Annotated in this window: 99 protein-coding genes and 2 pseudogenes (2 of these 101 cut by a window edge); 63 read left to right on the top strand and 38 right to left on the bottom strand. The window is 70.2% G+C overall.

Features of this window, described 5'->3' with window-relative positions; translation table 11 throughout:
- From A4W93_RS17985 to A4W93_RS17995, 3 genes are all read right to left on the bottom strand, one after another.
- Window positions 1-179 carry the start of a dicarboxylate/amino acid:cation symporter gene (locus A4W93_RS17985; RefSeq protein WP_085751911.1) on the bottom strand. The gene continues 1,171 nt to the left of window position 1, outside the view, so only the first 179 of its 1,350 coding nucleotides appear in the window; the start codon lies at window positions 177-179; the stop codon falls past the left edge of the window.
- A 126-nt stretch (window positions 180-305) separates the two neighbouring features.
- A complete protein-coding gene (locus tag A4W93_RS17990; protein WP_085751912.1) occupies window positions 306-944 on the bottom strand; it encodes a response regulator in 639 nt (212 codons plus the stop codon).
- A 10-nt stretch (window positions 945-954) separates the two neighbouring features.
- On the bottom strand, window positions 955-2,136 hold the full coding sequence (locus A4W93_RS17995; protein WP_085751913.1) for a hybrid sensor histidine kinase/response regulator: 1,182 nt from the start codon (window positions 2,134-2,136) through the stop codon (window positions 955-957).
- A gap of 209 nt (window positions 2,137-2,345) precedes the next feature.
- On the opposite strand from A4W93_RS17995, the gene A4W93_RS18000 reads away from it, so the two are divergent.
- From A4W93_RS18000 to A4W93_RS30445, 7 genes are all read left to right on the top strand, one after another.
- Complete coding sequence (locus A4W93_RS18000; protein ID WP_407081689.1) at window positions 2,346-2,822, top strand: hypothetical protein; 477 nt, start codon at window positions 2,346-2,348, stop codon at window positions 2,820-2,822.
- A gap of 48 nt (window positions 2,823-2,870) precedes the next feature.
- A complete protein-coding gene (locus A4W93_RS18005; protein WP_085751914.1) occupies window positions 2,871-3,233 on the top strand; it encodes a response regulator in 363 nt (120 codons plus the stop codon).
- Window positions 3,234-3,286: 53 nt separating this feature from the next.
- A complete protein-coding gene (locus A4W93_RS18010; RefSeq protein WP_085751915.1) occupies window positions 3,287-5,389 on the top strand; it encodes a chemotaxis protein CheW in 2,103 nt (700 codons plus the stop codon).
- A gap of 262 nt (window positions 5,390-5,651) precedes the next feature.
- Window positions 5,652-6,113, top strand: coding sequence for a cache domain-containing protein (locus A4W93_RS18015; protein WP_085751916.1), 462 nt, complete (start codon window positions 5,652-5,654; stop codon window positions 6,111-6,113).
- A 22-nt stretch (window positions 6,114-6,135) separates the two neighbouring features.
- Window positions 6,136-7,671: a methyl-accepting chemotaxis protein gene (locus A4W93_RS18020; RefSeq protein ID WP_085751917.1), complete on the top strand. Its 1,536-nt coding sequence runs from the start codon at window positions 6,136-6,138 to the stop codon at window positions 7,669-7,671.
- A gap of 91 nt (window positions 7,672-7,762) precedes the next feature.
- Window positions 7,763-8,275 (top strand): chemotaxis protein CheW, encoded by a 513-nt coding sequence (locus A4W93_RS18025; protein ID WP_085751918.1) that lies wholly within the window; start codon window positions 7,763-7,765, stop codon window positions 8,273-8,275.
- Between the two features lie 112 nt (window positions 8,276-8,387).
- The gene (locus tag A4W93_RS30445; RefSeq protein ID WP_085751919.1) at window positions 8,388-9,929 is read left to right on the top strand and encodes a methyl-accepting chemotaxis protein; all 1,542 of its coding nucleotides are present in this window, start codon (window positions 8,388-8,390) and stop codon (window positions 9,927-9,929) included.
- Window positions 9,930-10,061: 132 nt separating this feature from the next.
- On the opposite strand, the gene A4W93_RS18035 is transcribed toward A4W93_RS30445, so the two are convergent.
- The 4 genes from A4W93_RS18035 to A4W93_RS18050 form a co-directional block, all read right to left on the bottom strand.
- The gene (locus tag A4W93_RS18035) at window positions 10,062-12,518 is read right to left on the bottom strand and encodes a chemotaxis protein CheW (protein ID WP_099959931.1); all 2,457 of its coding nucleotides are present in this window, start codon (window positions 12,516-12,518) and stop codon (window positions 10,062-10,064) included.
- A 143-nt stretch (window positions 12,519-12,661) separates the two neighbouring features.
- Window positions 12,662-13,429, bottom strand: a complete 768-nt coding sequence (locus A4W93_RS18040; protein ID WP_085751921.1) for an ABC transporter permease — start codon at window positions 13,427-13,429, stop codon at window positions 12,662-12,664.
- Window positions 13,426-14,247: an ABC transporter ATP-binding protein gene (locus A4W93_RS18045; RefSeq protein ID WP_085751922.1), complete on the bottom strand. Its 822-nt coding sequence runs from the start codon at window positions 14,245-14,247 to the stop codon at window positions 13,426-13,428. The genes A4W93_RS18040 and A4W93_RS18045 overlap by 4 nt, the downstream gene beginning before the upstream one ends.
- 54 nt (window positions 14,248-14,301) lie before the next feature.
- A complete protein-coding gene (locus A4W93_RS18050) occupies window positions 14,302-15,336 on the bottom strand; it encodes an ABC transporter substrate-binding protein (protein ID WP_085751923.1) in 1,035 nt (344 codons plus the stop codon).
- A gap of 194 nt (window positions 15,337-15,530) precedes the next feature.
- Here A4W93_RS18050 and A4W93_RS18055 point away from each other — a divergent pair, with 194 nt between their 5' ends.
- Window positions 15,531-16,136 (top strand): putative glycolipid-binding domain-containing protein, encoded by a 606-nt coding sequence (locus A4W93_RS18055; RefSeq protein ID WP_085751924.1) that lies wholly within the window; start codon window positions 15,531-15,533, stop codon window positions 16,134-16,136.
- Here the strand turns inward: A4W93_RS18055 and A4W93_RS18060 are convergent, their stop codons facing one another.
- Entirely contained in the window at window positions 16,137-16,457 is a 321-nt protein-coding gene (locus A4W93_RS18060) for a winged helix-turn-helix transcriptional regulator (RefSeq protein ID WP_085751925.1), read from the bottom strand.
- 79 nt (window positions 16,458-16,536) lie between these two features.
- Here A4W93_RS18060 and A4W93_RS18065 point away from each other — a divergent pair, with 79 nt between their 5' ends.
- The 4 genes from A4W93_RS18065 to proX all read left to right on the top strand — a co-directional run bounded on the left by A4W93_RS18065 (window position 16,537) and on the right by proX (window position 20,810).
- Window positions 16,537-17,073 (top strand): carboxymuconolactone decarboxylase family protein, encoded by a 537-nt coding sequence (locus tag A4W93_RS18065; RefSeq protein ID WP_085751926.1) that lies wholly within the window; start codon window positions 16,537-16,539, stop codon window positions 17,071-17,073.
- Between the two features lie 340 nt (window positions 17,074-17,413).
- Window positions 17,414-18,655, top strand: coding sequence for a glycine betaine/L-proline ABC transporter ATP-binding protein ProV (gene proV, locus A4W93_RS18070; protein WP_085751927.1), 1,242 nt, complete (start codon window positions 17,414-17,416; stop codon window positions 18,653-18,655).
- A gap of 17 nt (window positions 18,656-18,672) precedes the next feature.
- Window positions 18,673-19,812, top strand: a complete 1,140-nt coding sequence (gene proW, locus A4W93_RS18075; RefSeq protein WP_085751928.1) for a glycine betaine/L-proline ABC transporter permease ProW — start codon at window positions 18,673-18,675, stop codon at window positions 19,810-19,812.
- Between the two features lie 2 nt (window positions 19,813-19,814).
- Window positions 19,815-20,810 carry a glycine betaine/L-proline ABC transporter substrate-binding protein ProX gene (gene proX / locus A4W93_RS18080; protein WP_085751929.1) on the top strand — a complete coding sequence of 332 codons (996 nt, stop codon included), beginning with the start codon at window positions 19,815-19,817 and terminating at the stop codon, window positions 20,808-20,810.
- A 9-nt stretch (window positions 20,811-20,819) separates the two neighbouring features.
- On the opposite strand, the gene A4W93_RS18085 is transcribed toward proX, so the two are convergent.
- Window positions 20,820-22,568 carry a methyl-accepting chemotaxis protein gene (locus A4W93_RS18085; RefSeq protein ID WP_085751930.1) on the bottom strand — a complete coding sequence of 583 codons (1,749 nt, stop codon included), beginning with the start codon at window positions 22,566-22,568 and terminating at the stop codon, window positions 20,820-20,822.
- Window positions 22,569-22,675: 107 nt separating this feature from the next.
- On the opposite strand from A4W93_RS18085, the gene A4W93_RS18090 reads away from it, so the two are divergent.
- Window positions 22,676-23,539 carry an ornithine cyclodeaminase gene (locus A4W93_RS18090; RefSeq protein WP_085751931.1) on the top strand — a complete coding sequence of 288 codons (864 nt, stop codon included), beginning with the start codon at window positions 22,676-22,678 and terminating at the stop codon, window positions 23,537-23,539.
- Here the strand turns inward: A4W93_RS18090 and A4W93_RS18095 are convergent.
- Entirely contained in the window at window positions 23,520-26,057 is a 2,538-nt protein-coding gene (locus tag A4W93_RS18095; RefSeq protein ID WP_085751932.1) for an ABC transporter permease, read from the bottom strand. The two genes, A4W93_RS18090 and A4W93_RS18095, sit on opposite strands and share 20 nt — an antisense overlap.
- A gap of 118 nt (window positions 26,058-26,175) precedes the next feature.
- On the opposite strand from A4W93_RS18095, the gene A4W93_RS18100 reads away from it, so the two are divergent.
- From A4W93_RS18100 to A4W93_RS18110, 3 genes are read left to right on the top strand one after another with little or no spacing between them, the layout of a single operon-like run.
- Window positions 26,176-27,009 carry a dioxygenase family protein gene (locus tag A4W93_RS18100; RefSeq protein WP_085751933.1) on the top strand — a complete coding sequence of 278 codons (834 nt, stop codon included), beginning with the start codon at window positions 26,176-26,178 and terminating at the stop codon, window positions 27,007-27,009.
- A gap of 50 nt (window positions 27,010-27,059) precedes the next feature.
- Window positions 27,060-27,407: an FKBP-type peptidyl-prolyl cis-trans isomerase gene (locus tag A4W93_RS18105; protein ID WP_085751934.1), complete on the top strand. Its 348-nt coding sequence runs from the start codon at window positions 27,060-27,062 to the stop codon at window positions 27,405-27,407.
- A 32-nt stretch (window positions 27,408-27,439) separates the two neighbouring features.
- The gene (locus A4W93_RS18110; RefSeq protein WP_085751935.1) at window positions 27,440-28,342 is read left to right on the top strand and encodes a transglutaminase family protein; all 903 of its coding nucleotides are present in this window, start codon (window positions 27,440-27,442) and stop codon (window positions 28,340-28,342) included.
- Window positions 28,343-28,463: 121 nt separating this feature from the next.
- Here the strand turns inward: A4W93_RS18110 and A4W93_RS18115 are convergent, their stop codons facing one another.
- From A4W93_RS18115 to A4W93_RS30620, 3 genes are all read right to left on the bottom strand, one after another.
- The gene (locus A4W93_RS18115) at window positions 28,464-29,006 is read right to left on the bottom strand and encodes a hypothetical protein (protein ID WP_085751936.1); all 543 of its coding nucleotides are present in this window, start codon (window positions 29,004-29,006) and stop codon (window positions 28,464-28,466) included.
- 57 nt (window positions 29,007-29,063) lie between these two features.
- On the bottom strand, window positions 29,064-37,799 hold the full coding sequence (locus A4W93_RS18120; RefSeq protein WP_085751937.1) for a GH36-type glycosyl hydrolase domain-containing protein: 8,736 nt from the start codon (window positions 37,797-37,799) through the stop codon (window positions 29,064-29,066).
- Window positions 37,800-37,903: 104 nt separating this feature from the next.
- Window positions 37,904-38,026 carry a hypothetical protein gene (locus A4W93_RS30620; protein WP_257790058.1) on the bottom strand — a complete coding sequence of 41 codons (123 nt, stop codon included), beginning with the start codon at window positions 38,024-38,026 and terminating at the stop codon, window positions 37,904-37,906.
- A gap of 364 nt (window positions 38,027-38,390) precedes the next feature.
- Here A4W93_RS30620 and A4W93_RS18125 point away from each other — a divergent pair, with 364 nt between their 5' ends.
- Entirely contained in the window at window positions 38,391-38,792 is a 402-nt protein-coding gene (locus A4W93_RS18125; protein WP_085751938.1) for a response regulator transcription factor, read from the top strand.
- 77 nt (window positions 38,793-38,869) lie between these two features.
- On the opposite strand, the gene A4W93_RS18130 is transcribed toward A4W93_RS18125, so the two are convergent.
- Window positions 38,870-39,502 (bottom strand): response regulator, encoded by a 633-nt coding sequence (locus A4W93_RS18130; RefSeq protein WP_085754226.1) that lies wholly within the window; start codon window positions 39,500-39,502, stop codon window positions 38,870-38,872.
- Window positions 39,503-39,567: 65 nt separating this feature from the next.
- Between A4W93_RS18130 and A4W93_RS18135 the strand changes: the two genes are divergently transcribed.
- From A4W93_RS18135 to A4W93_RS18170, 8 genes are all read left to right on the top strand, one after another.
- The gene (locus A4W93_RS18135; RefSeq protein ID WP_085751939.1) at window positions 39,568-40,971 is read left to right on the top strand and encodes a CHASE3 domain-containing protein; all 1,404 of its coding nucleotides are present in this window, start codon (window positions 39,568-39,570) and stop codon (window positions 40,969-40,971) included.
- A gap of 142 nt (window positions 40,972-41,113) precedes the next feature.
- Window positions 41,114-41,278 (top strand): DUF1328 domain-containing protein, encoded by a 165-nt coding sequence (locus A4W93_RS18140; RefSeq protein WP_085751940.1) that lies wholly within the window; start codon window positions 41,114-41,116, stop codon window positions 41,276-41,278.
- 66 nt (window positions 41,279-41,344) lie between these two features.
- Window positions 41,345-41,743 carry a hypothetical protein gene (locus A4W93_RS18145; RefSeq protein ID WP_085751941.1) on the top strand — a complete coding sequence of 133 codons (399 nt, stop codon included), beginning with the start codon at window positions 41,345-41,347 and terminating at the stop codon, window positions 41,741-41,743.
- 142 nt (window positions 41,744-41,885) lie between these two features.
- Complete coding sequence (locus A4W93_RS18150) at window positions 41,886-42,269, top strand: hypothetical protein (protein WP_085751942.1); 384 nt, start codon at window positions 41,886-41,888, stop codon at window positions 42,267-42,269.
- A complete protein-coding gene (locus tag A4W93_RS18155) occupies window positions 42,266-42,868 on the top strand; it encodes a hypothetical protein (protein WP_085751943.1) in 603 nt (200 codons plus the stop codon). Before A4W93_RS18150 ends, A4W93_RS18155 begins: the two co-directional genes overlap by 4 nt.
- 137 nt (window positions 42,869-43,005) lie before the next feature.
- On the top strand, window positions 43,006-43,185 hold the full coding sequence (locus tag A4W93_RS18160; protein WP_085751944.1) for a DUF1328 family protein: 180 nt from the start codon (window positions 43,006-43,008) through the stop codon (window positions 43,183-43,185).
- Between the two features lie 110 nt (window positions 43,186-43,295).
- Window positions 43,296-43,610, top strand: coding sequence for a BON domain-containing protein (locus A4W93_RS18165; protein ID WP_085751945.1), 315 nt, complete (start codon window positions 43,296-43,298; stop codon window positions 43,608-43,610).
- Between the two features lie 76 nt (window positions 43,611-43,686).
- Window positions 43,687-44,883, top strand: coding sequence for an AI-2E family transporter (locus A4W93_RS18170; RefSeq protein WP_085751946.1), 1,197 nt, complete (start codon window positions 43,687-43,689; stop codon window positions 44,881-44,883).
- Window positions 44,884-44,941: 58 nt separating this feature from the next.
- On the opposite strand, the gene A4W93_RS18175 is transcribed toward A4W93_RS18170, so the two are convergent.
- Complete coding sequence (locus tag A4W93_RS18175; protein WP_085751947.1) at window positions 44,942-46,615, bottom strand: DEAD/DEAH box helicase; 1,674 nt, start codon at window positions 46,613-46,615, stop codon at window positions 44,942-44,944.
- A 376-nt stretch (window positions 46,616-46,991) separates the two neighbouring features.
- Window positions 46,992-47,567, bottom strand: coding sequence for an oligoribonuclease (gene orn / locus A4W93_RS18180; protein ID WP_085751948.1), 576 nt, complete (start codon window positions 47,565-47,567; stop codon window positions 46,992-46,994).
- A gap of 68 nt (window positions 47,568-47,635) precedes the next feature.
- On the opposite strand from orn, the gene A4W93_RS18185 reads away from it, so the two are divergent.
- From A4W93_RS18185 to A4W93_RS18200, 4 genes are all read left to right on the top strand, one after another.
- Window positions 47,636-48,907 carry a M48 family metallopeptidase gene (locus A4W93_RS18185; protein ID WP_085751949.1) on the top strand — a complete coding sequence of 424 codons (1,272 nt, stop codon included), beginning with the start codon at window positions 47,636-47,638 and terminating at the stop codon, window positions 48,905-48,907.
- Between the two features lie 3 nt (window positions 48,908-48,910).
- The gene (locus tag A4W93_RS18190; RefSeq protein ID WP_085751950.1) at window positions 48,911-49,240 is read left to right on the top strand and encodes a 4a-hydroxytetrahydrobiopterin dehydratase; all 330 of its coding nucleotides are present in this window, start codon (window positions 48,911-48,913) and stop codon (window positions 49,238-49,240) included.
- A 21-nt stretch (window positions 49,241-49,261) separates the two neighbouring features.
- Entirely contained in the window at window positions 49,262-50,167 is a 906-nt protein-coding gene (gene rsgA / locus A4W93_RS18195; protein WP_085751951.1) for a ribosome small subunit-dependent GTPase A, read from the top strand.
- A 79-nt stretch (window positions 50,168-50,246) separates the two neighbouring features.
- Entirely contained in the window at window positions 50,247-51,365 is a 1,119-nt protein-coding gene (locus A4W93_RS18200; protein ID WP_085751952.1) for a hypothetical protein, read from the top strand.
- A 7-nt stretch (window positions 51,366-51,372) separates the two neighbouring features.
- Here A4W93_RS18200 and A4W93_RS18205 read toward each other — a convergent pair whose 3' ends face one another.
- The 6 genes from A4W93_RS18205 to rpsP form a co-directional block, all read right to left on the bottom strand.
- The gene (locus tag A4W93_RS18205) at window positions 51,373-52,362 is read right to left on the bottom strand and encodes a CobD/CbiB family protein (RefSeq protein ID WP_085751953.1); all 990 of its coding nucleotides are present in this window, start codon (window positions 52,360-52,362) and stop codon (window positions 51,373-51,375) included.
- A gap of 47 nt (window positions 52,363-52,409) precedes the next feature.
- Entirely contained in the window at window positions 52,410-53,093 is a 684-nt protein-coding gene (locus A4W93_RS18210; RefSeq protein WP_085751954.1) for a CoA pyrophosphatase, read from the bottom strand.
- A 97-nt stretch (window positions 53,094-53,190) separates the two neighbouring features.
- Entirely contained in the window at window positions 53,191-53,544 is a 354-nt protein-coding gene (gene rplS, locus A4W93_RS18215) for a 50S ribosomal protein L19 (protein ID WP_085751955.1), read from the bottom strand.
- A 98-nt stretch (window positions 53,545-53,642) separates the two neighbouring features.
- Window positions 53,643-54,395, bottom strand: a complete 753-nt coding sequence (trmD, locus tag A4W93_RS18220; protein ID WP_085751956.1) for a tRNA (guanosine(37)-N1)-methyltransferase TrmD — start codon at window positions 54,393-54,395, stop codon at window positions 53,643-53,645.
- Window positions 54,396-54,405: 10 nt separating this feature from the next.
- Window positions 54,406-55,005, bottom strand: coding sequence for a ribosome maturation factor RimM (gene rimM / locus A4W93_RS18225; RefSeq protein ID WP_085754227.1), 600 nt, complete (start codon window positions 55,003-55,005; stop codon window positions 54,406-54,408).
- A 23-nt stretch (window positions 55,006-55,028) separates the two neighbouring features.
- The gene (gene rpsP / locus A4W93_RS18230; protein ID WP_085751957.1) at window positions 55,029-55,277 is read right to left on the bottom strand and encodes a 30S ribosomal protein S16; all 249 of its coding nucleotides are present in this window, start codon (window positions 55,275-55,277) and stop codon (window positions 55,029-55,031) included.
- A gap of 181 nt (window positions 55,278-55,458) precedes the next feature.
- Here rpsP and A4W93_RS18235 point away from each other — a divergent pair, with 181 nt between their 5' ends.
- Window positions 55,459-56,007: a GNAT family N-acetyltransferase gene (locus A4W93_RS18235; RefSeq protein WP_237357570.1), complete on the top strand. Its 549-nt coding sequence runs from the start codon at window positions 55,459-55,461 to the stop codon at window positions 56,005-56,007.
- The gene (locus A4W93_RS18240) at window positions 56,004-56,465 is read left to right on the top strand and encodes an NINE protein (RefSeq protein ID WP_085751958.1); all 462 of its coding nucleotides are present in this window, start codon (window positions 56,004-56,006) and stop codon (window positions 56,463-56,465) included. The genes A4W93_RS18235 and A4W93_RS18240 overlap by 4 nt, the downstream gene beginning before the upstream one ends.
- Here the strand turns inward: A4W93_RS18240 and A4W93_RS18245 are convergent.
- From A4W93_RS18245 to murJ, 11 genes are all read right to left on the bottom strand, one after another.
- Window positions 56,435-57,448, bottom strand: a complete 1,014-nt coding sequence (locus A4W93_RS18245; protein ID WP_085751959.1) for an inorganic phosphate transporter — start codon at window positions 57,446-57,448, stop codon at window positions 56,435-56,437. The genes A4W93_RS18240 and A4W93_RS18245 overlap by 31 nt on opposite strands.
- Before the next feature lie 22 nt (window positions 57,449-57,470).
- Window positions 57,471-58,118: a DUF47 domain-containing protein gene (locus A4W93_RS18250; protein ID WP_085751960.1), complete on the bottom strand. Its 648-nt coding sequence runs from the start codon at window positions 58,116-58,118 to the stop codon at window positions 57,471-57,473.
- Window positions 58,119-58,234: 116 nt separating this feature from the next.
- Window positions 58,235-58,885: a deoxynucleoside kinase gene (locus A4W93_RS18255; RefSeq protein WP_085751961.1), complete on the bottom strand. Its 651-nt coding sequence runs from the start codon at window positions 58,883-58,885 to the stop codon at window positions 58,235-58,237.
- A gap of 19 nt (window positions 58,886-58,904) precedes the next feature.
- Entirely contained in the window at window positions 58,905-59,255 is a 351-nt protein-coding gene (locus A4W93_RS18260) for a DMT family protein (protein WP_085751962.1), read from the bottom strand.
- On the bottom strand, window positions 59,252-59,734 hold the full coding sequence (folK, locus tag A4W93_RS18265) for a 2-amino-4-hydroxy-6-hydroxymethyldihydropteridine diphosphokinase (RefSeq protein ID WP_085751963.1): 483 nt from the start codon (window positions 59,732-59,734) through the stop codon (window positions 59,252-59,254). The genes A4W93_RS18260 and folK overlap by 4 nt, the downstream gene beginning before the upstream one ends.
- Before the next feature lie 9 nt (window positions 59,735-59,743).
- Window positions 59,744-60,928: a serine hydrolase domain-containing protein gene (locus A4W93_RS18270; RefSeq protein ID WP_085751964.1), complete on the bottom strand. Its 1,185-nt coding sequence runs from the start codon at window positions 60,926-60,928 to the stop codon at window positions 59,744-59,746.
- Between the two features lie 43 nt (window positions 60,929-60,971).
- A complete protein-coding gene (gene pcnB, locus A4W93_RS18275; protein ID WP_085751965.1) occupies window positions 60,972-62,516 on the bottom strand; it encodes a polynucleotide adenylyltransferase PcnB in 1,545 nt (514 codons plus the stop codon).
- Entirely contained in the window at window positions 62,513-63,187 is a 675-nt protein-coding gene (locus A4W93_RS18280) for a histidinol-phosphatase (protein ID WP_085751966.1), read from the bottom strand. The genes pcnB and A4W93_RS18280 overlap by 4 nt, the downstream gene beginning before the upstream one ends.
- On the bottom strand, window positions 63,184-63,852 hold the full coding sequence (gene hda / locus A4W93_RS18285; RefSeq protein WP_085751967.1) for a DnaA regulatory inactivator Hda: 669 nt from the start codon (window positions 63,850-63,852) through the stop codon (window positions 63,184-63,186). The genes A4W93_RS18280 and hda overlap by 4 nt, the downstream gene beginning before the upstream one ends.
- A 119-nt stretch (window positions 63,853-63,971) precedes the next feature.
- Window positions 63,972-64,841 carry a SirB1 family protein gene (locus A4W93_RS18290; RefSeq protein ID WP_085751968.1) on the bottom strand — a complete coding sequence of 290 codons (870 nt, stop codon included), beginning with the start codon at window positions 64,839-64,841 and terminating at the stop codon, window positions 63,972-63,974.
- 46 nt (window positions 64,842-64,887) lie between these two features.
- On the bottom strand, window positions 64,888-66,447 hold the full coding sequence (gene murJ / locus A4W93_RS18295) for a murein biosynthesis integral membrane protein MurJ (protein ID WP_085751969.1): 1,560 nt from the start codon (window positions 66,445-66,447) through the stop codon (window positions 64,888-64,890).
- 130 nt (window positions 66,448-66,577) lie between these two features.
- Here murJ and rpsT point away from each other — a divergent pair, with 130 nt between their 5' ends.
- Together rpsT and A4W93_RS18305 are read left to right on the top strand one after the other, a co-directional pair.
- Entirely contained in the window at window positions 66,578-66,874 is a 297-nt protein-coding gene (rpsT, locus tag A4W93_RS18300; protein ID WP_085751970.1) for a 30S ribosomal protein S20, read from the top strand.
- 171 nt (window positions 66,875-67,045) lie between these two features.
- The gene (locus A4W93_RS18305; RefSeq protein ID WP_085751971.1) at window positions 67,046-68,059 is read left to right on the top strand and encodes a DUF1254 domain-containing protein; all 1,014 of its coding nucleotides are present in this window, start codon (window positions 67,046-67,048) and stop codon (window positions 68,057-68,059) included.
- 13 nt (window positions 68,060-68,072) lie between these two features.
- Here the strand turns inward: A4W93_RS18305 and A4W93_RS18310 are convergent, their stop codons facing one another.
- Window positions 68,073-68,411 carry a DUF3579 domain-containing protein gene (locus tag A4W93_RS18310; RefSeq protein WP_085751972.1) on the bottom strand — a complete coding sequence of 113 codons (339 nt, stop codon included), beginning with the start codon at window positions 68,409-68,411 and terminating at the stop codon, window positions 68,073-68,075.
- Window positions 68,412-68,650: 239 nt separating this feature from the next.
- On the opposite strand from A4W93_RS18310, the gene A4W93_RS18315 reads away from it, so the two are divergent.
- From A4W93_RS18315 to A4W93_RS18330, 4 genes are read left to right on the top strand one after another with little or no spacing between them, the layout of a single operon-like run.
- Complete coding sequence (locus A4W93_RS18315) at window positions 68,651-69,862, top strand: aspartate aminotransferase family protein (protein ID WP_085751973.1); 1,212 nt, start codon at window positions 68,651-68,653, stop codon at window positions 69,860-69,862.
- Window positions 69,859-70,791 carry an ornithine carbamoyltransferase gene (gene argF, locus A4W93_RS18320; RefSeq protein ID WP_085751974.1) on the top strand — a complete coding sequence of 311 codons (933 nt, stop codon included), beginning with the start codon at window positions 69,859-69,861 and terminating at the stop codon, window positions 70,789-70,791. The genes A4W93_RS18315 and argF overlap by 4 nt, the downstream gene beginning before the upstream one ends.
- 19 nt (window positions 70,792-70,810) lie before the next feature.
- Complete coding sequence (locus A4W93_RS18325) at window positions 70,811-71,653, top strand: helix-turn-helix domain-containing protein (protein WP_085751975.1); 843 nt, start codon at window positions 70,811-70,813, stop codon at window positions 71,651-71,653.
- 30 nt (window positions 71,654-71,683) lie between these two features.
- Window positions 71,684-72,148 (top strand): VOC family protein, encoded by a 465-nt coding sequence (locus A4W93_RS18330; RefSeq protein ID WP_085751976.1) that lies wholly within the window; start codon window positions 71,684-71,686, stop codon window positions 72,146-72,148.
- Window positions 72,149-72,155: 7 nt separating this feature from the next.
- Here the strand turns inward: A4W93_RS18330 and A4W93_RS18335 are convergent, their stop codons facing one another.
- The gene (locus A4W93_RS18335) at window positions 72,156-72,593 is read right to left on the bottom strand and encodes a carboxypeptidase regulatory-like domain-containing protein (protein ID WP_085751977.1); all 438 of its coding nucleotides are present in this window, start codon (window positions 72,591-72,593) and stop codon (window positions 72,156-72,158) included.
- Window positions 72,594-72,790: 197 nt separating this feature from the next.
- Here A4W93_RS18335 and A4W93_RS18340 point away from each other — a divergent pair, with 197 nt between their 5' ends.
- The 12 genes and pseudogenes from A4W93_RS18340 to A4W93_RS18390 all read left to right on the top strand — a co-directional run bounded on the left by A4W93_RS18340 (window position 72,791) and on the right by A4W93_RS18390 (window position 85,522).
- Window positions 72,791-73,996 carry a methyl-accepting chemotaxis protein gene (locus A4W93_RS18340; RefSeq protein ID WP_157782186.1) on the top strand — a complete coding sequence of 402 codons (1,206 nt, stop codon included), beginning with the start codon at window positions 72,791-72,793 and terminating at the stop codon, window positions 73,994-73,996.
- 34 nt (window positions 73,997-74,030) lie between these two features.
- The gene (locus tag A4W93_RS18345; RefSeq protein ID WP_085751979.1) at window positions 74,031-74,399 is read left to right on the top strand and encodes a response regulator; all 369 of its coding nucleotides are present in this window, start codon (window positions 74,031-74,033) and stop codon (window positions 74,397-74,399) included.
- 13 nt (window positions 74,400-74,412) lie between these two features.
- Window positions 74,413-74,703, top strand: coding sequence for an STAS domain-containing protein (locus A4W93_RS18350; RefSeq protein WP_085751980.1), 291 nt, complete (start codon window positions 74,413-74,415; stop codon window positions 74,701-74,703).
- Window positions 74,704-74,734: 31 nt separating this feature from the next.
- Entirely contained in the window at window positions 74,735-76,882 is a 2,148-nt protein-coding gene (locus A4W93_RS18355) for a chemotaxis protein CheA (protein ID WP_085751981.1), read from the top strand.
- Window positions 76,883-76,953: 71 nt separating this feature from the next.
- The gene (locus A4W93_RS18360; protein WP_085751982.1) at window positions 76,954-78,627 is read left to right on the top strand and encodes a methyl-accepting chemotaxis protein; all 1,674 of its coding nucleotides are present in this window, start codon (window positions 76,954-76,956) and stop codon (window positions 78,625-78,627) included.
- A 16-nt stretch (window positions 78,628-78,643) separates the two neighbouring features.
- Window positions 78,644-79,198, top strand: a complete 555-nt coding sequence (locus A4W93_RS18365; RefSeq protein ID WP_085751983.1) for a chemotaxis protein CheW — start codon at window positions 78,644-78,646, stop codon at window positions 79,196-79,198.
- 31 nt (window positions 79,199-79,229) lie between these two features.
- Complete coding sequence (locus tag A4W93_RS18370) at window positions 79,230-81,062, top strand: methyl-accepting chemotaxis protein (protein WP_085751984.1); 1,833 nt, start codon at window positions 79,230-79,232, stop codon at window positions 81,060-81,062.
- Window positions 81,063-81,121: 59 nt separating this feature from the next.
- A pseudogene (locus A4W93_RS30825) lies at window positions 81,122-81,664 on the top strand (MCP four helix bundle domain-containing protein); the annotation flags it as partial.
- 270 nt (window positions 81,665-81,934) lie between these two features.
- Window positions 81,935-83,086, top strand: a pseudogene (locus A4W93_RS30830) (methyl-accepting chemotaxis protein); the annotation flags it as partial.
- Window positions 83,087-83,105: 19 nt separating this feature from the next.
- Window positions 83,106-83,909, top strand: coding sequence for a CheR family methyltransferase (locus A4W93_RS18380; protein WP_085751986.1), 804 nt, complete (start codon window positions 83,106-83,108; stop codon window positions 83,907-83,909).
- Window positions 83,910-83,927: 18 nt separating this feature from the next.
- Window positions 83,928-84,446, top strand: coding sequence for a chemotaxis protein CheD (locus A4W93_RS18385; protein WP_085751987.1), 519 nt, complete (start codon window positions 83,928-83,930; stop codon window positions 84,444-84,446).
- Window positions 84,443-85,522 carry a protein-glutamate methylesterase/protein-glutamine glutaminase gene (locus A4W93_RS18390; protein ID WP_085751988.1) on the top strand — a complete coding sequence of 360 codons (1,080 nt, stop codon included), beginning with the start codon at window positions 84,443-84,445 and terminating at the stop codon, window positions 85,520-85,522. Before A4W93_RS18385 ends, A4W93_RS18390 begins: the two co-directional genes overlap by 4 nt.
- A 69-nt stretch (window positions 85,523-85,591) precedes the next feature.
- Here the strand turns inward: A4W93_RS18390 and A4W93_RS18395 are convergent, their stop codons facing one another.
- On the bottom strand, window positions 85,592-87,109 hold the full coding sequence (locus A4W93_RS18395; protein ID WP_085751989.1) for a Do family serine endopeptidase: 1,518 nt from the start codon (window positions 87,107-87,109) through the stop codon (window positions 85,592-85,594).
- Window positions 87,110-87,335: 226 nt separating this feature from the next.
- Between A4W93_RS18395 and A4W93_RS18400 the strand changes: the two genes are divergently transcribed.
- The 7 genes from A4W93_RS18400 (at window position 87,336) to A4W93_RS18430 (ending at window position 106,076) form a co-directional block, all read left to right on the top strand.
- Window positions 87,336-98,642: a cadherin-like domain-containing protein gene (locus A4W93_RS18400; RefSeq protein WP_085751990.1), complete on the top strand. Its 11,307-nt coding sequence runs from the start codon at window positions 87,336-87,338 to the stop codon at window positions 98,640-98,642.
- A gap of 22 nt (window positions 98,643-98,664) precedes the next feature.
- On the top strand, window positions 98,665-100,197 hold the full coding sequence (locus tag A4W93_RS18405) for a TolC family protein (protein WP_085751991.1): 1,533 nt from the start codon (window positions 98,665-98,667) through the stop codon (window positions 100,195-100,197).
- Window positions 100,181-100,951: an efflux RND transporter periplasmic adaptor subunit gene (locus A4W93_RS18410; RefSeq protein WP_085751992.1), complete on the top strand. Its 771-nt coding sequence runs from the start codon at window positions 100,181-100,183 to the stop codon at window positions 100,949-100,951. The genes A4W93_RS18405 and A4W93_RS18410 overlap by 17 nt, the downstream gene beginning before the upstream one ends.
- Window positions 100,948-102,288 (top strand): efflux RND transporter periplasmic adaptor subunit, encoded by a 1,341-nt coding sequence (locus tag A4W93_RS18415; RefSeq protein WP_085751993.1) that lies wholly within the window; start codon window positions 100,948-100,950, stop codon window positions 102,286-102,288. Before A4W93_RS18410 ends, A4W93_RS18415 begins: the two co-directional genes overlap by 4 nt.
- A complete protein-coding gene (locus tag A4W93_RS18420; protein ID WP_085751994.1) occupies window positions 102,288-104,384 on the top strand; it encodes a site-2 protease family protein in 2,097 nt (698 codons plus the stop codon). Before A4W93_RS18415 ends, A4W93_RS18420 begins: the two co-directional genes overlap by 1 nt.
- 76 nt (window positions 104,385-104,460) lie before the next feature.
- Window positions 104,461-105,600 carry a zinc-binding dehydrogenase gene (locus tag A4W93_RS18425; RefSeq protein WP_085751995.1) on the top strand — a complete coding sequence of 380 codons (1,140 nt, stop codon included), beginning with the start codon at window positions 104,461-104,463 and terminating at the stop codon, window positions 105,598-105,600.
- 131 nt (window positions 105,601-105,731) lie between these two features.
- Window positions 105,732-106,076: a hypothetical protein gene (locus A4W93_RS18430; RefSeq protein WP_085751996.1), complete on the top strand. Its 345-nt coding sequence runs from the start codon at window positions 105,732-105,734 to the stop codon at window positions 106,074-106,076.
- A 47-nt stretch (window positions 106,077-106,123) separates the two neighbouring features.
- Here the strand turns inward: A4W93_RS18430 and A4W93_RS18435 are convergent, their stop codons facing one another.
- Both A4W93_RS18435 and imuA read right to left on the bottom strand, forming a co-directional pair.
- The gene (locus tag A4W93_RS18435) at window positions 106,124-107,725 is read right to left on the bottom strand and encodes a Y-family DNA polymerase (RefSeq protein WP_099959932.1); all 1,602 of its coding nucleotides are present in this window, start codon (window positions 107,723-107,725) and stop codon (window positions 106,124-106,126) included.
- Window positions 107,726-107,752: 27 nt separating this feature from the next.
- Window positions 107,753-108,688, bottom strand: coding sequence for a translesion DNA synthesis-associated protein ImuA (gene imuA, locus A4W93_RS18440; protein WP_085751998.1), 936 nt, complete (start codon window positions 108,686-108,688; stop codon window positions 107,753-107,755).
- Window positions 108,689-108,790: 102 nt separating this feature from the next.
- On the opposite strand from imuA, the gene A4W93_RS18445 reads away from it, so the two are divergent.
- The 7 genes from A4W93_RS18445 to A4W93_RS18475 form a co-directional block, all read left to right on the top strand.
- Window positions 108,791-109,189, top strand: a complete 399-nt coding sequence (locus A4W93_RS18445) for a YchJ family protein (RefSeq protein ID WP_085751999.1) — start codon at window positions 108,791-108,793, stop codon at window positions 109,187-109,189.
- Between the two features lie 155 nt (window positions 109,190-109,344).
- Window positions 109,345-110,319: a dialkylrecorsinol condensing enzyme gene (locus A4W93_RS18450; protein WP_237357571.1), complete on the top strand. Its 975-nt coding sequence runs from the start codon at window positions 109,345-109,347 to the stop codon at window positions 110,317-110,319.
- On the top strand, window positions 110,309-111,448 hold the full coding sequence (locus A4W93_RS18455; protein ID WP_085752000.1) for a beta-ketoacyl-ACP synthase III: 1,140 nt from the start codon (window positions 110,309-110,311) through the stop codon (window positions 111,446-111,448). The genes A4W93_RS18450 and A4W93_RS18455 overlap by 11 nt, the downstream gene beginning before the upstream one ends.
- 28 nt (window positions 111,449-111,476) lie before the next feature.
- Window positions 111,477-111,878, top strand: coding sequence for a DarG family dialkylresorcinol biosynthesis protein (locus tag A4W93_RS18460; RefSeq protein WP_085752001.1), 402 nt, complete (start codon window positions 111,477-111,479; stop codon window positions 111,876-111,878).
- Entirely contained in the window at window positions 111,875-112,855 is a 981-nt protein-coding gene (locus A4W93_RS18465; protein WP_085752002.1) for a BtrH-related acyltransferase DarH, read from the top strand. The genes A4W93_RS18460 and A4W93_RS18465 overlap by 4 nt, the downstream gene beginning before the upstream one ends.
- On the top strand, window positions 112,855-113,766 hold the full coding sequence (locus tag A4W93_RS18470) for an ABC transporter ATP-binding protein (protein WP_085752003.1): 912 nt from the start codon (window positions 112,855-112,857) through the stop codon (window positions 113,764-113,766). The genes A4W93_RS18465 and A4W93_RS18470 overlap by 1 nt, the downstream gene beginning before the upstream one ends.
- 4 nt (window positions 113,767-113,770) lie before the next feature.
- Window positions 113,771-113,902 carry the 5' portion of an ABC transporter permease gene (locus tag A4W93_RS18475; RefSeq protein WP_085752004.1) on the top strand. The gene runs 1,029 nt beyond the window's last position, so 132 of the gene's 1,161 nt are visible here — the first part of the coding sequence; its start codon is at window positions 113,771-113,773; the stop codon falls past the right edge of the window.

The following is a 113,902-nucleotide window of genomic DNA, read 5'->3' on the forward strand; positions in this document are numbered from 1 at the left end:
CAGAAGATGATCGGCGCGATGATCATCTTGATGAGCTTGATGAACGCGTCGCCGAGCGGCTTCATCGCCTCGCCCGTGTGGGGCCAGAAGTGCCCCAGCAACACCCCGATCACGATGGCCGTGATGACCTGGAGGTACAGCGACTGGTAGAAGGGTTTGCGGACCGGGGACGTGGACATGGGAAGCTCCTCGTGGATCGCACCCCGGCATCATCCTCCAAAAGCCGATTGTCATCCCGTCGGAGGCCGGGGACCTCCGACGCAGGCCCAGGGTCCCGGCCTTCGCCGGGACGACGCCCTTCTTCCCTATTCCCCGACCAAGCCGTTCCGGATGGCGTAGACGGTCAGCTCCGAGTTGTTCGACAACCCCAGCTTCTCCAGCACCCGCGCCCGGTAGACGCTGACGGTCTTCGGGCTGAGCGTGAGTTCGTCCGCGATGTCGGACAGCCGCTTGCCCGAGGCGATCATCACCAGGGTCTGCAGCTCCCGGTCGGAGAGCTTCTCGTGGGCCGCCTCGCTGGTGGGCGTGGTCAGGCTCTCGACCAGCATCTGGGCGATCTCGGGGGTCACGTACTTGCGGCCCTGCCCCACGGTGCGCACCGCGGTGACGATCAGACCCGGGTCGCCGCCCTTGTTGACGTAGCCGTACGCCCCGGCCCGCAGGGCGCGGATGGCGTACTGGTCTTCCGGGTACATCGAGACGACCAGCACCCGCATCGTGGTGCCCTCGTCCTTGAGCACGTGCAGCACGTCGAGGCCGCTGCGGCCGGGCATGTTGATGTCGAGCACCAGCACGTCGACCTCGCCGGCGGTGCGCAGCAGCGTGCGCAGCTCGCCGTAGTCGCCGGCCTCGCCCACGACCTGGATGTCGGGCGCGTCGGAGAGGGTGTCGCGGATGCCGCGCCGGATCAGTGCGTGGTCGTCGCAGAGAATGACTTTGATCATGGGGTGGGCATCAGAGTTCGCCCCACGAGGTGGGGTCGTAGTCGTCGGCGATCGGTTCGGGCGACGCCGGCTCGGGCAGCTCCAGGTGGGCGGCGTCCTCGGTCTCGTCGACGATGTCGAGCGGGACGGACAGGATCAGCGTGGTGCCGCCCGGGCTGCTGCTCAGGTCCACCCAGCCGCCCACGGTGCCGGCACGTTCGTGCAGGCCGCGGATGCCGAACGAGCGGGCCTTCGCGAGGTCTTCGGGGTTGAGGCCGCGGCCGTTGTCGCTCACCTCGAGCGACAGCACCCCGCCGGCCAGCGAGAGGTCGATGTGGACCTCGGACGCGTTGGCGTGTTTGCTGACGTTGGTGAGCGCCTCCTGGGCCGTGCGGTAGGCCACGAGGGGCACGCCGGCCGGCAGCGACAGGTGGGCGTGCCGCGAGCGGAACTGGCAGGCGATGCCGGTGCGGCGCTCGAAGCGGCTCGTCATCCACTGCAGGGCCGCCACCAGCCCCTGCTCCAGGATGGCCGGCCGCAGGTTGTGCATGATGCGCTGGCTCGCCTCGATCGCGTGGGTGACGGTCTCGAGGGCGGAGTTCACCCGGGACAGCACGTCGGGCGAATCGGTGTGGCGGGCGATCCAGGCCAGGTCGAACTTGAGGGCGGTGAGCGAGCCGCCCACGTCGTCGTGGATCTCCCGGGCGATGGCGGCGCGTTCACCCTCCACGCTCGTCTGCAGGTGCTGCACCAGCTCGTGCACCCGCTGCTTGGACGCCCCGAGCTCCTGGTCGGCCCGCAGCCGGGCCAGGTGGACCTCGTGCACCTCCACCGCGTGCATCACGGCCGGCACCAGGCGCGAGAGGTTGTTCTTCAGCAGGTAGTCGCTGGCGCCGTTGCGCATGGCCTCCACCGCCGTGTCCTCCCCGATCTCGCCCGAGACCAGGATGAACGGGATGGGACGGCTGCTCGCCTTGAGCAGGTCGAGGGCGATCAGCCCGGAGAAGCCGGGCAGGTTGTAGTCGGAGACGATGACGTCCCAGTCCTCTGAGGGGTCGAGCGCGGCGAGGAACTCCGCCTCGGAATCGATGCGCACGGCATCGATCTTCAGGCCGCCCCGACGCAGGTGGGCCATGGTGAGGACGTGGTCCGCCTCGGAATCCTCGAGGTGAAGCAGGCGGAGCGTCTTGGGCTCGGAAGGCTTGGAGGACATGGCCGGAGTATGCCCGCAACGTGGCCAGAGGGTGCCCCTGCGGCCGTTTTTCACGACCGACCGGCGCTTCGTGCGATTAGAGCGGGGTTTCGGCGCGTCATTCCCCTTATGTCGCCCCCCGAACTGCCGAAGAATCCGGGCAGATGACTTCCCGTGCACCGAGGTGTTCCTTCCCGGTGGCGGCCCGTCTCCAACCTGAGTGGAGCTATATGAACGACGCGATCGACGCGAACGGCATGCCGGAATTCCCGGGCAGCGACGGCGGGGCCTGGCCCCTCGAGGCCGCCGCCGACCTGCAGGACCACCTGATGACGGCCAGCAACGACCTGGACCGCCTGCAGACCCTGCTGTCGGACGCCTGCGACACCCTGATGCAGCGCTTCTACGGCGCCTCCGAGCAGATCCGCCTGCTGCGGTCCCATCCGCACGGCGCCGAGGAGAGCGAAGAGGTCATCTCCGGCGTCATGCAGGACCTGGGCGGCGCGGTGACCGCGCTCCAGTTCCAGGACATGGCGTCCCAGCTGATCAACCACACCCACAAACGCCTGCGCAGCTGTGTCGACCGGCTGGCGCGCGAGGCGTTCGCCGACGACGAAGACGGCGAGGCCGCCGCCGAGGAGCCCCCGCTCCGCCCCAATCCGGTCACCCAGGCCGAGATGGACGTGGGTTCCATCGAGTTGTTCTAAAGACAGCCTCGTTTCAACCGAAATCAACCGAGCATTCCGGAGAAAGCCATGCATTCAATCCTCGCGGTGGACGATTCTGCTTCCATGCGCCAAATGGTCTCGTTCACGCTGAAGAGCGCAGGCTACAACGTGGTCGAGGCCGTCGACGGCCAGGACGCCTACGAGAAGTCCAACGGCCGCGACTTCGACCTCGTCCTGACCGACCAGAACATGCCCCGCATGGACGGCATCAGCCTGACCAAGAAGCTGCGGGACAACCCGAAGTTCAAGACCACCCCGATCCTGATCCTGACCACCGAGTCCAGCGACCAGATGAAGCAGGCCGGCCGCTCCGCGGGCGCCACCGGCTGGCTGGTCAAGCCCTTCGACCCGGCCAAGCTGATCGAAGTGATCAAGAAGGTCGTGCGCTGACGCGCTGACACCTTCCCCCGAAACGAATCGAATCCATCCAGGAGCACGCCACCATGGGCGAGATGTCCTCCGAGAGCTCGTCGTCGAGCGCCGGCATCGACCTGAGTCAGTTCTACCAGGTCTTTTTTGAAGAAGCGGGCGAAAACCTCGACCGCATGGAACAGCTGCTCCTCGAGCTGAACATCGAATCGGCCGACGACGAAGAGCTCAACGCGATCTTCCGTTGCGCCCACTCCATCAAGGGCGGTGCGGCCACGTTCGGCTTCAAGGACGTCGCCGAGCTCACGCACCAGATGGAGACGCTGCTCGACAAGCTGCGCCGCCACGAGCTCGCGCCCACCTCGGCCATGGTCGACGTGCTGCTGCAGTCGGGCGACGCGCTGCGCGCCCAGCTCGCCCGCCACCAGGGCAACGACGGCGACGAACTCGACACCACCGAGCTGCTGTTCAACATCCGTGCGATGTCGTCCGGCGAAGCCCCGGCCGTCAAGGCGCCGCCGGTGGTCAACGTGCCCATCGCCGCCCCGTCCGTGCTCGCCGAGCCCGTCAACGAATCGGCCGCCCGCGTGATCGAACTGCGCGTCGGTCCGCTCGACAAGCCCGAACAGGCCGACGAACTCGTCGAGCTGTTCAAGGAAATCGCCGACCTCGGCACCATCGAGCCGCTCGACAACGGCATGCCCGCCGACGGGATGCGCCGCTTCAAGATCTGCACGACCAGCACCGACAGCGACCTGCTCGACCTGTTCACGTTCCACGTGACCCGCGAACAGGTGGCCCTGCTGCCGCTCGGCCCCGGCTTCGGCTTCCACAAGGACGCCCCGGGCGCCCCGCCGGAAGAGGCGCCGGACCCCGGCTACGGCTTCTTCGACAACGCCCCGGGCGTGCCCGTCGGCGCCGCCGAGACCTCCGCCGCCCCGGCTGGCGACGTGGCCCCGGTCGCCGCGCCGGCCGCCCCGAAGGCGCGCGCCGAGAAGCCGGCCGCTGCCGCAGAAGCTTCCACGCTGCGCGTGTCCGTCGAGAAGGTCGACCAGCTGATCAACCTCGTCGGCGAACTCGTCATCACGCAGGCCATGCTCGCCCAGAACAGCCAGGGCCTCGACCCGGCGCTGTACCAGCAGCTGGCCGCCGGCCTGGCCGACCTCGACCGCAACACCCGCGATCTGCAGGAATCGGTCATGTCGATCCGCATGATCCCGATGTCGATGGTGTTCAGCCGCTTCCCGCGCATGCTGCGCGACCTGGCGGCCAAGCTCGGCAAGAAGGTCGACTTCGTCACGCTCGGTGAAGCCACCGAACTCGACAAGGGCCTGGTCGAGAAGATCACCGATCCGCTGACCCACCTCGTGCGCAACAGCTGCGACCACGGCATCGAGTCGCCGGCGGACCGCGTCGCCAAGGGCAAGCCCGAGACCGGCACCATCACGCTGTCGGCCTCGCACCAGGGCGGCTCCATCGTCATCGAAGTGCGCGACGACGGCCGTGGCCTGTCCCGCGAGAAGCTGCTGAAGAAGGCCCGCGAGCGCGGCATCCCGGCTCCGGACACGATGAGCGACTCCGAGGTCTGGAACCTGATCTTCGCCCCGGGCTTCTCCACCGCCGACGTGGTCACCGACGTGTCGGGCCGCGGCGTGGGCATGGACGTGGTCAAGAAGAACATCACGGCGCTGGGCGGCACGGTCGACATCGACTCGGCCGAAGGCTACGGCATGCGCGTTTCGGTGCGCCTGCCCCTGACGCTGGCCATCATGGACGGCATGTCCGTCGGCGTGGGCGAAGAGGTCTACATCCTCCCGCTGTCGTCGGTGGTCGAGTCCTTCCAGGTGCAGGGCGACATGGTCAAGACCATCGGCGGCTCCGGCCGCGTGGTGGAAGTGCGCGACGAGTACATGCCCGTCCTCGAACTGGAGCGTGTGTTCGACGTGCCCCGCTTCGACTTCGAGCACGTCAGCGGCATCATGGTGGTGGTGGAAGCCGAAGGCGGGCGCGTCGCGCTGCTCGTCGACGAACTCCTCGGCCAGCAGCAGGTCGTCGTGAAGAACCTCGAGGCCAACTACCGCAAGGTGAACGACGTCTCGGGCGCCACGATCATGGGCGACGGCCGCGTCGCGCTGATCCTGGACGTGGGCAGCCTGGTGCGCAAGTCGCGCCACTGATCTCCCCGCCTTCCCGGCCCCCGACGGCCCGCGCTGCTCCGGCATCGCGGGCCGTCGGCATTTCAGCCTCGCCCCCTGTGAACAGGGCCGGTTTTCCCTCGGTGATGCGGTGACCGCGCACGGGTGCCGTGCGGAAAATTGCCACATCGGCCCTGCCCGTCCGGGCAAGCCCTCTCTACAGGCCGCACCCCGCAGGCCGATAGCCGGTTAGGCCGGTCGCCCGATGTCGGGCAGCCGACGCCTCCATCGAAAAGGATCCACCATGTCCCTGCACTCGCTCCTCCGCACGAGCCTCGCCGCGGCCCTCTTCGCCGCCGGTGCCGTCCATGCCCAGACCGGCAACGCCACGGCCGAACAAGCCACCGCGATGGTCAAGAAGGGCGTCGCGTTCATCAAGGCCAACGGCAAGGACAAGGGCTACGCCGAGGTCTCCACCAAGGGCGGGCAGTTCACCGACCGCGACCTGTACCTCGTCGTCTACGGCCTCGATGGCGTCGTGCGCGCACACGGCGCCAACGAGAAGATGGTGGGCAAGAACCTCCTCGACCTGAAGGACGTGGACGGCAAGCCGTTCGTCAAGGAACGCGTCGACCTGGCCCAGTCCAAGGGCACGTTCTGGCAGGACTACAAGTTCACCAACCCGGTCAGCAAGAAGATCGAACCGAAGCGGATGTACTGCGAGAAGCTGGACGACGCGGTCGTCTGCGGCGGCATCTACAAGTGATCCCGCGCCTCCAAGGAACACGATGAAACTGAGCGCAAAACTGATGGTGGCGCCCGCGGTGAGCGGGGTGATGCTGATGGCGGTCCTCGGCGCGTCGCTGCTGGTCCTGCACACCTACAAGAGCAAGAGTGCGATGGCCCATGCCGTCGTGCTGCAGAGCCATGCGAAGGCGTCGGGCGTGCAGTCCGAACTGAGCGACGTGCGGGCCCAGGTGTTCCGCACCGTGGCCATCGTCGGGTCGCTCGACGAGATGATCGTCACGTCCACCCGCAAGCAGCTGGGCCGCCGCCTGGAAGTCATCGGCGAGGCCGTCGCGAAGGCGGCCGAGGAGTCGGTCGACCCGGTCGTGAAGGAGCAGTTGACCTCCTTCGGCGGCGAGATGGCCAAGTACCGGAAGGCCTCCGACGCCGCCATCGACATGTCCACCGTCGACCCCAACACCGGCATCGCCGCGCTGGAGACGGCCGAGGAACACTTCCGCACGCTGAGCCGCACGCTCGAAACCGTGCTGGCCCGGGTCGAGGAGCGCACGGTCGAGGTCAACCAGCAGCTCGAACGCGCCGCACTGATCGCGGCCGCCGGCCTGCTCGCGCTGGGCGCGCTGGCCATCGCCGGCACGCTGGGCTTCGCCTGGATCACCCAGCGCCGCATCACGAAGAACATCCACGCGGCGGTCGACGCCACGGGCCAGGTGGCCGACGGCCGCCTCGACATCACGCCCGACAGCCGCGACACCGACGAGGTGGGCGACCTGATCCGGGCGCTGGGCCGCATGGTCACGCAGCTGCGCTCGTCGCTCCAGACCGTGCAGCAGGCGTCCGACTCCATCGGCACCGCCAGCGCCGAGATCGCCACCGGCAACCAGGACCTGAGCGCCCGCACCGAACAGACCGCGTCGAACCTGCAGCAGACCGCCTCGTCGATGGAGCAGCTCACCGGCACCGTGCGCCAGAGCGCCGATTCCGCGTCCCAGGCCAACCAGCTCGCCGCGTCGGCCGCCGAAGTGGCCGCTCGCGGGGGCGCGAAGGTGTCCGAGGTGGTCACCACCATGGACGAGATCAACGCCAGCTCGAAGAAGATCTCCGACATCATCGGCGTCATCGACGGCATCGCCTTCCAGACCAACATCCTCGCGCTGAACGCGGCCGTGGAAGCCGCCCGGGCGGGCGAACAGGGCCGAGGCTTCGCCGTCGTGGCGTCCGAGGTGCGCAGCCTGGCACAGCGCTCGGCCAACGCCGCCAAGGAGATCAAGGGCCTGATCAACGCCTCGGTCGAGAAGGTCGAGTCGGGCTCGCGCCTGGTGGCCGACGCCGGCGAGACCATGAACGAGATCGTGGGCAGCGTGCAGCGGGTGTCCGACATCATCGGCGAGATCACCGCCACGTCGGCCGAGCAGAGCGACGGCATCGGCCAGGTCAGCTCGGCCGTCACGCAGCTCGACCAGATGACGCAGCAGAACGCCGCGCTGGTGGAAGAGTCCGCCGCCGCCGCCGAGAGCCTGAAGGATCAGGTGGTCCGGCTGCGCCAGATCGTGAACAAATTCCAGTTGGGCGCCTGAACCGGCCCCTTTCCCTTCAGTTGCACAGAACGGTGCCGATAGTCAAGGCCATACGCCCCACCGGCACCCCACCCATCCCAGAGGATTTCACATGGACATGATTCACGAAGCCGCCCACGTCGCCCGCAGCGAAGCCGCTCGGGCCGCACTGGCCTCCCAGTCGGGCAGCGAGTTCCTGACCTTCCGCCTCGGCGCGGAAGAGTACGGCATCGACATCCTGAAGGTCCAGGAAATCCGTTCGTACGAAGCCCCCACCCGCATCGCGAACGCCCCGTCGTTCGTCAAGGGTGTGGTCAACCTGCGCGGCGTGATCGTCCCGATCGTCGACCTGCGCCTGAAGCTCGGATGCGAATCCGCCGAGTACAACGACTTCACCGTCGTGATCGTGCTGAACGTGCGCGGCCGCGTGGTGGGCGCCGTGGTGGATTCGGTGTCCGACGTGCTCGAACTGAACCAGGACTCCATCCGCCCCGCCCCGGAGATGGCCTCCGCCGTCGACACCTCGTTCATCACGGGCATCAGCAACGTCAACGAACGCATGCTGATCCTCATGGACATCGAAGCCCTGATGGCCAGCGCCGACATGGGCCTGTTCGACGCGTAAGACCTCTTCGTCCTCCGTCCCCGCGCCAGCTCCAGGGCGCCAGCCACCTTTCGGAACCGGGCTCGCGCCCTGTTTCGTTCATCGGTGGCATTTTTTTGCCGGCATTTTCACGATGAACCTGAACAACCTTCCGATCGCACAGCGCCTGTGGGGCGCCATCCTCTTCCTGCTGGTCGCCATGCTCGCCATCGCGGGCGGCACCATCTGGCGCGCCAACGCCATCGCCGCGGCCAGCACCGCCGAGATCGACCAGCGCCAGGACGTGCTCGCCAAGGCGCTGATCTGGCAGGGCCTGACCGACACCGCCGTCACCCGCGGCATGGCGTCGTCCATCAGCGCCGACGGCGCCGTCGGTGAACTCTTCAAGGAGAACCTGGCCAAAGACACCCCGCGCATCGCCAAGCTGCGCAAGGAACTGACCGACCAGGCGTCCGACGCCGACGACATCGCCGCGCTGAAGGAAATCCAGGGCCTCGGCGGCGCCCTCGTGGCCGCCAGCAAGAAGGCCAGCGAGCTCAAGGCGAATGGCGACTTCGCCGGCGCGGCCGCCCAGGTCCGCGGCGAGTACACCGCCACCGCCCTCGCCTACACCGGCGCCATCGCCAAGTTCGGCGAACTGCAGCAGGCGAAGGCCGACAAGGCCGCCGCCGACAGCGTCTCCGCCCGCCAGCAGACCCTGGTGCTCGGCACCGTGGGCGCCGTCGTGATCATCGGCCTCGGCATGTTCGTGGCCGCCATGCTGGTGCGCTCGATCCGCGTGCCGCTGCAGCGGTCCATCGAAGTCGCCGGCGCCATCGCCGAGGGTGACCTGACCCGCCGCATCGCCACCGACCGCACCGACGAGTTCGGTGCGCTGATGAAGTCGCTGCAGCACATGAACGAATCGCTCGGCCGCGTGGTGGGCAACGTCCGTTCGTCCACCGACAGCATCACCACCGCCTCGAGCGAGATCGCCAGCGGCAACACCGACCTGTCGAGCCGCACCGAGCAGACCGCCTCGAACCTGCAGCAGACCGCCTCGTCGATGGAACAGCTCACGGGCACCGTGCGCCAGAGCGCCGACGCCGCCCGCCAGGCCAACCAGCTCGCCTCGTCGGCCGCCGAAGTGGCCGCCCGTGGCGGCACCGTGGTGTCCGAAGTGGTCAGCACGATGGACGAGATCAACGCCAGCTCGAAGAAGATCTCCGACATCATCGGCGTGATCGACGGCATCGCCTTCCAGACCAACATCCTGGCGCTGAACGCGGCCGTGGAAGCGGCCCGCGCCGGCGAACAGGGCCGCGGCTTCGCGGTCGTGGCCTCCGAAGTGCGCAGCCTGGCCCAGCGCTCGGCCAACGCGGCCAAGGAGATCAAGGGCCTGATCAACGCCTCGGTCGAGAAGGTCGAGTCGGGTTCGCGCCTGGTGGCCGACGCCGGCCAGACGATGAGCGAGATCGTGGGCAGCGTGCAGCGCGTGACCGACATCATCGGCGAGATCACCGCCGCGTCGTCGGAGCAGTCCGAAGGCATCGGCCAGGTCAACACCGCCGTCACGCAGCTCGACCAGATGACGCAGCAGAACGCGGCGCTGGTGGAAGAGTCCGCTGCGGCCGCCGAGAGCCTGAAGGACCAGGCGCAGCGCCTCGCGGAAGTGGTGGCCGTGTTCAAGCTCTGAACCGGGCACCCCCTTCAAGACGAAAGCCCCGGCGTGCCGGGGCTTTTTTCATGGATGGCGCGCTGTGGCCGCAGTGGATCCCGTCGTTCGCCGGGGCCCACTCGTCCATCGACGCACCGTTGCGGGCGCGAATCAGGCGTCGACAGCCTGCGCCTCGCCCACCGCCGCCATCAGCCGGTCCAGGCTCAACACCGTCAGCATCCCCGCCTGCCCGCCCACCTCCCCCGACAGCAGGTGCAACGGCGACCCATCCACCGGCGACTGCCACGCCTGCAACGACGCCGACGCCACCGCGAGGACGTCCCCGAGCGCCTCCACCCGCAACGCGATGCGCCGCCCTCGCGGCGCACGGCACACGATCAGCGGGCCGTCGCCGCGCGGCGCGGGCCGGTTCGTGAGCCAGGCGGCGAGGTCCACCACGGCGATCATCTCGTCCTGCCAGGGCACGAGGCCCAGCACGTGCGGCCGGGCGTTCGGGAGCGGCGTGACATGGCGCGCGGACAGGCCCTGCTCCACCGATTCGGCGGCCAGCCCGTGCCAGGCGCCGGCGACCACGAAGGTGGCGATGTCGCGCGGATTCGCCACGGCGGCCGGGCCACGCGCCTCGAACCCGCCCATGTCGCCGGCCTCTCCGGATCGCCGCTGGCCGAGGCGCATCAGCACCACGGCCATCAGCTCGTCCGGACGGCGGTCGCCGCCACTGCGGTACTCGCGGTAGCCGCTCGACTGGCCGACTCCCATCGCGTACATCACGCCGTCGATCTCGACGACCTCGTGGACCGAAGCCCCCCGTTCGCCGGACAGCAGGGCCGCGGGCACCGGGGCCACCGATCCGACGGCGAACCGCTCGTCCGTGGTGGCAACGACCCGGCCGGCGCGGTCGACCAGCAGGCCGCTCGCACCCGGCACATCCGGCAGTGCGTCCTTCAGCATCGCGGTGAACTGCGCGGCGCCGTCGAAGACGATCGCCACGCCGCCCGCGGTCCCGAGGGCCGCGGTGTAGACCAGGGTCGACGCGCCGCCGGCCAGCGGCGTGGGCTCGTGCGGGGTCACGTGGTACGCCTGCGGATCCCGCAGCGCGAGCGTCGCACGCACGAGCGAGGCGTCGAGCGGCTGCCCGACGAGGTCCGCGCGGGACGGGTCCGACACCGCGACGACCGTGCCCTGCGCGTCGAACAGCACCAGCAGCGAGTAGACGGTGTAGAGGCCGTTGATGTGCCTGAGGACGTCGCCGGCCCGGGCCGCGGCGGCGGGGTCCTTCAGTGCCTGGCCGAGGTCGTCGCTGAGCGCCCACCAGCGGCAGTCGTTCGCACGTTCGTAGAGGTTGCGGTCGACGATCTCGATCGCGAGCCCCGCCTGGAAGCGGGCCTGCGACAGGATGGACGACAGCGCCGTGGCCTGCAGCCGGGCGATGGCGTCACGGAACACGGTGCGGATGCGGTCGCCGGTGGCGCTCACCTCCTTCAGCAGCGCGGCGGCCAGCCCGTTCGCGGCCTGGCCGGCGGCGCCGCGGCCGAGCTGCAGCTTGCCGTTCCACACCGACTGCGCGAGCGCCCGCTGGATGCCCTCGGCCTGCAACGGGATGCCACGCAACTCCTCGTCGAAGACGTCGCGGGTGTCGAGGTCGCGCGCGAGCGGCGTGCCGCTTTCCTGGCCCACGTCCGGGAACGCGAGGTCCGCCGGCACGAGCGCGAGGCCCGTCCAGCCGGGGCCGTCGTAACCCTGGAAGCCGGTGGCCGGGGCGCGCACGGCGAGGTAGTCGCGGCCAGCCAGGCGCACGACGTGGCGGCCCTCGGGCACCGGCGGCACGGTCACGCCGACCGGCAGCTGCCACGTGTCGGAGCTGGCCGTGACCCGGCCCTGCCCGTCCAGCAGGGCGACCACCGAACCGCCGTGGTCGTCGGAGAGGCGCGCGAACAGGCGCGCCATCTCGTCGTCGAAGCGGAACGACAGGCACAGCACGCCGCCACCGGGGATCGCCGCGGCGTACAGCAGGCCGCGGCGGCCGTCGAGCAGCGACGTCGTGCCGAAGCGCTCCACGTACGGCACGCCGGGGCGCTGCGCCTCGGCGACCCAGGCCTCGTCGCACCGCGTGCCCGCGGCCGAGCGATCCAGCCGGGCCAGCACCGAACCGGCGCCGTCGAGCACGACCACGTCGTCGTACACCGAGTACTTGGCGACGTAGGCGGCGAAGCGGGCCTCGAGGGCCTCGCGCTCGAGGCGGCCAGCCACCAGGTCGCGCACCGCGGCGTCGGTCGACAGGAACCCGACGTCGGCCGTGCGCTCGAAGAGATTGCGCACCAGCACGTCGATGGCCACCTGGGCCGTGCCCCGCAGCGACTGCAGCGCGTCGCGCAGCTGCTGGCGCGCGAGGCTGTCGAGCAGCACGTGGCTCAGCGACTGGAACTGCTCGCGGGTCTGGGCGATCTCGGCCATCGAACCGCTCATCTGCCCCAGCAGCGCGAGCGTGTCCCACGTACCGTGCAGGCGCTGCAGCGTCTCGCGGTATTCATCCACCAGCCCCATGCGGGCCACCAACGGGGCCACGCTGGGATCGAACGGCACACCCTTGCGCCAGACCTTGCTCATCCACCACTCCTTGCGGAAAGGAATCTTTTTCGGAATCCGGAGGCGACAAACCCCGCGAGGCGAACCGCGCGGGGTTGTCGGGGCCATCGGGACCTCACGGTCCCTCCGGAAATTTCGGCCCGAAACGGGCCGTCTTGATGTCGTCAGTGCCCGGACGTTCCCCGATGTGCCCACCCGGTCGTGCGTTTTTCCACCACCGCGAAGAGTTCGTACATCAGCATCGCCATCGCACCGACGACCACGAGGCCGGCGAACGCGAGGCCCATCTGCATCGACGACCCGGCCGAGATCAGCAGGTAGCCGATGCCCTCGTTGGCCGCCGTCATCTCCGACACCGTGGTGCCCACGAAGGCGAGCGTGATCGCCACCTTGAGCGACGCGTAGAAGTACGGCATCGAGCGCGGCAGGCCCACCTTGATCAGCACGTCCCAGCGCTTGGCGCCCAGCACCCGCAGCACGTCCTCCAGCTCGGGCTCGAGCGTGGCGAGGCCCGTGGCGATGTTCACGGTGATCGGGAAGAACGAGATCAGGAAGGCCGTCAGCACCGCCGGGCCCACGCCGATGCCGAACCACACGACGAGGATCGGCACGAAGGCCGCCTTCGGCAGTGCATTGAAGGCCGTCATCAGCGGGTACATGGCGGCGTACGCGAGGCGCGAGCTGCCGATCAGGAAACCGAGCAGCACACCCACCACGATCGACAGGCCGAAGCCCACCATCGTGACCCAGAAGGTGCGCCACGCGTGCGCGCCGATCACCGAGTGGTGTTCCCACAGCTGGCGCGCGATGGTCGACGGCGACGGGAAGATGAAATCGGAGATGTCGAAGCCGCGGCACAGCAGCTCCCACAGCGCGAGCACGGCGACGAGCAGCACCCACGGCGCCCACTGTTCACGTTGCTTGCGGGTCATTGCGCCACCTCCACCGAGGCGTTGCCCAGGGGCTTGCGGATGGCACCGATGTGTTCGCGCAGCTCGAGCACGATGTCGGTGAACTCCTTCGAGTACGTGACGGCCAGCTCGCGCGGGCGCGGCAGGTCGATCTCGCGGCGCACGAGCAGGCGGCCCGGGCTGCGGCTCATCACGTAGACAGTGTCGGCGAGGAACACGGCCTCGCGCAGGTCGTGCGTGACCAGGATGACGTTGAACTTCTGCACGGTCCACAGGTCGCGCAGGATGCACCACAGCTCCTCGCGCGTGAACGCGTCGAGCGCGCCGAACGGCTCGTCGAGCAGGAGCATCTTGGGTTCGTGGATCAGCGCGCGGCAGATCGACGCGCGCTGCTGCATGCCGCCCGACAGCTGCCACGGGAACTTGTCCTCGTAGCCGCCGAGGCCCACGCTCTGCAGCAGCTTGCGGGCCTTCTCTTCATACTCGGCTCGGCGGGCGCGGAACTGCGACCGGTGCGGCTCCACGATCTCGAGCGGCAGCAGCACGTTCTGCAGCGTCGTGCGCCAGGGCAGCAGCGACGACGACTGGAAGGCCATGCCGGTGATCTTGAGCGGGCCGGTGACATGCTGGCCGTCGATCAGGATGTTGCCCCGCGACGGCATCTTGAGCCCCGTCGCGAGTTTCATGAAGGTGGACTTGCCACACCCCGACGGGCCGACGATGGCGATGAACTCGCCCTGCTCGACCTTCATCGAGATGTCTTCGACCGCGAACTGGGACTTCGCCAGCAGCTCGTCGTTGTACGCGAGCCAGACGTTGCTGAAATCTACGAATGCCATGGGGAAATCCGGAAGGGGGAGCCGGTCGCGCGCGAGCGACCGGCAGGGCCTTGCTTACTTCTTCTTGAAGATGTCGCGTTCGGCGGCCGACGGCAGGAAGGCATCGGTCCACACCGCCGCCGCGCTGACACGCTCCTTCGTCCCGAAGGCATCGGACACCTGGCTGGCCATCAGGCTCAGGCGGCCCGGGTTGACGGCGCCGAAGCCTTCGGCGCGCGCGTCGGGCGTGACCACCGTCGCGTCGAGGGCCATGTTCAGGCGGCGCAGTTCCAGGGCCTCGTTGATGATGCCGTCACGCGCCTTGACCGTCGCGATGCCGGCCTTCGGGTCGGCGATGGTGTCCTTCACGCCCTTCGTGAACGCGCGCAGGAACGCCTTCACGGCCTCGGGGTTCTTCTTCAGGAACGACTCGGAGGCGATCACCACGTTGCCGTACAGCTTCACGCCGTACTGCGGGTACGGCAGGATCACCACGTCCTCGGCCTTCACGCCACGGGCCTCGAGGTTCAGCAGCGACGTGAACGAGAAGCCGGTGATGGCGTCGATGTCACCGCGCACGAGCATGGTCTCGCGCAGCGGCGGGTCCATCGCGGTCCAGGCCACGTTGGTGACCTGGTTCGCCTTCGCGAAGATGGGCCAGGCCTTGCGGCCGGCGTCGAACACCGGGGCGCCGAGCTTCTTGCCGCTCAGGTCGGCCGGCGTCTTGATGCCCGACTTCTTCAGCGCGAGCACCGCGGCCGGCGTGTTGTTGTAGACCATCATCACGGCCACCGGCTTGTTCGGCGCCGTGGGGTTGTTCGCGTGGAACTCCATCAGCGCGGCCAGGTCGGCGAAGCCCATGTCGTACGTGCCCGACGCCACGCGCGTGACCGTGCCGCCCGAGCCGTTGCCGGCGTCGATGGTGACGTCGAGCTTCTCGGCCTTGAAGTGGCCCTTGGCCGCCGGCACGAGGAACAGGGCCGCGGGGCCTTCGAAGCGCCAGTCGAGCTGGAACTTGATCGGAGTTTCCTGGGCGTGGACGACGGGGGCGGCGAAGGCGAACAGCGAGGCAGCGAGGGTGGCGAGCAAGCTGCGTTTGGTCAGGGCCATTGCGGGAGAACTCCAACGAGGGTGGGAAGAATTGTTGGAGCCAACCTTCTGCAAGAAGCATGCGCACGTTAACGCACCGTCACAGTGCGCGCCATGGTGGTGCGATGCTCGGACGCCGGGCGTGCCGCCCCACGATGCAGCGCCATCGACCCTGACGGCGTCGTGTGCACCCCGGCACGCCTACAGTCCGGCCCATGGGCATGCTCGTGTGGGAATGGCTGGAACGACCCGGACTCGACGTGGCGGTGGTGTCGCGCGAGCCGGGCGGCTTCCACGTCGTCGAGGGCCACGCGGTGGTCGCCTGGGACGGCGACACGCTCGACCTGCGCTACCAGCTGACCTGCGACCCCGACTGGGTCTTCCGCGACGTCACGCTGCGCACGGCCCTCGGCAGCACCATGCACCACCTGACGCTGTGCCACGACGAGGCCGGCTGGTGGGCCGACGGCCAGGCGCGGCCCGACCTCGCCGCGGCGGTCGACATCGACATCATGGCCACGCCGCTCACCAACACGCTGCCGATCCGCCGCTCGGCCTGGACACCGGGGCAGCGCCACGACTTCACGATGGCGTACATCCGCCTGCCCGAACTGGTGGTGGTGCCGGTGGCGCAGCGCTACACCGCGCTGGAGCCAGGGCACTTCCGCTACGAACTCGTGCCGGGGGCCTCGTACGCGGCGCCGTCGGAGGCACCGGGCTACCACCGCGTCGACGACGGCTTCACCGCCGAACTGGAGGTCGACGCCGACGGCTTCGTGCTGCACTACCCGCCGTACTGGCGGCGCCGTCCGGCGGCCTGATCAGGCCTCGCGCGACTGCTTCCATCGCACCGCCCAGGCGGTGAGCGGCGAAAAGGCCGTGGTGAGCTCGACTCCCATCGACGTCAACGCGTAGCCGCCCTCCCCACGCTCGACCAGCCCCGCCTCGCGCAGCTCGGCCAGGCGCTGGTTCAGCACGCTCGGCGACACCTCGCCGCACTGCGCCTGGAGCGCGCGGAAGGTCAGCGTCGCGCCCTTCAGCTCCCACAGCAGGCGCAGCGTCCAGCGGCGCTGCAGGATGTCCATCGCCTCGTTGATGGCGGATTTGGCGAACTGGACGGCTTCGGGCGACGGGGTGCTCATGGCCCCGATGCTACCAAAACAGTAGCAAATCGGACGGATGCGTGTCATGCTACGAATTCCATAGCAAACGGAGACACCCATGACCCGCATCGCCCCCGCCACACCGCCGCATCCCCCGCAAGTTCAGGCGGCGCTGGACCACCTCACACCTCCCGGCGTGGAGCCGCTGGTGCTCTTCCGAACGCTGGCCCGTTCGCCCCGGGTGTTCGGCAAGTTCCTGGCGGGATCGTTGCTCGACCCCGGACCGCTGTCGCTGCGCCACCGGGAAATCGTGATCCTGAGGACCTGTGCCCTGAACTTCTGCGAGTACGAGTGGGGCGTGCACGTCCGCTTCTTTGCCCAGAAAGCGGAGCTGACCGACGTTCAGATCGCCGCCACCGTGCTCGGTGGACCGGCCGACTGGACCGACGCCGAAGCGGCGCTGCTGGCCAGCTGCGACCGCCTCCACGCCGCCAGCCGCCTGGACGACCCTGCGTGGGACCGCCTCCACAGCTTCTTCGACGACACCCAGGTACTGGAAATCCTTGCATTGGCCGGGTTCTACCGCACCGTCAGCCTGGTGGCCAACGGCTTGCAACTGCCGCTGGAACCGGGGGCGGCACGCTTTCCGACTTGACCCATCCAGATCCAGAAGTTATCATTAACACTCGCAAGTCGATCCAACGGTTATGTTGGATCGCCCTCGCACTACTCGCGGATCTCCGAATCCCGTCGCGGTGCAGGTCTCTGTCGTTTCTCTCCGGCTGGTGCATCCAGCCCCATTGCCACGCCAGGCTCGCCCGGGCGGCGACCCTTTGACCAGGCCCGCCGTCCGTCCCCGAAGCCTCCCGCGGGCACTGGCTTCGCCTTTCGTGTCTTCAGTGCCCGTCGGCAGCCCTCGCGGCTGATGGCGTGACCGCCGCCGTCCGTGCACCGGGCGGTGTCCTGTCCACCCTTCACGAAAGGAGCCACGGCACATGGCCAAGTCCATCCACATCGATCACGTCTTCAAGGTCTTCGGCGACCACCCGGAAGACGCCCTCGCGCTCGTGCGCCAGGGGCTCTCCAAGCAGGAGATCCTCGCCCGCACCGGCCAGTCGATCGGCGTGTTCGACGCCTCTTTCGAGATCCAGGCCGGGGAGATCTTCGTGATCATGGGCTTGTCGGGCTCGGGCAAGTCGACCCTCGTGCGGCTGCTCAACCGGTTGATCGAACCCACGGCCGGGCGCATCGTGATCGACGGCGACGACATCAACGGCCACACCGATGCGAAGCTGCGCGCGCTGCGCCGCAAGGACATCGGCATGGTCTTCCAGTCCTTCGCGCTGATGCCGCACATGACCGTGCGCGACAACACCGCCTTCGGCCTCGAACTCGCCGGCACGGGCCGACAGGAGCGGCTCGTGGCGGCCGACCTGGCGCTGGCGCAGGTGGGCCTCGCCGGCTGGGGCGACAGCTATCCCGACGAACTCTCGGGTGGCATGCAGCAGCGCGTGGGCCTGGCCCGCGCGCTCGCGTCGGACCCCGCCATCCTGCTGATGGACGAGGCCTTCTCGGCGCTCGACCCGATCATCCGCTCCGAGATGCAGTCGGAGCTGCTCCGGCTGCAGCAGGTGCGCCGCCGCACCATCGTCTTCATCTCGCACGACCTCGACGAGGCCATGCGCATTGGCGACCGCATCGCGATCATGAAGGACGGCGAGGTGGTGCAGGTGGGCACGCCCGACGAGATCCTCCGCCACCCGGCCGACGACTTCGTGCGCAGCTTCGTGCGCGGCGTCGACGCGGCCGCGGTGTTCAAGGCCTCCGACATCGCGCGCCAGCCGCTCACGCTGATCGCCGAACACCAGGATCGCGGCGCCCGAGCGGCGCTCAAGCAGCTGGAAGACCAGGACCGCGACTTCGCCTACGTGCTGAGCCCGTCGAAACGCTACCTCGGCACCGTGTCCGCCGACACGCTGCGCTCGGCCCTCGATGGCCATGTGGGCCCGCTCGGCCTGCAGCACGCGTTCCTCGACGGCCTGGAGCCGATCACGGCCGACGCCGCGGTGGCCGGCCTCGTGGGCCAGGTGGCCCAGTCGCCGTGCGCGGTGCCGGTCGTCGCCGGTGACGGGCGCTTCTGTGGCGTGATCAGCAAGACCACGCTGCTCAAGTTCCTCGACCGCGACACCCCGCCGATCGACCCCGCCACGCGCCCCGCCGCGGCCCTCGCCCACTGAACCGAAGGAGTCCCCCGATGAACGACATGCCCCAGACCGTCGACCTGGCGACCCCCTCCCAGTTTTTCGTCCCGACACCGCAGCCGCCCGCGCTCGATCCGTGGGAGGCGCTGGCCGCCGCGCCCGATGCCACGACGTCCACCGCGTGGCTGGACGCGCCCGCCGACCCGACGGCCCTCGCCACCACACCCACCCACCCGCTGCAGCAGCTGCTCGACGGCTCGCTGCCGCTCGAAGCCTGGATCAACCAGGGCCTCGGCTGGACGGTGGAACACCTGCGCCCCTTCTTCCAGACCGTGCGTGCGCCCATCGACGGCACGCTGACCTCGGTGCAAGGCCTGCTCCACGCCCTGCCCCCGCTGCCGATGCTCGCGCTGATCACGCTGCTGGCCTGGCAGTTCGCCGGCCGCAAGATCGCGGTCGGCACGGGACTCTCGCTGCTGGCCGTGTCGGCCCTGGGCATCTGGTCCGAGGCGATGGTGACGCTGTCGCTCGTGCTGACCTCGCTGCTGTTCTGCCTGCTGGTGGGCCTGCCGCTCGGCGTGCTGCTGGCCAGCAGCGACCGCGCCCAGCGGTTCATGCGCCCGGTGCTCGACGCGATGCAGACCACGCCCGCCTTCGTCTACCTCGTGCCGGTGGTGATGCTGTTCGGCATCGGCAACGTGCCCGGCGTCATCGTGACCATCGTGTTCGCGATCGCGCCGCTCGCGCGCCTGACGAACCTGGGCCTGCGCCAGGTGCGGCCCGACCTGATCGAGGCCGCCCGCGCCTTCGGTGCGTCGCCGTGGCAGATGCTGGTGAAGGTGCGGCTGCCGCTCGCGATGCCGTCGATCATGGCCGGCATCAACCAGGCGCTGATGCTGTCGCTGTCGATGGTGGTGATCGCGTCGATGATCGCCGTGGGCGGCCTCGGCCAGATGGTGCTGCGCGGCATCGGCCGTCTGGACATGGGCCTCGCGACCGTGGGTGGCCTGGGCATCGTCCTGCTCGCGATCACGCTCGACCGCCTGACCCAGGCCATGGGCCAGCCGCGCCGCGGCGGCCACCGCTGGTGGCACGGCGGCCCGGTGGGTTTCCTGCTGCGCGGGCTGCAGCGCCTGCTGCGCCCGGCCCGTCCCGAAGAAGCCGAACCGGCGCCCGCGCTGAAGGAGTCCTGAACATGCAAGCAACCCGTTCCCTCGTGCGCCACCTGCTGGGTGGTGCCCTCCTCGCTTTCGGCATCGCCACGCAGGCGCTCGCCGGGTCCCTGCCCGGCCAGGGCATCACCGTGCAGCCACTGAAAAGCTCGCTCGCGGAAGAGGCGTTCCAGACGCTGCTGGTGAACCGCGCGCTCGAGAAGCTCGGCTACACCGTGCTGCCGATGAAGGACCTGGAACCGGCCACCGAACACCTGGCCATCGCCAACGGCGACGCCACGTTCATGGCCAACCACTGGCACCGCCTGCACGCCTCGTTCTACGAGAACAGCGGCGGTGACGCGAAGCTCGTGCGGGGCGGTGTGTACGCCGAAGGCGCGGTCCAGGGCTACCTGATCGACCGGGCCACGGCCGAGCGCCACGGCATCACGCACATCGACCAGCTCAAGGACCCCGCCATCGCGAAGCTCTTCGACACCGATGGCGATGGCCGCGCCGACCTCACGGGCTGCAACCCCGGCTGGGGCTGCGAGCAGGCCATCGAGCAGCACCTCGCCGCCCACGGCCTGCGCGACAGCATCACGCACCGCCAGGGCAGCTACGCGGCGCTGATGGCCGACACGATGACCCGCTACAAGCAAGGCCAGCCCATCCTCTACTACACGTGGACGCCGTACTGGGTCAGCGCCGTGCTGCGCCCGGGGTCGGACGTCGTGTGGCTGCAGATGCCGGCCGGCGGCGCGTCGGACACGCGCCAGCCGAACGGGAAGGACTACGGCTTCCCCGCCGACCAGCAGCAGATCGTGGCGAACCGGGCCTTCATCGAGAAGAACCCGGCGGCCGCGCGCCTCTTCGAAGTCATGCGGCTGCCCATCGCCGACATCAACGCGCAGAACCTGCGCATGAGCCAGGGGGCCAACACCCAGCGGGATGTCGAGCGCCACGCCGACGGCTGGATCCGCGCGCACCAGCCCGTGTTCGACGGGTGGATCGCGGAGGCCCTCGCCGCGGCGCGCTGACGCCAGGCGTCAGAAGGTTTCCCAGTCGTCGCTCGCCGGGGCCGAGACCGCAGGCGCCGGGGACGGCGCTGCGGACACCGGAGCCGGCGCCGCCACGGGCTTCGGCTTCAGCACCGGCTTCGGCTCGGCCACACGAACCACGGGCGTGACCGCCGCGGGACGCACCGGTGCCGGCGCCGGCGCCAGGACCGGACGTGCTTCGCCACGCGCCAGCTGGAACACGCTCACCAGCTGCACCAGCTTGTCGGCCTGAACGCTCAGGCTGCTGGCAGCCGCGGCCGATTCCTCGACGAGCGCGGCGTTCTGCTGCGTCATCTGGTCGAGCTGGTTGACCGCCTCGTTGACCTGCGAGATGCCCTGGCCCTGCTCCTGCGTGGCCGTGCCCATCTCGCCGATCAGGTCGGCGACGCGGCGCACCTGCCCCACGAGGTCGTCCATCGTGCTGCCGGCCTCGTTGACCAGCTGCGAGCCGGCCTCGACCTTCGTCACGCTCTCGCCGATCAGCGACTTGATCTCCTTCGCGGCCTCGGCGCTGCGCTGCGCGAGCGAACGCACTTCACCCGCGACGACCGCGAAGCCGCGGCCCTGTTCACCCGCACGCGCGGCTTCCACCGCGGCATTGAGCGCGAGGATGTTCGTCTGGAACGCGATGCCGTCGATCACGCCGATGATGTCGCCGATCTTGCGCGAGCTGCCCGTGATCTCCTCCATCGTCTGCACGACGTTGCGCACCACCTCGCCGCCGCGCGTGGCGGTCACGCTCGCGGACTGGGCCAGCTGCGAGGCCGCCCCCATGGTGTCGACGCTCTGCTTGATGGTGGAGTTCATCTCCTCCATCGACGCCGCGGTCTCCTCGAGGTTCGAGGCCTGCTCCTCGGTGCGCTGGCTCAGGTCCGCGTTGCCCGAGGCGATCTGGCTCGCGCCCGTGGCGATCGATTCGCTCGACTGGCGCACCTGGCTCACCAGGTCGGCGAGGCGGGCGCGCATGGTGTCCATCGCGGCCAGCACGCTGCTGTCGTCACCGGCCTTCAGGTTCACCGACACGGCCAGGTTGCCCTTCGCCACTTCCTGGGCGATCTCGGCGGCATAGTCCGGCTCGCCGCCCAGCTGGCGCATGATCGAACGCACGAGCCACGTGCCCAGCACGCAGCCGCCCACGACGGCCAGCAGGATGAGGCCCGACAGCGTCCAGAACGTGCGGTCCACCGCCGCGGCGGCGGATTCGGTGTCGAGGCGGGCCAGCTCTTCCTGGCGCTTGGCGGCGTCCAGCAGCACGGTGCGCACCGCGATGTGCAGGCGGGCGCTGTCCTTGTGCAGCTCGGTCATCGCGTTCGGGTCGTTCCGGTCGGCCATCGCCTGGATGTTCGCGACGGCCGCCTTGTACTCGGCCCACGTCGACTCGAGCTTGCCGCCCAGTTCGCGCAGCGCGGGGTCGTCCGTCTCCTTCTTCAGCACGTCCATCGCCTCGAGCACCGATTTCTCGCTGTCCTCGTTGAACTTCAGTTCGCCCGCACGCGCCTTCGCATCGGTGTTCCAGATGTAGACGTACATGCGCCGGAAGTGCGTGGCGCCCTGGCGGGCGGCATCGACGACCACGCGCAACGGCTTCACCGTGTCGGTGTACATCGCCCGCTGCTGGTGGCTCAGGCGCTGGAGCTGCTGCATGCCGATGGCGCCCACGGCGAGCAGGGTGACGACGAAGAAGAAGATCAACCCGATGAGTTTCTTCCGCAAGGTGAGGTTGGAATGGTGGTTCATGATTCGGGTTTGTACTGATAACGTTCACGTCATCGGCACCGTACGCGTCGACTTGAGCGCGAATCCACCCCGGCGCTCCGCGGTTCGCCCGGGTATCCTGGCCCGGCATGAAGATTTTCGACACCGACACCACCCGGGCCGCGCTGCCCTTCGACCGCCTGGTTCCCGCGCTGGCCCGCGCCTTCGCCGACGGCGCCGAGGTGCCCTCCCGCCACGTGCACACGCCGCCCGGCGGCACGGTGCTGATCATGCCGGCGTGGCAGGGCGGCTACCTGGGCATCAAGACCATCAACATCTTCCCCGGCAACGCCAAGCGCGGCCTGCCCGGTCTGTTCGCCACCTACGTGCTGTACGACGCCACCACGGGCGAGCCGCTCGCGCAGATCGACGGCAACGAGATCACCGCGCGGCGCACGGCCGGGGCATCCGCCCTCGCGGCCTCCAGGCTCGCCCGCCCGGATTCGAAACGCCTGGTGGTCGTGGGCCGGGGCCGCGTGGGCAGCCTGCTGGCCGACGCGTACCGCGCCGTGCTCCCGATCGAGCACGTGACCGTGTGGTTCCGCGGCTGCGGCATCGACCTGGAGACGGCGGTGCGGGAGGCCGACATCGTCAGCTGCGCCACCCTCGCCACCGAACCGGTCGTGAAGGGCGAATGGCTCGCGCCCGGCAGCCACCTGGACCTCATCGGCAGCTTCACGCCGCGGATGCGCGAGGCCGACGACGACTGCTTCCGCGGCGCGTCGCTCTACGTCGACACGCCCGAGGCGCTGGTCAAGAGCGGCGAACTGCTGGGGCCGATGTCGCTGGGCGTGTTCGCCGCCGGCGACGTGAAGGGCACGCTGGAGGCGCTGTGCCGGGGCGAGTCGCCCGGCCGCACGAGCGCGGCGGAACGCACGGTGTTCAAGTCGGTGGGCTCCGCGCTGGAGGACCTCGCCGCCGCGGTGCTGGTGTTCACAACGCCGCAGCCCTGAGCGTCTCCACCACCGGCTTGCGCAGCACCTCGCGCAGGCCCCACCAGCCGGCCGCCAGCGCCAGCACCGCGCCGGCCGTCGCGCCGGCCAGCGGCACCCACGGCGACGGCGTCCAGGTGAACTGGAAGACGAACTTCGCGAGCGCCCAGCCCACCGCCATCGCCGCACCCGAGGCCAGGAACCCCGCCAGCGCACCCACGCCCAGCAGCTCGGCGCGCTGCACCTGGCCCAGCAGCTTCGCGCTGGCACCCAGCGCGCGCATCACCGCGAACTCGCGCGACCGCGCCTCGCGGGTGGCCGTGACGGCCGCGAACAGCACGACGAGGCCGGCGGCCAGCGTGAAGCCGAAGAGGAACTCGACCGCCCGCACCACCTGGTCGAGCACCCGCTGCAGCTGGCCGATGGACTGCGACACGTCCACGTTCGTGATGTTCGGGAAGTCGTGGCTCAGGCGGTTGTCGAAGCCGGGCACGTCGGGCGCGCGGAAGGCCGCGATGTAAGTGGACGGCAGGTCGGGCATCTCGGCCTTCGGGTACATCACGAAGAAGTTCGCGCGCATCGAGCCCCAGTCGAGCTTGCGCAGGCTGGTGATGCGCGCCTCGGACATCTGCCCGGCGATGTCGAACCGCAGCGTGTCGCCCATCTTCAGCTTCAGCGTCTCGGCGAGGCCCTCCTCCACGCTGACCGCCCCGTCCTCCTCCGGCGTCCACAGGCCCTGCACGAGCGTGTTGTGCTGGGGCATCGCGGCGGCGTGGCTCAGGTTGAACTCGCGGTCGAGCAGGCGCTTGGCGCGGTCGTCGGTCATCGACTCCGGGTCCACGGCCTTGCCGTTCACGGCCACCAGGCGGCCCCGGATCATCGGGTACCAGTCGTACTTCTTCACGCCGGCCTCGTCCAGCAGCGCCCGGAAGCCCTCGCCCTGCTCCGGCATCACGTTGATCACGAAGCGGTTGGGCGCGTCGGGCGGCGTGGCCTGGCGCCAGCTGGAGATCAGGTCGGTGCGCAGCAGCACCAGCAGGCACAGCGCGAGCAGCCCCACGCTGAGCGCCGACACCTGCAGCACGGCGAACGCCGGCCGCGCGGCGATCTGCCGGGTGGCCAGCACGAGCCAGCGCGGCGCGCGCGAGTCGGGCACGGCCCGGCGCAGCACCTGCACGGCCACCCACGACAGCGCGGCGAACACCACCACGGCGCCGGCGAACCCGCCCACCGCGATCAGCCCCAGCTTGAGGTCCGACGACACGGCGAGCAGCAGCGCCGCGAAGCCGATCGCCCCGGCCGCCAGCACGGCGAGCGACGCGGGCTTGAGCGCGCCCACGTCGCGGCGGATCACGCGCAGCGGCGGCACCTGGGCCAGCTGCAGCACCGGCGGCAGCCCGAAACCCATCAGCAGCGTGAAGCCCACGCCCACGCCGAACAGCGCGGGCCAAAGACTCGCCGCCGGCAGCGTGGCCTTCACGATCCCGGCCAGCAGCACGACGAACACGTGGTGCACCGCGTAGCCCAGCAGCACGCCGCCCAGGCTCGCGATGGCGCCCACGAACACGAACTCGACGAGGTACTGCAGCGCGATGGTGCGCTGCGACAGACCCAGCACGCGCAGCATCGCGCAGTCGTCGAGGTGGCGGTTCGCGAAGTCGCGCGCGGCGATGCCCACGGCCACGGCCGCCAGCAGTGCGGCCAGCAGCGCCACGAGGTTCAGGAACTTCGACGCCCGGTCGAGCGTCTGGCGCATCTCCGGGCGGCCGTTCTCGAGCGACTCCACGCGCACGCCGCGCAGCGACCCCGTCTTGACCTGCGCGTCGGCCCAGGCCACGAAGCCGGCCACGGCGGGATCGGTGCCGGCCACGGCCAGGCGGTAGGTGACGCGGCTGGCCGGCTGGATCAGTGCGGTGGCGGCGAGGTCGGCCTCGTTGAGCATCACCCGCGGCGAGAAGCTCAGGAAGCCGGCGCCCCGGTCGGGCTCCTGAAGGATCACGGCGGCGATGGTGAGGGACGCGTCCCCGAGCAGCAGCGGGTCGCCCACCTTCAGCTGCAGCGACTCGAGCAGGCCGGGGTCGACCCACACCGTGCCCGGCGCGGGCGCGGCATTGGACGGGGTGCCCTCGTCCGAGGCGGCCTGGCCCAGCGTCAGTTGCCCGCGCAGCGGGTAGCCGGCCGTCACCGCCTTCACCGACACCAGCCGCGACGCCCCGCCCTTGTCGTCGGGCGCCCGGCCCATGCTCGGGAAACCCGTGGTGCGAACCGTCTGCAGGCCGCGCGTGCGCGCCTGCTCGGCGAAGGCGGCCGGCGTGGGCTGGTCGCTCGCCACGATGGCGTCGCCGCCCAGCAGCTGGCGGGCGTCCCGGGCAAGGCCCTGGTTCAGGCGGTCGGCGAAGAAGCCCACGGCGGCGAGCGCGGCCACGGCCAGCATCACGGCCACCACCAGCAGGCGCAGTTCGCCGGCGCGGAAGTCGCGCCAGAGCTGCCGCCAGGCGAGGGTCCAGACGGAAACGGCAGGCGGCGGGGGCGTGGTCATGGGCGTACGGCGTTCGGGAGCAATGCCGGCGACGTTAACCGATCCGGCACAACCCGATCGAACGCCGCGTGCAAATCCACCGAACGGTCGCCCCATCCCCCGGTGCTGTAATTTCCCGATGAACACCCTGCCCCCGCTTTTCCTGTCCCACGGTTCGCCGATGCTCGCGCTGGAACCCGGCGCCACCGGCGAGTTCGTCGCGCGCCTCGGCCCCGCCATCGACCGCGCCTTCGGCCGGCCGAAGGCGGTGCTGGCCGTCTCTGCCCACAGCACGGCCCGCGAGCCGGTGCTGCTCGCCTCGGCCCGCCAGCACGCCGTGTACGACTTCGGCGGCTTCCCCGACGCGCTCTACCAGCTCCAGTACAACCCTCCGGGCGCCCCCGAACTCGCGCCGCGGGTGGCCGCCCTGCTGGGCGAGGCTGGTGAACGGGCGCACGTGCTCGACCAGGGCGGGCTGGACCACGGCATCTGGAGCATGCTGCGCTTCATGTACCCGGAGGCCGACATCCCCGTGCTTCCGCTCGCCTGGATGCCCCACCGCCCGCCGGCCGAGCAGTTCGCGTTCGGCCAGGCGCTGGCCGCGCTGTCGGACGAAGGGGTGCTGGTGATGGGCAGCGGCAGCATCACGCACAACCTGCGCCGCGTGTTCGCGCAGGGCCGTGCCGACGTCGGTGCGCCGGAGATTCCCGAGAGCCGCGGCTTCCGCGACTGGTTCGCCGAACGGAGCGCCGCCCGCGACTGGCCGGCGCTGTGGAACTACCGCCGCCTGGCTCCGTCGGCCGCGGACATGCACCCCACCGACGAACACCTGCTGCCGTGGTTCGTGGCGGCCGGCGCCGGCGGCGAGGCCACCGCGCCGCTGCGGCTGCACGAGGGCGTCACCTACGGCTGCCTCGGGATGGACGTCTACGCGTTCGGACCGTCGGCATCGGCCCTGGCGGCGGCGTTGTGACACGGGGGGCGGTTAGCATTGCGGCTTTCTCACCGCACACAGGAAACGCCATGCAAACCACCGCCTCCGGCCTGCAATACGAAGACACCGTCCCGGGCACGGGCGACGAAGCGAAGGCCGGCCAGCACGTGACCGTGCACTACACCGGCTGGCTCTACAACAACGGCGTCAAGGGCGCCAAGTTCGACAGCAGCAAGGACCGCAACGATCCGTTCGAGTTCGGCCTCGGCGCCGGCATGGTCATCCGCGGCTGGGACGAAGGCGTGCAGGGCATGAAGGTCGGCGGCACCCGCGTGCTGGTGATCCCGCCCGAGCTGGGCTACGGCGCCCGCGGCGCCGGCGGCGTGATCCCGCCGAACGCCACGCTGATGTTCGAAGTCGAACTGCTGGGCGTCTGACCGCCCCCCCGGCATCGCGCGGCCCGTCTCCCATGACGATCCAGTACGACATCACGCACACCACCACCTACCGCTACCGCAAGCCGGTGACGTTCGGGGAGCACCGCGTGATGTTCCGCCCGCGCGACAGCCACGACCTGCGGGTGCTCGCGACCGACCTGGTCGTGAGCCCCGAGGCCGCCGTGCGGCTGATCCAGGATCCCCACTCGAATTCGGTGGCCCTCGTGACGCCGCTCGGCGAGGCCGAGGAACTGCGCATCGTCTGCAGCTTCCGCATCGAGCACGCGGTGACCAACAACCTCGAGCTGCCGCTGTCGCCCGGCGCCGAGTTCTTCCCCTTCTCGTATTCAGTCGAGGAACGTTTTGACCTCGAACAGTACCTGCGTCCGCACTACGACGACCCGTTCGGGAGGCTGTCCACGTGGGCGCGGCAGTTCATCCGCACCGACGGCCCCACCGGCACGCGCGACCTGCTGGTCGCGATGAACCAGTTCATCAAGAACGAGTTCACCTACGCCGGCCGGGACGAGGAAGGCACGCAAACGCCACTCGACACCCTGGCCAACCGGAGCGGCAGCTGCCGCGATTTCGCGCTGCTGATGATGGAGGCCGCGCGCCGCCTGGGCGTGGCGACCCGCTTCGTGTCGGGCTACCTGTACGACCCGGCCCTCGACCGCGCCGCCATCGAGGGCGAGAACGAGACCCCGTCGGACACCGTCGGCGCCGGCGCCACCCACGCCTGGCTCCAGGCCTACCTGCCCGGCGCCGGCTGGGTGCCCTTCGATCCCACGAACAACCTCACCGGCGGCTCGCAGCTCGTGCGGGTGGGCGTCGCCCGCGACCCGCGGCTGGCCGCACCCATCTCGGGCAGCTGGTACGGCGAACCGGACGCCTACCTGGGCATGACGGTGGACGTGCGGGTCCGGCGCGTCTGACCCCGACCGCCGAACGAAAGGCAAGCGCAGCGAAGCCGACCGATCAAGCCACCCGCGAGGACGGGTCTCCCGGCCGACCCGGGGCGTCCCTCGGGGGCAGGAGCGAAGCGACTGGGGGGACTCAATGAAGCGTCCCCGACACGGGCCGCCCCACCGGATCGTCGTCCTCGTCCTCGTCATCCTCCGCCGGCCGGTCGAACGCCTCCATCAGGTGCGCCTTGCGCGCCAGCATGCGCGCGCCCAGCTCGCCCAGGTCGATGCCGGACGGCGGCAACTGGGGCAGCGTGACGTCGTGCACCTGCTGCATGCGGCCCACCAGGTCGCGGCCCAGGGCCAGCACCTTGGTGTCGAAGCGCAGGTCGCCGGGGTCGCCCATCGACAGCTGGGCGATCAGGGCCCAGGCCGTGTCGTGGAAAGCCTGGAACGGTGACAGGTCGATGCCCGCGACGTGCAGCGAGGGGAACAGCATCTCCTCCTCCACCTGGGTGTTCAGCGTGACCTCGAGGCTGATGCGCTCGACGATGGCCAGCTTCTCGGCCTCGGTGGGGTCGCCCACGCGTTCGCAGAGCGCCGCGTAAGCGTCGAGCAGCTGGCTCACCGACGCTCGGTTCTGCAGCAGCACGCCGATGACGTCGGCCGGGGTGGGGGTGACGTGGACGGTCATGGGAGTCTCCGGGACGAGTGAGTGATGCGGGGAATGGCGTGCGCGCCCATGGTGCCATCAGGCGGACGGCGCCGCCAGCGTCGCGACGATGCGGTGGCGGGCGCCGTCGTCCTTCAGTGAAACACCGTCCGGGCCCGCCACCGGCTCGCCGTCGTGTTCGAAGGCCACCCGTCCGCCGGTGGCGCGGTGCGGGTTGCGCAGTTCGATGTCGTACCACGAGCCGCCGTGCCGCAGCGTGATGCGGTAGCCCGGCCACGTGGCGGGGATGCACGGGCGCAGCCGCAGCACGCCGGCGCGCAGGTCGAGCCCCAGGATCTCCTCCAGGCCCACGCGGTAGTACCAGCCGGCCGCGCCGGTGTACCAGGTCCAGCCGCCCTTGCCGGTGTGCGGCGCCTCGCCGTAGATGTCGGCGGCCATCACGTACGGCTCGACGCGGTAGCGCTGCACCTCCACGCGCGAATCGCTGCGGGCCACCGGGTTGATCATGCGGAACAGTTCGTCGGCCCGGGCCGCGTCGCCCATGCGCGCGAAGGCCATCACGGTCCAGACGGCCGCGTGCGTGTACTGCCCGCCGTTCTCGCGGATGCCGGGCACGTAGCCCTTGATGTAGCCCGGGTCGTGCACCGTCTTGTCGAAGCTCGGGGTGAAGAGGCGGATGATGCCGGCCTGCCGGTCGACGAGCATCCGGTCGAGGTTTTCCATGCCCTCGCGCGCGCGGGCCGGGTCTCCGCCACCCGCGATGACGGCCCAGCTCTGGCCGAGCGAGTCGATGCGGCATTCGTCGTTGGACGCCGATCCGAGCGGCGCGCCGTCGTCGAAGTAGGCGCGGCGGTACCAGGCGCCGTCCCAGGCTTCGGCGTCGATCGCGGCGATGAGTTCCTCCGACTGCTTCGTCCAGTCGGCCACGAGGTCGTCGCGGCCGCGGCTGCGCGCGCACGGGATGAACGCGTCGAGCACGCCCTTCAGGAACCAGGCCATCCAGACGCTTTCGCCCTCGCCCTTCCAGCCCACGCGGTTCATGCCGTCGTTCCAGTCGCCGCAGCCCATCAGCGGCAGGCCGTGGCGGCCACGGGCGCGGCTGACCTCGATGGTGCGCACGCAGTGTTCGAACAGCGAGGCGCTTTCAGCCGACACGGTGGGTTCGAAGTAGATGCTCTCCTCGTGGGGCGGCAGCGTGGGGCCTTCGAGGAAGGACACCGGTCGGTCGAGCACGCGGTCGTCGCCCGTGACCGACACATAGTGCGCCACCGCGAGCGGCAACCACAGGCGGTCGTCCGAGAACGTGGTGCGCACGCCCTTGCCGCTCGGCGGGTGCCACCAGTGCTGCACGTCGCCCTGCACGAACTGCTGCGCGGCCGCCCGCAGCAGGTGCTCGCGCACGTGACCCGGCCAGGCCAGCACGAGCGACATCACGTCCTGCAGCTGGTCGCGGAAGCCGTAGGCGCCGCCTGCCTGGTAGAAGCCGCAGCGGCCCAGCACACGGCTGCTCAGCGTCTGGTACGGCAGCCACCGGTTGATCAGCAGGTCGCGCGCCCGGTCCGGCGTCTCGACCTGCACCGCGCCCAGCAGCCCGTCCCACTGCGCGATCACGTGCTCGAGCGTGGCGTCGGCGCCCTGCGTGCACATGCGCGCCAGTTCGTCGGCGCCGGCGATGCTGGCCGCCTGGCCGAACGCGAAGACCACCTCGCGCGTCTCCCCCGGGGCCAGCCGCACGTCGGTCTGCATCACCCAGCACGGGTCCGGCCCCACGCCCACGGCCTGCCGCAGCGGCGGCCCGCCTTCGAGCGCCTGCGGCGCCGCGAGGCTGCCGCCCACGCCGAAGAACTCGGCGCGGTCACAGGTCCAGCCGCTCACCGGGGCGGAGCAGCTCATCCAGGCGATGTCGCGGCCGAAGTCGGCGTTGGCCGGGTTGCGGGCGTAGAGCGACAGGTTGTCCACGCTGGGTGAGCCCGCCCACGTCGAGACCAGATCGACCCGCCCGCTGCGGCTGTCGCCCAGCACCAGGTTCACGACGCCCGTGACGGCGAGCGAGCGGCGGCGGCCGCTCTGGTTCGACAGGCGCAGGCGCAGGAACTTGACCGGCTTGTCCCACGCGACGAAGTGCGTGAGCTCCGAGTCGATGCCGTCGATCCGGGCGGTGAAGCGGGTGTAGCCCGCACCGTGGGCGCATTCGTAGACCGCCTCGGGCACGCGGCGCGGCTGCGCCGTGGGGGTCCAGTACGCCCCCGATTGGCGGTCGCTCACGTACACGAGCTCGGACGACGGGTCGCTCAGCGCGTCGTTGGACCACGGCGACAGCTGGTTCTCGCGCGCGTTCATGCGCCACGTGAAGGCGGAACCGCTTTCGGTGACCAGCGTGCCCATGTGCGGGCTCGCGATCACGTTGGACCACGGCGACGGCGTGGCGCGGCCCGGTGGCAGCACGATGCGGTACTCGCGGCCGTGGTCGGCGAACCCGCCCAGGCCGTTGAAGAACTCCAGTTCGTCCTCGGCCGTGGCGCGGCTGTGCGCGGCGCCGCTGACCGACGGCACGTCGCGCGCGGCCGGCACCGGCGGGCCGTGCGGCTCTCGCGGCGCGCGCCGGCGCAGCTGGTCGGCGAGCAACCCCTGCCCGCCCCGCAGGAACACGCGGCACACCGTCATCAGCAGGCGGCGCTCGTCGTCGGGCAGCCGATCGCCCTGCAGCACGTAGACGAAACCCTGCGAGCCGCCCTGGTCGGGGCCCGCGCCGGCCTGCCGGATCAGGCCCTCGATGGCGTGCTGCATGTCGCCCGAGTACGACGTGGCCCGGTCGTTGATGATCACGATGTCGGCGGCGAACGAGCGGGCCCGCCAGAACTGGTGGGCCTGCACCAGCTGGTGCACGAGCGGCAGGTCCTCGTGGGCGTCCACGGCCACCAGCAGGATGGGCCGGTCGCCCGAGATGCCGTAGCGCCACATCGCCCGCTTCGACAGCTGGTTGCCCCGCATGAACTCGCGGCCCGGGCGGAACGACGGGTCGGAGAACATCAGGTAGCCGCCGACGGTCTGGAACGTGGCCGCGTCGTCGCTCGTGATGCCCAGCTGGTGCAGCTTGGCCTGCGCGTACACCCATGACCGCGAGATCTCGCGCTGCAGCGCCGTGAAGCTCGCGAGGTGCTGGTAGGTGCGCAACGCGGCCTCGCGGTCGACGCCATAGGCCATCACGAACGACAGCCGCACCGACGTCCCCGGCGCCAGCTCCACCGTGTGGCCGAGGCACAGCACGGGGTCGAGCACGGCGCCGACGGTGGAACCCAGCACGCCGTCCGCGCTCAGCGCGAGCGGATCGCGTTTCGTGCGGCCGCGGCCCACCACCACGCGGCGGTCGGTGTCGTACAGCGGTTCGCCGAGCACACCGCCCTCGAGCACCGAGCCCAGCACGACCGTGGTGGCCGCCTCGTGGTCGGCGCGCGGGCGCCGTGTCGCGAGCAGCGCGCCGCGGCCGGCGTCGTACTCGGTGGTGATGAACAGGTTCGAGAAGGCCGGGTGGGCGAGGTCCGCGTTGCGGTGGTTGAGCACCACCTCGGTCAGCGCGAACACCTCGATGCGGCGCACCGACTGGCTCTCGTTCGACAGCTTCACGGTGCGGATCTCCGCGTCCTCCTGCTGGGCCACCACCACCTCGAGGCTCGATCGGATGCCGTGGCGGCGCAGGTCGAACTGGGCGCGGGCCTCGGCGAACTCGACGTCGTACGCGTCCGGCTCGACGAAGGTGGGCGCGAGCGTGGCCGACCACAGCACCTGGGATGACACGTCGCGGAAGTAGACGAAGAGGCCCGATTCGTCGATGACCCGGTCCTCGCGCCAGCGGGTGATGTCGACGTCGTTGCACTCGCTGTAACCCGAGCCGGAGACGGTGAGCGCGGTGGCGTAGCGTCGGTTCGACAGCAGGTGCACCGCCGGGCGGCGCAGGTCGGCGCCGCTGAAGCGTCGCACACGCTGCGCGGTGTGGCGGGCCACGCGTTCGGTGCGGTCGTTGCCCGCGGTGGTGTCGCGCGCGATGATCACGGCGCCGGCCACCTGTTCCTGCAGCAGCAGGTCGAACGCGTTCATCTCGGGCTCGGCATGGAACAGGTCGACCAGGCTGCGGTCGGACAGCAGGCTCGTGAGCGCGAGCAGCGCCATCGCCTGGTGGTGCGCCATGTGGCTGCGCACGACGGCGTGCCGCATGTTCTCGCCCAGGCGCTCGGCGGTGAAGTCGATGGCTTCGTAGAAGCCGTGCGGTCCGAGCGCCCCGATGGCGGCCAGCGCGTCGAAGTTGCGCCGCACCTCGTGCGGCGCGAACGGTGCGGCCATCGCGCTCGCGTACGGGGCGATCACGAGCTGGCGGTCCATGCCGCGCTTGAGGCTCAGCCCGGGCACGCCGGACGGGCCGTACTGGTAGGTCAGTTCCACGTCGCGCACGTTGATGCCCGACTCGGACACGCCCCACGGCACGCCGTGCTCCTGTCCGTAGCGCACCTGCTCGGCGATGGCGTTCAGGCAGGTCTGCTCCAGCAGGCTGCCCACCGGGGTCTTCATCACGAGGGCCGGCATCAGGTACTCGAACATCGAGCCGGACCACGAGATGAGCACGGGCCCCGCCTCGACGAGGCCGGTGTGGCGGCCGAGCCGGAACCAGTGGTCCACCGGCACGTCGCCCTTCGCGGCGGCGAGGTAGCTGCCGAGGCGCGATTCCGACGCCAGCAGGTCGTAGCGCCCTTCGTCGAGCTGGTGTTCGGCCACCCGGTAGCCGATGGAGAAGAGCTTGCGCTTCGGATCGAACAGGAAGCCGAAGTTCATGCCGCGCCAGAGCACCTCGGCCCGGGTCGCGCAGTCGGCCAGCCGTTCGAGCCACTGCTGGCTCTCCGCCTTGGCGTCGGCGCAGATCTCGAGCACGGCGTTCAGCGCCGGGGCGAACGCGGGCGCCGGGCCGTGCCGGGTGGTGCCGGTCTGCAGGCGGCGCACCACCTCGTCGATGCGCGCGGGCACGTCGGCAGCCAGCGGGATGTCGTCGAGCAGCGCGTCCACCGACGGCTCGAACAGCGCCGGGGCCTCGCGGCGCAGCGTCTCGAACGCCGGGTCGATGGCCCACGGGCAGCACCGTTGCAGTTCGTCGACCTGGTCGCCCAGTTCTCCACACAGGCGCTCGCTGTCCTCGGCGAGGCCCCCCACGCGCGCGATCTCCTCGAACGCGTAGGCGTCGAGCAGTTCCTTCAGGTGCAGCGCATGGCCGAGCGCGGCGGTGAGGCAGCGGGCGTATTGGCCGGGCGTGCCGGGTGTTTCGTCGAGCAGCGCGCCGATGGCCGCGAGGGCCCGGTCGATCTCGACCGGGGTGACGTTGCCTCGCACCGCTGACCCGCGCACGTTGCGCCACAGCGCGTCGATCTCGCGCCAGCTGTCGCGCGGCCCCGACACCGCCTGCGGTCCGATGACCGGCCGGCGGCGCAGGTCGCGGCACGCGCGCGACAGCACCACGAGGTGCGCCGCGAGGTTGCCGCTGTCCACCGAGGACACGTACTTCGGTTCCAGCGGGCGCAGCGTGCGCGTCTCGTACCAGTTCAGCAAGTGGCCCTCGTGCTTGTCGAGCCGCTCGACGCTCTCGAGCGTGGCCGTCAGCCGCCGCAGGCACGCCTGGCCCGCGAGCCAGCCGAGGTCATGGGCGCGGCACACGGCCAGCAGGTACAGCCCGATGTTCGTGGGCGAGGTGCGGTGGGCCACCACCTCCTCCGGGTCGAACTGCACGTTGTCGGGTGGCAGGTGCTGGTCGACGTCGCCCACGTAGCGCTCGAAGAAGCGCCAGGTGCGCCGCGCCACGCGGCGGAACTCCCACAGGTCGGCCGCACTCGCCTCGTGGCGGCGGAAGAAGCCGGGCGCGCTCAGGCCCACGGCGACCACCGGCGAGAGCCACCACGCGAGCAGCAGCGGCGCCGCGCCGAAGATCTCCCGCGGGTTGAACAGCAGGATGATGGCCACCGCCCCGATCACCGGCAGCGTGGCGCTGTGCAGCGCCCACGTGAACTGCTTCAGCTGGCCGCCCGCGGCCGCCTTGGCCTGCGCGGCCGTGCGCCATTCGAGGCGCTTGCGGTGCGACACGAAGGTGCGCCACACGGCCCGGGTGATCGCGTCGGCCATCACGAAGGCGTGCTGGGCCAGCAGCACCAGCTCGGTCAGCACGTGGCCCGCCAGGTGCCCGAGGTCGCGGGTGAGCTGCATGGGACGGTTCGTGCGCCCGCCCTTCGGCACGGGTTTGGCCAACGCGGCGAACCAGGCCATCACGCCGGGGAAGGACAGCGCGGCGAGCACGAGCAGGATCCACGCGAGCGGCATCGCGCGTTCGTCGGCCCAGGACCACACGATCATCAGGATCGACGCGACGGGCAGCGTGGAGCGCCGCAGGTTGTCGAGCATCTTCCAGCGGTTGAGCGCGGTGAGCGGTTCCGGGCGCAGCGACAGCAGCCACGGCAGCAGCTGCCAGTCGCCCCGCACCCAGCGATGCGAGCGGGCCGCGGCCACCTCGGAGTGGGACGGCGAATCCTCGAAGAAGGCGATGTCGCTCACGAGCGCGCAGCGGGCGAAAGCGCTTTCGAACAGGTCGTGGCTCAGCAGCGTGTTCTCCGGCACGCGGCCTTCGAGGCTCGCGTGGAACGCCTTCAGGTCGTACAGGCCCTTGCCGGTGTACGAGCCCTCGCCGAAGACGTCCTGGTAGGTGTCGGACACGGCACCGGCGTACGGGTCGACGCCCTCGCCGGTGGTGAAGATCCAGCGGAACAGCGACCGGTCCTCGGCCTGCGGCAGCAGGAACGACACGCGGGGCTGGAACAGCGCGTAGCCGCGGGTCACGCGCCCGCTGCGCGGGTCGACCTCGGGCCGGTTCATCGGGTGGGCGGCCGTGCCCACGAGGCGGCACACGGCGCCGACGGGCATGCGGGTGTCGGCGTCGAGCGTGATGACGTAGCGCACGTCCTTCGGCAGGGCCTCGGCGTCCCCCGGCGCCAGGTCGTGCGACGTGTCACCCTCGCCCAGCAGCAGGCGGTTGAGTTCGACGAGCTTGCCGCGCTTGCGCTCCCAGCCCATCCACACGCCCTCTTCCGGGTTCCAGCGGCGGCGGCGGTGCACGACGTGGAAGCGCCGTTCGCCGGACGTGTCGGACCACGGGTAGCGGGCATTGAGCACCGCGATGGCCTGGCGGGCGCGCGCCAGCAGCACGTCGTCGCCGGGCTGGGTCTCCACCGGCGCGTCGACCCAGTCGGTGAGCAGCGCGAAGCGCAGCTGGTCGTCGCGGTTCGACAGGTAGTGCCGCTCGAGTTCGGCCACCTGGTGCTCGACCTGTTCGGGCTGGGTCAGCAGCGTGGGCACGACGACGAGCGTGCGGCAGTCGGCGGGCAGGCCGTCGACGAAGTTCAGCCGCGGCAGGTGCGTGGGCGGGTAGACCTGGGACGCGAGGCGGTTGACGAGCTGAAGCCCGAGCTCCGACGCCGGCCACAGGGCCAGCAGCGCCAGCACGGCGCCCGAGAACGTCACCGTGTCGGACGTGTACCCCGCGCCGTAGGCGATCGAGGCGATCGCGATGGTCAGCAGCGCGGCCGCGAGGCCGTAGACCACGAGCGTGGCCTGCGGGGCGGCGTCGTTGAGCCGGCGCCACGGGTTGCGGCCCACCCCGAGCGAACGTTCGAGCTCGACGCGCTGCTCGCCCAGCAGCGCGGCGCCCACGTCGAGGTCCCGGAACTCGCCGTCCGCCTGGCGCTGGCGCCCGAACCGCTCGATCACCAGCTCGGCCAGGTAGGGCTCCGGGAGCCCGGCGCGGCGGCTCAGGCGTTCGATCTCGCGGCGGTACAGCGCGCGCGACGCCGGGTCCATGCGGGCGTAGACGCCGTTGTGCATCAGCGTGCGGTCGACGAGGGAGGCCTTCGAGAAGATGTCGACCCAGTCGCTGAGCTCGATGGCCTTGACGCTGCGGAAGATGTTGCGCACCCGCACGTCGAGCAGCGTGCGCGCGAGCAGGTCCTGCTCGATGGCGGCGGCGTGCTGCGCCGCCGACGTGCCGCTCTGGTCGGGCACCCGGGGCGAGATGCCGTCCGGATCGTCGTACCGGTGGCGCTGACCCAGCTGCCCCAGGTACGCCTGGCGGAACGCCGGCGACTCGGCCCCGAGGTCGGGTTCGGCCCGGCGGGGCCGCGGCACGTCGGGGTCCACTCGCTTGAGCTGGGCGTCGGCCACCTCGTCGGCCCAGTGCGCGGCGCGGTGCACCTCGATGATCTGGGACGCCGAGTCGGTGAGCTGGCGGATCAGCAGGAAGTTCAGCACCGGCCCGAGCAGCGCCAGCTCCTGCAGGGTCAGCGCGTGGGCGCGCTGGTAGTCGGCGAGCACCTGCACCAGCTCGTCGGCCTCGAAGTCGAAGTCGCAGGCCTGCAGGTAGAACTGGGCCAGCAGCTCGATGCGGGCCCGGCGCCGGCCGGTCAGGCCCCGCTGGTAGGCCGGCAGCCCGCGCAACGCCGGCTCGGCGAGCTGCAGCGACAGCTGGGTGCGGGTGCGTTCGATCAGGTAGAAGTTGTCGACGAGCCACTGGGCCGCCTCGGAGAGCGACCTTTGTTCATCGGTGAAGTCTTCGATCCGGCGCACGCATTCGCGCAGGCGGTCGATCGACTGGTTGAGTTCCCGGCGCAGCCCCGCGCGGCGCAGGGCCCGGGTCGGCGCATCCCACTGGGCGAACGCATTCGAGAACTCCTCGAGCGTGGCGGACGGGGCGAAGTCGAATCCCTCGTAGGCGTTCAACGGTGTGCTGGCGTGCATGCGGTGCGGCGCTCCACGGGTAGGCCCTCGCCGCGGAATACAGCCAGCGCGAAGCGGGAGCCTTGAACGGGCCGCGGCACGGGCGGCGCCCGTGCCCGGGGCGATCAGGTCGTTCGCGACATGGTCTGCGGGGCCAGCGGCCCCTTGCCACCATCGCTGAAGGTCACGGCCACCATGCCCAGCACCAGAAAGGGCACGCCCACAGCCCACATCAGCAGCTTCTTCATCGTGCTCCCCCTGGTCCGGTTCGATGGATTTCGAGGGGCCAGTCTAGGAGTCCGCCCGGGACGGCACAGCAGGACGGACGACCGACCCCGTGTGGGCCCCGTCCTACGCACCTCGCCCCTGAGGACCGGCGTTCCGCAGTTGTGGGCCCTGTAGGCATCGTCCTACAATTCTTCCGGGACTCCCCCGACGCTTCGGCGAGCCCCTGCTCATTAGAATTCCTTCATGACTGCAGCAGTACCCGCGGCACCCCACCGCAACCGTCCGGCAACGACGGGCCGCGCGTGATCGTGTCGGAGCGGACCCGGGCGTGCTGATCCAACGAAGACAACAAGAGTGCGCAGGCACGATGCAAAGCTCGCTGCCATGTTGAAAACCTACATCGTCGAAGACAGCCCGGTGATCCGCGAGAACCTGATCGCGACACTCGAGGAACTGGTTGCGGTGGAGGTGGTGGGAACGGCGGACAACGAGTCCGCCGCGGTCTATTGGTTGACGCAGTCGCGCAATGCCTGCGACCTCGTCATCATCGACATCTTCCTGAAAAGCGGCTCCGGCCTCGGCGTGCTGTCCGCCAGCGCCCGCGCACTGAACCACGCGAAGCTGGTCGTGCTGAGCAACTACGCCACGCCCGACATGCGCCGCAAGTGCCTCGAACTGGGGGCGAACAAGGTCTTCGACAAGTCCAACGAGATCGACGCGCTGATCGCCTACTGCCAGAAGCTGGCCGCCGGGGACACCACGTCCTCGGTGATGGGTGGGCTTTGAGCCGCCCGCCGGCGGGACCGCTGCGGCACGGACCTGGTCGCCGGACACCCGCGCCGTCCCGGCGCGGGCCGCGAGACTTACTGGATGAGGCCGTTCTTGAGGGCGTAGTACGTGAGGTCGCTGTTGGACTCGAGCTTCATCTTCTCCATCACGCGCGTGCGGTACGTGCTGACCGTCTTCACGCTGAGCGAGAGGCTGTCGGCCATGTGCCCGATGGTCTCGCCCTTCGCGAGCCGCAGGAACACCTGGAACTCGCGCTCGGAGAGCTGCTCGTGAAGGGGCTTGTCGGCGTTGCCGCCGAGGTTGTCGGCCAGCAGCTCGGCCACGGCCGGGGTGATGTACTTGCGGCCGCGCGCCACGGTGCGGATGGCCGTGACGATCTCCTCGGGCTCGCATTCCTTGTTGAGGTAGCCGCTGGCGCCCTGGCGCAGCAGGGTGGTGGCGTAGTGGGCTTCGGGGAAGCCGCTCAGGATCAGCACCGGCAGTTCCGGCGCGCGCGCGCGGATGGCCGCGAGCGCGTCGACGCCGCTCTGCTCGGGCATGGACAGGTCCATCACGAGCACGTCGACCAGGCCCTTGCGCACGATGTCGAGCGCCTCGCGGCCGTTGGCCGCTTCGGCGACGACCTGCAGGTCGACCTGTTCGGAGAGGTACTGGCGCAGGCCCGCGCGAACGAGGGCGTGATCGTCGACGATGGCGATTTTGATCATGACGGATTCGGCCAATTCGTGAGTTGCTGCTCAAATCATTCTAGTTGCTTCGATCGGATCGGCGCATGAAGAACTTCATCCGGCGCTTCAGGCGCAGTGCCTTCACCTTCCCCCTCGCGGTGGTGACCGCCCTCGCCCTGATGGCCATCAGCGAATCGTCCTACCGGGCCTCGGTCGCGTCGCTCGACCGCCTCGGCGAACTGGCCGTCGCCCGCATCAACAACCTGGTGCTGATGCGCCAGGTGCTCGACGCCGAGAACGGGCAGCGCGGCTACCTCATCACGGGCCGCCCCGAGTACCTGGAACCCTACCGCGCCGCCATGGCCAACATCGGCAAGACGATGAAGATCCTCGCCGACTTCTACGCGACCGAACCGCGGCAGGTCGACGACTACGCCACCCTCGCCTCCCTCGTGAACCGCAAGATCTCCGAGATGGACACCACCATCAAGCTGCGCGCAGAAGGCCGCGAGGAGGCGTGGCGGGCGGTGATCGAGACCGACATCGGCCGCGAGCAGATGGAGGCGATCCGCATCGCCTCCGAGCGGCTGCTGAAGCGGGAGTCCGACCAGATCACCGCCGGGCGGGCCTCGGTCTACCAGACCCTGCAGCTGAGCCGGCTGGGCGTGGCCGCGATGACCGCGCTGAGTGTGCTCGCCTTCTTCATGTACCTGCGCCAGACGGCCGCGCTCGACGGCGAACGGCACCGCCAGCAGGCCTCGCTGCAGGTCGAGCGCGACGTGCTCGAGAACCAGGTCAAGGGCCGCACCGCACAACTGACCGAGCTCGCCCACCACCTGCAGACGGCCCGCGAGGACGAACGCAGCCGCCTCGCCCGCGACCTGCACGACGAACTGGGCGCGCTGCTCACGGCGGCCAAGCTCGACGTGGCGCGGCTCAAGTCGCGCATCGGCACCATCACGCCCGAGGCGCAGGAGCGCATCAACCACCTCAACGACACGCTCAACGACGGCATCGCCCTCAAGCGCCGCATCATCGAGGACCTGCGGCCCTCGTCCCTCAACAACCTCGGCCTGGTCGCCGCGCTCGAGATCCTGAGCCGGGAGTTCGCCGAACGCTCGGGCCTGAAGGTCGAGAGCGACTTGCAGAAGGTGCGCCTGAAGCCCTCCAGCGAACTGACCGTCTACCGGCTCGTGCAGGAGGCGCTGACCAACGTGGCCAAGTACGCGCAGGCGCGGCAGGTGACCATCACGCTGCGCGAGGCGCACAAGCGGGTGGAGGTGTCGGTGAAGGACGACGGCCAGGGGTTCGACCCGCGGGTGAAGCGCCCGTCGAGCCACGGCCTCGTGGGCATGCGCTACCGGGTCGAGGCCGAGGGCGGCAGCATGCAGTTGCAGGCGACGCCCGGTGCCGGCACGCACATCCGGGCGCTGCTGCCGGTCTCCGAGCCCGACACCACCACCCAGCCGTCGGAGCCGCCGGCCGCACAGGCCCCTCCGGCCGTGTAGGCCGATTCCTACAAGGTCAGCGAGCGGCCGCCGACTTCCCCGTGCGCAGCAGTCTCATGGCCTGCACCTGGGCGCAGTCATAAGCTCGGTTCCACTGTCTGAAAACCCTTCGGACGGATCACGGACCCCACAGGAGCCCATCATGCTGCACTACGCTGTCGTCTTCTTCGTCATCGCGCTGATCGCGGCGCTGTTCGGTTTTGGTGGCATTGCCGCCAGCGCCGCAGGCATCGCCAAGATTCTCTTTATCATCTTCGCTGTCCTGGCTGTGGCGAGTTTCCTGGTCAGCCTGATCAAGAAAGGCTAGTGGCACCCGCCTGAAGTAGTTCTGCCGCGACACGCACTCGCCCGCAACCCAACAGGAACCTCCATCATGAGCCTCAACAAGCCTCAACTCCCTGCGGAAGACCAGGTCGGCGCCGCCGCCGACCGCGCGGCCGAAGCCGCCGACGCGGCCGTCAACACGTCGCGCCGTGTCGCCAACGACGCGCTCGACCACGTCGAGTCCGCCATCCACACCGCACGTGCCAACGTGCAGCCGGCCATCGCCCGCATCGCGAGCCAGGCCGAGTCGCTGGCCCGCAAGAGCCTCGACGCGGTCAAGGACGGCGCGTACAACGTGCGCGACCGCGCCAACAACCTCGGCGACGTGACGGTGCGCTACGTCAAGGAGGAACCGGTGAAGGCGGTGCTGATCGCCGCCGCCACCGGCGCCGCCCTGATGGCGCTGCTGAGCCTCGTCAACAGCGCTCGCCGCAACTCGGACCGTTGAGTTTGCGCGAGGGCCCGGCACCGCGCCTCGGCGCGGCGACGGGCCCTCGGTCCATGCGGCATCCGGCGGGTGCCTCTTCCCGCGGGGTGCCACCCTGTCCCCGGCGGGATCCAGAACGAACCCGCCGCACCCTGGCCGCGCCATGATCCATCCACTCGTCCGCCTCCTGGCCACCGAACCGCAGCTCGTCGTCGAACACGTCGGCGCGTACGCGGAACTCATCGAAAGCGAAGCCCGCGAGGTGCAGCGACGAACGGTGCTGAGGCTGGCGTTGAGCCTGTTCGCCCTGTGTTGCCTCGGCGTGGCCGCAGTGCTCACGGGCGTGGCGCTGATGCTGTGGGCGGTGACACCCGCGCTGTCGACGCAGGCCCAGTGGGCGCTCGGCGCGGCGCCCGCGGTGCCGGCCATCGCGGCCATCGTCGCCGGCCTCGTGGCGCGGCGTCCCTCGGCCGAGCGGGCCTTCGCATCGATCCGCGCGCAGATCAGCGCGGACATGAAGATGATCCGCGACGCGGGGGCGGCATGACCACCCACGTCGAATCCACCGACCTCGATCCCCTGATGCAAGGCGAAGCCACGGCGCCCGACACGACGCCCCTCTCGCCCCAGGCCCGCGTGGACGCCTCGCGTGCCGCGCTGCAGCACTGGGTCCTTCGCACGTACCACCCCGAACTGCTGCCGCCCCCTCCGCCGGGCGAGTCACCGGTGCCGCCCGCCGACGGGTCCGATCCGCCGTGGCTCGGCGCCTTCATCGACGCGGTGAACGACGTGCCGGTCGCGGCTGTCGCCGTGCGGTACATGCGGCGCTGGTGGGCGCGCCATCCGTGGCGTGCCACCGCGCAACTCGCGGACGAGGCGGGTCGCGAACTGCTGCGCCCCATCGCGAAGCGCCATCCATGGATGCTGCTCGGCGGCGCCGTGGTGGCCGGCATCGTGATCGGCCGGCTGCGGCCGTGGCGGCTCGTCTCGCGCAACGCGGTGCTCGCGAGCCTGCTGCCACCGATCAGCTTCGCCTCGCTGATGACCTCCATCACCGCGATGTTCGGCAGCGTCGCGTCGGCCCCCGAAGCGCCGGCCGAACCGGGTGCAGCCCCCGCGGACGACACCGCAGCCGACCCCTCCTGAACACGGCGCGCGCCCCGGGCGCGCCGTCCTACACCGCGTCACGGACGCGTCCGATGTCCCGCGAAAGGCCCCACTTTTACAGTCCCTCCATCGATTGATCCGCGCCTGCCAGAGGCGCTCAACCAGGAGAGAACGTCATGTTGAAGTGGGCCCTGATCTTCGCGGTGATCTCGCTGATCGCCGGTGTCCTCGGCTTCACCGGCGTCGCCGCCGGCGCGGCCGGCATCGCCAAGTTCCTCTTCGTCGTCTTCCTCGTGCTGTTCGTGGCCGTGCTGCTCATCGGCCTGCTCGGCGCGCGTGCCGTCACGCGCAAATAGCACGCACTGTGTTCCCCGGCCTCTGGGTGGGGCCCTGTGTCTCTGAAGAACAACCACCCGTCCCTGCCTTCCCCGTTCGAAGGCCTTCGCAAAGCAAAAGGAGATCCGCCATGTTCGTTCGCAACACCCTCGCCGCCGCCATCACCGCCGTCGCACTGCTCGCCACCACCGGCTGCGCGGTCACCCGCGACCAGTCATCCGCGGGCGCCTACGTCGACGACACCACCATCACTGCCAAGGTGAAGTCGAAGTTCATCGAGGACAAGGCCGTGGCCGCTTCGTCGATCCAGGTGGAGACCCTCAACGGCACCGTGCAGCTCTCGGGCTTCGCGAAGAGCGAAACCGAACGCGACCAGGCCGCCGCGCTGGCCCGCGACGTGAAGGGCGTGAAGAGCGTGAAGAACGACATCCTCGTCCGTCCGTAATCACGACCCATCACGGTCACCCCGAGGCGCGCCACTCGAACCGAGGGCGCGCCTTTTTCTTTCGCCACGCATCGCCATGTCCCGCGAACCCGTCCTCCTCGATCGACTGCCCCACCGGGACACGAACCGGGCCTCTCCGGCGTCCACCGCGCCCCTCGGTTCGATGCCGCGCTCACCGATGGCGTCGACGGTGCTCGCGGTCCTCGGCGTGATCGCCGCGCTGTGGTGGGGCCAGCGCTTCCTCGTGCCGGTGGTCGCCGGGCTGATGCTCGCGATGCTCGTGGCCCCCGGCGTCTTCGGCCTCGAACGCGTGTTGCGCAGCCGCGGGCTCGCCACGCTGATCGCGCTGAGTGTCGTGGTCGGTGTCGCGGGGCTCGCGTTCTGGGCGTTCGGCGGGCAGATCGCCCGCATGGCCGACCGCAGCCCGGAGATGATCCAGCTGATGGCGGACCGGCTCGCGAAGACCCGGCCCGACACCGACTCCGTGCTCAAGCGGGCGCGCGACGCCCTCACCCAACTGGACCGCGCCGCGCAGAGCATCGCGACCGGCACGTCGCCCCGCACGCAGCGCACGTTGCGCACGCCCGCGCCGGCGAGCGCACCCACCCTCACCGAAGGCGCGACCGTGCTCGTGCGCGACACCGCGATGAGCGGCTCGCACGTGCTGCTCAAGTTCACGGCCGACATCAGCGTGGTGCTCTTCGTCGCCTTTTTCGTTCTGGCCGGCGGTGAACGCCTGACCGCACGTTTCATCGACCTCTGGGGCCACAGCGCACGCGGCCGATGCCGCGCCGAACGCGCGCTGCGCGAAACCGCGCGCCAGGTGCGCCTCTACGCGGGCACGCTGCTCGTCACCAACACCGTGATCGGCCTCGGCGTGTGGCTGGCCTTCTGGGGCGCCGGACTGCCCGACGCCGCGATGTGGGGCGTGACCGCCGCCGTGCTGCACGTCGTGCCGTACCTCGGCATGGCGGTGCTCGTGCTCTTCGGTGCGGCCGAGACCTTCCTCGCGCACGGCACCTTCACCGCGGCCTTCGCGATGGCGGGCTTCCTCGTGCTGCTGTCCACGCTGGTGGGCACCGCGATGACGGCCTGGCTGCAGAGCCGCGCCGCGAAGATGAACCCGGCCGCGGTGTTCGTGGGCCTGGTGTTCTGGGGCGCGCTGTGGGGCGTCTGGGGGCTCTTCCTCGGACCCGCGCTGATCGTCGTGATCAAGGTGATCGCGCAGAACTCGCGCACGGCGCACCGGGTGGCGAGGCTGATGCAAGGCTGATCCCCCAAACGAAAAGGCACCCCGAGGGGTGCCTTTCACGTGGGCCGGAGCCCGCCGGTCAGCGGCCGAAACCGCCGGTGCGCGGACGCGGCTTGCCGCCGAAGCCCTGCTTCGGACCACCGAAGCCCGGCTTGCGCGGGGCGAAGGCGTTGCCACGGTCGCCGCGATCACCGCGGTCGGCCGGGGCCCGGTCGAAGGCGTTGCCACGCGGCTGGAAGCCGTTGTCGCGGCGGTCGTCGCCATGGTGCTGGGGACGATCGAACGACGAACGGTCGCGCGGGGCGAAGCCCTCGTTGCGGTGGCCGTGGCCTTCGTGACGCGGAGCGAAGCCTTCGTTGCGGGGCGCGAAGCCCTCGTTGCGCGGGGCGAAGCCGCCTTCGTGACGGGGCGCGAAACCGCCTTCATGGCGCGGGGCGAATCCGTCGCGCGAGCCGCCGTCGCGGTGGAACGGCTTCGGACCGCCGAACGGCTTGCCGCCGAAGGGCTTGCCACCCGGACGGCCGTGGCCGAACGGCTTGCCGCCGAACTTGCCTTCCGGACGCGGGCCGCCGAACATGCGCGGTTCCGGGTTCTTCGGCTCGAGGCCTTCGATGATGCCCACCGGGATGTTCTGCGTGGTGAACTGCTGGATGCGGCGGATCATGCCGGTGTCCATGCGTTCGGCCAGCGTGACGGCCAGGCCGTTGCGGCCGGCGCGGCCCGTGCGGCCGATGCGGTGCACGTAGTCCTCGGCCTTCATCGGCAGGCCGTAGTTGATCACGTGGCTGATCGTGGGCACGTCGATGCCGCGAGCGGCCACGTCGGTGGCGACCAGCACGCGCAGCTGCTTGTTGCGCAGGCCCTGCAGCACGCGGGTGCGGCGGCCTTGCGGCATGCCGCCGTGCAGCGAAGCGACGGCGTGGCCCATGTCGGCCAGGCGGTCGGCGAGCCAGTCGGCATCGCGCTGGGTGCTCGTGAACACCACGGCCTGCTCCATCTCCTTGGTGGTCAGGATGTGGTCGAGCATCGCGTCCTTGTGGGTCTTGTTGTCGGCCCAGTGCAGTCGCTGCTCGATGTTCTCGTGCGTGTCGGTGTGCGACGCCACGTCGATGCGCTGCGGGTCGCGCAGCAGGTCCTGCGCGAGGCGGCCCACGTGGCCGGCGAACGTCGCGCTGAACATCACGGTCTGGCGGCTCGGGGGCAGCTTCTCGGCGATGTGGGTGATGTCGTCGATGAAGCCCATGTCGAGCATGCGGTCGGCTTCGTCGAGCACGAGCATCTCGACGTTGTCCAGCACGGCCTTGCCGGTCTGGAGGTGGTCGATCAGGCGGCCCGGGGTGGCGATCAGGATGTCGAGCGGACCGCGCAGCGCCTTGATCTGCGCCGGGTACGGCACGCCGCCCACGACGGTGGTGACCTTCAGGCCCTGCACGTGGCGGCCGTAGATGGTGGCGGCCTTGTCGACCTGCATCGCGAGTTCGCGGGTGGGGGCCAGCACGAGGATGCGCGGGCCGTAGACCACGCCCTTCTCCCGGCGCTTGGTGTTGTCGCCGCGGGCGGCGAGGATGCGCTGCAGCGCGGGCAGCACGAAGGAGGCGGTCTTGCCGCTGCCGGTGCTGGACGAGACCATCAGGTCCTTGCCTTCCAGGGCCACGGGAATGGCCTTCGCCTGCACGTCGGTGGGCGAGGTGTAGCCCGAATCGGCAATGGCTTGCAGCAGGGCTTGTTGGAGGCCCAGGGTTTCGAACGTCATTCGATTTTTCTTTCAAACATGGCGCTGCTCACGCCCGGGGCGTGTTCATCAGCACCAGCAGGCGTCGCGATGCAATGCGCGAAGCCTGACTTCATGGGTCGCTGGGAAGAAGGTCCGAACCCTCACCGGTGATGGCCACCGGAGGCGGGGTTGATGTGGAACAGTCAAAGCGACGGCATCGCCGCCAACCATTCCCGCAAGGGGTTTCGAACAGGCCGCGCGGTGGGAAACACCGCGGGAAGACTCGACAAGGTCAGAGGGGATGAGCGAAAACGCTGCCGGGTCTCAGGACCCCGTTGGCAGCGAAGTCCACGATTGTAGCCGACATTCGGGTTTCCACCAAAGTCTTTTCGGTGGAACCCGCGGGGTCATGCCATCAGAGGGACAGGAAGTGCGTGCGGTAGTACACCAGTTCGTCGATGGATTCGTGGATGTCGGCCAGCGCCGTGTGGGCCTGGGCCTTCTTGAAGCCGCCGAGGATGCCCGGCTTCCAGCGCTTGGCCAGTTCCTTGAGCGTGCTGACGTCGAGGTTGCGGTAGTGGAAGAAGGCTTCCAGCTTCGGCATGTAGTTCGCGAGGAAGCGGCGGTCCTGGCAGATGCTGTTGCCGCACATGGGCGACGTGTTCTTCGGCACGTACTGCTTCAGGAACTCGATGACCTGGGCCTCGGCCGCGGCCTCGTCGAACGTGGAGGCCTTGACCCGGTCGATCAGGCCGCTCTTGCCGTGCGTGCCCTTGTTCCACGCGTCCATCGCGTCGAGCGTGGCGTCGGACTGGTGCACGGCGAACACCGGGCCCTCGACGCGCTGGGTCAGCGTGGCATCGGTGACGACGACGGCGATCTCGATGATGCGGTCGGTGTTCGGGTACAGGCCCGTCATTTCGAGGTCGATCCAGACGAGGTTCTGGTCGCTGCTGGCCAGCGTCGGGGTCGCGGAGGTGGTGTCGGTCATGGGTGGGCCTTCGTTGGTTCTTGGTGCGCTTGCATCATTCTCGCAGGCCCAGCGCCTACACTTGAAGGATGGAATCGATCGTGTTGTCCGGGTTGTTCGCGGTGGCGCTGCTCGCGTCGCTGCTGGTGAAGTTCTGGCTGGCCACGCGCCAGATGCGGCACGTGGTGCGGCACCGCGGCGCCGTGCCCGCCGCGTTCGCCGGGTCGGTGTCGCTCGCGGCCCACCAGAAGGCGGCCGACTACACCGTCGCGAAGGGCCGGCTGGGCCTGCTCGCCACCGCGTTCAGCGCGGCCGTGCTGCTCGGCTGGACGCTGCTCGGCGGGCTCGATGCCCTGAACACCGTGGTGCGCGACGCCGTGTTCCCGCGGTTCGGCGGGCTGGCGTACCAGGTGGCCCTCGTCCTCGCGTTCTCTGCGATCTCGGGCCTGCTCGACCTGCCGTTCGAGCTGTACGCCACGTTCCGCCTCGAGCAGCGCTTCGGCTTCAACCGGATGACGTGGAAACTGTACGTGGTCGACACCCTCAAGGGGATCGGCCTGGGCCTCGCGTTCGGCGTGCCCATCATCGCCCTGATCCTCTGGATCATGGGGGCGGCCGGTGCGGCCTGGTGGCTGTGGGCCTGGGGCGCCTGGATGGGCATCATCCTGGTGGCCCGGGTGATCTACCCGATCGTCATCAGCCCGGTGTTCAACAAGTTCGAGCCGCTCGCGGACGAAGCGCTCAAGGAACGCATCCAGGGCCTGATGACACGCTGCGGCTTCCGCGCGAAGGGACTTTTCGTCATGGACGGCAGCCTCCGGTCGGCGCACGGCAACGCCTACTTCACCGGCCTCGGCGCGTCCAAGCGCGTGGTGTTCTTCGACACGCTGCTGAACAAGCTCGCCCCCGGCGAAGTGGAAGCGGTACTCGCGCACGAGCTGGGCCACTTCAAGCTCCGGCACCTGCTCAAGATGATGCTGCTCTCCTTCGCCACCAGCCTCGCCGGCTTCGCGCTGCTCGGCTGGCTGTCGGCGAAGGTGTGGTTCTACAGCGGCCTCGGCGCGGGTGTCGCGCTCGACGCGCCGAACGACGCGCTGGCGCTGCTGCTGTTCCTGCTCGTGGTGCCGGTGTTCGGGTTCTTCGTGTCGCCGCTGATGAGCCAGCTGTCGCGCCGCCACGAGTTCGAGGCCGATGCCTATGCCTGCGCCCAGGCGAACGGCAATGACCTTGCCGCCGCCCTGCTGAAATTGCACGAGGACAATGCAGCCACCCTCACCCCCGATCCGCTGTACGTGCGATTCTGGTATTCCCACCCGCCGGCATCGGAGCGCATCGCAGCCCTTCGGCTGCAGACAGGCTGACCCATGAAGACCTTGTTGCAGCAGCATTGCCAGCACCAGTCGGGCGCCGCGATGAGCGACACCCAGGTGCACGACCACCTCGCCCAGCTGAGCAGCTGGAAATCCACCGGCGGCGCCATCGAGAAGGCGTTCACCTTCAAGAACTTCCACGAGACCATGGCCTTCGTGAACGCCCTCGCGTGGATCGCCCACACCGAGGACCACCACCCCGACCTGCAAGTGGGCTACGACCGCTGCACGGTGCGGTTCTCCACGCACTCCGTGGGTGGCATCTCCGTCAACGACTTCATCTGCGCGGCCAAGGCCGACGCCCTGGTGTCCTTTGTCGCCTGAACTGCCGATGGATCCGCACCGATGAGCCGGGCCGAGGCGCTCGACCTGGGACTCGTGGTGGCCGGGCACGGCCGCCACTACATCGTCGAAACGCCGGAGGGCCGGCGCGTCACGTGCCACCCCCGCGGCAAGAAGAGCGACTGCGTGGTCGGCGACCGCGTGCGCTGGCAGGTGTCCGGCGACGAAGGCGTGATCGAACACGTCGAGCCGCGGCGCAACCTGCTGTTCCGGCAGGACGAGTGGAAGACGAAGTCGTTCGCGGCCAACCTCGACCTGATCCTCGTGATGGTGGCGAGCGAGCCGGTGTTCAGCGAATCGCAGCTCACGCGGGCGCTGATCGCCGCGGAGGACGCCGGCATCGAGGCCCACATCCTGCTCAACAAGGCCGACCTCCCGCAGATCGCCACGGCGCGCGAGCGGCTGCGGCCGTACGCCGCGATGGGCTACGCCGTGCACGAGGTGGCTCTGAAGGCCCGCCCCGACGAGGCCCGCGCCGAACTCGACCCGCTGCTGGCCGGCCGGTCCAGCCTCGTGCTGGGGCCCAGCGGCACCGGCAAGAGCACGCTGATCAACCTGCTCGCGCCCGACGCGCGTGCCCAGGTGGGCGAGATCTCGCAGGCGCTGAACTCGGGGCGCCACACCACCACCACCACCCAGTGGTACTGGCTGGACGCGGCGCGCACCACCGGGCTGATCGACTCGCCCGGCTTCCAGGAATTCGGGCTGCGGCAGGTGTCGCCGCAGGTGCTGCCCGGGCTGATGCCCGACCTCGCCGAACCGGCGAAGCAGTGCAAGTTCTACAACTGCACCCACCTGCACGAACCGGGCTGCGGCGTGCGCGCGGCGCTCGCGCGCGGCGAGGTGACCGAGAGCCGCTACCGCATCTACGGCGAGATCTTCCAGGAGCTCTCCCAGACGCGGTACTAGGCGTCCTGCCCCGCTTCGGGGATGGCGGGTCGTGCCCCGCCGGCGTAGAGTGGGACCACCTCCGCTGCGGGAGCGCGACATGACATCACCCAAGCCGTTCCGGGTGCAGTCCCTGCTGGTGGCGGCCCTCCTCATGGGCTGCTCGGCGATCCATGCGCAACCCCGCTACACGCTGACCGACCTCGGCGCCACCACCGACCCCGGCGCGCTCACGAGCGGCATCGCCATCAACGCCCGGGGCCAGGTGCTGATCGCCGAACTCGGCCGCCAGACCGCCTGGCTGCACACGCCGGGCTCGCGCCCCCTCGACCTCGGTACCGTCGTGCCGGGGGTCCGGCTGCCGGGCTACACGTACCACGTCAACGTGCAGGGCCTGAACGACGCCGGCCAGGTGATCGGCGCGTGGACCGCCGTCGCCGACGGCCGCCCGCTGGCCGTGCTGGGCCCGGATGCCTTCGTCTGGTCACACGCGGGCGGGATGGTGAACCTCGGGCCGGCCGGCGGGCGCAGCGACCTGCTGTCGATCAACAACACGGGCCAGGTGCTCGGCACCTTCGCGCTGCCTCGCAACACCTTCGTCCACCAGCTGGGCACCGGCCGCACGAGCACCGACCTGCCGGCCGACTTCACCGGCGTGGAGATCAACGACACCGGCCAGATCGCCGGCGGCATCACCACCTGGGACGGACAGGAGCCCGAGTTCCACGCCGCCCTGCTCGACCGGGCCGGCCTGCACGACCTCGGCACGCTGGGTGGCCACACCGCCGAGGTCACCGGCATCAACAACGCGGGCTGGGTCGTCGGCGGGTCCGACCTCCGCGGCCCGGTGGACGACCTGGGCATCGCCGTGCGCCATCCGTTCCTGTACCGGCCGGGCATCGGCATGCGCGACCTGGGCCGGCTCCCGCGCCACCCCGCGCTCACCTACGCGATGGCGCTCGACATCAACGATGCGGGCCAGGTGGTGGGCTTCCAGGCCGGGCACCGCGCATCCGGCTCGGTGGCGTTCCTGCACGACCCGTCGTTCGGCCTGATCGACCTGAACGACCGGCTCGACCCGGCGAGCGGCGCGGGCTGGGTGCTGCAGACGGCCAACGGCATCAACAACCGCGGCCAGATCACGGGCACGGGACTGCACGAGGGACGGGCCCGCGCGTACCTGCTGACGCCGGCGGCCGGCCGGACGGCCGCGCGCTGACCGGAACTCAGCCGATCAGGTTCGCGAGCGACAGCAGCGCGAGCAGCAGCATCCACAGCACCACCGAACGCCACACCAGCGCGACGACGCTGCGCAGGTGGCCCATCTCGGGCGGCGCCCCGGGGGTGGAACCTTCGGCCACGGCCAGCTCGTCCGGCGCCCCGGCGTCGAAGGTCTTGGAGCGGTCGGGCGTCACGCCCGGGGCGGCATGGCCGCCCAGCTGCACGCCCACGGCACCGGCCGCGGCGGCCAGCAGGATGCCTTCGTTCGCGTGTTTCCAGAGGCCCGCGTCGCGGCGCCAGCAGGAGACGGCTTCCTCGAAGTTGCCCACCACCGCGAAGCCGAAGGCCGTGAGGCGCGCCGGCAGGTGGTCGACGAGGCTGAACAGCCGCTGCGACAGCGCGAGCAGGCGCTCGTTGACGGGAGCGCCCACCACGCGGCTCTTGAAGCCCCAGTAGCGGCTGGCGAACTCGGCCATGCGGTACAGCACCGCGCCGGCCGGGCCGAGGCCCATCGTGGACAACACCACGAACCAGAAGAAGACGCCGAACACGTGCCGGTGCGCGGCGAGCAGCGAATGTTCGATCACGTGGCGCAGCAGTTCGCGCCGCGGCAGTTCGCTCGCGTCGAGGTGCCGCCACTCGGCCAGCAGCGAGCGCGCGGTGACCTCGTCGCCGCGCTCGAGCGCGTCGCGGATGTCGGTGAAGTAGTGGCTGAACTGGCGGAAACCCATCGTGAGGTACAGCACCACCACGTCCCACAGCAGGGCCAGCATCACGTTGACCTGCGCCAGGCCGATGTGGATGCCGCACGCGAGCAGCGCGGGCACGAGCACCGTCACGCCCCAGACGACCCACGCGTGGTGGTCACGGCCCGCGTCGAAGTTGCGGCCGGTCCAGCGCATCCACGACGTGAGTGCGTCGTGGACGAAGTTGCGGCGGGGCAACGGCTTGATCTGCTCGATGAGCAGTGCGAACAGGACGGCGAAAAAACTCATGGAGACCGATGATAGCGGCCTCCGGGCTCACATCGCCCCACGACGGGTCACGCGGCGAGGAAGCGGTAGAGGTTGCGCAGCATCGCGGCCGTCGCACCCCACACGAAGTAGCGCCGATCCGCGCCGTCGGCCCCCTTGCCGCTCCACGGCATCGACAGGAACTGGCGGCGTCCGCCACCGAAGTCGGCCGCGTGCCAGCGGTGGTTGGCCGGGTCCATCAGGAACGACAGCGGCACCTCGAACACCTCGGCCACCTCGAACGGATCGGGGTGCACATGGAAGCCGGGCCGCACGAGCGCGACCACCGGCGTCACGATGAAGCCCGTGCCCGTGGTGTACGTGGGCAGTTGCCCCAGCACGTCGACGTACTCGGGCCCGAGGCCGATCTCCTCCTGCGCCTCGCGCAGGGCCGTGGCCACCGCGTTGGCGTCCTCCGGTTCCACGCGCCCGCCGGGAAAGCTGATCTGGCCGGGATGGTCGGTGAGGTGGGCCGTGCGCTGCGTGAGCAGCACCGTGAGTTCCTCGCGCTGAACGAGGCCCACGAGCACCGAGGCGTGGGCCGGCGGGCGCTCGTTGAAGCGCGGCTCCACCATGGCTTCGGGCGCCCAGTCCGGCGGCGACTGGAACCGTCGGCGCAGCGTGGCTTCCTGCAGCTCGGCAAGGGTCACCGCGGGAAGGTGGTCATCGACGCTGACGGGAGGCAGTTCCTGGGGATCGAAGCTGAGGGCCATGGTGTGTATTGGACGCGAAAAAAAGAAAAGCCGCCCGTGGGCGGCTTTCCTCTCGGGCAGGCGGGGCCCGAAGGCCCGGCACCCGGATGCACCGGCCTCAGGCCAGCTTTTCCTTGATGCGCGCCGACTTGCCCGAACGCTGGCGGAGGTAGTACAGCTTGGCACGACGGACATCGCCGCGGCGCTTGATCTCGATGCTCGAGATCAGGGGGCTGTACAGCTGGAACGTGCGCTCCACGCCTTCGCCGCTCGAGATCTTGCGGACGATGAAGCTGGAGTTCAGGCCGCGGTTGCGCTTGGCGATCACGACACCTTCGTAGGCCTGGACGCGCTTGCGCGTGCCTTCGACCACGTTGACGCTGACGATCACCGTGTCGCCAGGGGCGAACTCGGGAATGGTCTTGTTGAGGCGAGCAATTTCTTCTTGCTCGAGGGTTTGGATCAGGTCCATCTTTTCTCCTAATGATCGTGCCAGCGTCGGTTGAAAAGGGTGCGGTGGTGCACGAAGGCGACCGGCCGCGACCTGGCAGAGGATCGAAAAGCCGCTGATTATAGCCCGAGTTTTGCCAGGAATCGCTCGTCTGCTTTCGACAAGCGCCCTTCCCGGCGTGCGGATTCCAGCAGATCGGGCCGGCGGCGGGCCGTCAGCTCGAGCGAACGCTCGCGCCGCCACTTGGCGATCTCGGCGTGGTGACCCGACATCAGCACCGGCGGCACGGGGGCCGGGCCCTCGGGGGTGTCGAGCACTTCGGGGCGGCTGTAGTGGGGGCAGTCGAGCAGGCCATCCTCGAAGCTGTCCTGCTCGTGGGACTGGGCATCGCCCAGCACGCCGGGCTGCAGGCGGGCCACGCCGTCGAGCAGCGCCATCGCGGGCAGTTCCCCGCCGGACAGGACGAAATCGCCCAGGCTCAGCTCCAGGTCGACGTGGCGGTCGATGAAGCGCTGGTCGATGCCCTCGTAGCGGCCGCACAGCAGGATCGCCCCCGGGCCGGCCGAGAACTCGCGCATGACGGCCTGGTCGATGCGGCGGCCGGTGGGGGTGAAGTGCACGACAGGCGCGCCCTCGGGGCGGGCGGCGCGCACGGCCGCGAGGCAGCGCTCCAGCGGCTCGACGAGCATCACCATGCCGGGGCCGCCGCCATAGGGGCGGTCGTCGACGCGGCGGTAGTTGTCGTCGGCGAACTCGCGCAGCGGCCACAGGTGCACGTCGACCTGCTTCGACTCGTACGCGCGGCGCGTCACGCCCAGCGTCAGGTGCGGGGTGAAGAGGTCGGGGAACAGCGTGACGATGTCGAAACGCATCGTCACTCGCTCAAAAGTCGAGGCCCCAGTCGACCGTGATGACGCGGTCGGCCATGTTCACGTCGTCGACGTAGGCGCCGACGAACGGGATCAGGCGCTCGTCGCCATCGGGGTTGGCTTCGGATTCGGGTTTGGCCAGGCGCAGCACGCTGTGCGGGCCGGTGTCGATCAGGCCGGTGACGGTGCCCATGGGCACGCCGTCGCGGTTGACCACCGACAGGCCGATCAGGTCGACCCAGTAGTACTCGCCGGCGCGGGGTTTCGGGAAGGCACCACGGGCGAGGAAGATGCGCAGGCCGCGCAGGGCTTCGGCGCCGTTGCGGTCGTCGACACCACGCACCTGGGCCACGATCACGTCGCCGTGCTTGCGGGACGAGACGATGGCGAGGTGGCGGGGCGTTGCCGCCGCTGCCGATGCGACGGGCCGCTTCAGCGGGCCGTCGTCGGGCGGCTGGACGTGCCAGCGGGTGGCGTCCAGCAGCGCCTGGGGATCATCGGCAAAGCACTGGACCTTGATCCAGCCCTTGATGCCCCAGGCGTCGAGCACACGGCCGACCTCGACCGCGTCCTCCGGCCAGGCGGGGACGTTCGCCCCGGCAACCGAAGACACGTCAGGCACGGCCGGGTTCAACTTCAGGCCGCGGCCTTGGCTTGCGCCACGAGGCGGGCGACCGTGGGCGACATCTGGGCGCCGGTGCCGGTCCAGTACTCGAGGCGGTCGAAGGCAACGCGCAGGGGCTGCTCGGCACCGGAGGCGACGGGGTTGTAGAAGCCCACGCGCTCGATGAAACGGCCGTCGCGGCGGGTGCGCGAGTCGGCAACGACGATGTTGAAGAACGGACGCTTCTTGGCGCCGCCACGTGCGAGTCGGATCACGACCATGATGTTTCCTAAGGTTCTGAAATCATCCACCGCACCAGGAGACACTCAGGGCGAGCAGATCAAAAATTGGCGAAGGTCCAACCTTCACCGGTGAATTCGGGTCCGTAGATACGCCGGGCTTCCGCCCGACCAGCACCGAAACCCACGATTATAAACTCATGGTTTCCCCAAGAGCATCCTCATGACCTCCGAAATTGCATCGATCCGGGCCAGCACGGCCGCCGACGCCCCTTCCCTGGCCCGAATCTACGGCTGGCACGTGCTCAACGGCACGGGCACTTTCGAGACCGAAGCCCCCGACGCGGCCGAGATGGCCAGCCGCCGCGAGGCGATCGTGGCCAAGGGCCTGCCCTGGCTGGTGGCCGAGCAGGACGGCCTGGTGCTGGGTTTCGCCTACGCGAACCACTTCCGCCCCCGCGGCGCCTACCGGTTCTGCCTCGAGGACTCGATCTACCTCGCCCCGGAAGCCGCGAAACAGGGCCTGGGCACCCGGCTGCTGCGCGAGCTGATCGACCAGTGCACGGTGCTCGGCGCCCGCCAGATGCTCGCCGTGATCGGCGACTCCGCCAATGCCGGCTCCATCGGCGTGCATCGCCGCCTGGGCTTCGAGCACACCGGCGTGATGAAGGCCGCGGGCTGGAAGTTCGATGCCTGGCGCGACGTGGTGATCATGCAGCTCGCCCTCGGCGAAGGCGCGGAAACCCCGGCTCGGGACAGGACCGCCGCATGACCGGCTACAAATCGAAGACCCTCGCCACCTGGCTGGCCTTCCTGGGCGGCGGCTTCGGCCTGCACCGCTTCTACCTGTACGGGTTCAAGGACGCGTGGGGCTGGGTGTGGGCCGTGGTCACGCTCGTGGGGCTGCAGGGCCTGCGCCTACACCTGACGCAGGGCCAGGACCACCACGGCGCCTGGCTGCTGCTGCCGGTGCTGGGCTTTTCGCTGTCGGCCGGGGCGCTCGCCGCGCTGGTCTACGGCCTGATGCCCGACGACAAATGGAACGCCCGCTTCAACCCGGCGGGCCCCGAACACCACGCCGGCTGGCTCACGGTGTTCGGGATCGTGCTGTCGCTGCTCGTCGGGGCCGGCATCCTGATGTCGGCCATCGCGTTCAGCGCCCAGCGCTACTTCGAGTACGACGCGGAGTCGTCCGAGCCTCAGGCGAACAGCGAGAGGCTCAGCCAGTAGAAGATCCCGGCGACGAACGCGGAGGCCGGGATCGTGAAGATCCAGGCCCACACGATGTTGCCGGCCACGCCCCAGCGCACGGCCGAGGCACGGCGCACCGAGCCCACGCCCACGATGGCGCCGGTGATGGTGTGGGTGGTGGACACCGGCACGCCCAGCGCCGTGGCGAAGAAGAGCGTCAGCGCCCCGCCCGCCTCGGCGCAGAAGCCGCCCACGGGCTTGAGCTTCGTGATCTTCTGGCCCATCGTCTTCACGATGCGCCAGCCGCCGAACAGCGTGCCGAGGCCGATGGCCAGGTAGCAGATCCAGATCACCCAGGTGGGCGGCAGCGAGTCGCCGGCGGCCGAGTACCCGGTGGCGATCAGCAGCATCCAGATGATGCCGATGGTCTTCTGCGCGTCGTTGCCGCCGTGGCCCAGGCTGTACATGCCAGCCGAGATCAGCTGCAGGCGGCGGAACCAGTTGTCGACCCGCAGCGGCGACGTGCGCCGGCAGATCCACGCGACGGCCACCATCAGCAGCGAACCGAGCACGAAGCCGAGCACGGGCGACACGAAGATGAAGGCCACGACCTTCAGCACGCCGGCGCCATCCAGCGCACCGATGCCCGACTTCGCGATCACCGCACCGCAGATGCCGCCGATCAGCGCGTGCGACGAGCTCGACGGGATGCCGTAGAGCCACGTGATCACGTTCCAGGTGATGGCGCCGATCAGCGCGCCGAACACCACGTGGTGGTCGACCACGCCCGGCTGCACGATGCCCTTGCCCACCGTGGCCGCCACGTTGAGGTGGAACACCAGGATGGCGACGACGTTGAAGAACGCCGCGAACGCCACGGCCTGCTGGGGCTTGAGCACCCCGGTGGACACGACGGTGGCGATGGAATTCGCCGCGTCGTGGAAGCCGTTCATGAAGTCGAAGATGACGGCCAGGCCGACCAGCAGCACGACCACCCAGAAATGAACCGGGACCGAATCCATTCGTCGAAACTCCGCCCGGGGATCAGGAATTCTCGAGGACAACGCCCTCGATCAGGTTCGCCACGTCCTCGCAACGGTCGGAGATGGATTCCAGCTGCTCGTAGATCGCCTTGAGCTTGATGAGCTCGCGCACGTCGGTCTCCTCGCGGAAGAGCTTCGACATGGCCGAACGCATCACGCGGTCCGCGTCGGACTCGAGCTTGTCGATCTCCTCGCAGGTCTTGACGGCGGCCTCGGCCACGTCGGTGCGGCTCAGCTGGGCCAGCAGCGAGACGGCGTGCTGCACGCGCTCGCAGCACTTGGCGCTCAGCTCGCCCAGGCGGATGACCTCCTCGGTCATGCTGCGCACGTCGTACAGCTGCATGGTCTCGGTGGCGTCCTGCAGCAGGTCGACGATGTCGTCCATGGCATTGATCAGGCCGTGGATCTGCTCGCGGTCGATGGGCGTGATGAAGGTCTTGTGCAGCAGGCGGTTGACCTCGGCGGTGACCTTGTCGGCCGACCGCTCGGCGTTGACCACCTCGGTGGCGTACTTCTCGCGCAGCTCGAGGTTCCCGTAGTTCTCGATCATCAGCATGAAGGCGCGGGCACCCTCGGTGATGAACGCGGCGTGCTGGTTGAAAAGCTCGAAGAAATTGCCTTCGCGTGGCAGCAACTTGCCGAACAACATGGGTGAGGTCTCCAAAAAATCCTGGGATGCGAACGCGGTTCGCTGCACGTTTCGCGACGATTCACGAAACCGTCACCGAAAGTGACAAGGCGTGGAGTGTAAGGGCGCGCGAAGGCTCAGGTCAGGCGCGGCGAGGCCGGAGGCCCCAAAAAGTCGCGCGGACCGGTCATCGTGGCGAGTTTGTCCACGAGCACCGCGAAGTCGGCGTCCACGCCGCCCGGGTGGAAGTGTTCGGTCTGGACGGCGAGCACCGGCGCCCGGTCGTACGTCTCGAACCGGGCCGCATAGGCGTCCATCAGGCGCTGCAGGTACACCTCGTCGATGCGCTGCTCCATCAGGATGCCCCGGCGGCGGATGCGCTCCATCAGCGTGGCCACGGGGGCCTGCAGCCAGACGACGAGGTCGGGCTGCGGCACGCGCGGCTCCACCTCGGCGTACATCTGGCGGTAGAGCCGGAACTCCTCGTCGCCGAGGGTCAGGCGCGCGAACAGCGCGTCCTTCTCGAACATGAAGTCGCTGACGACCACCGGCGTGAAGATGCCGGGCTGGGCCAGCGCGGTGACCTGGCGCAGCCGCTGGAACAGGAAGAACACCTGGGTCTGGAACGCGTAGCCGGCCGGGTCCTGGTAGTAGCGGTCGAGGTACGGGTTCTCGTCGGCCTGCTCGAGCAGCAGCTCGGCGCCCAGGTGCGCGGCGAGCCGCCGCGCGAGCGTGGTCTTGCCCGCCCCGATGGCCCCTTCGATCGCGATGTGGCGGAAGCGGCTCATCCCGTGGTCCTCGTGACGTTCAGCGGAAGATGAAGTACACCGCCCCCACCATGCACAGGCCGGCCCACAGGAAGTCGAGCTTGAACGGCTGGTCCATGTAGAGCATCGCGAACGGCACGAACACGGCGAGCGTGATCACCTCCTGCGTGATCTTGAGCTGGGCCAGCGAGAAGCCGCCCGCGTGGCCGATGCGATTCGCCGGCACCTGCAGCAGGTATTCGAACAGCGCGATGCCCCAGCTGACGAGCGCGGCCGTGTACCAGGGCTTGTCGGCGAGGTTCTTCAGGTGGCCGTACCACGCGAACGTCATGAACACGTTCGACGCGACGAGCAGCAGGACGGTCTGGAGCGAGACGGGGATGCCGCTCATGGGGAAAGCCTTTCGATGCGTTGGTCGGCCACGGTGTCGAGCAAGTCGCGGACCCGCCCCCGACCCGGCACCACGAGGTCCGGCGCGAGGTCGGCGAGCGGCACCAGCACGAACGCGCGCTCGTGCAGGCGGGGATGGGGCACGACGAGCTGCGGGCCGTCGATGCGGGCGTCGCCGTGCAGCAGCAGGTCGAGGTCCAGCGTGCGCGGGGCGTTTCGGTACAGGCGTTCGCGGCCGTGGTGCAGCTCGATCTCGTGGAGCGCGGCCAGCAGCGCCTCGGCGGAGAGGTCCGTGTCGAGGGCCGCGACGGCGTTGAGGTAGTCGGGGCCGGTGGCGTCCACCGGCGCGGTGCGGTACCGCGGCGAACAGGCGGCGAGGCGCGTGCCGGGCAGCGCGGCGAGGGCCGCCACCGCCGCGTCGAGCGCCGCGGCCGCGTCACCCAGGTTGGCCCCGAGGCCCACGTACGCGGTCACCGGCATCGCGGAGGCTCAGTCGACCAGGGCCGCGTACACGAGCTCGCGGAACAGCTGGCGATAGTGGTCACGGCGACCCGGCTGCTGGATCATCAGCTGCGCGTGCAGCTGCTCCTTCGGGTCGATGAAGAACGAGGTGCCCGCGAGGCCCGCCCAGAAGTACTGGCCGGCCGAGCCCGCTCCCGCCGCCACGCCGTCCTGCAGGCGCACGGCGAAACCGAGGCCGAAGCCATGGCCCACGGGCAGCAGGTCGCCGCTCACGGGCAGCGCCCCCAGGTGGTCGGACGTCATCAGGCGCACCGTCTTCGGGCCCAGCAGGCGCACGCCACCGAGCTGGCCGCCCGACAGCATCATCTCCATGAACCGCGCGTAGTCGGCCGCCGTGGACGCGAGGCCCGCGCCCCCCATCTCCTGGGCGCTGGGCGAGCGCACGTCGAACACGCTGACCGGCGCGCCCGAATCCGGGTCCTTCGCGAACGGCTCGGCGATGCGGTGGTGATTCGAGCCGTCGACGTGGAACGCCGTCTCGGTCATGCCGAGCGGCTCGAAGATGGCCTCGCGCAGGTGCTCGCCGAGCGAGCGGCCCGTGACCACCTCGACGAGGCGGCCCAGCACGTCGGTGGCGTGGCTGTAGGCCCAGGCGGTGCCGGGCTGGCGCAGCAGCGGCAACGCGGCCAGCGCCTGCGTGAAGTCGGCGTTGGTCTTGCCCCGGCCGAACAGGCCGGCCGCCGCGTACCGCTGGTGCAGCGGCGTGGCGCCCATGAACTGGTAGGTGAAGCCGGCCGTGTGGCGCAGCAGGTCGTGCACCGTGATGGCGCGGCCGGCGGGAGCCGTCTCGAGCTGCCCTTCGTTCTCGACCAGCACCTGCGGCGACGCGAACTCCGGCAGGTACATCGACACCGGCTGCGACAGCAGCAGGCGCCCCTCCTCGACCAGCATCATCACGGCCACCGAGACGACCGGCTTCGTCATCGAGTAGATGCGGAAGATGGCGTCCTTCGGCATCGGCACGTCCTGCCGCGGGTCGAGCCGGCCGTAGGCCTTGAAGTGGGCGACCTTGCCGCGGCGGGCGATCATCGCGACGGCCCCCGGCAGCTTCTGCCGCTCGATCTCGGCCTCGAGGGCGGCGTCGAGGCGGGCGAGCCGCTCGGGGCTGAGCCCCAACGATTCCGGCGGCGCGGCGGCAAGGAGGCTGGTCATGTCGGTCGTGTCCCCGGGTGGTCGTTCTGTTGTTCTGGAAAGGTCAGGACGCTTCGGTGCCCGAACTGGAACCCGGGCCCGCCGGCTTGCGGCGGCGGCGACGGCGCTTGCGCGGGGCGTCGCTGCTGCCCTCGGCAGGCGGCAGGTCGTCCTCGTCGTCCTCCGCGGCGGCGGGCGCCGGCGCCGAGGCCTGGCGCGGCGCGCGGCGTTCGGTCTTGCGCACGTCCTGGATCATGTGCGGCCGGTCCTCGGGGTCGGCCATCGAGAACTCCTCCCACCACGTGGCGAGGGCCGGGTCGATCTCGCCGGCGTCGGCGCGCAGCCGCAGGAAGTCGAAGCCGGCGCGGAAGCGCGTCTGCTCGACGAGGGTCAGCGGGCCGTTGCCGGTGCGGCGCTCGAAGCGCGGCTGCATCAGCCAGATCTCGCGCATGTCGGCGCCGAGCTTGCCGCGGCCCGAGATGTCGCCGATGCGGGCATCGAACACCGCGTCCACCGCCTGCGTGAGCGCCGGGAACGGAGCTTCGCCCTTTTTCTTCAGGCGCTGCCAGCCGTCGAGCACGTCGTGCCACAGCATGCAGGCGAGCATGAAGCTCGGCGCCACGGGCTTGCCTTCGCCCACGCGGCGGTCGGTGTCGGCCAGCGCGGCGTTCACGAACTTCGCGCGGTCGGGGTGTTTCGCACCGTTCTCGATCACGAGATCGAGGATCGGGAAGAAGCCCTGCCCGCCACCGGCCAGGCCCTGCTTCTTCAGCTCCTCGATGCTGGCGAGCGCGTGGCCCGTCTGCAGCAGCTTGATCATCTCGTCGAAGGTGCGCGACGCGGGCACGCTGTGCAGCAGCGAGGCCATCTCGCGGATGGGCGCCTTCGTCTTCGCCTCGATGGTGAAGCCGAGCTTCGCGGCGAAACGCACCACGCGGATGATGCGCACCGGGTCCTCGCGGTAGCGCGTGGCCGGGTCGCCGATCATGCGCAGCACCTTCTTCTTCGCGTCCTTGATGCCACCGTGGTAGTCGACGACGATCTGGCGCTGCGGGTCGTAGTACATCGCGTTGACGGTGAAGTCGCGGCGCGCGGCGTCCTCGATCTGCGGGCCCCACACGTTGTCGCGCAGCACGCGGCCGGCGGCGTCCACCACGTGGGTCTTGCCCGCGAGCTCGCTCTTCGACGTCTTCTCGTTGCCCGAGACCTGCTCGGCCGCGGAAGCGTCCATCACCGCGCGGAACGTGGAGACCTCGATCACCTCGTGCTCGCGGCCGCGGCCGTACACCACGTGCACGATGCGGAAGCGCCGGCCGATGATGAACGCGCGCCGGAACAGGCCCTTGACCTGCTCGGGCGTGGCGTTCGTGGCCACGTCGAAGTCCTTCGGCCGCAGGCCCACCAGCAGGTCGCGCACCGCGCCGCCCACGATGTAGGCCTCGTAGCCGGCGTCGGACAGGGTCTTGACCACCCGGATCGCGTTGTCGTCCACGAGCCCGAGGTCGATGGCGTGTTCGCTCGCCGGCACCTCGACCCGCTTGCCCTGGGCGGACTTGCGGGCCGTCGCGGCGGGCTTGCCGAGCAGCTTGTCGATGAGTTTCTTGATCATGGGAACAACTTGAGGATGGGCCAGCCGCGTTCGCGCGCGATGGTCTCGAGCGACGGCGCCGGGTTGGTGGCGACCGGGTCGGTGGCCTGCTCCATCAGGGGCAGGTCGTTGGCCGAGTCGCTGTACATGTGGATGCGGCCGAAGCTTTCGTACGACAGCCCCATGCCGGTCAGCCACTCGGCGGTGCGCGTGACCTTGCCCTCGCGGAACGACGGCGTGCCCGCGATGCGGCCGGTGACCTTGCCCGACGCGTCGCGTTCGAGGTTCACCGCGAGCAGGTGGTCGATGCCGAAGGCCTTCGCGATCGGGCCGGTGACGAACTCGTTGGTGGCCGTGACGAGCGCGACGAGGTCCCCCTGCGCCTGGTGCTTGCGCACGAGGTCCACCGCGACGGGGTGGATGGCGGGGAGGATGTCCTCGTTCATGAAACGGTCGTGGGCCGCGGCCAGCTCTGCGGCGGAGCGGTCGCGCCACGGCGCGGTGCAGTACGCGATGTACTCGTGGATGTCGAGGGTGCCGGCCTGGTACTTCGCGTAGAAGGCGTTGTTGCCGGCCCGGTACGACTCGGCGTCCACCCAGCCCTGCCGGATCACGAACTCGCCCCAGGTGTGGTCGGAGTCGAGCGGCAGCAGCGTGTGGTCGAGGTCGAACAGGCAGAGATTCTTCGTCATGGACCCTCTTCGGTCAGCATTTGCTTGAGCAGTGGAACGGTGATGGCCCGCTTGTGCACCAGCGCGAACTCGTCGAGCCGGTCCAGCAGCGCCATCAGGTGCTTGAGGTCGCGGGCGAAATGGGTCAGCAGGTAGTCCATCACGTCGTCGGACAGGAACAGGCCGCGGCGGTCGGCCTCGCGGCGCAGCGCGGCCCGGGCCTCGGGCTCGGACAGCGGCTGGATCGCGAACACGTGGCCCCAGCCGAGGCGGGTGCGCAGGTCGTCGCGCACGGGCAGGTCCACCGGGGGCATGGGCGCGGCGCCCAGCACGGGCACGCCGTGCGTGGTGGCCTCGATGAACAGCGCGAAGGCGGCGTGCTGGTGGGCATCGTCGAACTGGTCGCAGTTGTCGAGCACCACGAGCTGGCCGGCGTCTTCCACGTGCCAGGGCACCGGCTGGTGGGCGTCGAACCAGACCACCCGGCCGCCCTGCTGCTGCACGAGGTTGGCGGTGGCGTGAAGCAGGTGGGTCTTGCCGACGCCGGACGGGCCCCAGAGGAACACCGGCGCGGACTGGTGCATGACCTGGCGCAGATGGGCGACGGCGTGGGCGTTCGCCCCCGCCACGAAACTGTCGAAGGACCGTGCGGGCTCGGTGGCGATGTCGAGCGGGAGTTGGCGCATCCGGGGTGAAAAAGGGGTTCGGTTGTTCTCCGCGGGCGGCCGCGTGGGCATCTTCCCGGGGGACCCATTGTCGGGCGGGTCCGGACCGAATTCTAAAGGGAGCGCCCCGGGGCCGCCCCTCAATGCAACCGATCGGGCCCCTCCGGGCCCAGTTCGCTCAGCCGGACGCTGATCGCGGCGCGGTCCACCGCCTCCCGGGCGTGGAGCAGGTAGGCGCCCAGGTCCTTGCGGGCGGCCTCGCGGTTGCCCAGCTCGGCGTGGGCCAGGCCGCGGTCGCGGCGCTCCTCCCAGTTCTGGGGCAGCAGCACCACCAGGCGATCGAGCACGGCCACCAGCCGCGCCCAGTCGCCGGCGCTGCGGTGGATCTCCTTCAGGTTGCGCAGCATGCGGGCCAGCACGTCGCGCGGCTCGGCCGCCTGCAGGAACAGGCCGAGCGGCATCTCGAAGTCGCCCTCGAGCCCGTGGCTGCGGCGGTACGGCACCAGCAGCTCATCGAGCTGCTCGCGGGAGAGCGACTGCCCGCTGAACGGGTCGATCACCACCTCGCCCTCGGGCATGTGCAGCTTCACGAGGAAGTGCCCGGGGAAGGACACGCCGCAGGCGTTCAGGCCGATCTCGTTGGCGAGTTCGATGTAGAGCACGGCGAGCGTGATCGGAATGCCCCGGCGGGTGCGCAGCACCGTGCTCAGCAGGCTGTTGCCCGGGTCGTAGTAGTCGTTGACGTTGCCGGCGAACCCCAGCTCCTGGAAGAAGTAGCGGTTCAGGCGGCGCAGGCGCTGCAGCGGCACGGCGTCGGCCGGGACGCGGCGGCGGAGCTGGTCGGCCAGGGTGTCGACCTCGCCGAGCAAGGCCTGCAGGTCGATGTCGGGGTGTTCGTCCTGGCAGAGGCTGGCGGCGGCTTCCAGCAGCGACAGCGAGGCGTCGTCGGCCACCAGCGCGGAAAAATACTCCAGGGCCGTGGGCGGCTCGAGACTCAGTCGATGGGACATGGGCACAGTCTAAATCCAGTCGCGGCCCCTCGCCGGCCGGCGGGACTCAGCCCCTGCGGACGAACTGTTTCAGGTTCAGCCCCATCGCGAGCAGGCTGCCGAAGTACAGCACGGCGGAGCCCCCGAGCAGCAGCACGAGCCAGCCGACGCGGGTCCAGCCCGGCAGGCCCACCCAGTCGACGTGGTGGGCACCCCAGGCGAGCAGCCCGGTCAGGAGCCCGGTGGCCACCACCACCTTCAGGCCGAAGCCGCCCCACCCCGCCGCGGGCACGTAGGCCCCGCTGCGGCGCAGGCCGATGAACAGCCACGCGGCGTTCACGAGGGCCCCGAGGCCGATGGACAGCGCAAGACCCGCGTGCTGCAGCGACGGCACGAAGAACCAGAAGACCGCGTTGAGCACCTGGGTCAGCACCAGCACGGCCACGGCGATGCGCACCGGGGTGCGGATGTCCTGGCGGGCATAGAAGCCGGGGGCGAGGATCTTGATCGCGATGAGCCCCATCAGCCCCACGCCGTAGCCCTGCAGCGCCCGCACGGTCTGGGCGACGTCGGCCGCGGTGAAGGCTCCCCGGTGGAACAGCACGGCGACCAGGGCCTCGGGAAACACCAGCAGCGCCACCGCGCACGGCAGTGCGAGCATCACCACGAGGCGAAGACCCCAGTCGAGCAGGGCCGAGTACGACGCGGTGTCGCCCCGTCCCTGGGCGCTCGAGAGTTGCGGGATCAGCACGACACCCAGCGCCACGCCCAGCAACGCCGTCGGGAACTCCATCAGGCGGTCGGCATACCCGAGCCACGAGATCGCCCCCACGCCCAGGTGCGACGCGAGCTGCGTGTTGATGAAGAGCGAGAGCTGCGCCACCGACACCCCGATCAGCGCCGGGGCCATCTGGCGCAGCACCTTGTGCACGCCCGGGTGGTTCCAGGCCGCGCGGATCGCGGCCGGACCGAGGCCGATGCGGGGCAGTTGCCCGATGGCCACGAGCGCGGGCACCTGCACCGCGAGCTGCAGCACGCCGCCGAGCATCACCCCGACGGCCAGCGAGTAGATGGGCTGGACGCCCCAGCGCGCGAACACGGGGGCGAGCCCCCACGCGCAGGCGATCAGCGAGAGGTTGAGCAACACGGGCGCGGCCGCCGGCACCGCGAAGTGCTTCCAGGTGTTGAGGATGCCCGCGGCCAGCGCCACGAGGGAGATGAAGCCGATGTACGGAAACATCAGGCGGGTCATCAGCACCGCGTCGTCGAACTTCTCGAGGCCGGAGGCCAGCAGCCACACGACGGCCGGGGCCGCGAGGATGCCCACCACGCAGGTCAGGAACAGGGCCCACGCGAGGATGGTGGCCACCGCGTCGATCAGGCGGCGGGTGGTCTCGTCGCCCTCGGTGACGCGCGTCTGCCCGAGGATGGGCACGAAGGCCTGCGCGAAAGCCCCTTCGCCGAAGAGGCGGCGCAGCATGTTGGGGATGCGGAAGGCGGCGTTGTACGCGTCCGTCCAGGCGCCCGCGCCGAACATCGACGCGATCATCAGCTGGCTGGCGAGGCCCGTGACCCGGGAGCAGAGGGTGAGCAGGGAGACGGTGGACGCGGCCCGGAGCAGGTTCATGGGGATGTTCTTGGGCCCGGAAAAGGGGCGAATTATAGGGAGCCGAAGCCCGCGTGATATTGCAGTTTGTCTTATGCCCGAAGCGAATGCTATACTGGCGGACTTCATACCACCTGGGTACAGCTAAAGCATGGCAACCGCTTCCAAAGCTAAGAAAAAGACTGTCCGCATCGCGTCTGGCCTCAAGCGCGTTCGGCAAGATGTGAAACTGAACGCCGCCAACACGGCCCTGCGTTCGAAGTTCCGCACCGTCATCAAGAATGTCCAGAAGGCTGTGGCCGCCGGCGACAAAGCCAAGGCCACGGAACTCTTCCAATCCGCCCAGAGCGTGATCGACTCGGTCGCCGACAAGGGTCTGTTCCACAAGAACAAGGCAGCTCGCCACAAGAGCCGCCTGTCCGCCAAGGTCAAGGCTCTCGCGGCCTGATCGAATACCAGGTGGTAGAAGCTCCAAGGCCCGCTCCGGCGGGCCTTGTTGTTTGAATGAAGCCCGCGTCCAGCGGGCTTCGTCACGTCTGGCGTGCACCAAGGTGCAATGGTGACCTTGAACCCTGATCGATAGGATCGGCCCGACCCGCTCATCCTCCAGGAGCTTCGCATGCGCACCCCATGGATCGCCGGCCTCGCCGCCGCCCTCGCCCTCCCTGCGTTCGCCCAGCCAGCACCACAGAAGGTCGACGTCGACAACTTCGTCCGGGCCGAGTCGGACATGTACATCGGCAACATGGCGAAGGAAGGCGGACTCGGCAAGCTGCTGCACCGGCGCCAACCCGCTTCGATCGACAACCAGACGGTGATCCGCCTGAACCGGGACACCCTCTACACCTTCGCCGTCTTCGACCTCGACGCAGGGCCCGTGGAGATCACGATGCCGGACGCGGGTGGGCGATTCATGTCGCTGCAGGTGGTCAATCAGGACCACTACACCCCCGCTGTCTACTACGGCGCAGGCCGCCGGCAGCTGACCCGGGAGAACGTCGGCACCCGCTACGTGGTCGCGGGCATCCGTACGCTGGTGAATCCGGCGGATCCGAAGGACATCGCCGAGGTGCACGCGCTGCAGGACCGGATCACCGTGTCGCAGAAGGCGACCGGCTCGCTCGACATGCCCGCCTGGGACGCCGGGAGCCACAAGAAGGTGCGCGACGCTCTGCTCTCGCTCGCCGCGACGCAGCCCGACTTCCGGGAGGCCTTCGGCACCCGCGAAGCGGTGAACCCCATCCACCACCTGCTGGGCACGGCCGCCGGCTGGGGCGGGAACCCCGACAAGGATGCGGTCTACCTGAGCGTCACGCCCGAGCGCAACGACGGCCGCACGGTGTACCGCCTCGACGTGAAGGACGTGCCGGTGGACGGCTTCTGGTCCGTGAGCGTCTACAACGCGAAGGGCTACTACGAGAAGAATGCCGCGGGGGCCTACACCGTCAACAACATCACCGCGAAGAAGGCGGCGGACGGCAGCGTGCCCATCCAGTTCGGCGGGTGCGACGGCAAGGTGGCCAACTGCATCCCGACGGTGGACGGGTGGAACTACACGGTGCGCCTGTACCGGCCGAAGCAGGCCGTTCTCGACAAGCAGTGGCAGTTCCCCGCGCCCCGGCCCGTGAACTGAGCCGGCGGAAGGGTCAGCCCGCCTTGGGCCGCTCGGAGCCGGTCTCGGGCAGCAGGCAGGCCTCGGCGACCTGCAGGTTGTTGTCGCGGGCGAAGTTCATCACGAAGTCCCACGCCATGAGTTCGACGTCACGCAGTGCCTCGTTGACGATGACACACTTCACGCCGTTGATGACACGGGGAACGCAGTAAGGCGAATAACCGATGAAGGCGCCGATGCCGCCCCCCGACCCTTCGGGGCGGAAGCACGACATGGCACCGGCGAGCCGCTCCGCCCAATCGCTGGGTCGGAAAACACGGCCGTCCTGGGTCACGCCTTGGATGAAGACTTCGCGGGGTTTGGCAGAGCTCATGCAATGGCTGGTGGAGGAATTGTGTTCCAGCCCGCATTGTCGCCGGGTTTGTGCTGCACAGCAGCACCCAACCGCGGGTACCCTGCTGAATCACACGCACATTTTTTATCGGCGATGACAACGATGCATCTCCGCACCCCAACGCAGTGCATGTCGTAACGGGCATGACTGCCCCTTAGAATGAAAAATCTCCCGGGGCCCTCGAAGGGCCCCGGCCGTTTTCTTTGGAGCCCTCTGCCATGACCGCCCCCGCCAAGACCGCCAACGCCGCGCCCCACGTGATGAACACCTACGGCCGACTGCCGTTCGCGCTGTCTCACGGGCAAGGCGCGTGGGTGTGGGACACCGACGGCAAGAAGTACCTCGACGGCCTCGCCGGCATCGCCGTGAACACGCTGGGCCACGCCCATCCGAAGCTCGTGCCCGCGCTGCACGACCAGGTCAACAAGCTGATCCACAGCTGCAACTACTACCAGGTGCCGCTGCAGGAGACCCTCGCCGCGAAGCTGTGCGAGCTGTCGGGCCTCGCGAACGCCTTCTTCTGCAGCACGGGCCTCGAGGCCAACGAAGCCGCACTCAAGATCGCCCGCAAGTATGGCCACGACAAGGGCATCGACCGCCCCGAGATCATCGTCTACGAGAAGGCCTTCCACGGCCGCTCCATCGCCACGCTGTCGGCCACCGGCAACCCGAAGGTGCAGGCCGGCTTCGGCCCGCTGGTGGAAGGCTTCGTGCGCGTGCCGCTGAACGACATCTCCGCCATCGAGGCCCAGGCGCGCGACAACCCGAACGTGGTGGCCGTGTTCCTCGAGGTCATCCAGGGCGAAGGGGGCATCAACCCCGCCACGGTCGAATACCTGCAGGCCGTGCGCCGCGTGTGCGACGAGAAGGGCTGGCTGCTGATGCTCGACGAGGTGCAGTGCGGCATGGGCCGCACCGGCAAGTGGTTCGCGCACCAGTGGGCCGGCATCAAGCCCGACGTGATGCCGCTCGCCAAGGGCCTCGGCTCGGGCGTGCCGGTGGGCGCCATCGTGTGCGGCCCGAAGGCCGCGAACGTGTTCGGCCCGGGCAACCACGGCACCACCTTTGGCGGCAACCCGCTCGCCATGCGCGCCGGCGTCGAGACCATCCGCATCATGGAGGAGGACAACCTCCTCGCGAACGCCGCCACCGTGGGCGCCCAGCTGTCCACCACCCTCAAGCGCGAGCTCAAGAACGTCGAGGGCTTCGTCGAGGTGCGCGGCCACGGCATGATGATCGGCATCGAACTCGCCCGCCCCTGCAACGAGCTGCTGGGCCAGGCCGCCGAAGCGGGCCTGCTGCTGAGCGTCACCGCCGACAAGGTGATCCGCCTGGTGCCGCCGCTCATCCTGACCGCCGCCGAAGCGGACCAGATCGTGGCCATCCTCGTGCCGCTGATCAAGTCGTTCCTCGCGAAGACCACCCCATGAAGCCCGGCATGAGCCTCATCAAGCACTACCTGCAGTTCAGCAACCTCCGCGCGGAGGAGTACGCGTACCTCTTCGCGCGCGCCGCCACCATCAAGCAGCGGTTCAAGAACTACGAGAAGTACACGCCCCTCGTCGACCGCACGCTCGCGATGATCTTCGAGAAGGCGAGCACACGCACCCGCGTGAGCTTCGAGGCGGGCATGTACCAGATGGGCGGCTCGGTGGTGAACCTCACCACCGGCGACAGCCAGCTCGGCCGCGCCGAACCCATCGAGGACAGCGCCAAGGTCATCAGCCGCATGGTCGACCTGGTGATGATCCGCACGTACGAGCAGACCAAGCTCGAGGCCTTCGCGGCCAACTCGCGCGTGCCGGTCATCAACGGCCTCACGAACGAGTACCACCCCTGCCAGATCCTCGCGGACATCTTCACGTACATCGAACACCGCGGCTCCATCCAGGGCAAGGTGGTCGCGTGGGTCGGCGACGGCAACAACATGGCCAACACGTGGCTGCAGGCCGCCGACATCCTCGGCTTCACGCTGCACGTGAGCACGCCCAGCGGCTACGAGATCGACGCCAAGGTGGCCGGTGTCACCAACCAGCAGTGCGTGAAGTTCTTCAAGAACCCGCTCGACGCCTGCCGCGGCGCCCACCTGGTCACCACCGACGTGTGGACCAGCATGGGCTACGAGGCCGAGAACGAGGCCCGCAAGAAGGCCTTCGCCGACTGGTGCGTCGACCGCGAGATGATGGCCGTGGCCCAGCCCGACGCCCTCTTCATGCACTGCCTGCCCGCGCACCGCGGCGAGGAGGTCGAGGCCGAGGTCATCGACGGCCCGCAGTCGGTCGTCTGGGACGAGGCCGAGAACCGCATGCACGCCCAGAAGGCGCTGATGGAGTACCTGCTGATCGGCCGCATCGGCTGACCAGCGACGAGAGGCCGGCATGCTGACCCAGCGTGTGCCGGCCCCGCCCCTGGACGCCTTCGTGGCTGTCCTGTGGGCCAGCGACCGCGGCGCCCTCCCCCACGCGCGGGAGCGCAAGCTGCCCACCGGCTGCGTGGACATCGTGATCCCGCTGAACGAGCACGCCCGGATCACCCGCTTCGCCCACGACACCGACCCCGACGGCCAGGTGTTCCGCGCCGCCATCGTGCAGGGCGCCCACGACCGTGCCATCGTCCGCGGCACCGGCGGGGCCTCCAGCGTCGTCGGCGTGCACTTCCGACCGGGCGGTGCGGCCGCGCTCCTCGGCGGCACCCTGCCCGAACTGCACAACCGCACCGTCGCCCTCGACGACGTGTGGGGCGCCGAGTCGCACCGGCTGCGCGACTGGCTGCAGCACGCGCCGGACGTGCACGAACGCCTGCGCCGCCTCGAACAGCACCTGCTGCAGCGCCTGGCCGGCGCCACCCCGGACCCGTTCGTCACGGCCGTGCTGGGGGCCTTCCGTGGCGGCGCACAGGCCGTGACACCGGTGCAGCGCGCGAGCGGCCTGTCGCCGCCCACGTTCATCGCCCGCTTCGAACAGGCCACGGGCCTCACGCCCAAGCGTTTCCTGCGCGTGCGGCGCTTCCACACGCTGCTGCGGCGCGTGGCCGCATCACCCGCGCCGGACTGGGCCGAAGCCGCGCTCGACGCCGGCTACAGCGACCAGCCCCACCTGATCCGCGAGTTCGGCCGCCTGGCCGGCATCACGCCGTCCGCGTACCGGCCGCTGGGCCCCGAGCAGCCGGAACACATGGCGCTTGAAAAACATCCAAGACGCACCGACCCGGCCGGCCGATGATGGGCTTCACCGGAACGCCAGGAGACGCCGATGAGCAACCCTTCCCGCATCCATGAGGTCTTCTCGTACCTCCGCGTGGCCGACACCGCGGCCGCCATCGATTTCTGCGTGCGCGCCTTCGGCGGTGTCGAGCGCTTCCGCCTCGTCGAGCCCTCGGGGCGCATCGGCCACGCCGAGGTGCAACTGGGCCCGGCGGTGCTGATGCTGTCGGACGCCTACCCGGAGTACGGTCTGAACGCCCCCGGCAAGGAGGGCGAGACCGCCGCCTCCGTGCACCTGCACGTCGACGACTGCGACGCCGTCGTGGCCCGGGCCGTGGCCGCGGGCGCCACCGTGCTGATGCCGCCCACCGACCAGTTCTACGGCGAACGGTCGTGCCGCCTGCGCGACCCGTTCGGGCACACCTGGCTGATCGGCCATTCGATCGAGGAGGTGACGCCGGAAGAAATGCAGCGTCGCTACACGGCGCTGATGAACGCGGGCGGCGAGCCCTGAGCGCTCCTCACGACGGCGGAAACACGAACACCACGCGCTTCGACCCGCTCGCGCCCACGTTCACGCCGCGCTGCTCGAGCGTCCTGCCGTTGAACGTGGCCTCCACCCGGTAGGTGCCCGGCGCCGGCTTCACGAGGAAGAACGGGCCTTCGGACTTGTCGTCCAGCACGACCTGGCCCTTCGCGTCGATCAGGCGCACCTGCACGTCCGCCGTGTACTGGTTCTTCGCCCCGTTCTTCTGGAACAGCTCGATCACGAGCGGGTAGCTCGCCCGCGCCTGCTTCACGGCCGGCAACTGTTCGTCGGGGATGCCACCGCTCGTGTACGTCACATCACCCGATTGTTTCGCCGGCGGCAGGGGCAGCAGTTCGTCGGCCTGCGCGACATGGGCCATGCACGCCAGGGCCGTGGCCAGCGCGGCGCATTTCACTGAATGGATGTTCATGAGGTCTCCTTTTCGGTCGCCTGACCATTAGGCGATGAACAAAGGGACCTGTTCCATGACGGCGGACAACACACGGCCCATTCCTACGGCCGGCCCACACATTCTCTTACGCGAAATGCTGCGCCATTTCACAGATGGCCTGGGTTTACCCGGCAGTTCCCGCTCATCTTTCAGACCGTCCGGTCGATAAGTCCGGCATGTCCTCCATCACCCTCTCCACGGCCTCCGGGTCGACGTCGGCCCTTCCCGGCCGCTTGCGGCTCGGTGCGACTTCGTTGCGCGGGCTGTCCTGCTCCCTGCTCGGCGCGGCCGGCGGGCTGTCCACGTGGGCGGCCAGCGGCTGGAACGGCTGGGCACTGGCTGGTGGTGGCGTGCTCGTCGCGGCCGGCTTCGTGTTCGATCGGCAGCGCGCCGCGCACGAACGCCGCCAGCGCGATGCCACCGCGAACTTCGTGCGGGAGAACGAGAACCTCGGTCGCGACCTGCTCCCCGTGTGGGGCGGCCACATCGAGAGCTCGCGCCAACAGATGGAGAGCGCGATCTCCGAGCTGAGCGCGCGGTTCGGCGGCATCGTCGACCGCCTCGACCAAGCCATGAAGGCGTCCGCCGTGGCGACCGAAGCGAACGAAGGCGCCGACCAGGGTCTCGTCGCCGTGTTCGATCGCAGCACGCGCGAACTCAACGCGGTGCTCGAGTCGCTGCGCGCCGCGATGGACAGCAACGGCGCAATGCACCAGGAGGTGCAGAACCTCGGCCGCTTCGTCGCCGAACTCCAGCAGATGGCCGCCGAAGTGGCGAACATCGCCTCCCAGACCAACCTGCTCGCGATCAACGCCGCCATCGAGGCCGCGCACGCGGGCGAGACCGGCCGCGGCTTCTCGGTGCTCGCGCAGGAAGTGCGCAAGCTCTCCGCGATGTCCGGCGAAACGGGCCGCCGCATGACCGACAAGGTCAACCTCGTGGGCGAGGCCATCGCCAACGCCCGCCGCAGCGCCGAAGCCTCGGCCACGCGCGAGGCCGCCTCGATCACGAACTGCGAGAACTCGATCAACACCGTGCTCTCCGGCTTCCACGGCGTCACCGACGCGCTGGTCGAATCGGCCGACGTGCTCAAGCGCGAGAGCGTGGGCATCCAGGCCGAGATCTGCGAAGCCCTCGTGCAGCTGCAGTTCCAGGACCGCGTGAGCCAGGTGATGTCGCACGTGCGCCAGAACATGGACCAGCTGCCCGCCGAACTCACGGCCGGCCGCGAGGCCTTCGAGCGCGATGGCGAACTGCGCCCCGTCGACACGGCCGCGCTGCTCGAAGCGCTGAAGAAGACGTACGCGATGGCCGAGGAACACACCACCCACGGCGGCGGCAGCGTCAAGGCGCCCGCCGACGAAGAGATCACCTTCTTTTGATTTTCACTGACAAGCCCCAGCGGAGAAGAACCCCATGGCCAAGAGCATCCTGATCGTCGACGACTCCGCCTCCGTGCGCCAGGTCGTCAGCATTTCCCTGCGCAACGCGGGCTACGAGGTGACGGAAGGCTGCGACGGCAAGGACGCGCTGTCGAAGCTCAAGGGCCAGAAGGTGCACCTGATCATCAGCGACGTGAACATGCCCAACATGGACGGCATCTCGTTCGTGAAGGCGGTCAAGCAGATGGCGGCGTACAAGTTCACGCCCATCGTGATGCTCACCACCGAGTCGCAGGAGTCGAAGAAGAAGGAAGGCCAGGAAGCCGGCGCGAAGGCGTGGATCGTCAAGCCCTTCAAGCCCGACCAGCTGCTGGGCGTGGTGCAGAAGCTCGTGCTGCCCTGATCGGGAGACCGGCATGTCCACCTCTCCCCTGCGCATCGAAGGCGAGCTGACGATCTACCGCGCCGCCGAACTCAAGGACACGCTGCTCGCCGCCGTCGCGGCGAACGACACCCTCGAGATCGACCTCTCCGCCGTCGAGGAATTCGACACCGCCGGGGTGCAGCTGCTGATGCTCGCCAAGCGCGCCGCCACCGCCACCGGCCACACGCTGCGCCTCACCGGCCACAGCGCCCCGGTGCTCGACGTGTTCGAACTGCTCGACCTCTCCCAGCACTTCGGCGACCCCATCGTCCTCCCCGCCTGACCCGGCCCGTTCTCCCCGAAAGACCCGCACCATGAACATGGACGACGCCCTGTCGACTTTCTTCGCCGAAAGCCGGGAGCTGCTCGAACAGATGGAGTCCTCCCTGCTCGGCATCGGGCAGGAGAGCGACACCACCGAAACCATCGGCGCCATCTTCCGCGCCGCCCACACCATCAAGGGCTCGGCCGGCCTGTTCGGCCTGGACGACGTGGTGAGCTTCACCCACGTGGTCGAGAGCGTGCTCGACGATGTGCGCGACGGCAAGCTGCAGGTCGACGAGCCGATGGTGGCCCTGCTGCTGTCCTGCGGCGACCACATCGGCGCGCTGATCGACGCCGTCGAATCGAACCCCGGCCAGAGCGCCGACGACGAACTGCTCGCCCGCGGCGCACCGCTCACCGAACGCCTGCGCGTGTACCTCGGCACCGGCCCGGTGGCCGTGACCGAAGCCGACGCCTCGTTCGAACGTGTCGCCCCGACGGAGGGGTCCGGCAACGACCTGTGGCACATCTCGGTGCGCTTCGGCCCCGACGTGCTGCGCAACGGCATGGACCCCGTGTCGTTCATCCGCTTCCTCGGCACGCTCGGCACCGTCACCGGCATCGTGACGCTGACCGACAAACTGCCCGACGCCGACGCGATGGACCCCGAGTCCAACTACCTCGGCTTCGAGATCGCGTTCCGCAGCCAGGCCGACAAGGCCGCCATCGAGAACGTGTTCGACTTCGTGCTCGACGACTGCACGCTGAACATCCTCCCGCCGAACAGCCGTTCGGCCGACTACATCGACTTGATCCGCCGCCAGCCGGAAGAGTCGGCCCGCCTCGGCGAGATGCTCGTTCGCTGCGGCACCATCACCGCCCACGAACTGGCCGCCGCCCTCGACGTGCAGGAGCAGCGCCAGCCCGAGGCCTCGCCCATCGGCTCGATCCTCGTCGAGCAGGGTGCCGTCGCCGCGCCGGTCGTCGCCGCCGCGCTCGAGAAGCAGAAGCGCGTCAAGGACGCCAAGACCGCCGAGAGCCAGTCCATCCGCGTCGACGCCGAGAAGCTCGACCAGCTGATCAACCTCGTCGGTGAACTCATCATCGCGTCGGCCGGTGCGAACCTGCTGTCGCGCCGCACGCGCAACATCGAGCTGCAGGAATGCCACTCGACGCTGTCGGGCCTCGTGGAGCAGGTGCGCGACAGCGCGCTGCAGCTGCGCATGGTCAAGATCGGCGCCACCTTCAACCGCTTCCAGCGCGTGGTGCACGACGTCTCGCGCGAGATCGGCAAGGACATCGCCCTCGTCGTCAACGGCGAGGACACCGAACTCGACAAGACCGTCGTCGAGAAGATCGGCGACCCGCTGACCCACCTCGTGCGCAACGCGATGGACCACGGCATCGACTCGCCCGAGCTGCGCGCGCAGCGCGGCAAGCCGGCGCAGGGCACGGTTTCGCTCAACGCGTACCACGACTCGGGCAGCATCGTGATCGAGGTCGGTGACGACGGCGGTGGTCTGAACCGCGAGAAGATCCTCGCGAAGGCCGTCGAACGCGGCCTCATCGAACCCGGCCGCGTGCTGACCGATTCGGAAACCTACGCGCTGATCTTCGAACCCGGGTTCTCCACGGCCGAGAAGGTGACGAACCTGTCGGGCCGCGGCGTGGGCATGGACGTGGTCAAGCGCAACATCGTCGCGCTGCGCGGCAGCGTCGAGATCGCGAGCCAGCCCGGCCTCGGCACCACGGTCACCGTGCGCCTGCCGCTCACGCTCGCCATCATCAACGGCTTCCAGGTGGGGGTCGGCAAGTCGGTGTTCGTCGTGCCGCTCGACATGGTCGACGAGTGCGTCGAGTTCAACGCCGAGGAAGGCCACGACTACACCGACCTGCGCGGCCAGGTGCTCCCGTTCATCCGCCTGCGCGACCTGTTCGAGGTGCCCGGCACGCCGTCGGCGCGCCAGAACATCGTCGTCGTCAAGCACGGCAGCCAGAAGTTCGGCCTCGTGGTCGACACGCTGCTGGGCGAGGCCCAGACCGTCATCAAGCCGCTCTCGAAGATGTTCGCCCAGGTCAAGGGCATCAGCGGTTCGAGCATCCTCGGCAGCGGCGACGTCGCGCTGATCCTGGACGTGCCCGTGCTGATGGAACAGGCCCAGTTCCCGAACGCCACCGACCGACCCGTGGCGGTCTGACCCCCTCTCCCCCGCTTTACCCCTGTTATTTCGCCGATACCCGGCTCGTCACATCGGCAAGGATCCACCCCATGTTCGGAAATCTCAAGATCGGCACCCGCCTCGGCCTCGGCTTCGCGCTGGTGGCCCTCGTCATCGCTGCCATCGTGTGGCTCGGCGTCACGCGCCTGGCCGACATCTCGGCCAAGACGTCGGACATCACCGACGTGCAGAACGTCAAGGTCGACGCCGTCAACGAGATCAAGCTGATCCCGTTCGCGATGGGCTCCACGCTGCGCACCCTGATCATCCGCACGGAACCCGCCGAACTGCGCGCGCAGCAGGCCCGATTCAAGGAACTGGTGACCGAGTACGCCGCCGCCGAGGCCCGCGTCGAGAAGCTGCAGTCCGAGCACGGCGCCGGCGACGAGGAAAAGGCGCTGTTCCAGAAGATCCGCGAGACGTCCCGCACGGGCATCGCGATGATGGTCAAGGTCGCCGAGTTCGGCGAGGCCAACAAGAACGCGGAAGCCACCGCCCTCCTCTACGGCGACCTGAGCCCGGTCGTGTCGCAATGGCGCAAGGCCGCCAACGACCTGCTCGAACACGAGACGAAGCTCAGCCAGTCGCTCGCCAAGGAGGCCGCGGCCTCCTACATCGACGCGCGCCGCACGATGCTGCTGCTGGGCGGTGTCGCCGTGGCGCTGTCGATCGGCATCGCGCTGCTCGTCACGCTGAGCGTGACCCGTCCGCTGCAGCAGGCCGTCCACGTGGCCGACCAGCTGGCCCAGGGCGACCTGACCGTGCGCGTCGACGTGCGCGGCAAGGACGAGACGGCCCAGCTGCTGTCGTCGATGCAGAACATGGTCACCCGCCTGTCGCAGGTGGTCACCGAGGTGAACGCCGGTGCCGAGGCGCTGGCCGGTGCGTCCGAAGAGGTGAGCGCCACGGCGCAGTCGCTGTCGCAGGCCGCCAGCGAGCAGGCCGCCGGCGTCGAAGAGACCAGCGCGTCCATCGAACAGATGACCGCCTCCATCTCGCAGAACACCGAAAACGCCAAGGTCACCGACGGCATGGCCACCAAGGCCGCCACCGAAGCCACCGAAGGCGGTGACGCGGTGAAGGCCACGGTCACCGCGATGAAGCAGATCGCCCAGAAGATCGGCATCATCGACGACATCGCGTACCAGACCAACCTGCTCGCGCTGAACGCCGCGATCGAAGCCGCCCGTGCCGGCGAACACGGCAAGGGCTTCGCGGTGGTCGCCGCCGAGGTGCGCAAGCTCGCCGAACGCAGCCAGGTGGCCGCGCAGGAGATCGGCACCGTCGCCGGCTCCAGCGTCGAACTGGCCGAACGCGCCGGCAAGCTGCTCGACCAGATCGTCCCGAACATCAAGAAGACGTCGGACCTGGTGCAGGAGATCACCGCCGCGTCCGAGGAACAGACCTCCGGCGTCGGCCAGATCAACGCCGCCGTCGCCCAGCTGAGCCAGACGACGCAGCAGAACGCCTCCAGCTCGGAAGAGCTGGCCGCCACCTCGGAAGAGATGAGCAGCCAGGCCGAACAGCTGCAACAGACGATGTCGTTCTTCAAGCTCGGTCACGGCGGTGCAGCGCACACGCCGGTGCGCCGTGCCGCCCCGAAGGCCGTGCGCGCCCCGGCGCCGAAGGCCGCCTCGGGCCGCTCCGGCGGCTTCGACCTCGGCCGCGGCCTCGCGGTCGCGGGTGCCGATGCCCTCGACGAATCCCAGTTCTCCAAGTTCTAAGCTTCAGGAGTTGTCCATGAACGCCGTGGTCCAGACCCGCCCCCACCTGCCCGCCGTGGCCCCGACGCATGCCGTGGCCGTGCGCGAGGAACCCACCCAGTACCTGACCTTCCAGCTCGCGGGCGAATCGTTCGCGATCGGCATCCTGTCGATCAAGGAGATCATCGAGTACCACACGCTGACCGAGGTGCCGATGATGCCGGCCAGCGTGCGCGGCGTGATCAACCTGCGCGGCGCCGTCGTGCCCGTGATGGACCTGCTGGCCCGCTTCGGCCGGCCCTCGAGCGAGGTCACCAAGCGCACCTGCATCGTGATCGTCGAGATCGAGGCCGACGAGGAGCGCCAGGTGATCGGCGTGGTCGTCGATGCCGTCAACGAAGTGCTCGACATCGACGCCGCCGACATCGAACCGCCCCCGTCCTTCGGCGCGAACATCCGCACCGACTTCATCCAGGGCATGGGCAAGGTCAAGGGCAAGTTCGTCATCCTGCTCAACGTCCACCAGGTCCTGTCGATCGACGACCTCCAGGCCGCCACCGCGGCCACGAAGGAAAACGGTCAACACCTCTGACCGCCAAGCACCCCAGGGAAAGGCCAGAAAAATGTTCTCCAACCTCAAAGTCGCCACGCGCCTGAGCCTCGGCTTCGGTGTCGTGCTGTTCCTGCTGATCGTCATCTCCGTCCTGAGCGTGTTGCGCCTGTCGACCGTCAGCAGCGCCACGACCTTGATCATGGAGGACCGGTACCCGAAGGTGCAGATGTCCGACGAGATCATCAAGAACGCGATCCACAACGGCCGCCTGCTGCGCGGCATGCTGATCGCCTCGAACGAGAGCGAGGCGGACACCCTCAAGGCCGACGTGGAACGGCGCCGCGCGCGCAACGCCGAGATGGTCAAGAAGCTGGACGAGGTACTCGTCGCCGAACGATCGCGCCAGCTGCTCAAGGAGATGCAGGACAAGCGCCAGCTGCTGGCCCCGAAGTACGACCGCATCTACGAACTGGCCCGCACCGACCGCGCCCGTGCCATCGAGTACATGAAAAGCGACTTCGCCCCGGTGAACGACGCCTACATGGCCGCCGCCGACGCGCTCGGAGACTACGTCACCGAACAGATGAAGGAAGCCGGCGACCAGGCCGTCGAGACCTACGTGCAGACGCGCAACCTCGTGATCGGCCTGTCCGTGCTGGCGATCCTGGTCGGCGCGGTGATCGCCTTCGTGATCACGCGCGGCCTGCTCAAGCTGCTGGGCGGTGAACCGTCGTACGCCGCCGAGGTGCTGGAACAGGTGGCCGTGGGCGACTTCACCGTCGACGTGCGCACCGCTCCCGGCGACACCACGAGCATGCTCTACACCGTGCGCCAGATGGTCGAATCGGCCGGCGACAGCATCAACGACGTGGTTCGCGTGATGGGCGCGATGGCCCAGGGCGACCTGACCCAGACCATCGACAAGGACTACCAGGGCTCGTTCGCCGACATGAAGTCCTACGTCAACAACACCGTGGCCAAGCTGTCGCAGGTGGTGACGGAAGTGAACTCCGGTGCCGAGGCGCTGGCCGGTGCGTCCGAAGAGGTGAGCGCGACGGCCCAGTCGCTGTCGCAAGCCTCGAGCGAGCAGGCCGCCGGCGTCGAGGAGACGAGCGCGTCCATCGAGCAGATGACCGCGTCGATCTCGCAGAACACCGAGAACGCCCGCATCACCGACGGCATGGCCACGAAGGCCGCCGCCGAGGCGGCCGAAGGCGGCGAGGCCGTGAAGGCCACCGTCGCTGCGATGAAGCAGATCGCCCAGAAGATCGGCATCATCGACGACATCGCCTACCAGACCAACCTGCTCGCGCTGAACGCCGCGATCGAGGCGGCCCGCGCCGGCGAACACGGCAAGGGCTTCGCGGTGGTCGCCGCCGAGGTGCGCAAGCTCGCCGAGCGCAGCCAGGTGGCCGCGCAGGAGATCGGCACCGTCGCCGGCTCCAGCGTCGAACTGGCCGAACGCGCCGGCAAGCTGCTCGACGAGATCGTGCCGAACATCAAGAAGACGTCCGACCTCGTCCAGGAGATCACCGCCGCGTCCGAGGAACAGACCTCCGGCGTGGGCCAGATCAACGCCGCCGTCAGCCAGCTCAGCCAGACGACGCAGCAGAACGCCTCCAGCTCGGAAGAACTGGCCGCCACCTCGGAAGAGATGAGTAGCCAAGCCGAGCAACTGCAGCAGGCGATGTCGTTCTTCAAGCTGGGTGTGCTCGGTGCCCATGCACCGGTGGCCGCCCCGGCACCGACGCCGCGTGCGCCGTCCGCCCATATCTCCCGTCCGGCCCGCAAGGCCGCCGCGGCCGCGAAACGCACCTCCGCCGGTGGCTACGCACTGAACCCCGCGATGGCGTTCAGCGGCGGTGTGTCGGCGCCGGACGACGCACTGTTCACGAAGTTCTGACCTGCGGACCGCCAGCCGCAGGCCGATAACACAAGCACCACGAAGAAGGATAGGCCCCCATGAATTGGTTCCTGCGATTGAAGCTGGCGCACAAGCTTCTGCTGACTTTCCTGATCTGCTCGGCCATCACCGCGGCCGTCGGCGGCTACGCGATGCTGAAGATGTCCCACCTCGGTGACATGCTGCAGGACACCTACGCGAACAACATCCTGCCGATGCAGGACGTCTCGGAGGCCTCGGCCCGGCTGACCGCGCATTCGCGCGCCTACGTGCGCCTGCCGGCCACGAAGGATGCGGACGACGCGAAGGACGCCGTCAAGCGCGCCGCCGTCCACATGGAGAAGTTCCATGCCGCGATGAAGAGCTACCGCGCCACCTCGCTGAGCGAGACGGAAGCCGCGCTCGTCAAGGAGCTCGACGCCCAGCTGCCGACCTACCTCGCGCTGAACGACAAGGTGGCCCAGCTGTCCATCGACGGCAAGTACGACGCCGCCGCCGACCTCAGCAACGGCGACGCCCGCAAGGCCATCAACGGTCTCGAGAAGACCATGAACGGCATCATCGACGAGCTGACGGCCCAGGCCAAGGCCACGAACGAGAACGGCGCGAAATCGGTCGCCGAAGCCCGCTGGCTGATGGCCGCCGTGATCGCCGCCTCGGTGCTGCTCGCCGTGGCCCTCGGCCTGATCGTGACCCGCATCATCGGCCGCCAGCTCGGCGGTGAACCCGACTACGCCGCGGCGCTGCTGCACAAGGTGGCCGACGGCGACCTGTCCTCCGACGTGGTGATCCGCAACGGCGACACCACCAGCATGCTCTACGCCGTCAAGCAGATGGTGGGCCGCCTGCAGCAGGTGATCGCCGGCCAGCGCGAAGTCGTGGCCGCCGCCAACCGCGGCAACTTCGAGGCGCGCATGGACGTCACCGGCCTGCAGGGCTTCCAGAAGGAGATGGGCGACGGCCTGAACGCGCTGGTGTCCACCACCGGCGCCAGCGTCGACGACGTGGTGCGCGTGATGGGCGCGGTCTCCGAAGGCGACCTGACCCGCACGATCGACAACGACTACGAAGGCGCCTTCGGCCAGATGAAGGAGTTCGTCAACAACACCGTGGCCAAGCTGTCGCAGGTGGTGACGGAAGTGAACTCGGGTGCCGAAGCCCTGGCCGGTGCCTCCGAAGAGGTGAGCGCCACGGCGCAGTCGCTGTCGCAGGCCGCCAGCGAGCAGGCCGCCGGCGTCGAAGAGACCAGCGCGTCCATCGAACAGATGACCGCCTCCATCTCGCAGAACACCGAAAACGCCAAGGTCACCGACGGCATGGCCACGAAGGCCGCGTCCGAAGCCACCGAAGGGGGCGAGGCCGTGAAGGCCACGGTGGCCGCGATGAAGCAGATCGCCCAGAAGATCGGCATCATCGACGACATCGCCTACCAGACCAACCTCCTCGCGCTGAACGCCGCGATCGAAGCGGCCCGTGCCGGCGAACACGGCAAGGGCTTCGCGGTGGTCGCCGCCGAGGTGCGCAAGCTCGCCGAACGCAGCCAGGTGGCCGCGCAGGAGATCGGCACCGTCGCCGGCTCCAGCGTCGAGCTGGCCGAACGTGCCGGCAAGCTCCTCGACCAGATCGTGCCGAACATCAAGAAGACGTCCGACCTCGTGCAGGAGATCACCGCCGCGTCGGAAGAGCAGAGCTCGGGCGTCAGCCAGATCAACGCCGCCGTCAACCAGCTGAGCCAGACGACGCAGCAGAACGCCTCCAGCTCGGAAGAGCTGGCCGCCACCTCGGAGGAGATGAGCAGCCAGGCCGAGCAGCTGCAGCAGACGATGTCGTTCTTCAAGCTGGGCCACAGCGCCGCGCCGTCGATCGCGCCCCGCGCGACGACCTCGCGCGCCAGCCAGCGCAGCGTGATCGCGCCGCCGTCGAAGGTGCACGCGAAGAAGGCCTCGCCGTCGAACAACGGCACGAACGGCTTCGCCCTGAACCCGGGCGCGGCGCTCGACGAGAGCCAGTTCGCCCGCTTCTGATCCCGCTGTCCGTCCGACCATGCACACCATCACCGACGCCGAGTTCGGGAACTTCCAGCGCTTCATCTTCGACGCGGCGGGCATCACGCTCTCCTCGGCGAAGAAGGCCCTGGTGTCCGGCCGGCTGGCCAAGCGGCTGCAGGCGCGCCGGCTCGGCAGCTTCACCGAGTACTTCAAGCTGCTGAGCAGCGGGGACGATGCGGAGGAGGTGCAGACCGCCGTCGACCTGCTGACCACCAACGAGACCTACTTCTTCCGCGAGCCGAAGCACTTCGAGCTGTTGCGCGACGTGGCCCGCGACACCGCGGTGCGCGGCCAGCCGTTCCGCATCTGGAGCGCCGCCAGTTCCACCGGTGAAGAGGCCTACAGCATGGCGATGGTGCTCGCCGACGCCCTGCCCCAGCAGCCCTGGGAGGTGATCGGTTCGGACATCAGCACGCGGGTGCTGCAGCGCGCGCGCACCGGGCACTACCCGCTCGAGCGCACGCGCCACATCCCCCAGCACTTCCTCAAGCGCTTCTGCCTGAAGGGCATCGAGAGCCAGACCGGCACGCTGCTGGTCGAGCGCGCGCTGCGCCAGAAGGTCTCGTTCACGCAGGTCAACCTCAATGCCGCGCTGCCGACCAACCTCGGCACGTTCGACATGATCTTCCTGCGCAACGTGATGATCTACTTCAACGGCGACACCAAACGCCAGGTCGTGGCCCGCATCCTCGCGACGCTCAAGCGGGGCGGTCACTTCTGCATCGGGCATTCCGAAACGCTGAACGACATCACCGACTCGCTCGAGCAGGTCGCGCCCAGCATCTACAGGAAGCCGTAACGGCTTCAAGAGGGACCCATGGCGATCGTCACAGAACACCGCGACGTGATCCTGCGTCCCGGCGAGTACGCCGTGGCGGGCGCCGACTGCGTGCTCCGCACGCTGCTCGGCTCCTGCGTGTCCATCACGCTGTGGCACCCGAAACTGCGCATCGGCGCGATGTCGCACTTCCTGCTGGCCCGCCGCGGCAACCGCGCGACCGGCCCGCTCGACGGCCGCTACGGCGAGGAGTCGCTCGAACTGATGCTGGACGCCCTGGCGAAGGAACACGTGTTCCCCACCCAGTGCGAGGCCAAGATCTTCGGCGGCGGCAACATGTTCCCGGACCAGAACCCGGGCAGCACCATCCACGTGGGCCGCGACAACGGGGAAGCGGCACGCCGATTGCTGCAGGAGCACGGCATCCACATCGTCTCGGAAAGCCTGTTCGGTGTGGGCCACCGCCAGATCGCCTTCGACGTCGCGACGGGCCACGTCTGGGTCCGCCTGGTGCACCCCACCTCCGGCTTCACGCCGCTGACTGGAGAACATTCATGAACACACCCGTCCGCGTGATGGTCATCGACGATTCCGCCGTGGTGCGCCAGGTGCTCACCGGCCTGCTGTCGCAGGCGCCCGGCATCGAGGTGATGGCCGCGGTGGCCGACCCCGTGCTCGCCATCGAACGTCTCAAGCTCGACTGGCCCGACGTGATCGTGCTCGACGTGGAGATGCCGCGCATGGACGGCATCACCTTCCTGCGCATGGTGATGCAGCAGAAGCCCACGCCGGTCGTGATCTGCTCGACGCTGACCGACAAGGGCGCGAAGACCACGCTCGAGGCCATGGCCGCCGGTGCCGTGGCCATCGTCACGAAGCCCAAGGTGGGCCTCAAGCAGTTCCTGAGCGAGGCCGGCGACGAACTCGTCCAGACGGTGAAGGCCGCGGCCAAGGCCAACGTGCGCCGGCTCGCCGCGGGCCGCCCCGCCCCGCTGACCCCGGTGGCGAAGAACACCGCCGACGTGATCCTGCCGCCCAGCACCGCCCGCGCGATGACGCAGACCACCGAACGGGTGGTGGCGCTCGGCACGTCCACCGGCGGCACGCAGGCGCTCGAGGAGGTGTTGACGACGCTGCCGCGCGTGAGCCCCGGCATCGTCATCGTGCAGCACATGCCCGAGAAGTTCACCGCCGCGTTCGCCGCGCGCCTGAACACGCTGTGCCAGATCACGGTGAAGGAAGCCGAGAACAACGACCGCGTGGTGCCCGGCCGCGCGCTGATCGCCCCGGGCGGTCGCCACATGGTGCTCAAGCGCAGCGGCGCGCAGTACTTCGTCGAGGTGGTCGACGGCCCGCTCGTGAACCGCCATCGCCCGTCGGTGGACGTGCTGTTCCGGTCGGTCGCCAAGTGCGCGGGCGCGAACGCGCTCGGGGTCATCATGACCGGCATGGGCGACGACGGCGCGGTCGGCCTGCTCGAGATGCGCAACGCCGGTGCCCGCACCGCGGCACAGGACGAGGACAGCTGCGTGGTCTTCGGCATGCCGAAGGAAGCCATCAAGCGCAACGCGGCCGAGAAAGTGATCCCGCTGGGCGCCATCGGGCAGGAGATCCAGCGCCAGCTGACGCTCTGACCACGGACGAAAAAAACGCCACCCCAGCCTTCGCCGGGATGGCGTCGTGAACACCCCTCGCGGGGTGGCTCAACCCAGGTTCACAGGGACAAAAATCTGCTCGCCGTCGCGCTGGATCAGCAGCGCGACACTCTTCGGCTTGGCCTTGATCACGCTGATCACCTGCTCGACCGAGGTGACCGGCTTGCCGTTGATGGCCAGCACCACGTCGCCCTCGTTGATGCCGGCGCGTGCGGCCGGGCCATCCGCGCCTTCCACCACCAGGCCCTGGGCCAGGTGGGTGGCGCGCCGCTCGTCGGGCGACAGCGGGCGCAGCGACAGGCCGAGCTTGCCGCCCTCGCCTTCACCGGCGCTGGCCACCTTCTCGTCCTCGGCCGGCAGGCCGCCGAGCTTCGCCTCGATCTCGCGGGCCGACTTGTCGCGCCACACCTTCAGCTTGACCTTGTCGCCCGGGGCGGACAGGCCCACACGGCTCGACAGCGAACCCGAGCGCTGCACCGGCTCGCCATTGACCTCGAGGATCACGTCACCCGGCTTCAGGCCCGCGGCGGCGGCGGCGCTGTCGGGCGCCACCTTCGAGACGAGCGCGCCGTCCGGCCGGTCGAGGCCGAACGATTCGGCGAGGCCCTGGTTCAGGTCCTGGATCACCACGCCCAGGCGGCCGTGCGAGGCCTTGCCGGTGGCGACGATCTGGTCCTTCACCTTCAGCGCGACGTTGATCGGGATCGAGAAGCTCAGGCCCTGGAAACCGCCGGTCTGCGAGTAGATCTGCGCGTTGATGCCCACCACGGCACCGGTGCCGTCGAACAGCGGGCCACCGGAGTTGCCGGGGTTCACGGCCGCGTCGGTCTGGATGAACGGCACCATCGCGTCACCCGGCAGCGAACGCCCCTTGGCGCTCACGATGCCGCTCGTGGCCGTCTGCTCGAAGCCGTACGGCGCGCCGATGGCGAGCACGGGGTCGCCCACCTCGAGGCTCTGCGGGTCGCCCAGGCGCACCGTGGGCAGGTTCTTCGCGTCGATGCGCAGCACGGCCACGTCGGTCGTGGTGTCGGTGCCCAGCACCTTCGCGGCGAACTCGCGGCGGTCGTTGAGCTTGACGGTCACTTCCTTCGCCTCGCGCACCACGTGCGCGTTGGTCAGGATCAGGCCATCGCTGCTGATGATGAAGCCCGAGCCCTGGCCCTTGAACGGCTGGGACGGCACCTGCTGGCGTCCACCGCGTCCGCCGCCCTGCATGCCGGGCAGGCCGCGGAAGAACTGGAAGAACGGGTCGTTCTCGAGGCCCGGGGGCAGCTGCTGCTGTTGCTGCTGCAGCTCCTCGCGGCTGGGCTTGTGCACGCCCTCGACGGTCACACCGACGACGGCGGGACCCGCCTGGGCCACGATGGCGCGGTAGTTCGGCACCATGGTCTGCGCGGGCACCGGGGCCACCGCGTTGGCGGGGGCCGTGGCCGCGGCGGCCGTCGTCACGGCGGCGGCGGACTGCGTCTTGGTGAACTCCGGCTTGAGGCCGAAGGCACCGGCGGTGCCGACCGCGAGCACGCCCACGGCGATCAGCGAGGCATTCAGAGTTTTCAGTGTCATGTGCGTTACCCCTTCGAGAGAGTCGGACGAAGTGCGTCCGTGTCGGGGTCGACGATAGGTTCGGCGGGTTAACGGTCGGTTAGCCGAAGGTGAAGCGAACGTTAAGGCCCATGTCCGCCGGTGGGTGAGCATGCACCTTGGTGCAATTGCGGCCGCCGGAGGCCCCGCCCAGAATGCCCCGGAGGCCCGGTCCGCCGAGCCCGCCAGACGCTGTCGAGGGCAATTCATGGCCGTTTCCTCACCCCGCGCCCGCCACCCCTTCCGACCCCAGGCGTGTGCGCTGGCCCTGGAGCCGCGCATCCTGTTCGACGGTGCGGCCGCGGTGGCCGCGGCCGACACGCACCCTGCCGCGGAACACCACGACACCGCGGCCCCGCAACCCGACGCCCCACCCGTCGGCGCCCCCCCGCGCACGCTCGTCGTGTTCGACAGCCGGGTGTCCGGCCGCGAGGCGCTGGCCGCCGGCGTGTCGCCCGGGGCCGAGGTGCTGGTGCTGCAACCGGGCGACGACGGCCTGGCGGCCATCTCCGCCCGGCTCGCCGCGATGGGCGAGGTGGAGGCGGTGCAGATCTTCTCCCACGGGGCGGCCGGCCAACTCCAGATCGGGGACCAGGCCATCACCTCCGAGACGGCCGGCGTGGTCCAGGCCCAGTTCGAGCGCTGGCGCGACCACCTCGCGCCAGGCGCCGACGTGCAGCTCTACGGCTGCCGCATCGGCGCCGGCCCCGAAGGCCAGGCTCTCGTCGACGACCTCGCCCGCTGGACCGGCGCGGACGTGGGCGCGTCCGACGACAACACCGGGGCCCCGGCCGCCGGCGGCGACTGGGACCTGGAGGTCACCCACGGCACCCTCGACCAGCCGCTCGCCCTGTCGGCCGGGGCCCGGGCCGCGTTCACCGGCCTGCTCGCCGACGCCGACCCCACCGTCAGCCTCGGTTCGGCCGGCCAGGACGTGCTGATCGGCGACACCTTCACGTTCAACGTCGACTTCCGCAACGCCTCCACGCAGGAAGGCTACGCACCGTTCATCAACCTGTTCCTGCCATCCACCGGACGCGATGGCGACGATGGCCTGGCCTTCGTGTCCGCGAGCACGCTCGGCCAGAACCTCGTGGCCCGCACCGTGACCTTCGATGCCGCGGGCCAGGCCGTCCACCCGCTGGCCCGCGACGGCACCGGCGCGCCGGTGGTGCTCGACGCCGCCACGTACGGGCTGCGCCCCGGTGACCAATTGGTGGTGCTGCAGCTGCCCTACGCGAGCATCTCGCGCGACCAGCCGGCCATCTCCGTGCAGGTCACGATGAGCCTGAGCCCGCTGGCCGACACCTCGTTGTCCAACGCGTCGCCCGACCTGACGCTGCGCGTGGGCAGCGGTTTCGAGCTCGGCAACGACGCCCTCGCGAACCCGACCCAGGACCCGAGCCTCACCGGCGCCACCACGCAGGCCTTCGTGGTCCACCCCACCGCGGTGACCCTGACCCAGGTGGTCGACGCCCCGGACGGCAAGACCGCCACCGGCCCGAACTACAGCCGCACCCTCGTCGTGACCGCCACCCCCGCGCCGGGCCAGACGCTGACGGACGTCCTCGTGACCCAGCCGCTGCCGACGGACATCGAGGTCACGTCGATCGTGCCGGCCGCCGGCGGCCGCATCGCCTCCATCACGCTGGCCGACGGCCGCGTGATCACCCAGGCCGCCGCGATCGACGCCGCCATCGCCCGGGACGGCATCTTCCTGTCCGCGTTCACGGTCGCCTACGACACCGTGGCCGCTGCCACCGACACGGTGGTGCACTTCCACGTGCCCGAGACCGGCGCCAGCGGGCAACCCGTGCTCGACCCCACCACTGGCAACGCCGTCACGATCGTGGTGGGGCCCACCACCGCCACGGGCCAGTGGACTCCGCTCGACCCGCGCGACGTCACGGCGCCCGCGACGACCATCGACGTCTCCGGCACCGGCACGGCCACCCAGTTCGAGGCCCGGTCCATCGTCGTCGACAAGGCGGTGTCGATCCAGACCGATGCCGGACGCCCCGGCCTCACGCCGGGCGACACGCTGAACTACACGCTGACCCTGACCCTCTCCGACTACTTCGCCTTCGGCAAGGACTTCTTCCACAACGGCCAGTTCGTGGTGAACGACCTGCTGGCCGACGGACAGACCGTGGTCGGCACGCCGACGCTCACCGTCACGGTGGACGGCGAGACCCGGACCCTCGTGCTGAACCGCACCCTCGTGCCCCAGGCGGACGGCAGCACCGCGCTCGCCTTCGACATCGCCCAGTCGATCCTCGATGCCACCCACGACACCCGCGGCTGGCTCAACGGCGACCTCGCCTTCGACAGCCAGCGCGACGGCGCCGTGCTGGCCGTCATCAGCTACGCGGCGCTCGTGGGCCAGGCCTACACGCCCCCCGCCGGCAACCCGCACAACGAGATCAACGAGGGCGACAGCGTGGGCAACAGCGCCACGGTGAACGCGAGCGTGCTGGAAGACAAGTTCAACCTCACCGGCAGCGTGCAGACCGACACCGATGCGGTCACGCAGACCATCGCCACCCGCACCGTCGACATCGCGCTCGCCGCGGTGAACGGCGCCACCCCCGGCAGTGCGGAACTGCGGCCCGGCGACACGGTGACGTTCCGCCTGAGCTACGACCTCGTGACCGGCGACTACGAACAGTTCACGCTGACCGCCTACCTCCCGCAGCCCCTGCTCGATGCGTCCGGCATCACGTGGAGCCAGGGCGGCGGCACGGGCCAGTGGGCGCTCGGCGCGGGGAACACCAACCCCGGTCCGATCGTCGGTGTCGCCAGCGGCCCCGGCAATTCGGTGGTCTTCGACTTCGGCAGCTTCGCGACGGCCGACGTGAACGGCAGCCGCATCGAGGTGGAGTTCACGCTGCGGGTCGGCGACCAGCCGTTCGCGGACCGGCGGGCGCTCGACGTGCTCGTGCAGTCGAGCCAGACCACCACCCTCGCCCACCTCCCGCTCGTGTCGGCCGACACGGTCGTCATCAACTCCGTGGCGGAACCATCGCTGGACATCCGCCACGGCGTGGTCTCGGCGACCCACGGCACCGTCACGGGCACCACCGGCACGTGGGCCGCGCCGGGCGCTGGCGGCGTGCCGTTCGGCGGCGCACTGACCGACCTCGCCGCGGTCGAGGGTTCGGTGACCGGCATCGACGGCGGCGACGTGCTGCGCCTGGCGACCGCCATCGAGAACAGCGGCGGCGGCGGTGCGTTCGACGTGACGGCGTCGGTGAACCTGCCGGCCGGGTTCGGCTTCGTCGGCGGCAGCCTCGCCGGCGCGAACCTGCAGGTGTGGCGCGGCGACGGCGTCCAGCTCGTGGCCGGCGTCGACTTCAGCGTGTCGGGCAACCAAGTCACCTTCCTCGACCCCGGCGGCGTCGCGAGCCTGCAGGCCGGCCGCGCCGGCACGGCGGCCGACACCAGCGGCGCCAACCTCGTGGTCATCACGTGCGACGTGGTCGTCGACGGTGGCATCGAGGCCAGCCGCACGCTGCAGAGTACGGCCGTGCTGTCGCGGTACGCGAGCGTCGACGGCGGCGCCGACTTCACGCCGACCGACCTCGACGACCTGGCCGACGCCCAGGTGGCCTCGCCGGAACTGCGGCTCGTGTTCGCCGGCGGCTCGCTCGACGACGGCGACTCCAGCGCCCCCCACACCACCGGCAGCAACCTCGTCGTGGGCGAGCGCATGCGCTACGACATCGTGGTCACGCTGCCGGAGGGCAGCACGCGCAGCCTGCGCGTGGACGACCTCGTGCCCGCCGGCCTGCGGCTCGACACCACGTTCAACGGCGGCCTCGGCTACCAGCTCATCACCACCACCACGGGCAGCGCCGCGCTCGCCGCGGACTTCGGCGGCGTGGTGACGGTCGGCGGCATCGCGGCCACCAGCGGCACGCTCGGTGCCGACGGCGCCGGCGCACGATTCACCTTCACCGCATCGGCCGCCACGGCCGACAACGTCGTGGGCAACAACAGCTTCGTGATCCGCGTGCAGCTGGTGGCGAGCAACGTCATCGCGAACCAGTCCGGCCGCACGCGGCAGAACGACGGCGCGCTGGTCCACGCCGACCCCGACGGCGACACGCCCAACGGTTCGGTGCCGGTCGACCGCACCGCCGCGGTCACCGGCGGCCGGCCGGTGGTCACCGTGCAGGAGCCCACGCTGCAGGTCAGCCAGGCCCTGCTGTCGGACCCGCAGCTCGGCGGCTACGACCAGGGCGACCCGGTCGAGTTCTCGATCACGTTGACGAACCCCGGCGGCAGCGCCGACTTCAGCGCCTTCGACATCACGCTCGTCGACAACCTGCCCACGCAGCTGAGCAACTACACGCTGCTCGGGGTCACGTACCTGAACGGCGCCACCGCCCACGGCGGGCCCGACTTCGAGATCGCGGGCGGCCAGCTGCGTTCGGTGGCCGGCGCCGACATCGACGTCGCCAAGGGCGGCAGCATCGTGATCCGCGTGTCCGGTGTGGTCAATGCCACGGCGGCCGGCGGCACCACGATCGCCAACACCGCCACCGTACGCTGGACCAGCCTCGACGGCGTCGACGGCGGTGAACGCACCGGGGCCGACGGGCCTCTGGCCGGCGGCAGCCTCAACGACTACCAGCGCGCCTCGACGGCGGGCATCCCGATCGCCCACGGCGTGCTGCTCGCCCGGGTGGGCGGACTGCCCGACACCGCGGCCGCCAACCCCACGACGGACCCGCTCGAGACCGTGGCCGTCGGCGAGGTGGTGCGCTACCGGGCGGTGGTGCTCGTGCCCGAGGGTTCGAACCCGAACTACCGCATCCGTGTCGAGCTCGCCAACGGCCTCGAGTTCGTGACCCCGGACGCCATCGCGAACACCGTGCGCATCGGCTTCGGCGCCAACAACGGCGGTCTGGTGAGCGATGCCAACCTCATCGTCGGCGGCACGCTCGCGTTCACCGGCAACCAGGACAGTCCCCAGGCGCAGGCGCTCCCCGCCGACCTCTCCGGACCGGCGCCGGACGGTGTGTTCGACCCCTCGCGCATCACCGTGGTGACGAACGCCGACGGCAGCCAGACCATCACGTTCGACCTCGGCAACGTGACGAACCACGACGGCGCGGACGCCGACCTCGAAGGCGTGGTGCTCGAATTCAACACGCGCGTGCGCAACCAGGCCTCGAACGTCGCCGGCGTGGAGCTCGGGGCAAGGGTGGTCGAGCAGGTCAACGGGACGGACCGGGGGGTCAGCGCGACCGTGGTGGAGCGGGTGGTCGAACCGCACTTCACCGGGCTCGACAAGCTCGTCACGGCGTTCGACCCGAACACCGGCGGCACCACCGGCCAGGCGACGGTGCAGGTGGGCTTCCGCCAGGACGGCACGCTGCCCGCGTACGACGTGCGCCTGGCCGACGGCTTCGCGGGGGGCACCGGCTACACCCTCGTGAGCCTGTCGATCGACGGTGTCGTCTACGCACCGGGCGCACTGCCCGCCGGGGTCACCGTGGCGACGAGCGACGCCGGTGGCGTCACCCTCGACTTCGCGCGGCTCGACGTGGGCACGCAGGTGCAGGCGGTGTACCGCGTCGACGTGCCCAACGGCACGCCGGTGGCCAGCAGCGACGCCACCCTCACCTGGAGCAGCCTGCCCGAGACCTTCACCAGCTGGGGCGGCTCGGCCGTCGGACCCGACGGCACCGTGACCGGCGAGCGCACCGGCAGTGGAACCGGGCCCAACACCTACGTGCTGCGCGAAGGCGCGGGGCTCGGCGTGATCGCAGGCACCTTGTGGAACGACACCGCCTCGGCCACCGGCAGCGCCACACCGGACGGCCCGGGCCTCGCGGGACAGACCGTCACGCTGACCTGGGCCGGTGCCGACGGCGACCTCGGGACGGCCGCGGACAACCGGACCTTCACCGCCGTCACCGACACCAACGGGCGCTACCACTTCGGCGTGCTGGCCGCGGGCACCTTCGCGATCGACACCCCGACGGGCACCGTGTCCTACCCGCAGCCGGTGGGCGACCTGCGCGTGCGCATCGACAGCGACGGCGGGTCCGCCCCCGGCCGCATCGTGGTGTCGCTCGGCGAAGGAGCCACGGGCACGGCCGACGCCGGGTACGTCGAGCGCAACGACGCCCCCGTCAACCACCTGCCGTCCCCCGCCAGCGGGCTCGAGGACGTGCCGTTGCCGATCCCCGGCCTCTCGGTCTCCGACGTCGACGCGGATCGCGACCCGGTGACCGGCGACCGGGCGGTGCAGGTCACGCTGGAGGCGGGCCGCGGCACGCTGTCGCTGTCGGCCACGCCATCCGGGGTGACGGTGGGCGGGGCGAACACCGCGACCCTGGTGCTCACCGGCACCGTGGCCGACGTGAACCTCGCCCTCGCCAACCTCGTGTACCTCGGTCTGCCGAACCTCAATGGCGCGGACACGCTGCGCATGACCACCCGCGACCAGGGGAACTTCGGCGACGCCGATGGCGACGGCGTGCCCGGCGAACCGGTCGACGACAACCTCACCGACACCGACACGCTGCAGATCACGCTGGCCGCCGTCAACGACGCGCCCACCGGGGTCGGCGACACCGCCACCGCGGTCGAGGCCGGCGGCGCCGCCAACGGACGGCCGGGCACCGACCCGCGCGGCAACCTGCTCGACAACGACCTCGACGTCGACATCGCCACCAACGCCGACCGCCTCGCCGTCACCTCGATCGGCCTGCAGGGCGGCGTGCCGCCGGTGACGGTGCCCGCGGGCGGCGCGGTGGTGATCGCGGGCCTCTACGGCCGCCTCGACGTGGGCGCCGACGGGGCGTACCAATACATCGTCGACAACACCCTCGCCGCGGTGCAGGCGTTGCGGACCTCGGGCCAGACCCTCGTCGAACGCTTCGACTACGTGCTGGCCGACCTGGCCGGCGCGACCGGCGGCGCCACGCTCACGGTCACGCTCCAGGGCAGCAACGACAACCCGGTCGGCCAGAACGACACCGGTATTGCGGTCGAGGCCGGGGGCGTGGCCAACGGCTCGGGCGGCGCCAACGCCACCGGCAACGTGCTCGCGAACGACACCGACGTCGACAGCGTCGCCAACGGCGAGACGGCGGTGGTGAGCGGCGTGCGCACGCTGCGCGAGGCCACGAGCGGCGCCTACGCGCCGGTCACGGCCGGGTCCACCAGCGCGAGTGGCGCGGCCTCCGTCACCGGCACCTACGGCACGCTGTTCATCGGTGCCGACGGCAGCTACCGCTACGAGGTGGACAACACGAAGACGGCCGTGCAGCGCCTCGTCGCGGGCGACACGCTGCGCGAGTACTTCAGCTACGTGATCACCGACGCGGGCGGCCTGAACGACGTGGCCGAACTCGCCATCACGATCCAGGGCACGAACGACAATCCGGTCGCGAGCGACGATCAGGCCACCGCCCAGGCCGCGTCGACCAACGGCAACGCCCAGGAAAGCAACCCGAGCGGCAACGTGATCCTCTTCCCGAGCCGCCCCGGCCCCATCGACCAGGCCGGAGGCAACGGCGTGGACCTCGACGTCGACCGCGCCGACCGGCCCAGCAGCCGGCTCGTCGTGACCGGCGTGCGCGACGGCGCCGAGAACGCGGGCGGCGTGCTGGCCACGGTGGCCGGCGGCACCACCTCGGCCAACGGCACCGTGGTCACCGGCCAGTACGGCACGCTGCGCATCGGTGCCGACGGCAGCACCACGTACGACGTCGACAGCACCAACGCCGCCGTGCTCGCGCTGCCCGCCGGCAACACGCTGACGGACACCTTCACCTACGAGATCACCGACACCGCCGGGCTCACCGACCGCGCCCAGATCGTCATCACCGTGCGGGGTGTCAACGACCCGCCGGTCGCCCAGACCGTCGTCGCCCAGGCCGTCGAGCGCGGAGGAGTCGCCAACGGCACCGCGGGTGTCGACCCGGCCGGCGACGCGACGGTCAACAGCTTCGACCCCGACGGCGACCCGCTCACGCTGACCTTCGTGCGCGCGGGCGCACGGGCCGACGGCGGCACCGACGTGGCCGTGGTGCCGGGCCAGCCCACGGTGGTGACGGGAACCTACGGCACGCTGACCATCCTGTCCGACGGCAGCTTCGGCTACACCGTGCACAACGCGGACCCGCGCGTCGAGGCGCTGCGCGACGCGGGCGACCTGCTCGTCGAGCGGTTCACCTTCACCGTCGACGATGGCCAGGGCGAGGTCGACCAGTCGGAGATCGTCGTGCTGATCCACGGACGCAACGACACCCCGGCCGCGGCCGACGACACCGGCACGGCCGTCGAGGCGGGGGGCGCCGGCAACGCCAGCGCGGGCGTCGACCCGGTCGGCAACGTGTTCGACAACGACGTCGACGCCGATGGCGGCGAGGTGCCCGGCGACCCGGTGGACTACGGCGAGACCCGCGCCGTCACCGCGGTACGCACCGGCCCCGAGGCCGGCACCGGCACCACGGGCACGGTGGGCGCCGCGCTGCGCGGCACCTACGGCTGGCTCACGCTCGACGCCGATGGCCGCTACAGCTACCGGCTCGACAACACGATGGCCGACGTGCAGGCGTTGCGCGGCCCGCAGGACACCCTGTCCGACACCTTCACGTACACCCTCGCCGACACCGATGGCACCACCGACTCCGCCACGCTGACCCTCACCGTCCGCGGAGCGAACGACACGCCGGTGGCGCGCGACGACACGAGCGCGGCGGTGGAGGCGGGCGGCATCGGCAACGGCACGCCCGGCAGTCCGGCATCGGGCAACGTGCTGGCCAACGACAGCGACGTCGACACCCATGGCGAAACCCTGGCCGTGAACGGCATCGCCCGCGCCAACGGGGTCCCGGGCACCGTCGGGGTGTCCCTGCGAGGCGAACACGGCACGCTGACGATCCAGGCCGACGGCAGCTACACCTACGTCGTCGACGACACGGACCCGGCCGTGCAGGCGCTGCGCACCGTGGCCAACCAGCTGCGCGACTCGTTCCGGTACACGGTGACCGACGCCGCGGGCGCCACGGCCGGCGCGCAGCTGTCCATCCTCATCCGCGGCCGCAACGACGACCCGGTGGCGGCCGACGACGTGGGCGTGGCCCGCGAGGCCGGGGGCACCGCCAACGGCACCACGGGGACCGACCCGGCCGGCAACCTGCTCGCCAACGACACCGATGTCGACGCCGGCGACAGCAAGGTGGTGGACGGCGTGCGCACGGGCGGTACCTCGGGGGCCGGAGGCTTCACCACCGTCTCCGGCGCCACCGCGGTGACCGGCACGTACGGCACGCTGACCGTGAACGCCGACGGCTCCTACACCTACGCGCTCGACAACACCCTCGCCACGGTGCAGGCGCTCAAGCCCGGCGACCTGCTGCAGGACGTCTTCAGCTACCGCATGCACGACCGCGCCGGCGCCAGCAGCCTCGCCCAGCTGACGCTCGCGATCCGCGGCGCGTGGGACGCGCCGGTGGCCCACACCGACGGCGCCTACGCCGTGGCCGCGCTGGACCCCGGCTCGATCGGCATCGACCCGTCGGGCAACGTGCTGGCGAACGACACCGACGTCGATGCCGGCGACACGCTCGCGGTGACCGGCATCCGGGAAGGCTCGGAAGCCGCGGGCGGGGCATCGAGCGCCGTCCCGGCCGGCACCACCGGCGCCGACGGCACGGTGGTCTCCGGCCAGTACGGCGACCTCGTCATCGGCGCGGACGGCAGCTTCACCTTCCACGTCGACTCCAACAACCCGACCATCCAGGCGCTGGGCCCGCTGGGTTTCGTCACCCAGCGCTTCACGTACCAGGTGACCGACCGCGGCGGGCTCGCCGACGCGGCCGAACTCGTGATCCTCATCCGCGGCCGCAACGGCGCCCCGGTGGCCGTCGCGGACACCGGTACCGCCATCGAGGCCGGCGGTCTCGCGAACGCCGACCCCGGTGCCCCGGCCGGCGGCAACGTGCTCGCCAACGACACCGACGTCGAGGGCGATCCGCTCACCGTGTCGGACGTGCGCACCGCGGGCGCCACCGGCGTCCTCGGCACGCCCCTGCGCGGCCTCTACGGCGACCTGACGCTGGCCGCCGACGGCACGTGGACCTACACGGTCGACGACACGCTGGCCGCCGTGCAGGCGCTGCGCGTGTCGGGCCAGACCGTCACCGACGTCTTCACGTACACGGTGAAGGACCTGTGGGGCGCCACCGCCGAGGGCCGGCTCGACGTGGTGGTCGACGGCCGCAACGACACGCCCGTGGCCACCGACGACACCGCCACCGCCGTGGAGGCCGGCGGCGTGGCCAACGGCACGGCGGGCACGGACCCCGCCGGCAACGTGCTGGCCAACGACACCGACGTCGACGGGGCCGCGAACGGCGAGACCAAACAGGTGATCGACGTGGCCGGGCCGGACGGCCGCACGGCCCTCGCCGGCCAGGCGCTGGCGGGCGCCTACGGCCGGCTCGTGCTCGACGCCGACGGCGGCTACCTCTACGAACTCGACAACACGCTGCCCGCCGTGCAGGCGCTGCGCACCGCCGGCGACACCCTCGTCGAGGTGTTCACGTACCGCATGCGGGACACGGCCGGGGCCGTCTCCGAAGCCCGCCTGACCATCACGGTGCAGGGGGCCGACGACACCCCGGTGGCCACCGACGACACCGCGGTGGCGTCGGACCAGACCCCATCGCCGCAGGTGACCGGCTCGGTGCTGCCGAACGACACCGACGTGGACGCGGGCGACACCCTGCTGGTCGTGGGCGTGCGCCCGGGCGCCGAGGGCGATGCCGGCGCGATGGGCCCGGTGGGCCAGGCGCTGGCGGGCCGCTACGGCACCCTCGAGATCCACGCCGACGGCACCTACACGTACCGGATCGACCTGGCCAACCCCGAGGTGCTCGCGGCCGCCGGCCTGGGCCAGGTGCTGCAGGACGTGTTCACGTACCAGGTGGCCGACCGGGCGGGCGCCACCGACCAGGCCGAGCTCGTGATCCACCTCGACATCGCCGCGCCCTACGTTCCACCACCCGCCCCGCCCCGGGGCGACGACGGCCCCCACGTCCCGGCGGTCGACCCGGTCACGACGTCGCCGTCCACGTCGCTGCCCGATGTCACGCCGGTGGTGTTCGTGGGACCCGTGGTGAGCCGGCAGAGCTTGGAAGACTCGCTGTCGGGCTGGCGCAGCGACGGCACGCGCATCGACCTCGTCAGCACGCGGTGGCTGCCCCCGGTGTCGCTCGGCGCCGGGCTGGGCCTCGTGCCGGGCCAGCAGGTGCACGCGGTCGTCGAACAGTCGAGCGCCGATGCCGAACTCGACATCGACGTGCTGCTGGGCCGCCCGGGCCGGGTCTCGCTGTCGGCCGACGGGTTGCTCGCGGACCCGTCGCCGTTCACCCCCGACCCGGCCGGCCTCCTGAGAGGCCCGGCCACCGCCCCGGGCCTGAGCGCGCAGCTCCAGGAGGCGGCCCGGCGGCAGAACCCCCTCGGCCGCGGCAGCACGCCGCGCCCCTGATCCGAAGGAGCACCGACCCACGATGACCGCACGAACGATCCGGACCCCGCTGCTGTCGCTCGGCGCCGCGCTGGTCCTCGGGGCCTGTGCGACACCCGGTCCGCAGCCGCACACGGACGCGGAGAAGAAGGACCGCATCCAGGCCGACACCGCGCGCATGTACGCCGACCAGGAGCCCGTCACCGGCCCCATCGACTTCCACGAGGCCGCGGCGCGGGCCCTGAAGTACAACCTCGACTACCGGCTCAAGCTGATGGAGAGCGCACTCGCCGCGGACCTGCGCGACGTGTCGACCCACGAGATGCTGCCCCGCCTGGTGGCGAGCGCCGGCCGCACCGGCCGCAGCAACGATTCCGGCGGCACCTCCATCGGCATCGAGGACCGGCAGGAGAGCCTGCGCGCGTCCACGTCGGAGGAGCGCTACCGGACGGTCGCCGGGCTCGGCCTCACGTGGAGCGTGCTCGACTTCGGCGTGGCCTACTACCGCAGCCAGCAGAAGTCGGACCAGATCCTGATGGCCGAGGAGCGGCGCCGCAAGGTCGCGCAGAACGTGCTGCAGGACGTGCGCAACGCCTACTGGCGTGCGCTCGCCGCGCAGCGGCTGATGCCCCACGTCGACGCGCTGCTCGCCCGCACGCACCGCGCGCTCGGCCAGGCCCGCGAGGCCGAGGAGAAGGGCCTGCTGCCGCGCCAGGAGATCCTCGCGTACCAGCGCGCGCTGCTCGACTCCGTGAGCCTGCTCACCGTGCGGCGGCAGGACCTCGAACTCGCGCGCGCCGAACTGGTCGCGCTGATGTCGCTGCCGCCGAACTCGCCGATGGTGCTGGCCGATGGCGAGGAGCCCTTCCTGCCCGCGGTGGGCGACGACACCGAGCGACTGGAGCGGCTGTCGCTCGAACGCCGTCCGGAAATCATGGAGGAGTGGTACCGCAAGCGGGTCAACGAGAACGACCTCAAGATCGCCAAGGCCCAGCTGTGGCCCAACCTCAGCGTCAACCTCGGCGCCGAGTACGACTCGAACAAGTACCTCTACAACAACCACTGGTCCACGACCGGGGTGCAGGTTTCGCTGAACCTGCTGCGGCTGCTGCAGCTGCCGTCGATCGAGTCGGCCGCGCGCTCGCAGGCCGAGACGGACGACCTGCGCCGCGTCGCGCTGTCGATGGCGATCCTGACGCAGGTGCGGGTGGGGGTCGTGCGCTACCAGCTGGCGCGGCACGAGGTGGGGTTCGCCGACGAGAGCCTGCGCGTGGACCGCTCGCTGCTCGACCACGCCAACGCGTCGCGGTCCACCCGCTTCGGCTCGGAGTTGGAGGTGATCCGCGCCGAGGGGCGCTTCCTGCTGTCGCGCTACCAGCGCGACGCCGCCTACTCGCGCGCGCAGGCCGCCTGGGGCCGCCTCTACAACTCGGTGGGCCTCGAGACCCTGCCCGCCACCATCGCCACGCACGACGTGAAGACCCTCGCGCGCGAGATCCAGCGCACCCTGCGCGACCAGGAGACGTTCAGCCTCCTGGTGACCACCCCGGACCTGCCCGATGCCACGCCGAAATGACCGGATCGCCCTCGCGCTGGGCCTCGCCGCGCTGTGGCACGGCGCCGCCCTCGCCCAGGCCGCGCCGTCCGCCCGCCCGCCGCCCGACGATCCGAACGCGATCCGGGTGCTGCTGGCCGCGCAGCTCGAGACGACCCTGTCCAGCCAGATGAACGGCACGCTCGGCGAGCTGCGGGCCGGCCTCGGCCAGCGGGTGGACCGCCACGGGGTGCTGGTGCGCCTGAACTGCGGCGAGGCGCAGGCACGCGCCAAGGTCACCGCGGCCGAACTCGCGATGGCGAGGCAGAACCTCGACGCCAAGCGCGAATTGCGCAAGCTCGACGCCGTGGGCGACATCGAGGTGGCCACCGCGGCGACCGAGGTGGAAAAGGCCGACGGCGCCAACGCCCTCGCGCAGACGCAGGGCAGCTATTGCCAGGTGCTGGCCCCGTTCCGCGGCCGGGTGGCGAAGGTGTACGTGAAGCCGTACCAGACCGTCGCGGCCGGCGCGCCCCTGTTCGACCTGGTGAGCGACGGCGCGCTGAAGGTGCGGCTCAACGCCCCCTCGTCGCTGCTGCCGAGGCTGCAGCCGGGGATGCCGCTCGAGGTGCTGATCCACGAGACGGGCAAGCGGTACGCGGCGAAGGTGAGCGGCGTGAGCTCCCGCGTCGACGCGGTGGCGCAGTCGGTCGAGCTGGAGGCGCGCCTGAACGCGGAACACGCCGAACTGTCGGCCGGCATGAGCGGCACCGCCCGGTTGCCGGACCGGCCGTGAACGACCGCCTCTCGACCGCCCCGCTGCTGCAGGCCCTGGTGGCCGTGCGCGACCGGGCGCTCGAGGCCGCCTCGCTCAACGCGCTGGCCTTTTCGATGGCCAACGACCTGCACCCGCTGCTGAACTACCGCCAGGCCGTCGTGATGGCGCAGCACGGCGCGTCGTTCGAGCTGCTCTGCATCTCCGGGCTCGCGCGTCCGACGGAGGATTCGCCGTACCTCGTCTGGCTCGACCGCGCGGTGCGCTGGGTGGCGACGCAGTTGGCCGGCCCCGGCCCCGTCTGGCTCGCCCGCGAGGCCGTGTCGCCGCCGGCGGACGTGGCCGAAGGCTGGGCCGAATGGTGGCCGGAGGGCCTCTGGTGCGTGCCGCTGCACGATCGCGACGGCCGCCGCCTCGGCCTCGTGCTGCTGCTGCTCGACGCGGTGCCGCCCGACCCGCTGCCCGCGCTGCTCGAGGGCGTATGGCGCACCTGGGCCCACGCCTGGTCGGCGTTCGCGGCGCACCGTTCCTGGCGGCGGTGGTGGCCTTCGCGCCGGCAGGCCATCGCCCTCGCGATGGGGGCCGCGGCACTGCTGCTCGTGCCGGTGCGCCAGACCGCACTCGCGCCCGCCGACGTGGTCTCGCGGCAGGCGCAGGCCATCACGTCGCCCATCGACGGCGTGGTGCGCGAGGTGCACGTGCGGCCGCACCAGGCGGTGGAGGCCGGCACGCTGCTGTTCTCGCTCGACGAGACCACGCTGCGCAGCCGCGCCGAGGTGCTGGGGAAACAGGTGGCCGTCGCGGACGCCGAACTCGTCTCCGCGAGCCAGCGGGCCTTCGACCCCGCCCAGGGCAAGGGCGAGATCACGCTGCTGACCGGCCGCGCGCAACAGCGCCGCGCGGAACTCGCGGCCGTGCAGGCCCAGCTGGAGCGCACGCAAGTGCATGCGCCCCGCGCGGGCGTGGCCGTGTTCGCGGACCCGGACGACTGGCTCGGCAAACCCGTCGTGACCGGTGAACGCATCCTGCAACTGGCCGACCCGGCGCGACCCGCGATGCGCATCCAGCTCGCCGTGGCCGATGCCATCGCACTGGAGCCTGGCGCCCGGGTCACGCTGTTCCTCACGGCCTACCCGCTCGACCCGCTGGAAGGCCACATCCTCGAGACCAGCTACCAGGCCCGCACCGGCGACGACGGCGTGGCCTCGTACCGCCTGCTCGCGAGCATCGACGGGGCCCCGGCCCTCGCGCGGCTCGGCCTCCACGGCACCGCCAAGCTGCACGGCGAGCGCGTGACCCTCGGCTACTACCTGCTGCGCCGCCCGCTCGCGGCCGTGCGCGCTTGGACGGGCTGGTGATGGATGCGGCCGCCGACCGTCCGACCCCGCCGCTGCGCGAGGACCTGAAGCTGAGCGAGACCTCGCCCGGCCACGACGGTTCGCCCGCGTGGGTGATCGAGGACGCGGTGCTCAACCGCTTCTACCGCATCGGCTGGTTCGAGTTCGAATGCCTGCTGCGCTGGGGCCAGCCACCGGGCCGCATCTGCGAGCAGATCGCCGCGGAAACCGCGTTGCAGCCGGACGTCGACCAGGTCGTCGGTTTCGGCCGTTTCCTCGCGTCGAACCAGCTCGTGCACCCCGACGCGCAAGCCACCGCGCGGTTGCGGTCGCAGAGCGAAGGCAACCCCTGGCTGCACGGGCGCTGGTGGCTGCACCACTACCTGTTCTTCCGCATCCCGCTGCTGCGGCCGCAGGCCGTGCTGCAGCGGCTGTCGGCGGCGCTCGACCCGGTGTGGCGGCCCGCCACCGCGTGGCTCGTGGCCGCGCTCGGGCTGCTCGGCGTGATCCTGGTGCTGCAGCAGTGGGACACCTTCGCCGCCGCCGTGGTGGAGTCGTTCTCGGCCGAGGGCCTGGTGAGTTTCGCGGCCGCCCTCCTCGTGGCCAAGACGCTGCACGAACTGGGACACGCGCTGGTGGCCACCCGCCTCGGGCTGCGCGTGGCCCACATGGGTGTCGCGTTCGTGGTGCTGTGGCCCATGCTCTACACCGACACGGGCGAGAGCTGGAAGCTGCGCAGCGCGCGGCAGCGGCTGGCCGTGGCGTCCGCCGGCATCCTCGCCGAACTGGGGCTCGCCGGGCTCGCGACCCTCGGCTGGGCGCTGTGCGACGACGGTCCGCTGCGCAACGCGCTGCTGTACCTCGCCACCACGAGCTGGGTGCTGTCGCTCGCGCTCAACGCGAGCCCGTTCATGCGCTTCGACGGCTACTTCATCACGTCCGACCTGCTCGACTTCCCGAACCTGCACGAACGGTCGTCGGCCCTCGCGCGCACCGCGCTGCGGCGTTCGCTGCTCGGGCTCGACGAACCGTGGCCCGAGGCGCAGCCGACCGGACGTCGACGCGCCCTCGTGGCCTTCGCCGTCACCACCTGGCTGTACCGGCTCGTGCTGTTCGCCGGCATCGCGGTAGCCGTGTACCTGCTGTTCTTCAAGGTGCTCGGCATCGTGCTGTTCGTCGTGGAGGTGCTGTGGTTCATCGTGCGGCCGGTGTGGCGCGAACTGGGGCACTGGTGGGCGGCGCGCCGGGCCGTGCCCGGGTCGCGCCGACTGGCCGCCGGACTGCTCGGGCTGGCCGCGCTGGCGTTCCTCGCCGTGCCCTGGCGCACGCAGGTCGACGCGGTGGGCGTGGCCCGCTCGCAGCAGCAGACCCGGGTCTACGCGCCGTTCCCCGGGCGGCTGAGCGACGTGCGTCCTGCCGGCGATGTCACGGCCGGTGACACGCTCGTGGTGCTGGAGGACCCCGACATCGACTCGCGCATGCGTGGCAACGAGGCCGGGCAGCAGGGCTACGAGGCGAGGCTCGCGGGGCTGATCGCCGACCCGGCCGGCAGCGCCGAACTGGCCGCCACCCGGCAGCGGCTCATCGTCGAAGTGGAGGAGGTGCGCGCGGCCCGGACCGAGATGGCCCGGCTGCAGCTGCGCGCGCCCGCCACCGGCCGGTGGCTCGACGTCGACCCCGAGCGCCAGCCGGGCCAGTGGGTCGGCACCCGCGACCTGCTGGGGGTGCTGATCGACCCTACCCGCTGGCAGGTGGACGCCTACGTGCGCCAGGACGAAGTGCATCGGCTGCGGCCCGGCGACGCCGTGAGCTTCCATGCCGAAGGCGTGGCCACCCCGCTCGCGGGCCGGGTGGTGTCGATCGGCAGCACCCGGGTCTCGGAACTCGGCCACCCGATGCTCGCCACCCGCTTCGGTGGGCCCTTGCCGGTCGTGGCGCGTGGCGAGTCCCTGCAGCCCGACCCGCCACGGTTCCACGTGCTCGTGCAACTCGACACGGCCCCGCCAGGGCAGCGCGAGACCCGCGGACGGCTCCGGATTGACGGCGCGCCCCGCAGCCTGCTGGGGGACGGGATGACCCGGCTCGGCGCCGTGCTGCTGCGGGAAAGCGGCTTCTGATTTTTCGTAACCCAGGCGACAGCACGACCGTGCGAAGCGGACTAGACTCGACCGATTCCTCCCTGGAGAACCGACCATGAGCAGCCCCATCCCCACCACGGCCCTGCAACTCCGCTCGCTGCTGAAGGCCAGCGGTGAACTCGAGCTGTCGCTCGCCGACGTGCCCGTGCCCACGCCGAAGGAAAACGAGGTGCTGGTGCGCATCGAGGCCAGCCCCATCAACCCGTCCGACCTCGCGCTGCTGGTCGGCATGGCCGACCTGTCGACGCTGAAGACCTCGGGCTCGGGGGCGAAGATCGTCACCACGGCGAAGATGCCCGAGAAGCTGATGCGCGCGCTGGCCTCGCGCGTCGACGAGTCCATGCCGGTGGGCAACGAGGGCTCGGGCGTGGTGGTGGCCACGGGCGACTCCCCCGCCGCGAAGGCGCTGCTCGGCAAGACCGTGGGCGTGCTGGGCGGCTCGATGTACTCGCAATACCGCTGTCTGCACCTGTCGCAGGTGATGGCAGTGCCCGACGGCACCACGTTCGCCGAAGCCGCCTCGTGTTTCGTCAACCCGCTCACGTCGCTCGGCATGGTCGAGACCATGCGCCGCGAAGGCCACACGGCCCTCGTGCACACCGCCGCCGCCTCCAACCTCGGCCAGATGCTCAACCGCATCACGCAGAAAGATGGCGTCCCGCTCGTCAACATCGTGCGCAAGCCCGAGCAGGCGGCGCTGCTGAAGGCCCAGGGCGCGAAGTACGTGGTCGACTCGTCGTCGGCCAACTTCATGGAAGAGTTGACCGACGCGCTGGCCGCCACGGGCGCCACCCTCGCCTTCGACGCGCTGGGCGGCGGCAAGCTCGCCGGCCAGATCCTCACGGCGATGGAAGCCGCCATCAACCGCAACGCCAAGGAATACAGCCGCTACGGCTCGGCCGTGCACAAGCAGGTCTACCTGTACGGCGGCCTCGACACTTCGCCCACCGAATTCAACCGCAGCTTCGGCATGGCCTGGGGCATGGGCGGCTGGCTGCTGACCCCGTTCCTGCAGAAGATCGGCAGCGAAGCCGCGGGCAAGCTGCGCGCGCGGGTGGCTGCGGAACTGAAGACCACGTTCAAGAGCCACTACTCCCGCGAGATCACCCTCGCCGAAACCCTGCAGCCGGACGTGATCCAGGCGTACGGGCAGCGGGCCACGGGCGAGAAATTCCTGATCGTGCCGAACCGCTGAGCGGCACGTCGAACGCTGCCAACGCCCGGCCCACGTCATCCCGGCTCGGGCCGGGTGACCGCCGGCGTTGGAGATGGTCCGAACGGACCACGCACAATGGGGGCCCTTTCACAACCCAGCGAACCGTTCCCATGAACTTCCGTCCCCTGTCCGTGCTCGCGATCTCTCTCGGCCTGCTGTCCCTGGCCGCCTGCACCACGCTCGAGCCCGAACTCCCGGTCGAACCGCTCGCCGGCTACGACCTCGTCGACCTGGCGAAGGTGGACACGGTCGCCTACCAGTCCGACTACAAGCACTGCGCGGCCATCGCCAACCAGGACCTCGATGACGTGACCCGTTTCGCCAGCCGCGCCGCCGGTGCCGCCGCGGACCGGGCGTCGCTGGGCATCATCGGCCAGCAGCACGCCAAGGACGCCGACCGCGGCACCGTCCTCAAGCGCTGCCTGACGGGCCGCGGGTACAACGTCATCCGCTGAACCCGGACACGCGCACGGAACGCCGGGACGGCGTTCCGGTGCGAAGGCTATCCGAACCGGCCCTGGAGGAACCACCCCTCCCCGCCTGACAGAGGCAACCGCGCCCGGTACACCCACACCAGCGCCCCCTCCGCCGTGCCGGCGATGAAGTAGTCGCGCTCGGCCAGCCCTTCGTCCCACCACCCGGCCTCGATGCGCTCGGGCCCGCACAGCAGTTGCAGCACCTGGCCATCGAGCAGCGGACGCGACTGGCGCTCGGCCAGGGGGACCGGCTCGGGCATCAGCCACACCGGCCGCATCGACGGCGCGGGACGTTCCGGTTCCAGCGGATGGGCCAGCGGCACGGGTGGCTTCGTGGGCGCGGATGAAGCAGCCGCCCGCTCGGCCGCCCCCCGCGCCTGGCGGCGCACGGGGCGGCGTGACGTCACGACCGGTTCGGGCGCCCGGGGCGCCGCACCGGGTTCGTACGGCATGGTGTGCGCGCAGCGGTCGGGCCGGTGGTCGGGCACGCGCACGAGGCGCTGCACGCGGGCCGGGCCGAGCCGGGCCTGCAGGCGTTCGATCAGGCGCACGAGGCCCTCGCGTTCGTTGCGCGGCGTGGGAAACAGCTCGGTGTTGGGGGGCGGCTGCTGCGCGATGTCGTGGGCGTGCAGCGCCAGCTCGAGCGTGGGCGCGGGCAGCACGAAGGCCGCGAGGCGCTCGCGCAGCAGCGACTGCAGGTGGCCGGCATCGCGCGAGGGCTCGGCGAGGGCCACGTCGACGGGGGTGACCGACGGACCCTCGGCCCGGCGCAGGCGGCCCTCGTGGCGCAGCACGAGCTGGAAGCGCCGCACGAAGGCATGCCGGGCCGACAGCCACACCACGAGCCGCGCCAGCAGCACCTCGGCGCCGTGCAGCAGCTGGTCGGTGGTGTCGGCGCGGGCGAACAACTCCACTTCGCTGTCGAAGGCCGGGGGCAGCACCACCGACTCGCGCGGGTCGGGCCGGTCGCCCGAGGCGCTGTCGAGTTCGTCGAGCAGCCCCTCGCCGAAACGCCGCGCGAGCCCGGCCCGCGGCAGCCGCCGCAGTTCGCCGAGCTGGCGCAGCCCCATGCCCAGGAAGGTCTCGAGGTGCGGCTGGGCCGCCGCCAGCACCGGCAGCGGTGCGTCGTCGAGCGCGGCCTGCAGCGTGGCGAGGTCGGGGCACAGGACACCATCGCGCCACCGCGAGAGCAGCGCCGCCCCCTGCGCGGTGGGCGCCCGCGCGCGGAACACGCGATGGCCCAGCGGGGCCAGCGTGTCGTCGAGCCGCTGCGCGAGGCGGTCGATGCCGCCGAAGTAGCGCAGCGTGGTGGACACCTCCAGCAGCACCCCGGCCGGTGGCGACAGGCACACCACCGGCGAGAACGCCAGCGCCGCATGCGCCACCGCCTGCAGCGCGGCCGCGTCACGCCCCTCGTGGGCTTCGCCGAACAGCAGCTGCGGCGCCAGCGCCAGCGCGGTGGCGCGCTTCATGCCCCGCTGCACCCCGAGCCCATGGGCCGCGCGGTTGAGCGACACCACCTGGTGCAGGTGCATCAGCGCGATGGGCGTGCCGCGGGCCTCCGGCGGCAACGTGGCCACGAAGGCTTCCAGCGACAGCCAGGGCAGGTACAGACCGATCCACAACACCGGAAGGTTTCCAGTCCACGACGTGGCTCAAGCGAGGTTGACGAACGTGGCCGACGGCAAGCGCGGCGCCACGGGTTCGGCCAGGGCATCGGCACCCTGCCCCACCGGCACGTCCACGGGCCGGACCTCGCTTTCCCCCGCCGGCCCCGCCGACCGCGCCCGCCGCGCCGCCACCGGCGACAGCATGGCCGGCAGCCGCAGGTGCAGCGGCTGCAGCAGCGGCGGGCCGCGCCGCTTGAGCACGTTGACGGCGAGCTGGTCCACACCGGCCGCCCGCAACCCGAGGCGCAGCGGCGACGCGCTGGGCGACGACTGGGCCGACGCCTCGCGCAGCACGAAGGCCGGGCCGTCGTGGGCCTGCGCCGCGAGCTGCAGGCGGCGCACCCGGTCGGGCGCGAGGCGGGGCGGCAGCCAAGCGAGCACCGCGCCCACGTGACCGCTCTTGAGGGCCTGTTCCAGCGCCCACAACCGCGACTGCACCCCCACCTGGCGCGATGGACCGGGTGGCGCCGCCCCCGGGTCCACCGGCACCTGCGAGGCCGCCTGGATGAGCAGCAACTGCTCCACGTCGAGGCCCATGCCGGCCAGCGCCCAGCCCGACAGCACCGCCGGCGGGTCGAACAGCATCACGAGGCGGCCGGCCTGCTGCACCGCGGCGAGCGCGGGGGCGAGCAGGCGGATCTCGCCGATGCCCGGATGGGCCAGCAGCAGTTCCGACAGGGCCCGCCGCGGCCAGCCTCCGCCCGGCAGCTGGGCGTCGAGTGCCTCGTAGCCGGTGGCACAGCCCTGCTCGGCATGGCGGCCCAGCTGGTGGCCGCGCCACAGGGCGGGGTGCAGGCGTTCGGGATCGAGCCGGTCGGCCCGGGGAGGCGGCGCGGGAGACGTTTCGTCACCACCGGCCCGCGAGACGGGGCCTGCGGCGGTGCGCGACGGCTCGGCAAGGGAGACAATGGCGGGCGGCATGGCGTTCAACTACTGTATGGATGAACAGTATAGTGGCACGCCCCCGCCCCGCTGGCAATGCCCTCCGACCCGGTTCCGGGGTCTCCGTGAAATCCGCCCCCGATGCCCCTCGATCCCTGCCCCTGCCGCGCCACCGAGCCCCGCCCCCTCGCCTACGAAAGCTGCTGCGGGCGCTACCACACCGGCCCGTTGCATCTGCAGGCCCCCACCGCCGAGGCGCTGATGCGCTCCCGGTACAGCGCCTTCGTGCGGGGTGACCTGCCCTACCTGCTGGCCACCTGGCACCCCGACACCCGCCCCGCCACGCTCGACCCGGACCCTCCGGGCCTGCGGTGGCTGGGGCTCGAGGTGCGCCGCCATGCCGACCAGGACGCCGACCACGCCACCGTCGAGTTCGTCGCCCGCAGCAAGCTCCAGGGACGCGCCCACCGGCTGCACGAGACGAGCCGCTTCGTCCGCCTGGACGGCCGCTGGTTCTACCTCGACGGCGACACGGACTGACCGTCCCGGCCGATTCCGCGACCTTTGGCCTCGGCCGTCCCGGCCGATTCCGCGACCTTTCACCGCTTGTTTCCAGTCCCCCCCGAAGGCGGGTCTGCAGGGACCCCATTGCCCAACGACAATAGACCCTTCGTCCACGCCTGCAGTCCGTTCCCGTGAACCCCGCTTCTCCCGGCGCGCCCACCAAGCGCGTGCTGCTGATCCACTACTCCCAGACCGGCCAGCTGAGCGCCGTCGCGGAGCAGATCGCCGCGCCGCTGCGGGCCGATCCCGCCATCGAGCTCCACGTCGAGACGCTGGTGCCGCTCACGCCGTACCCGTACCCCTGGCCGTTCTTCAAGTTTCTCGACGCCTTCCCAGAGTCGGCGCACCTCGTGCCGCCGCCGCTCGCCCCGCTCGGCCTCACCGGCGATGAACACTTCGACCTCGTCATCCTCCCGTACCAGGTCTGGTTCCTGGCCCCGTCGCTGCCTGTCACCGCGTTCCTGAAGCACCCCGTGGGCCGCAAGCTGCTGGCCGGCAAGCCCGTGGTCACCGTGATCGCGTGCCGCAACATGTGGCTGTCGGCCCAGGAAAAGATGAAGGCGATGCTGGCCGACGCGGGCGCGCGCCTGATCGACAACGTCACGCTGATCGACCCGGGCCCCACGCTCGCCACGTTCATCACCACCCCGGTGTGGCTGCTGAGCGGCCGCAAGGCCGGCTTCTGGGGCATGCCCGATGCCGGTCTCGACGACACCCAGATCCGCCGCACCCGCCGCTTCGGCCTCGCGCTGCGCGACGCGCTGCACGCCAGCGAGGAACGGGGCCCCGGCCCGCTGCTGCACGGCCTGGGCGCGAGCGAAGTCGACCCCAAGCTCTACTTCAGCGAACGCACCGGCACCCGCAGCTTCTTCGTCTGGGGCAAGCTGATCCGCCTGGCCGGCGGCCCCGGCCGCGCCGCGCGTGTGCCGCTGCTGGCCGTCTACGTGGCCTTCCTGGTCACACTGATCGTCTCGCTGGTGCCCGCCAGCCTCGCCATCCAGGCCGTGCTGCGCCCGTTCATGCGCCCCTGGCTGACTAAAATCCGCGACCGCTTCGAGCTGCCCTCGGGGTCCGCCACACACCGCTTGCCCCAGTATGAGGACTGATGTATTCCTGACGCGCACCGGCGCGTACCTCCCCTTCGACCCCGTCGGCAACGAGCAGATCGAGGACGTGCTGGGCCGCGTGGGCGGCAAGCCGTCGCGTGCGCGCCGCATCGTGCTGCGCAGCAACGGCATCGAATCGCGCCACTACGCCATCGACCGCACGACCGGCGAGCCGGCCATGACCAACGCGCAGCTCACCAGCCGCGCCATCCGGGCCCTGGGCGACGACATCGGCCGCGTCGACTGCCTCGTCACCGGCACCTCGCTGCCCGACCAGCTGATGCCCGGCCACGCGGTGATGGTGCACGGTGAACTCGGCTGGCCGCAGCTCGAGGCCGTCACGTGCGCGGGCATCTGCCTCGCCGGCACCGCGGCGCTCAAGCACGCGTGGCTGTCCGTGCGCGCGGGCGACGCCCACCGCGCCATCGCCACCGGCTCCGAACTCGCGTCGCCCATCCTGCTGGCCCGCAACTTCGACGCCGAACACGACCTCAAGGTGCAGGCCCTGGAAGCCCGCCCGGAAATCGCGTTCGAGAAGGACTTCCTGCGCTGGATGCTGTCCGATGGCGCCGGCGCCGTGCTGCTCGAACGCACGCCGCGCGGCCCGCTGTCGCTGCGCATCGACTGGATCGACCTGTCGTCGGCCGCCCACGAGCTGCCCACGTGCATGTACGCCGGGGCCGACAAGAACCCCGACGAATCGCTGCGCGGGTGGCTCACCGTGCCGCAGTCCGAATGGCAGGCGCAGTCGATCTTCTCGGTCAAGCAGGACGTGCGCCTGCTCAACGAGAACATCGCCCGCGCCACGCTCGCCGAACCGCTGAAGGCGATCGTCGCCAAGCGCAACTTGCGCGCCGACGACATCGACTGGTTCCTGCCGCACCTGTCGTCCTCGTACTTCGTGCAGCCCATGCTGGACAGCCTGGCCGAGGTGGGCCTGCCCATCCCGCGCGAGCGCTGGTTCACGAACCTCACCACGAAGGGCAACACGGGCTCGGCCTCGCCGTACATCATGCTCGACGAGCTGTTCCGCTCGGGCCGCATCCAGCCGGGCCACAAGCTGCTGATGTTCGTGCCCGAGAGCGGCCGGTTCTCGAGCGGTTTCGTCTACATGGAAGCGGTCGGCTGAACCGCACCCTCAGGAGGAGAAGACACCGATGGACATCGACGCCGTCCCGCAGGAAGGCAACGCCACGCTCGGCGGCCACCGCAAGGCCATGTACGCGCGCGACGCGGAAGGCCGCATCGTGATCGCCCCGTCGCGCGGCTGGGAGGCCGAGGAGATCGTCACGAGCCACGCGGTGGACACACTGCAGGCCCAGGCCGCGGACGCCCTCGCGCAGGTGCGCGCCGGCACGGCCTCGCCGCTCGCCTACTGGATGTATGCGTGCCGCATGGACGTCGCGCTGCTGTCGCAGACCAGCGGCTTCTGGCAGTGGCGCGTGCGCCGGCACCTCCGGCCCGCCCACTTCGCGCGCCTCTCCGCGTCGCAGCTCGCCCGGTATGCCGAGGCCCTCGGCAAGACCGTCGACGAGATCCGCCAGGTGCCCGCCGCATGAGCTTCCAACATCAACATGCGGCGCACTGCGAGAGCGGCGTCATCTCCAACCTGCTGCGCCACCACGGCGTGCCCATGACCGAGAGCCTCGCGTTCGGGCTGTCGTCGGCGCTGTCGTTCGCGTACATCCCGTTCGTGAAGATCTCGGGGCTGCCGCTCATCGCGTACCGCATGCCGCCGAAGTCCATCATCAAGGGGCTGATGGGGCCGCTCGCCGCGCGCTTCCGCTTCGAGACCTTCCGCTCGGCCGCCGCCGGGCAGCAGCGCCTCGACGGCCTGCTGGCCGCCGGCAAGGTGGTGGGGCTGCAGACCTCGGTGTACTGGCTGCCGTACTTCCCGCCCGACATGCGCTTCCACTTCAACGCGCACAACCTGCTCGTCTACGGCAAGTCGGGCGACGAGTACCTCATCAGCGACCCGGTGTTCGAGGAACCGGTGCGCTGCGCCAGCGCCGACCTGGCCCGCGCGCGCTTCGCCAAGGGTGTGCTCGCGCCGAAGGGCCTGCTGTACTTCCCCGAGGCCATCGGCCGCCAGGACGTGACCCCGGCCGCCGTGCGCAAGGCCATCCTGAAGACCTGCCGCACGATGCTCGCGCCGGTGCCCATCGCGGGCGTGCGCGGCATGCGTTTGCTGGCGAACAAGGTGGCGAAGCTGCCGCCGGCCGACGCGCACACCACCGCCTTCATCGGCCACATCGTGCGCATGCAGGAAGAGATCGGCACGGGTGGCGCGGGCTTCCGCTTCATCTACGCCGCGTTCCTGCAGGAAGCCGCCACGCTCGCGCAGATGCCGCAGCTGTCGGCCTTCTCCGACCGCCTCACCGCCATCGGCGACACCTGGCGTGCGTTCGCACTGAAGGCCGCGCGCATGGTCAAGGGCCGCGAACCGGTGGACCCCGTGGCCATCGCGTCGAAGCTGCGCGACCTGGCCGCGCTCGAGGAAGCGTTCTTCCGCGACCTCAAGGCCGCCCTGCCCTGATGCTGGCCATCGACGGGCTGGGTTTCCGCTACCCCGGCGCGGCCCAGGCCGCGCTGGACGGCGTGTCGCTGCAGGCGCGCCGTGGCAGCGTGCTGGGCCTGCTCGGGCCCAACGGGGCGGGCAAGACCACGCTCATCTCGCACCTCGCCGGGCTGCTGCCGGTGCAGCGCGGGTCCGTTCAAGTCGATGGTGTTCCGCTCGCCGACAGCCGCCGCACGAACCCCACGCGCATCGCCGTCGCGCCGCAGGAGTACGCCTTCTACCCGATGCTCACCGTGGCCGAGAACCTGGCCTGCTTCGCCGCGGCCGGCCGGCTGAGCGGCGCCCGCCAACGCGACCGCATCGCCGCGTGCACGGCGTTCGCGCAGCTCGAACGTTTCTCGAACGTGCGCGCCGAGAACCTGTCGGGAGGCCTCAAGCGCCGGCTCAACCTCGCCATCGCGCTGCTGCCCGAGCCCGAACTGGTGCTGTTCGACGAACCCACGGTGGGCGTCGACCCGCAGTCGCGCGCGTTCCTGCTCGACGCCATCCGCTCACTCGCCACGGCCGGCGCCGCGGTGATCTACACCTCGCACTACATGGAGGAGATCGAGGCCATCGCCGACCGGGTCGTCATCATCGACCACGGCAAGGTGCTGCGCGACGGGTCGCTCGCCGAGTTGCTGTCCGACGGGCCCATGGTGGTGTCGGTGCGTGCCGAGGGCGTGGACGCCGTTGCGTTGCAGTCGTTCGGCGAGGTCGAGGCCGATGGTTCCGTGCTGCGCGTGCGCCTCGCACCGGGCCGGTCGGCCGCCGCCGTGCTCGCCGCGGTGGAAACGCAGGGCGTGTCCATCGAACACGCCGAGGTGGGCCGCCACACCCTCGAGCACCTGTTCATGTCGCTCACGAAACGTTCGCTGCGGGACGACTGACTTCATGCTCATCGCCCTGATCAAGAAAGAACTGCTCGCCCTCACCCGCGACATCCACGGCATGGGTGCGCTGTTCCTCATGCCCGTGATCTTCATCGTGGTGATGTCGCTCGCGCTGAAGAACGTGTACGACGCG

Source organism: Piscinibacter gummiphilus, from assembly GCF_002116905.1.
GTDB lineage: Bacteria > Pseudomonadota > Gammaproteobacteria > Burkholderiales > Burkholderiaceae_C > Rhizobacter > Rhizobacter gummiphilus.

Bases quoted from the DNA above. Each gene is read 5' to 3' on its own strand.
- A4W93_RS17990 (WP_085751912.1), bottom strand. From the start codon at position 944: ATGATCAAAGTCATTCTCTGCGACGACCACGCACTGATCCGGCGCGGC.
- A4W93_RS17995 (WP_085751913.1), bottom strand. From the start codon at position 2,136: ATGTCCTCCAAGCCTTCCGAGCCCAAGACGCTCCGCCTGCTTCACCTC.
- A4W93_RS18000 (WP_407081689.1), top strand. From the start codon at position 2,346: ATGAACGACGCGATCGACGCGAACGGCATGCCGGAATTCCCGGGCAGC.
- A4W93_RS18005 (WP_085751914.1), top strand. From the start codon at position 2,871: ATGCATTCAATCCTCGCGGTGGACGATTCTGCTTCCATGCGCCAAATG.
- A4W93_RS18010 (WP_085751915.1), top strand. From the start codon at position 3,287: ATGGGCGAGATGTCCTCCGAGAGCTCGTCGTCGAGCGCCGGCATCGAC.
- A4W93_RS18015 (WP_085751916.1), top strand. From the start codon at position 5,652: ATGTCCCTGCACTCGCTCCTCCGCACGAGCCTCGCCGCGGCCCTCTTC.
- A4W93_RS18020 (WP_085751917.1), top strand. From the start codon at position 6,136: ATGAAACTGAGCGCAAAACTGATGGTGGCGCCCGCGGTGAGCGGGGTG.
- A4W93_RS18025 (WP_085751918.1), top strand. From the start codon at position 7,763: ATGGACATGATTCACGAAGCCGCCCACGTCGCCCGCAGCGAAGCCGCT.
- A4W93_RS30445 (WP_085751919.1), top strand. From the start codon at position 8,388: ATGAACCTGAACAACCTTCCGATCGCACAGCGCCTGTGGGGCGCCATC.
- A4W93_RS18035 (WP_099959931.1), bottom strand. From the start codon at position 12,518: ATGAGCAAGGTCTGGCGCAAGGGTGTGCCGTTCGATCCCAGCGTGGCC.
- A4W93_RS18040 (WP_085751921.1), bottom strand. From the start codon at position 13,429: ATGACCCGCAAGCAACGTGAACAGTGGGCGCCGTGGGTGCTGCTCGTC.
- A4W93_RS18045 (WP_085751922.1), bottom strand. From the start codon at position 14,247: ATGGCATTCGTAGATTTCAGCAACGTCTGGCTCGCGTACAACGACGAG.
- A4W93_RS18050 (WP_085751923.1), bottom strand. From the start codon at position 15,336: ATGGCCCTGACCAAACGCAGCTTGCTCGCCACCCTCGCTGCCTCGCTG.
- A4W93_RS18055 (WP_085751924.1), top strand. From the start codon at position 15,531: ATGGGCATGCTCGTGTGGGAATGGCTGGAACGACCCGGACTCGACGTG.
- A4W93_RS18060 (WP_085751925.1), bottom strand. From the start codon at position 16,457: ATGAGCACCCCGTCGCCCGAAGCCGTCCAGTTCGCCAAATCCGCCATC.
- A4W93_RS18065 (WP_085751926.1), top strand. From the start codon at position 16,537: ATGACCCGCATCGCCCCCGCCACACCGCCGCATCCCCCGCAAGTTCAG.
- proV (WP_085751927.1), top strand. From the start codon at position 17,414: ATGGCCAAGTCCATCCACATCGATCACGTCTTCAAGGTCTTCGGCGAC.
- proW (WP_085751928.1), top strand. From the start codon at position 18,673: ATGAACGACATGCCCCAGACCGTCGACCTGGCGACCCCCTCCCAGTTT.
- proX (WP_085751929.1), top strand. From the start codon at position 19,815: ATGCAAGCAACCCGTTCCCTCGTGCGCCACCTGCTGGGTGGTGCCCTC.
- A4W93_RS18085 (WP_085751930.1), bottom strand. From the start codon at position 22,568: ATGAACCACCATTCCAACCTCACCTTGCGGAAGAAACTCATCGGGTTG.
- A4W93_RS18090 (WP_085751931.1), top strand. From the start codon at position 22,676: ATGAAGATTTTCGACACCGACACCACCCGGGCCGCGCTGCCCTTCGAC.
- A4W93_RS18095 (WP_085751932.1), bottom strand. From the start codon at position 26,057: ATGACCACGCCCCCGCCGCCTGCCGTTTCCGTCTGGACCCTCGCCTGG.
- A4W93_RS18100 (WP_085751933.1), top strand. From the start codon at position 26,176: ATGAACACCCTGCCCCCGCTTTTCCTGTCCCACGGTTCGCCGATGCTC.
- A4W93_RS18105 (WP_085751934.1), top strand. From the start codon at position 27,060: ATGCAAACCACCGCCTCCGGCCTGCAATACGAAGACACCGTCCCGGGC.
- A4W93_RS18110 (WP_085751935.1), top strand. From the start codon at position 27,440: ATGACGATCCAGTACGACATCACGCACACCACCACCTACCGCTACCGC.
- A4W93_RS18115 (WP_085751936.1), bottom strand. From the start codon at position 29,006: ATGACCGTCCACGTCACCCCCACCCCGGCCGACGTCATCGGCGTGCTG.
- A4W93_RS18120 (WP_085751937.1), bottom strand. From the start codon at position 37,799: ATGCACGCCAGCACACCGTTGAACGCCTACGAGGGATTCGACTTCGCC.
- A4W93_RS30620 (WP_257790058.1), bottom strand. From the start codon at position 38,026: ATGAAGAAGCTGCTGATGTGGGCTGTGGGCGTGCCCTTTCTGGTGCTG.
- A4W93_RS18125 (WP_085751938.1), top strand. From the start codon at position 38,391: ATGTTGAAAACCTACATCGTCGAAGACAGCCCGGTGATCCGCGAGAAC.
- A4W93_RS18130 (WP_085754226.1), bottom strand. From the start codon at position 39,502: ATGATCAAAATCGCCATCGTCGACGATCACGCCCTCGTTCGCGCGGGC.
- A4W93_RS18135 (WP_085751939.1), top strand. From the start codon at position 39,568: ATGAAGAACTTCATCCGGCGCTTCAGGCGCAGTGCCTTCACCTTCCCC.
- A4W93_RS18140 (WP_085751940.1), top strand. From the start codon at position 41,114: ATGCTGCACTACGCTGTCGTCTTCTTCGTCATCGCGCTGATCGCGGCG.
- A4W93_RS18145 (WP_085751941.1), top strand. From the start codon at position 41,345: ATGAGCCTCAACAAGCCTCAACTCCCTGCGGAAGACCAGGTCGGCGCC.
- A4W93_RS18150 (WP_085751942.1), top strand. From the start codon at position 41,886: ATGATCCATCCACTCGTCCGCCTCCTGGCCACCGAACCGCAGCTCGTC.
- A4W93_RS18155 (WP_085751943.1), top strand. From the start codon at position 42,266: ATGACCACCCACGTCGAATCCACCGACCTCGATCCCCTGATGCAAGGC.
- A4W93_RS18160 (WP_085751944.1), top strand. From the start codon at position 43,006: ATGTTGAAGTGGGCCCTGATCTTCGCGGTGATCTCGCTGATCGCCGGT.
- A4W93_RS18165 (WP_085751945.1), top strand. From the start codon at position 43,296: ATGTTCGTTCGCAACACCCTCGCCGCCGCCATCACCGCCGTCGCACTG.
- A4W93_RS18170 (WP_085751946.1), top strand. From the start codon at position 43,687: ATGTCCCGCGAACCCGTCCTCCTCGATCGACTGCCCCACCGGGACACG.
- A4W93_RS18175 (WP_085751947.1), bottom strand. From the start codon at position 46,615: ATGACGTTCGAAACCCTGGGCCTCCAACAAGCCCTGCTGCAAGCCATT.
- orn (WP_085751948.1), bottom strand. From the start codon at position 47,567: ATGACCGACACCACCTCCGCGACCCCGACGCTGGCCAGCAGCGACCAG.
- A4W93_RS18185 (WP_085751949.1), top strand. From the start codon at position 47,636: ATGGAATCGATCGTGTTGTCCGGGTTGTTCGCGGTGGCGCTGCTCGCG.
- A4W93_RS18190 (WP_085751950.1), top strand. From the start codon at position 48,911: ATGAAGACCTTGTTGCAGCAGCATTGCCAGCACCAGTCGGGCGCCGCG.
- rsgA (WP_085751951.1), top strand. From the start codon at position 49,262: ATGAGCCGGGCCGAGGCGCTCGACCTGGGACTCGTGGTGGCCGGGCAC.
- A4W93_RS18200 (WP_085751952.1), top strand. From the start codon at position 50,247: ATGACATCACCCAAGCCGTTCCGGGTGCAGTCCCTGCTGGTGGCGGCC.
- A4W93_RS18205 (WP_085751953.1), bottom strand. From the start codon at position 52,362: ATGAGTTTTTTCGCCGTCCTGTTCGCACTGCTCATCGAGCAGATCAAG.
- A4W93_RS18210 (WP_085751954.1), bottom strand. From the start codon at position 53,093: ATGGCCCTCAGCTTCGATCCCCAGGAACTGCCTCCCGTCAGCGTCGAT.
- rplS (WP_085751955.1), bottom strand. From the start codon at position 53,544: ATGGACCTGATCCAAACCCTCGAGCAAGAAGAAATTGCTCGCCTCAAC.
- trmD (WP_085751956.1), bottom strand. From the start codon at position 54,395: ATGCGTTTCGACATCGTCACGCTGTTCCCCGACCTCTTCACCCCGCAC.
- rpsP (WP_085751957.1), bottom strand. From the start codon at position 55,277: ATGGTCGTGATCCGACTCGCACGTGGCGGCGCCAAGAAGCGTCCGTTC.
- A4W93_RS18235 (WP_237357570.1), top strand. From the start codon at position 55,459: ATGACCTCCGAAATTGCATCGATCCGGGCCAGCACGGCCGCCGACGCC.
- A4W93_RS18240 (WP_085751958.1), top strand. From the start codon at position 56,004: ATGACCGGCTACAAATCGAAGACCCTCGCCACCTGGCTGGCCTTCCTG.
- A4W93_RS18245 (WP_085751959.1), bottom strand. From the start codon at position 57,448: ATGGATTCGGTCCCGGTTCATTTCTGGGTGGTCGTGCTGCTGGTCGGC.
- A4W93_RS18250 (WP_085751960.1), bottom strand. From the start codon at position 58,118: ATGTTGTTCGGCAAGTTGCTGCCACGCGAAGGCAATTTCTTCGAGCTT.
- A4W93_RS18255 (WP_085751961.1), bottom strand. From the start codon at position 58,885: ATGAGCCGCTTCCGCCACATCGCGATCGAAGGGGCCATCGGGGCGGGC.
- A4W93_RS18260 (WP_085751962.1), bottom strand. From the start codon at position 59,255: ATGAGCGGCATCCCCGTCTCGCTCCAGACCGTCCTGCTGCTCGTCGCG.
- folK (WP_085751963.1), bottom strand. From the start codon at position 59,734: ATGCCGGTGACCGCGTACGTGGGCCTCGGGGCCAACCTGGGTGACGCG.
- A4W93_RS18270 (WP_085751964.1), bottom strand. From the start codon at position 60,928: ATGACCAGCCTCCTTGCCGCCGCGCCGCCGGAATCGTTGGGGCTCAGC.
- pcnB (WP_085751965.1), bottom strand. From the start codon at position 62,516: ATGATCAAGAAACTCATCGACAAGCTGCTCGGCAAGCCCGCCGCGACG.
- A4W93_RS18280 (WP_085751966.1), bottom strand. From the start codon at position 63,187: ATGACGAAGAATCTCTGCCTGTTCGACCTCGACCACACGCTGCTGCCG.
- hda (WP_085751967.1), bottom strand. From the start codon at position 63,852: ATGCGCCAACTCCCGCTCGACATCGCCACCGAGCCCGCACGGTCCTTC.
- A4W93_RS18290 (WP_085751968.1), bottom strand. From the start codon at position 64,841: ATGTCCCATCGACTGAGTCTCGAGCCGCCCACGGCCCTGGAGTATTTT.
- murJ (WP_085751969.1), bottom strand. From the start codon at position 66,447: ATGAACCTGCTCCGGGCCGCGTCCACCGTCTCCCTGCTCACCCTCTGC.
- rpsT (WP_085751970.1), top strand. From the start codon at position 66,578: ATGGCAACCGCTTCCAAAGCTAAGAAAAAGACTGTCCGCATCGCGTCT.
- A4W93_RS18305 (WP_085751971.1), top strand. From the start codon at position 67,046: ATGCGCACCCCATGGATCGCCGGCCTCGCCGCCGCCCTCGCCCTCCCT.
- A4W93_RS18310 (WP_085751972.1), bottom strand. From the start codon at position 68,411: ATGAGCTCTGCCAAACCCCGCGAAGTCTTCATCCAAGGCGTGACCCAG.
- A4W93_RS18315 (WP_085751973.1), top strand. From the start codon at position 68,651: ATGACCGCCCCCGCCAAGACCGCCAACGCCGCGCCCCACGTGATGAAC.
- argF (WP_085751974.1), top strand. From the start codon at position 69,859: ATGAAGCCCGGCATGAGCCTCATCAAGCACTACCTGCAGTTCAGCAAC.
- A4W93_RS18325 (WP_085751975.1), top strand. From the start codon at position 70,811: ATGCTGACCCAGCGTGTGCCGGCCCCGCCCCTGGACGCCTTCGTGGCT.
- A4W93_RS18330 (WP_085751976.1), top strand. From the start codon at position 71,684: ATGAGCAACCCTTCCCGCATCCATGAGGTCTTCTCGTACCTCCGCGTG.
- A4W93_RS18335 (WP_085751977.1), bottom strand. From the start codon at position 72,593: ATGAACATCCATTCAGTGAAATGCGCCGCGCTGGCCACGGCCCTGGCG.
- A4W93_RS18340 (WP_157782186.1), top strand. From the start codon at position 72,791: ATGTCCTCCATCACCCTCTCCACGGCCTCCGGGTCGACGTCGGCCCTT.
- A4W93_RS18345 (WP_085751979.1), top strand. From the start codon at position 74,031: ATGGCCAAGAGCATCCTGATCGTCGACGACTCCGCCTCCGTGCGCCAG.
- A4W93_RS18350 (WP_085751980.1), top strand. From the start codon at position 74,413: ATGTCCACCTCTCCCCTGCGCATCGAAGGCGAGCTGACGATCTACCGC.
- A4W93_RS18355 (WP_085751981.1), top strand. From the start codon at position 74,735: ATGAACATGGACGACGCCCTGTCGACTTTCTTCGCCGAAAGCCGGGAG.
- A4W93_RS18360 (WP_085751982.1), top strand. From the start codon at position 76,954: ATGTTCGGAAATCTCAAGATCGGCACCCGCCTCGGCCTCGGCTTCGCG.
- A4W93_RS18365 (WP_085751983.1), top strand. From the start codon at position 78,644: ATGAACGCCGTGGTCCAGACCCGCCCCCACCTGCCCGCCGTGGCCCCG.
- A4W93_RS18370 (WP_085751984.1), top strand. From the start codon at position 79,230: ATGTTCTCCAACCTCAAAGTCGCCACGCGCCTGAGCCTCGGCTTCGGT.
- A4W93_RS18380 (WP_085751986.1), top strand. From the start codon at position 83,106: ATGCACACCATCACCGACGCCGAGTTCGGGAACTTCCAGCGCTTCATC.
- A4W93_RS18385 (WP_085751987.1), top strand. From the start codon at position 83,928: ATGGCGATCGTCACAGAACACCGCGACGTGATCCTGCGTCCCGGCGAG.
- A4W93_RS18390 (WP_085751988.1), top strand. From the start codon at position 84,443: ATGAACACACCCGTCCGCGTGATGGTCATCGACGATTCCGCCGTGGTG.
- A4W93_RS18395 (WP_085751989.1), bottom strand. From the start codon at position 87,109: ATGACACTGAAAACTCTGAATGCCTCGCTGATCGCCGTGGGCGTGCTC.
- A4W93_RS18400 (WP_085751990.1), top strand. From the start codon at position 87,336: ATGGCCGTTTCCTCACCCCGCGCCCGCCACCCCTTCCGACCCCAGGCG.
- A4W93_RS18405 (WP_085751991.1), top strand. From the start codon at position 98,665: ATGACCGCACGAACGATCCGGACCCCGCTGCTGTCGCTCGGCGCCGCG.
- A4W93_RS18410 (WP_085751992.1), top strand. From the start codon at position 100,181: ATGCCACGCCGAAATGACCGGATCGCCCTCGCGCTGGGCCTCGCCGCG.
- A4W93_RS18420 (WP_085751994.1), top strand. From the start codon at position 102,288: ATGGATGCGGCCGCCGACCGTCCGACCCCGCCGCTGCGCGAGGACCTG.
- A4W93_RS18425 (WP_085751995.1), top strand. From the start codon at position 104,461: ATGAGCAGCCCCATCCCCACCACGGCCCTGCAACTCCGCTCGCTGCTG.
- A4W93_RS18430 (WP_085751996.1), top strand. From the start codon at position 105,732: ATGAACTTCCGTCCCCTGTCCGTGCTCGCGATCTCTCTCGGCCTGCTG.
- imuA (WP_085751998.1), bottom strand. From the start codon at position 108,688: ATGCCGCCCGCCATTGTCTCCCTTGCCGAGCCGTCGCGCACCGCCGCA.
- A4W93_RS18445 (WP_085751999.1), top strand. From the start codon at position 108,791: ATGCCCCTCGATCCCTGCCCCTGCCGCGCCACCGAGCCCCGCCCCCTC.
- A4W93_RS18455 (WP_085752000.1), top strand. From the start codon at position 110,309: ATGAGGACTGATGTATTCCTGACGCGCACCGGCGCGTACCTCCCCTTC.
- A4W93_RS18460 (WP_085752001.1), top strand. From the start codon at position 111,477: ATGGACATCGACGCCGTCCCGCAGGAAGGCAACGCCACGCTCGGCGGC.
- A4W93_RS18465 (WP_085752002.1), top strand. From the start codon at position 111,875: ATGAGCTTCCAACATCAACATGCGGCGCACTGCGAGAGCGGCGTCATC.
- A4W93_RS18470 (WP_085752003.1), top strand. From the start codon at position 112,855: ATGCTGGCCATCGACGGGCTGGGTTTCCGCTACCCCGGCGCGGCCCAG.